Origin of the sequence: Dyella subtropica (assembly GCF_026283965.1) — a bacterium.
Lineage (GTDB): Bacteria > Pseudomonadota > Gammaproteobacteria > Xanthomonadales > Rhodanobacteraceae > Dyella_D > Dyella_D subtropica.
Genome location: NZ_JAPDPD010000001.1, coordinates 402,040 through 516,370 on the forward strand (window position 1 = coordinate 402,040; position 114,331 = coordinate 516,370).

The 114,331-nt window shown below is 63.0% G+C and carries 101 protein-coding genes, 1 other RNA gene and 1 riboswitch (2 of these 103 running past the window's edge); of the genes, 56 read left to right on the forward strand and 46 right to left on the reverse strand.

What is annotated here, in order from left to right; all coding sequences use genetic code 11:
* The 3 genes from mtnA to gyrA all read left to right on the forward strand — a co-directional run.
* Positions 1-43, forward strand: partial view of an S-methyl-5-thioribose-1-phosphate isomerase gene (gene mtnA, locus OUZ45_RS01775; RefSeq protein ID WP_266168343.1) — the 3' end only. The gene continues 968 nt to the left of window position 1, outside the view; only the last 43 of its 1,011 coding nucleotides appear in the window; its start codon lies off the left edge, out of view; the stop codon is at positions 41-43.
* Positions 43-453 (forward strand): GtrA family protein, encoded by a 411-nt coding sequence (locus OUZ45_RS01780; protein WP_266168169.1) that lies wholly within the window; start codon positions 43-45, stop codon positions 451-453. The genes mtnA and OUZ45_RS01780 overlap by 1 nt, the downstream gene beginning before the upstream one ends.
* Before the next feature lie 138 nt (positions 454-591).
* On the forward strand, positions 592-3,198 hold the full coding sequence (gene gyrA, locus OUZ45_RS01785) for a DNA gyrase subunit A (protein ID WP_266168170.1): 2,607 nt from the start codon (positions 592-594) through the stop codon (positions 3,196-3,198).
* An 83-nt stretch (positions 3,199-3,281) separates the two neighbouring features.
* Here the strand turns inward: gyrA and OUZ45_RS01790 are convergent, their stop codons facing one another.
* The 3 genes from OUZ45_RS01790 to OUZ45_RS01800 form a co-directional block, all read right to left on the reverse strand.
* Positions 3,282-3,578 (reverse strand): hypothetical protein, encoded by a 297-nt coding sequence (locus OUZ45_RS01790; protein ID WP_266168171.1) that lies wholly within the window; start codon positions 3,576-3,578, stop codon positions 3,282-3,284.
* A 222-nt stretch (positions 3,579-3,800) separates the two neighbouring features.
* Positions 3,801-4,421, reverse strand: a complete 621-nt coding sequence (locus OUZ45_RS01795) for a M23 family metallopeptidase (protein WP_266168172.1) — start codon at positions 4,419-4,421, stop codon at positions 3,801-3,803.
* An 84-nt stretch (positions 4,422-4,505) separates the two neighbouring features.
* Positions 4,506-5,462 (reverse strand): AraC family transcriptional regulator, encoded by a 957-nt coding sequence (locus OUZ45_RS01800; protein ID WP_266168173.1) that lies wholly within the window; start codon positions 5,460-5,462, stop codon positions 4,506-4,508.
* Positions 5,463-5,623: 161 nt separating this feature from the next.
* Here OUZ45_RS01800 and OUZ45_RS01805 point away from each other — a divergent pair, with 161 nt between their 5' ends.
* Positions 5,624-6,508, forward strand: coding sequence for an NmrA family NAD(P)-binding protein (locus OUZ45_RS01805; RefSeq protein ID WP_266168174.1), 885 nt, complete (start codon positions 5,624-5,626; stop codon positions 6,506-6,508).
* Positions 6,509-6,530: 22 nt separating this feature from the next.
* Here OUZ45_RS01805 and OUZ45_RS01810 read toward each other — a convergent pair whose 3' ends face one another.
* Positions 6,531-7,016: a peroxiredoxin gene (locus OUZ45_RS01810; RefSeq protein ID WP_266168175.1), complete on the reverse strand. Its 486-nt coding sequence runs from the start codon at positions 7,014-7,016 to the stop codon at positions 6,531-6,533.
* 303 nt (positions 7,017-7,319) lie between these two features.
* Between OUZ45_RS01810 and OUZ45_RS01815 the strand changes: the two genes are divergently transcribed.
* Positions 7,320-7,766: an Hsp20/alpha crystallin family protein gene (locus OUZ45_RS01815; protein WP_266168176.1), complete on the forward strand. Its 447-nt coding sequence runs from the start codon at positions 7,320-7,322 to the stop codon at positions 7,764-7,766.
* 93 nt (positions 7,767-7,859) lie between these two features.
* Entirely contained in the window at positions 7,860-8,759 is a 900-nt protein-coding gene (locus OUZ45_RS01820; protein WP_266168177.1) for a DnaJ C-terminal domain-containing protein, read from the forward strand.
* A gap of 69 nt (positions 8,760-8,828) precedes the next feature.
* Here OUZ45_RS01820 and pilH read toward each other — a convergent pair whose 3' ends face one another.
* The 8 genes from pilH to OUZ45_RS01860 form a co-directional block, all read right to left on the reverse strand.
* The gene (gene pilH, locus OUZ45_RS01825; RefSeq protein ID WP_090451529.1) at positions 8,829-9,194 is read right to left on the reverse strand and encodes a twitching motility response regulator PilH; all 366 of its coding nucleotides are present in this window, start codon (positions 9,192-9,194) and stop codon (positions 8,829-8,831) included.
* Between the two features lie 65 nt (positions 9,195-9,259).
* Positions 9,260-10,264, reverse strand: coding sequence for a YhdH/YhfP family quinone oxidoreductase (locus OUZ45_RS01830; RefSeq protein WP_266168178.1), 1,005 nt, complete (start codon positions 10,262-10,264; stop codon positions 9,260-9,262).
* A gap of 15 nt (positions 10,265-10,279) precedes the next feature.
* Complete coding sequence (locus OUZ45_RS01835; protein WP_266168179.1) at positions 10,280-10,876, reverse strand: LOG family protein; 597 nt, start codon at positions 10,874-10,876, stop codon at positions 10,280-10,282.
* Between the two features lie 118 nt (positions 10,877-10,994).
* Positions 10,995-12,419, reverse strand: a complete 1,425-nt coding sequence (gene lpdA / locus OUZ45_RS01840; protein WP_266168180.1) for a dihydrolipoyl dehydrogenase — start codon at positions 12,417-12,419, stop codon at positions 10,995-10,997.
* Between the two features lie 134 nt (positions 12,420-12,553).
* The gene (gene odhB / locus OUZ45_RS01845) at positions 12,554-13,756 is read right to left on the reverse strand and encodes a 2-oxoglutarate dehydrogenase complex dihydrolipoyllysine-residue succinyltransferase (RefSeq protein WP_266168181.1); all 1,203 of its coding nucleotides are present in this window, start codon (positions 13,754-13,756) and stop codon (positions 12,554-12,556) included.
* A 6-nt stretch (positions 13,757-13,762) separates the two neighbouring features.
* Positions 13,763-16,603 (reverse strand): 2-oxoglutarate dehydrogenase E1 component, encoded by a 2,841-nt coding sequence (locus tag OUZ45_RS01850; protein WP_266168182.1) that lies wholly within the window; start codon positions 16,601-16,603, stop codon positions 13,763-13,765.
* A 271-nt stretch (positions 16,604-16,874) separates the two neighbouring features.
* Positions 16,875-17,819: a GNAT family N-acetyltransferase gene (locus OUZ45_RS01855; RefSeq protein WP_266168183.1), complete on the reverse strand. Its 945-nt coding sequence runs from the start codon at positions 17,817-17,819 to the stop codon at positions 16,875-16,877.
* Positions 17,816-19,009 carry a ribosomal protein uL16 3-hydroxylase gene (locus OUZ45_RS01860; RefSeq protein WP_266168184.1) on the reverse strand — a complete coding sequence of 398 codons (1,194 nt, stop codon included), beginning with the start codon at positions 19,007-19,009 and terminating at the stop codon, positions 17,816-17,818. Before OUZ45_RS01860 ends, OUZ45_RS01855 begins: the two co-directional genes overlap by 4 nt.
* 198 nt (positions 19,010-19,207) lie before the next feature.
* Between OUZ45_RS01860 and OUZ45_RS01865 the strand changes: the two genes are divergently transcribed.
* Genes OUZ45_RS01865 through OUZ45_RS01880 form a run of 4 tightly spaced genes read left to right on the forward strand, consistent with a single transcriptional unit; the run spans position 19,208 to position 25,252 of the window.
* Positions 19,208-21,007 carry an assimilatory sulfite reductase (NADPH) flavoprotein subunit gene (locus OUZ45_RS01865; protein ID WP_425601656.1) on the forward strand — a complete coding sequence of 600 codons (1,800 nt, stop codon included), beginning with the start codon at positions 19,208-19,210 and terminating at the stop codon, positions 21,005-21,007.
* A 1-nt stretch (position 21,008) separates the two neighbouring features.
* Complete coding sequence (gene cysI, locus OUZ45_RS01870; RefSeq protein WP_266168185.1) at positions 21,009-22,733, forward strand: assimilatory sulfite reductase (NADPH) hemoprotein subunit; 1,725 nt, start codon at positions 21,009-21,011, stop codon at positions 22,731-22,733.
* Positions 22,730-23,452, forward strand: coding sequence for a phosphoadenylyl-sulfate reductase (locus OUZ45_RS01875; protein ID WP_266168186.1), 723 nt, complete (start codon positions 22,730-22,732; stop codon positions 23,450-23,452). The genes cysI and OUZ45_RS01875 overlap by 4 nt, the downstream gene beginning before the upstream one ends.
* A 42-nt stretch (positions 23,453-23,494) precedes the next feature.
* Positions 23,495-25,252, forward strand: a complete 1,758-nt coding sequence (locus OUZ45_RS01880; protein ID WP_266168187.1) for a bifunctional sulfate adenylyltransferase/adenylylsulfate kinase — start codon at positions 23,495-23,497, stop codon at positions 25,250-25,252.
* A 627-nt stretch (positions 25,253-25,879) separates the two neighbouring features.
* Here OUZ45_RS01880 and OUZ45_RS01885 read toward each other — a convergent pair.
* Entirely contained in the window at positions 25,880-26,884 is a 1,005-nt protein-coding gene (locus OUZ45_RS01885) for a LysR substrate-binding domain-containing protein (RefSeq protein WP_266168188.1), read from the reverse strand.
* 356 nt (positions 26,885-27,240) lie between these two features.
* Here OUZ45_RS01885 and cysG point away from each other — a divergent pair, with 356 nt between their 5' ends.
* Together cysG and cysK are read left to right on the forward strand one after the other, a co-directional pair.
* Positions 27,241-28,719: a siroheme synthase CysG gene (gene cysG, locus OUZ45_RS01890; protein ID WP_266168189.1), complete on the forward strand. Its 1,479-nt coding sequence runs from the start codon at positions 27,241-27,243 to the stop codon at positions 28,717-28,719.
* 69 nt (positions 28,720-28,788) lie between these two features.
* Positions 28,789-29,730 carry a cysteine synthase A gene (gene cysK / locus OUZ45_RS01895; protein WP_266168190.1) on the forward strand — a complete coding sequence of 314 codons (942 nt, stop codon included), beginning with the start codon at positions 28,789-28,791 and terminating at the stop codon, positions 29,728-29,730.
* 38 nt (positions 29,731-29,768) lie between these two features.
* On the opposite strand, the gene purB is transcribed toward cysK, so the two are convergent.
* Positions 29,769-31,136 carry an adenylosuccinate lyase gene (gene purB / locus OUZ45_RS01900; RefSeq protein WP_266168191.1) on the reverse strand — a complete coding sequence of 456 codons (1,368 nt, stop codon included), beginning with the start codon at positions 31,134-31,136 and terminating at the stop codon, positions 29,769-29,771.
* Positions 31,137-31,293: 157 nt separating this feature from the next.
* Between purB and OUZ45_RS01905 the strand changes: the two genes are divergently transcribed.
* On the forward strand, positions 31,294-32,691 hold the full coding sequence (locus tag OUZ45_RS01905) for a class II fumarate hydratase (protein WP_266168192.1): 1,398 nt from the start codon (positions 31,294-31,296) through the stop codon (positions 32,689-32,691).
* A gap of 15 nt (positions 32,692-32,706) precedes the next feature.
* On the opposite strand, the gene OUZ45_RS01910 is transcribed toward OUZ45_RS01905, so the two are convergent.
* The 6 genes from OUZ45_RS01910 to OUZ45_RS01935 all read right to left on the reverse strand — a co-directional run bounded on the left by OUZ45_RS01910 (position 32,707) and on the right by OUZ45_RS01935 (position 36,298).
* Positions 32,707-32,889, reverse strand: a complete 183-nt coding sequence (locus OUZ45_RS01910; protein WP_266168193.1) for a hypothetical protein — start codon at positions 32,887-32,889, stop codon at positions 32,707-32,709.
* 162 nt (positions 32,890-33,051) lie between these two features.
* On the reverse strand, positions 33,052-33,723 hold the full coding sequence (locus tag OUZ45_RS01915) for a YggN family protein (protein WP_266168194.1): 672 nt from the start codon (positions 33,721-33,723) through the stop codon (positions 33,052-33,054).
* A 60-nt stretch (positions 33,724-33,783) separates the two neighbouring features.
* Positions 33,784-34,755: a hypothetical protein gene (locus tag OUZ45_RS01920; protein WP_266168195.1), complete on the reverse strand. Its 972-nt coding sequence runs from the start codon at positions 34,753-34,755 to the stop codon at positions 33,784-33,786.
* Positions 34,752-35,609, reverse strand: coding sequence for an ABC transporter ATP-binding protein (locus tag OUZ45_RS01925; protein WP_266168196.1), 858 nt, complete (start codon positions 35,607-35,609; stop codon positions 34,752-34,754). Before OUZ45_RS01925 ends, OUZ45_RS01920 begins: the two co-directional genes overlap by 4 nt.
* Entirely contained in the window at positions 35,606-35,968 is a 363-nt protein-coding gene (locus OUZ45_RS01930) for a GntR family transcriptional regulator (protein WP_266168197.1), read from the reverse strand. Before OUZ45_RS01930 ends, OUZ45_RS01925 begins: the two co-directional genes overlap by 4 nt.
* Positions 35,969-35,971: 3 nt before the next feature.
* Positions 35,972-36,298: a hypothetical protein gene (locus OUZ45_RS01935; protein WP_266168198.1), complete on the reverse strand. Its 327-nt coding sequence runs from the start codon at positions 36,296-36,298 to the stop codon at positions 35,972-35,974.
* A 308-nt stretch (positions 36,299-36,606) separates the two neighbouring features.
* Here OUZ45_RS01935 and OUZ45_RS01940 point away from each other — a divergent pair, with 308 nt between their 5' ends.
* A complete protein-coding gene (locus OUZ45_RS01940; protein WP_266168199.1) occupies positions 36,607-37,392 on the forward strand; it encodes an SDR family NAD(P)-dependent oxidoreductase in 786 nt (261 codons plus the stop codon).
* 222 nt (positions 37,393-37,614) lie between these two features.
* The gene (locus OUZ45_RS01945) at positions 37,615-38,568 is read left to right on the forward strand and encodes a LysM peptidoglycan-binding domain-containing protein (RefSeq protein ID WP_266168200.1); all 954 of its coding nucleotides are present in this window, start codon (positions 37,615-37,617) and stop codon (positions 38,566-38,568) included.
* Positions 38,569-38,605: 37 nt separating this feature from the next.
* On the opposite strand, the gene OUZ45_RS01950 is transcribed toward OUZ45_RS01945, so the two are convergent.
* The 4 genes from OUZ45_RS01950 to ssrA all read right to left on the reverse strand — a co-directional run bounded on the left by OUZ45_RS01950 (position 38,606) and on the right by ssrA (position 43,181).
* On the reverse strand, positions 38,606-40,303 hold the full coding sequence (locus tag OUZ45_RS01950) for a protein kinase domain-containing protein (RefSeq protein WP_266168201.1): 1,698 nt from the start codon (positions 40,301-40,303) through the stop codon (positions 38,606-38,608).
* A gap of 7 nt (positions 40,304-40,310) precedes the next feature.
* Positions 40,311-40,769 (reverse strand): FHA domain-containing protein, encoded by a 459-nt coding sequence (locus OUZ45_RS01955; RefSeq protein WP_266168202.1) that lies wholly within the window; start codon positions 40,767-40,769, stop codon positions 40,311-40,313.
* A gap of 674 nt (positions 40,770-41,443) precedes the next feature.
* The gene (locus OUZ45_RS01960) at positions 41,444-42,409 is read right to left on the reverse strand and encodes a DUF3800 domain-containing protein (RefSeq protein ID WP_266168203.1); all 966 of its coding nucleotides are present in this window, start codon (positions 42,407-42,409) and stop codon (positions 41,444-41,446) included.
* A gap of 419 nt (positions 42,410-42,828) precedes the next feature.
* Positions 42,829-43,181: a transfer-messenger RNA gene (gene ssrA / locus OUZ45_RS01965) on the reverse strand.
* Positions 43,182-43,337: 156 nt separating this feature from the next.
* Here ssrA and OUZ45_RS01970 point away from each other — a divergent pair.
* Positions 43,338-43,757, forward strand: coding sequence for a GNAT family N-acetyltransferase (locus tag OUZ45_RS01970; protein WP_266168204.1), 420 nt, complete (start codon positions 43,338-43,340; stop codon positions 43,755-43,757).
* 292 nt (positions 43,758-44,049) lie between these two features.
* Here the strand turns inward: OUZ45_RS01970 and smpB are convergent, their stop codons facing one another.
* Positions 44,050-44,541 carry an SsrA-binding protein SmpB gene (gene smpB / locus OUZ45_RS01975; RefSeq protein WP_266168205.1) on the reverse strand — a complete coding sequence of 164 codons (492 nt, stop codon included), beginning with the start codon at positions 44,539-44,541 and terminating at the stop codon, positions 44,050-44,052.
* A gap of 83 nt (positions 44,542-44,624) precedes the next feature.
* On the opposite strand from smpB, the gene OUZ45_RS01980 reads away from it, so the two are divergent.
* The gene (locus OUZ45_RS01980; protein ID WP_266168207.1) at positions 44,625-45,056 is read left to right on the forward strand and encodes a type II toxin-antitoxin system RatA family toxin; all 432 of its coding nucleotides are present in this window, start codon (positions 44,625-44,627) and stop codon (positions 45,054-45,056) included.
* Positions 45,049-45,324 (forward strand): RnfH family protein, encoded by a 276-nt coding sequence (locus OUZ45_RS01985; RefSeq protein WP_266168208.1) that lies wholly within the window; start codon positions 45,049-45,051, stop codon positions 45,322-45,324. Before OUZ45_RS01980 ends, OUZ45_RS01985 begins: the two co-directional genes overlap by 8 nt.
* A gap of 9 nt (positions 45,325-45,333) precedes the next feature.
* On the opposite strand, the gene OUZ45_RS01990 is transcribed toward OUZ45_RS01985, so the two are convergent.
* On the reverse strand, positions 45,334-45,771 hold the full coding sequence (locus tag OUZ45_RS01990; RefSeq protein ID WP_266168209.1) for an outer membrane protein assembly factor BamE: 438 nt from the start codon (positions 45,769-45,771) through the stop codon (positions 45,334-45,336).
* 77 nt (positions 45,772-45,848) lie between these two features.
* Between OUZ45_RS01990 and fur the strand changes: the two genes are divergently transcribed.
* Complete coding sequence (gene fur / locus OUZ45_RS01995) at positions 45,849-46,265, forward strand: ferric iron uptake transcriptional regulator (protein ID WP_266168210.1); 417 nt, start codon at positions 45,849-45,851, stop codon at positions 46,263-46,265.
* A 394-nt stretch (positions 46,266-46,659) separates the two neighbouring features.
* Here fur and OUZ45_RS02000 read toward each other — a convergent pair whose 3' ends face one another.
* Positions 46,660-48,255 carry an MASE1 domain-containing sensor histidine kinase gene (locus OUZ45_RS02000; RefSeq protein ID WP_266168212.1) on the reverse strand — a complete coding sequence of 532 codons (1,596 nt, stop codon included), beginning with the start codon at positions 48,253-48,255 and terminating at the stop codon, positions 46,660-46,662.
* A gap of 94 nt (positions 48,256-48,349) precedes the next feature.
* Between OUZ45_RS02000 and OUZ45_RS02005 the strand changes: the two genes are divergently transcribed.
* Positions 48,350-48,994: a response regulator transcription factor gene (locus tag OUZ45_RS02005; RefSeq protein WP_266168213.1), complete on the forward strand. Its 645-nt coding sequence runs from the start codon at positions 48,350-48,352 to the stop codon at positions 48,992-48,994.
* A 279-nt stretch (positions 48,995-49,273) separates the two neighbouring features.
* On the opposite strand, the gene recN is transcribed toward OUZ45_RS02005, so the two are convergent.
* Positions 49,274-50,950: a DNA repair protein RecN gene (recN, locus tag OUZ45_RS02010; RefSeq protein WP_266168215.1), complete on the reverse strand. Its 1,677-nt coding sequence runs from the start codon at positions 50,948-50,950 to the stop codon at positions 49,274-49,276.
* Between the two features lie 189 nt (positions 50,951-51,139).
* Between recN and hrcA the strand changes: the two genes are divergently transcribed.
* From hrcA to OUZ45_RS02045, 7 genes are all read left to right on the forward strand, one after another.
* Positions 51,140-52,201 carry a heat-inducible transcriptional repressor HrcA gene (gene hrcA, locus OUZ45_RS02015; RefSeq protein WP_266168216.1) on the forward strand — a complete coding sequence of 354 codons (1,062 nt, stop codon included), beginning with the start codon at positions 51,140-51,142 and terminating at the stop codon, positions 52,199-52,201.
* An 82-nt stretch (positions 52,202-52,283) separates the two neighbouring features.
* On the forward strand, positions 52,284-52,817 hold the full coding sequence (grpE, locus tag OUZ45_RS02020; protein WP_266168217.1) for a nucleotide exchange factor GrpE: 534 nt from the start codon (positions 52,284-52,286) through the stop codon (positions 52,815-52,817).
* 186 nt (positions 52,818-53,003) lie between these two features.
* On the forward strand, positions 53,004-54,926 hold the full coding sequence (gene dnaK / locus OUZ45_RS02025) for a molecular chaperone DnaK (protein ID WP_266168218.1): 1,923 nt from the start codon (positions 53,004-53,006) through the stop codon (positions 54,924-54,926).
* A gap of 150 nt (positions 54,927-55,076) precedes the next feature.
* Complete coding sequence (locus OUZ45_RS02030; RefSeq protein ID WP_266168219.1) at positions 55,077-55,412, forward strand: four helix bundle protein; 336 nt, start codon at positions 55,077-55,079, stop codon at positions 55,410-55,412.
* A 9-nt stretch (positions 55,413-55,421) separates the two neighbouring features.
* The gene (dnaJ, locus tag OUZ45_RS02035) at positions 55,422-56,555 is read left to right on the forward strand and encodes a molecular chaperone DnaJ (RefSeq protein WP_266168220.1); all 1,134 of its coding nucleotides are present in this window, start codon (positions 55,422-55,424) and stop codon (positions 56,553-56,555) included.
* 119 nt (positions 56,556-56,674) lie between these two features.
* Positions 56,675-57,478: a 4-hydroxy-tetrahydrodipicolinate reductase gene (dapB, locus tag OUZ45_RS02040; protein WP_266168221.1), complete on the forward strand. Its 804-nt coding sequence runs from the start codon at positions 56,675-56,677 to the stop codon at positions 57,476-57,478.
* Positions 57,479-57,535: 57 nt separating this feature from the next.
* Positions 57,536-57,710, forward strand: a riboswitch (yybP-ykoY riboswitch).
* Between the two features lie 65 nt (positions 57,711-57,775).
* Positions 57,776-58,780, forward strand: coding sequence for a sodium:calcium antiporter (locus OUZ45_RS02045; protein WP_266168222.1), 1,005 nt, complete (start codon positions 57,776-57,778; stop codon positions 58,778-58,780).
* Positions 58,781-58,823: 43 nt separating this feature from the next.
* On the opposite strand, the gene OUZ45_RS02050 is transcribed toward OUZ45_RS02045, so the two are convergent.
* The 5 genes from OUZ45_RS02050 to OUZ45_RS02070 form a co-directional block, all read right to left on the reverse strand.
* Positions 58,824-59,141 (reverse strand): hypothetical protein, encoded by a 318-nt coding sequence (locus tag OUZ45_RS02050; protein ID WP_266168223.1) that lies wholly within the window; start codon positions 59,139-59,141, stop codon positions 58,824-58,826.
* Positions 59,138-60,574, reverse strand: a complete 1,437-nt coding sequence (locus tag OUZ45_RS02055) for a radical SAM protein (RefSeq protein WP_266168224.1) — start codon at positions 60,572-60,574, stop codon at positions 59,138-59,140. Before OUZ45_RS02055 ends, OUZ45_RS02050 begins: the two co-directional genes overlap by 4 nt.
* Positions 60,559-61,311, reverse strand: coding sequence for a prolipoprotein diacylglyceryl transferase (locus OUZ45_RS02060; RefSeq protein ID WP_266168225.1), 753 nt, complete (start codon positions 61,309-61,311; stop codon positions 60,559-60,561). The genes OUZ45_RS02055 and OUZ45_RS02060 overlap by 16 nt, the downstream gene beginning before the upstream one ends.
* Before the next feature lie 28 nt (positions 61,312-61,339).
* Entirely contained in the window at positions 61,340-62,092 is a 753-nt protein-coding gene (locus OUZ45_RS02065; protein WP_266168226.1) for a tetratricopeptide repeat protein, read from the reverse strand.
* Between the two features lie 80 nt (positions 62,093-62,172).
* Positions 62,173-62,868, reverse strand: a complete 696-nt coding sequence (locus tag OUZ45_RS02070) for a 2OG-Fe(II) oxygenase (protein ID WP_266168227.1) — start codon at positions 62,866-62,868, stop codon at positions 62,173-62,175.
* A gap of 479 nt (positions 62,869-63,347) precedes the next feature.
* On the opposite strand from OUZ45_RS02070, the gene carA reads away from it, so the two are divergent.
* Genes carA through greA form a run of 3 tightly spaced genes read left to right on the forward strand, consistent with a single transcriptional unit; the run spans position 63,348 to position 68,177 of the window.
* Complete coding sequence (gene carA / locus OUZ45_RS02075) at positions 63,348-64,475, forward strand: glutamine-hydrolyzing carbamoyl-phosphate synthase small subunit (RefSeq protein WP_266168228.1); 1,128 nt, start codon at positions 63,348-63,350, stop codon at positions 64,473-64,475.
* Position 64,476: 1 nt separating this feature from the next.
* Positions 64,477-67,704 (forward strand): carbamoyl-phosphate synthase large subunit, encoded by a 3,228-nt coding sequence (carB, locus tag OUZ45_RS02080; protein ID WP_266168229.1) that lies wholly within the window; start codon positions 64,477-64,479, stop codon positions 67,702-67,704.
* Complete coding sequence (gene greA, locus OUZ45_RS02085) at positions 67,701-68,177, forward strand: transcription elongation factor GreA (protein ID WP_266168231.1); 477 nt, start codon at positions 67,701-67,703, stop codon at positions 68,175-68,177. Before carB ends, greA begins: the two co-directional genes overlap by 4 nt.
* A 117-nt stretch (positions 68,178-68,294) precedes the next feature.
* Here the strand turns inward: greA and ykgO are convergent, their stop codons facing one another.
* From ykgO to OUZ45_RS02105, 4 genes are all read right to left on the reverse strand, one after another.
* Positions 68,295-68,420 carry a type B 50S ribosomal protein L36 gene (gene ykgO / locus OUZ45_RS02090; protein ID WP_008215056.1) on the reverse strand — a complete coding sequence of 42 codons (126 nt, stop codon included), beginning with the start codon at positions 68,418-68,420 and terminating at the stop codon, positions 68,295-68,297.
* Between the two features lie 77 nt (positions 68,421-68,497).
* A complete protein-coding gene (locus tag OUZ45_RS02095) occupies positions 68,498-69,412 on the reverse strand; it encodes a LysR substrate-binding domain-containing protein (protein WP_266168240.1) in 915 nt (304 codons plus the stop codon).
* Positions 69,413-69,643: 231 nt separating this feature from the next.
* The gene (locus tag OUZ45_RS02100; protein ID WP_266168241.1) at positions 69,644-71,656 is read right to left on the reverse strand and encodes an NADPH-dependent 2,4-dienoyl-CoA reductase; all 2,013 of its coding nucleotides are present in this window, start codon (positions 71,654-71,656) and stop codon (positions 69,644-69,646) included.
* 148 nt (positions 71,657-71,804) lie between these two features.
* Positions 71,805-72,062: an acyl-CoA-binding protein gene (locus OUZ45_RS02105; protein WP_266168242.1), complete on the reverse strand. Its 258-nt coding sequence runs from the start codon at positions 72,060-72,062 to the stop codon at positions 71,805-71,807.
* Positions 72,063-72,229: 167 nt separating this feature from the next.
* On the opposite strand from OUZ45_RS02105, the gene cmk reads away from it, so the two are divergent.
* The 13 genes from cmk to bla all read left to right on the forward strand — a co-directional run bounded on the left by cmk (position 72,230) and on the right by bla (position 92,216).
* Positions 72,230-72,910, forward strand: coding sequence for a (d)CMP kinase (gene cmk, locus OUZ45_RS02110; RefSeq protein ID WP_266168243.1), 681 nt, complete (start codon positions 72,230-72,232; stop codon positions 72,908-72,910).
* 180 nt (positions 72,911-73,090) lie between these two features.
* Positions 73,091-74,764 (forward strand): 30S ribosomal protein S1, encoded by a 1,674-nt coding sequence (gene rpsA / locus OUZ45_RS02115; RefSeq protein ID WP_266168244.1) that lies wholly within the window; start codon positions 73,091-73,093, stop codon positions 74,762-74,764.
* A gap of 37 nt (positions 74,765-74,801) precedes the next feature.
* Complete coding sequence (locus OUZ45_RS02120) at positions 74,802-75,134, forward strand: integration host factor subunit beta (protein ID WP_266168245.1); 333 nt, start codon at positions 74,802-74,804, stop codon at positions 75,132-75,134.
* 168 nt (positions 75,135-75,302) lie between these two features.
* Complete coding sequence (locus OUZ45_RS02125; RefSeq protein ID WP_266168246.1) at positions 75,303-75,563, forward strand: lipopolysaccharide assembly protein LapA domain-containing protein; 261 nt, start codon at positions 75,303-75,305, stop codon at positions 75,561-75,563.
* Positions 75,560-76,732, forward strand: a complete 1,173-nt coding sequence (gene lapB, locus OUZ45_RS02130; protein ID WP_266168247.1) for a lipopolysaccharide assembly protein LapB — start codon at positions 75,560-75,562, stop codon at positions 76,730-76,732. The genes OUZ45_RS02125 and lapB overlap by 4 nt, the downstream gene beginning before the upstream one ends.
* A 7-nt stretch (positions 76,733-76,739) precedes the next feature.
* A complete protein-coding gene (locus OUZ45_RS02135) occupies positions 76,740-77,771 on the forward strand; it encodes an MraY family glycosyltransferase (protein WP_266168248.1) in 1,032 nt (343 codons plus the stop codon).
* Positions 77,758-79,653: a polysaccharide biosynthesis protein gene (locus OUZ45_RS02140; protein WP_266168249.1), complete on the forward strand. Its 1,896-nt coding sequence runs from the start codon at positions 77,758-77,760 to the stop codon at positions 79,651-79,653. The genes OUZ45_RS02135 and OUZ45_RS02140 overlap by 14 nt, the downstream gene beginning before the upstream one ends.
* A complete protein-coding gene (gene galU / locus OUZ45_RS02145; RefSeq protein ID WP_266168250.1) occupies positions 79,654-80,526 on the forward strand; it encodes a UTP--glucose-1-phosphate uridylyltransferase GalU in 873 nt (290 codons plus the stop codon).
* Between the two features lie 262 nt (positions 80,527-80,788).
* Positions 80,789-86,812: an MG2 domain-containing protein gene (locus tag OUZ45_RS02150; protein WP_266168251.1), complete on the forward strand. Its 6,024-nt coding sequence runs from the start codon at positions 80,789-80,791 to the stop codon at positions 86,810-86,812.
* A gap of 60 nt (positions 86,813-86,872) precedes the next feature.
* Positions 86,873-89,281: a penicillin-binding protein 1C gene (gene pbpC, locus OUZ45_RS02155; protein ID WP_266168252.1), complete on the forward strand. Its 2,409-nt coding sequence runs from the start codon at positions 86,873-86,875 to the stop codon at positions 89,279-89,281.
* Positions 89,282-89,455: 174 nt separating this feature from the next.
* Complete coding sequence (locus tag OUZ45_RS02160; protein ID WP_266168345.1) at positions 89,456-90,745, forward strand: NAD(P)/FAD-dependent oxidoreductase; 1,290 nt, start codon at positions 89,456-89,458, stop codon at positions 90,743-90,745.
* Entirely contained in the window at positions 90,742-91,098 is a 357-nt protein-coding gene (locus OUZ45_RS02165) for a tRNA-binding protein (protein WP_345781256.1), read from the forward strand. The genes OUZ45_RS02160 and OUZ45_RS02165 overlap by 4 nt, the downstream gene beginning before the upstream one ends.
* Positions 91,099-91,343: 245 nt before the next feature.
* Complete coding sequence (bla, locus tag OUZ45_RS02170) at positions 91,344-92,216, forward strand: subclass B3 metallo-beta-lactamase (RefSeq protein ID WP_266168254.1); 873 nt, start codon at positions 91,344-91,346, stop codon at positions 92,214-92,216.
* Between the two features lie 15 nt (positions 92,217-92,231).
* Here bla and OUZ45_RS02175 read toward each other — a convergent pair whose 3' ends face one another.
* Complete coding sequence (locus OUZ45_RS02175) at positions 92,232-93,164, reverse strand: MBL fold metallo-hydrolase (protein ID WP_266168255.1); 933 nt, start codon at positions 93,162-93,164, stop codon at positions 92,232-92,234.
* Between the two features lie 219 nt (positions 93,165-93,383).
* Between OUZ45_RS02175 and OUZ45_RS02180 the strand changes: the two genes are divergently transcribed.
* On the forward strand, positions 93,384-94,259 hold the full coding sequence (locus OUZ45_RS02180) for an alpha/beta fold hydrolase (protein ID WP_266168256.1): 876 nt from the start codon (positions 93,384-93,386) through the stop codon (positions 94,257-94,259).
* 34 nt (positions 94,260-94,293) lie between these two features.
* Here the strand turns inward: OUZ45_RS02180 and OUZ45_RS02185 are convergent, their stop codons facing one another.
* From OUZ45_RS02185 to OUZ45_RS02215, 7 genes are all read right to left on the reverse strand, one after another.
* On the reverse strand, positions 94,294-95,037 hold the full coding sequence (locus OUZ45_RS02185) for a 2OG-Fe(II) oxygenase (RefSeq protein ID WP_266168257.1): 744 nt from the start codon (positions 95,035-95,037) through the stop codon (positions 94,294-94,296).
* Positions 95,034-95,795, reverse strand: coding sequence for a methylated-DNA--[protein]-cysteine S-methyltransferase (locus OUZ45_RS02190; protein ID WP_266168258.1), 762 nt, complete (start codon positions 95,793-95,795; stop codon positions 95,034-95,036). Before OUZ45_RS02190 ends, OUZ45_RS02185 begins: the two co-directional genes overlap by 4 nt.
* 114 nt (positions 95,796-95,909) lie before the next feature.
* A complete protein-coding gene (locus OUZ45_RS02195; RefSeq protein WP_266168259.1) occupies positions 95,910-96,209 on the reverse strand; it encodes a HigA family addiction module antitoxin in 300 nt (99 codons plus the stop codon).
* Positions 96,210-96,217: 8 nt separating this feature from the next.
* Complete coding sequence (locus tag OUZ45_RS02200; RefSeq protein ID WP_266168260.1) at positions 96,218-96,496, reverse strand: type II toxin-antitoxin system RelE/ParE family toxin; 279 nt, start codon at positions 96,494-96,496, stop codon at positions 96,218-96,220.
* 106 nt (positions 96,497-96,602) lie between these two features.
* Entirely contained in the window at positions 96,603-97,808 is a 1,206-nt protein-coding gene (locus OUZ45_RS02205) for an acetyl-CoA C-acyltransferase (protein ID WP_266168261.1), read from the reverse strand.
* A gap of 139 nt (positions 97,809-97,947) precedes the next feature.
* Positions 97,948-100,335 (reverse strand): 3-hydroxyacyl-CoA dehydrogenase/enoyl-CoA hydratase family protein, encoded by a 2,388-nt coding sequence (locus OUZ45_RS02210; RefSeq protein WP_266168262.1) that lies wholly within the window; start codon positions 100,333-100,335, stop codon positions 97,948-97,950.
* Between the two features lie 64 nt (positions 100,336-100,399).
* Positions 100,400-101,032, reverse strand: coding sequence for a TetR/AcrR family transcriptional regulator (locus OUZ45_RS02215; RefSeq protein ID WP_266168263.1), 633 nt, complete (start codon positions 101,030-101,032; stop codon positions 100,400-100,402).
* Positions 101,033-101,253: 221 nt separating this feature from the next.
* Here OUZ45_RS02215 and ndk point away from each other — a divergent pair, with 221 nt between their 5' ends.
* From ndk to moeB, 8 genes are all read left to right on the forward strand, one after another.
* Positions 101,254-101,679: a nucleoside-diphosphate kinase gene (gene ndk, locus OUZ45_RS02220; protein WP_266168264.1), complete on the forward strand. Its 426-nt coding sequence runs from the start codon at positions 101,254-101,256 to the stop codon at positions 101,677-101,679.
* A gap of 66 nt (positions 101,680-101,745) precedes the next feature.
* Positions 101,746-102,879 (forward strand): dual-specificity RNA methyltransferase RlmN, encoded by a 1,134-nt coding sequence (gene rlmN / locus OUZ45_RS02225; protein WP_266168265.1) that lies wholly within the window; start codon positions 101,746-101,748, stop codon positions 102,877-102,879.
* The gene (gene pilW / locus OUZ45_RS02230) at positions 102,869-103,651 is read left to right on the forward strand and encodes a type IV pilus biogenesis/stability protein PilW (protein WP_266168266.1); all 783 of its coding nucleotides are present in this window, start codon (positions 102,869-102,871) and stop codon (positions 103,649-103,651) included. The genes rlmN and pilW overlap by 11 nt, the downstream gene beginning before the upstream one ends.
* Positions 103,652-103,740: 89 nt before the next feature.
* On the forward strand, positions 103,741-104,646 hold the full coding sequence (locus OUZ45_RS02235; protein ID WP_266168267.1) for a helix-turn-helix domain-containing protein: 906 nt from the start codon (positions 103,741-103,743) through the stop codon (positions 104,644-104,646).
* 153 nt (positions 104,647-104,799) lie between these two features.
* A complete protein-coding gene (locus OUZ45_RS02240) occupies positions 104,800-105,450 on the forward strand; it encodes a YfgM family protein (protein ID WP_266168268.1) in 651 nt (216 codons plus the stop codon).
* A gap of 11 nt (positions 105,451-105,461) precedes the next feature.
* Positions 105,462-106,658: an outer membrane protein assembly factor BamB gene (gene bamB, locus OUZ45_RS02245; protein WP_266168269.1), complete on the forward strand. Its 1,197-nt coding sequence runs from the start codon at positions 105,462-105,464 to the stop codon at positions 106,656-106,658.
* A gap of 23 nt (positions 106,659-106,681) precedes the next feature.
* The gene (der, locus tag OUZ45_RS02250) at positions 106,682-108,082 is read left to right on the forward strand and encodes a ribosome biogenesis GTPase Der (protein WP_266168270.1); all 1,401 of its coding nucleotides are present in this window, start codon (positions 106,682-106,684) and stop codon (positions 108,080-108,082) included.
* 115 nt (positions 108,083-108,197) lie between these two features.
* Complete coding sequence (moeB, locus tag OUZ45_RS02255) at positions 108,198-109,379, forward strand: molybdopterin-synthase adenylyltransferase MoeB (protein ID WP_266168271.1); 1,182 nt, start codon at positions 108,198-108,200, stop codon at positions 109,377-109,379.
* Here the strand turns inward: moeB and OUZ45_RS02260 are convergent.
* Positions 109,343-109,918 carry a GNAT family N-acetyltransferase gene (locus OUZ45_RS02260; protein ID WP_266168272.1) on the reverse strand — a complete coding sequence of 192 codons (576 nt, stop codon included), beginning with the start codon at positions 109,916-109,918 and terminating at the stop codon, positions 109,343-109,345. The genes moeB and OUZ45_RS02260 overlap by 37 nt on opposite strands.
* A 65-nt stretch (positions 109,919-109,983) precedes the next feature.
* Between OUZ45_RS02260 and folD the strand changes: the two genes are divergently transcribed.
* From folD to tadA, 4 genes are all read left to right on the forward strand, one after another.
* A complete protein-coding gene (folD, locus tag OUZ45_RS02265) occupies positions 109,984-110,853 on the forward strand; it encodes a bifunctional methylenetetrahydrofolate dehydrogenase/methenyltetrahydrofolate cyclohydrolase FolD (protein ID WP_266168273.1) in 870 nt (289 codons plus the stop codon).
* Between the two features lie 121 nt (positions 110,854-110,974).
* Complete coding sequence (gene guaB, locus OUZ45_RS02270) at positions 110,975-112,432, forward strand: IMP dehydrogenase (protein ID WP_266168274.1); 1,458 nt, start codon at positions 110,975-110,977, stop codon at positions 112,430-112,432.
* A 123-nt stretch (positions 112,433-112,555) separates the two neighbouring features.
* Complete coding sequence (gene guaA / locus OUZ45_RS02275; protein ID WP_266168275.1) at positions 112,556-114,136, forward strand: glutamine-hydrolyzing GMP synthase; 1,581 nt, start codon at positions 112,556-112,558, stop codon at positions 114,134-114,136.
* A gap of 82 nt (positions 114,137-114,218) precedes the next feature.
* Positions 114,219-114,331, forward strand: partial view of a tRNA adenosine(34) deaminase TadA gene (gene tadA, locus OUZ45_RS02280; RefSeq protein ID WP_266168276.1) — the start only. 376 nt of this gene lie beyond the right edge of the window; the window shows 113 of its 489 coding nt (coding positions 1-113); the start codon lies at positions 114,219-114,221; the stop codon falls past the right edge of the window.

A 114,331-nucleotide genomic window follows, 5' to 3' on the forward strand; every position in this document is an offset into this window, starting at 1 on the left:
CGAGCGCCCGAATACGTTGGCCATGCAGGCGCTGTTCGGCTAATGAAGCTGCGGCGCGAAGCAGGTTTGTTCTTCATTGGCGGTGTCATCGGCCTGGTGGTCGATGCCGGTGTGGTGCAGGCATTGGTCGGACTGGCGGACTGGAATCCGTACCTTGCGCGTGTCGTGTCGTTTCTGCTGGCTGCAACGGCCACCTGGTGGTGGAACCGTCATTACACCTTCGCGCATCGACAGAGCGGCCGCTCGTTGCCCATGGAGTGGCTGCACTGGATGGGGTTGATGACCGCGGGAGCGCTGATCAACTACGGCGCGTACGTCCTCATGCTGATGACGTTTCCGCATCTGCAGCGCTGGCCGGCGCTGGCTGTTGCCGTGGGCTCCTTGGTAGCGGCACTGGTCAATTTTTCGACAGCGCGCGGAATGCTTTTCAAGGGCTCCAATAGCGCCGTTTAAGTAATTGATTTTGCTAATATAAATACTGTCGTTTTGACGGCGTTCGTGTTACACTCCACCAGTTGTTTTCGGGTCGCTTGTGCGTGCGGCTAAAGCGCGCGCGTTGCGGCCTTTTTTCTTCATCAGGGAAGCCGATTGATGGCAGAACTCGCCAAAGAAATCATCCGCGTCAACATCGAAGACGAGATGCGCCAGAGCTATCTCGATTACGCCATGAGCGTGATCGTGGGCCGCGCTCTTCCGGACGTTCGCGATGGTCTGAAGCCGGTGCATCGTCGCGTGTTGTTCGCGATGAACGAACTGAGCAACGTCTGGAACAAACCGTACAAGAAGTCCGCCCGTGTGGTCGGTGATGTCATCGGTAAATACCATCCGCATGGCGACGCTTCCGTTTACGACGCCATCGTGCGCATGGCTCAGCCATTCTCGCTGCGCTACATGCTGGTCGACGGTCAGGGCAACTTCGGCTCGGTCGACGGTGATAACCCCGCCGCCATGCGATACACCGAGGTGCGCATGGCGCGCCTCACCCAGGAGCTGCTGGCCGACATCGACAAGGACACTGTCGATTTCGGGCCGAACTATGACGAAAGCGAGCACGAGCCGCTCGTGCTACCAACGCGCGTGCCGAATCTGCTGATCAATGGTTCTGCCGGTATTGCCGTTGGCATGGCGACCAACGTGCCGCCGCACAACCTCACCGAAGTGGTCGCGGCGACGATCGCCCTGATCGACGACCCGTCACTATCGATCGACGATCTGATGCAGTTCATCCCGGGGCCGGACTTCCCGACGGCGGGCATCATCAACGGTTCGTCGGGCATCATCGAGGCTTATCGCACCGGCCGTGGCCGTATCCTTGTTCGCGCGCGGGCCGAGATCGAAACCGAATCGAACGGTCGCGAGACGATCATCGTCCATGAACTGCCGTATCAGGTGAACAAGGCGCGGTTGATTGAGAAAATCGCCGAGCTGGTGAAGGAAAAGAAACTCGAAGGCATCAGCGAACTGCGCGACGAGTCCGACAAGGACGGCATGCGCGTCGTTATCGAAATCCGTCGCGATTCGATGGGCGACGTGGTGCTGAACAATCTGTTCCAGCAGACGCAGCTGCAGGTCACTTTTGGCATCAACATGGTCGCGCTGCTGGACGGCCAGCCGCGGCTATTGAACCTCAAGGAAATTCTTGAGGCTTTCATCCGCCATCGTCGTGAAGTCGTCACGCGTCGCACGATTTTCGAACTGCGCAAGGCTCGCGCCCGCGCGCATATCCTTGAAGGTCTCACCGTCGCGCTGGCCAACATCGACGAGATGATCGAGCTGATCCGCACGTCGGCGTCGCCGCAGGAAGCGCGTGAGCGCATGCTGGCACGCAAATGGCAGCCAGGCATGGTTTCCAGCTTGCTCGCCGCCGCCGGTGCCGAAGCGTCGCGCCCGGAAGACATGGATCCGCGCGACGGTTTGAAGGGCGACGGTTATCAGCTTTCGGACGTCCAGGCGCAGGAAATCCTGGCGATGCGCTTGCATCGCCTGACCGGCTTGGAGCAGGAGAAGCTTTCCGACGAATACCGCCAGATACTGGAAGTCATTCGCGGCCTGATCGAAATCCTTGAAGACCCGGAGCGCCTGCTCGCAGTCATCCGCGGTGAGCTGGAAGCCATCAAGGAAGAGTTCGGCGACACACGCCGCACTGAAATCCAGCACTCGCAGGAAGACCTCAACGTTCTCGACCTGATCGCGCCGGAAGACGTGGTGGTCACGCTGTCGCACACGGGGTACGTGAAGCGCCAGCCGGCCAGCACCTATCGTGCGCAGCGTCGCGGTGGCAAGGGCCGTTCCGCTTCCGCGTTGAAGGATGAGGATTTCGTCGAGCAGCTGTGGGTGGTCAATACCCATGACACGCTGCTCGCCTTCACCAGTATCGGTCGCGTGTACTGGCTCAAGGTGTACCAGATGCCGGAATCCGGCCCGAATGCGCGCGGCAAGCCGATGATCAACTTGCTGCCGCTCGGCGAAGGCGAGAAGGTGCAGGCGGTGTTGCCGGTACGCGAGTATAGCGACGACCGCTTCGTGTTCTTCGCCACCAAGCACGGCACGGTGAAGAAGACGCCGCTGACCGAGTTCGCGTTCCAGCTGCAGAAGGGCAAGATCGCTATCAACCTCGATGAGGGCGATGCGCTGATCGGCGTCGAACTCACCGATGGCAACAGCGATGTGCTGCTGTTCGCTTCTAACGGTAAGACGGTGCGCTTCGACGAAGGCGAAGTGCGCTCGATGGGCCGTACCGCCACGGGTGTGCGCGGCATGAAGCTGGGCGAAGGCGCAGAAGTGGTGTCGCTGATCGTCGCTGCCGAAGGCGACATCCTTACCGCTACCCAGCGTGGCTACGGCAAGCGCACCGTGCTCGACGAGTTCCCGAAGAAGGGGCGCGGCACGCAGGGTGTGATCGGCATCCAGTGCTCGGAACGCAACGGCACGCTGGTGTCTGCGGTGCAGGTCACCGAAGCCCACGAGCTGATGCTGATCTCCAACCAGGGCACGCTGGTGCGTACCCGTGTGGCCGAGGTTTCGCAGCTCAGCCGCAACACTCAGGGCGTCACCCTGATTCGCCTGCCGGCCGAGGAGTCTCTGGTCAGTGTGGTGCGGTTGGATGCGGAAGAAGAGAACGGCGAGGAAGCTGAAGTGGCGGAAGGTTCGTCACCGGAAGGTTCGGCCCCGGCCGAGACCGGTGGCGACGAAGCCTGACGGTATCGTTGCTTGAATGAAAAGAACCCGGCCAAGGCCGGGTTTTTTTTTGGCTGAAGCAAATTCCCACGGCCCCATCGCAGCTAGTTGTAGCTGGCTGTCACCACCGTAGCACCCGGCTTTGCGTACTCAGCGAAGTAGTCGAGCAATTCAATCGATGATGATTGTCGCGAAGCGCCCAGCGATCGGCTGGTCACTACATAGGTTGCGAGATCGACGCGGCTCGCTGGAACATGAGTAACGCTTTGCCAGGCCGAGGCAGGGCTGACAACGGCGCCTAGAAAGCCGATAGATCCCGTCGAGCCGGCAGCGAACGTGGGCAAGCAGACGGCCAGCATCAATACGGCGAAAAGTGGTGGCGCAATGCGATACGCGTCCATAGTGTTCCCCTGCGTGATGGTTCCTGTGAGGACTATTCCATTGGATAAATCTCACATGGCGCATATGTACGCGCTTCACAACGGGGTTTCAATTAGACGTTTCCTAGTCGCCGCTATCGAAGCGGTCTACTTGTTACCTTCTTCAGTGGGAAATTCGACTACGGCAAGTGGAGCGGGCAACTCTGCAGTCCGTTCGATATCGCCGCCCTCGGATGGCGGTAGCTATGTCTGTCCCTTGCCAAAAGCCTCGATGGAGGCATAGACGCCCAGCAGCTTGAAACGCTGGAAGGCATAAGGAATACCTTCGGCGCTCAACGGCAGGTTGGCATCGGCAACATGCAGATGAAGATGCGGCCCGGTTGATTCGCCTGTATAGCCGAGTTGTCCGATGACCTGACCACGCCGCACGTGTTCACCCGGCTTTACCCTGACGCTGCGGGGCTTGAGGTGCTCGTAGAACACATGGCGCCCATCGCCCAGATCAAGGCTGACGTAGTTGCCGCTGGCCTGTTCCAGCGGCACCTTGTTGCTGGCGTTTGCTGTAACCGAAGGGTTCTCCAGTATGTCGTCCCTGGCCGAGGCGATCACGCCATCCGCTACGGCCAGCACCTCCGCGCCATAGCTCAGCCAATGCGTCGCCTTGTCTTCCTCGCCATGAACGTAGCGGCCCTGGTGATCGACCTTGATCCAATCGATGGCGAAGCGGCCGGGGATGTGAGCCGCGCCGTTCACTGCATAAAGCACGCGTCGATGGCCTCGCGGCCACGAAGCATCGTAGATCGCCGCCCACGGACCGCCGCGCAGCGGAGGCCCTAGTAACAACGGATGCGATGGTTTGCGCACCGTGAGTTTGGCGCCCCCGATGCGCAAGGCGACGTATGGACGCCTACCATGATGCGGTGACTAAGGTGTCGCCAGTGCGAGACGTCAGGCGGCATTCGCCTGACGTCTCGCCGTGCCCGGCGGCACGCCGATATAGCGCTTGAACGCCCGGTTGAAGGCCGCTTCGGATTGGTAGCCGAGCTGGTCGGCGAGATCGGCGATGGCGATCTGGCTTTCTTTCAAGCGGGTCAGCGCCATATGCATGCGCCAACGCCCGATGTAATGCATGGCCGGCGTGCCGACCAGCTCGGTGAAGCGCGCTGCGAAGGCCGAGCGCGACATCGCGGTTTCGGAAGCCAGCATCGCCAGTGTCCAGGCGCGTGCGGGCTCACGATGGATCAGCAACAAGGCGCGTCCGATCTGCTTGTCCTGCAATGCGCCCAGCCATCCGGTCTGCGCAGCGGGGTCGCGTTCGATCCACTCGCGGATCGCCTGGATCACCAGGATATCGGCGAGTCGTGTAATGACCGTTTCGCCGCCCGGTCGCAGGGTCTCTGCCTCGGCCGCCATAAAGCGCAGTGTGTCCCTGATCCAGTCCGTCTGCGAGGAGGGCTGGGGCTGGATGCGGATGACCTTGGGCAGCAACTGGATCAGCTGGTGAGCTGCCGGATGATCGAAACGCACCGCGCCGCACACAAGGCTGGTGCTTGCGCCACCACCGCCTTGCCGAAGGACTTCATAGCGCTCGCTGATCATCTCGCGCGGCAGTTCGAACAGCGGCGCGGCGGTCGCGCCGGGAGCGCTGACCAGCCGATGCCCTTCGCCATGCGAGACAAGCGCCAGGTCGCCAGGCTGCAGTAACCAGGGCGGATCGCCGTCGACTTCCAGCCAGCATTGGCCGGTGGTGACGACGTGGAACATCAAGCATTGCGGCATCAGCGGAAGCTCGAGTCCCCACGGCGCGGTGAACTCGGAGCGGCAATAGAACGTGCCACTCATGCGCAGGAAATGCAGCGCCTCACCCAGTGGGTCGACGGACGCCCAGACGTCCTGATTGTTCATGGAGAACGCGCCCCCCCATACCGTGCCACGCGATAGCCGATTGTGGACGAACAGACAAGAAACAGCGACTGGCTGGCATGGTGGGCCGAGGCCCGGGTTCTCAGACTGACAACCGTGCAAAGGCGCGGTGCCTCTGCCTCTTATCGTGAAAGGAGAACCTCATGATTACTGTGATGGGAGCGACCGGACATACCGGAGCCCGATTGGTCGAACTTCTGTTGAAAGCAGGCGAGCGCGTACGTGCCTTGGGGCGTTCGGAATCGCGGCTCGCTGCCATGGCCGAGATCGGTGCGGAAGTGTGCGTGGGTGAACCGACTGATGCCAGATTCCTGGCGGAGGCATTTGATGGTGCGTCGGCGGTTTACACCTTGCTGGCTTATGACATGCAGACACCAAACTATCACGCCATGCAGAACGCGCAGGGCGTGGCTATCCTGCATGCCCTGCGCGAAAGCGGCACGCGTCACGTTGTGTTTCACAGTAGTGTCGGTGCTGAACTGCCGTCCAGTACTGGTCCGATCGCCAGTCTGCATGCGCATGAAGCACGGTTGCGCGGAACGGGCGATATCAATGCGCTGGTTCTTCGCACTGGCGCGCTGTTCGAGAATTTCTACGGGGCGCTTGAGCCGATCCGGCAGCTGGGCATGTACGGCGATGCGATGGCTCCCGACGTAGCCATCCCCATGATCGCTACACGCGATCTCGCGGATGCCGCCGCGAAGGCATTGATTGCGCGCGACTGGCAGGGTTTCGTCGTGCGAGAGCTGCTTGGGCCGCGCGATCTCAGTTATACGGAAGCGACGCGCATGCTCGGAGAAAGCATCGGCCGCTCCGATCTGATTTATACGCAGCTGTCCTACGAGGACACGGTGGCGGTGCTGCGCGAGGCCGGCTTCTCGGAAGACATGGCCGGCCTCTATGTGGAGCTGACCCAAGCGATCAATCAGGGGCGTGTGCACTCACTTGAAGGGCGCAATCCAGCCAATACCACGCCCACTTCCTTCGAGACCTTCGCGCAGGACTGGGCCCTGGCTTACGGCGCCTGACGCATCGGCGTCTGGCGGCGTATCAGCTCGTGATCGCCGCCAACATCGCCTCGGCGCCGGAGACGCGAAACTCGCCCGGCGCCTCGATGTGCAACTGTTCCACCACGCCATTCACGACATATAGCGCGAAGCGCCGCGAACGCAGGCCCATCCCATAGGCGGTGCCGTCGAGTTCGAGGCCAAGTGCGTGAGTGAAGCCGCCATTGCCATCGGCGAGCATCGACAAGCCGGGAGGCACTTGCTGATGCTGCGCCCACGCCTGCATCACATAAGCGTCGTTGACGGCCAGGCACATCACTTCGATGCCACGCTTCTGGAAGTCCTGGAAATGCTGCACGTAGCCGGGCAGGTGCTTGTTGGAGCAGGTGGGCGTGAAGGCGCCAGGCACAGCAAACAGCACGACCTTGTGCCCGGCGAACAGCTCCGCGGTGTGGCGGGGCTGGATATCGCCGTCGATGATCGTTTTGATCTCGACGTCGGGCAGGGTTTGGCCGATCTGGATCGTCATGGTCGTGACTCTTGTAGGGTGATAAGCCTAGGGATGCTCTGATTCATTCTGCGCAGGCGTCACCGTGACTGTCTGTCCGCATCCCTTCGGCCCGACGTCTCGACAGACAGCCAGTCTGCCTTCGCCGCCGGTCCTGTGGTCTGCGAACAGACAGTCACGGTGACGCCTACGCAGAATGAATCAGAGCATCCCTGGATGCTAACGCTTGCGCCCGTCTCTGTCGTCTTGAATCGTCGCCGGCCGCACCTATCTAGGCTGCAGGCGGTGATGACACCGCACCCACTTAAGACGAGGAACAGCCCCATGAACCTGAGTCGTAATCTCTCCTGGCGCCATAACCACTTGGGCGATATCCGCCAGGTTTTCGATCGCCTGCTGAGCCTGGATGAGGTCGATCAAGCCCGTGCCGAAGCCGGCCATTGGGTGCCGCGCGTAGACATCAAGGAAGACGACAAACGCTTTGTCATTCTTGCCGACATCCCGGGCATCGACCCGGCCGATATCGAAGTGAGCATGGACAAGGGCGTGCTCGTCATCAAGGGCGAGCGCAAGCGTGAAAGTCAGGAGGAGGGCGCACGCTTCACGCGCCAGGAGCGCGCGCACGGCGCCTTCTTCCGTCGCTTCGCCTTGCCCGACAACGTGGATGCCGAAAGCATCACCGCGAATGGTAAGCACGGTGTGCTGGAAGTTTCCATTCCCAAGCGGGCCGCAACGTCGCCGCGCCGCATTACCATTAACACCACTCACTGAGCCGTTCGGCTCGATGTTGCGAGGTGGCCTGTTGCGGATGCTGATCCGCAGCGGGCCGCCTGCGTTGCTTGAATCAGTGGCAGGGGAGTGGCAGTGGAATTCAAAGACTATTACGACATTCTGGGCGTGAAGCCCGACGCCAGCGAGACCGACATTAAATCGGCCTATCGCAAGCTGGCCCGCAAATATCATCCGGACAAGAACAAGGAAGCGGGCGCCGAAGAGAAGTTCAAGGCCATCAACGAGGCCAACGAGGTTCTGCGCGATAAGGAAAAACGCCGCGCTTATGACGACCTGCGTGCCGGTGGTTATCGCGGCGGCGAGCAGTTCCGGCCGCCACCGGGTTGGGGGCAAGGGCAAGGTTTCGATTTCGGCGGCGCCGGCAACGGCGACTTCAGCGATTTCTTCGAAAGCCTGTTCGGTCGTTCCGCCGGTGGTCCGCGTGGAGCGCCGCGTGCGCAACGCGGCGGCGACATACAAGCGCAGGTGCAGATCGACCTGCAGACGGCATTCGATGGTGGTCGTACGCGTCTGGCCCTGCAGGACAGCAGCGGCAGCGAGCGGGTGTTGGAGGTGAAGATCCCGGCGGGCATCCAACCCGGTCAGGTGATTCGTCTTTCCGGTCAGGGCCGTCCGGGGCATGCGGGCGGGCCTAGCGGCGACCTGCTACTGGAAGTCGGTATCCGCGATGACGCCCGTTTCCGTCTGGAGGGCCGCAACGTGCTGCACGTGTTGCCGATCACGCCATGGGAGGCGGCTTTGGGTGCCACGGTGCCGGTGCCGACGCTGGCTGGCACGGTCGACCTGCGCCTTCCGGCGGGTTCGCAGTCCGGTCGCAAGTTGCGGCTTAAAGGGCGGGGGATGCCCGGTGCGCATCCGGGCGACCAGCTGGTAGAGCTTTCCATTCGCACGCCACCGGCGGACGACGACGCGCAGCGGGAGGCCTACGAGGCCCTGCGCGAAGCCTTCGCCAGCTACAACCCGCGGCATTGAGCCGAACCGAAGGCGGAAACGAAAACGGCGCCTGCGGGCGCCGTTTTCGTGTACGTCGGTAGCCATGGCTCAGGCCGGCAACAATCCCTTGAGCGTCTCGACCAGTTCCTCTTCCTTGATCGGCTTGGTCACATAGGCCTTGGCGCCCTGACGCAGGCCCCAGACCTTGTCGGTTTCCTGATCCTTGGTGGTGACCAGGATCACCGGTATATGAGCGGTCGCCGGATCTTTGCTGATGGTGCGGGTAGCCTGGAAGCCGTTGAGGTTCGGCATGACCACGTCCATCAGGATCAGGTCGGGCAACTCTCGCTTGGCGACCTCGACACCAGCGGCACCGTCTTCGGCAGTCAGGGTCTCATGCCCGAGCTTTTCGACGATGCGCTTGATGCCAAGCAACTGCGACGGCGAATCGTCGACGATCAGGATGCGTGCCATAAGGTGGGGGTCCCCTTGTTGTTTCAATGAATTCTATGCCGCGAATGCGGCGCTTCCAAGTCGGTTCAGGTTTTGTCCAACCGCACCACCGTGCGGCCGAACGAATCGCCGGCCAGCATGCGCCCGAATACCTCGGGCAACTGGTCCAGCGTGATTTCGCGGGTGGCGATGCGGTCCAGGTGCTGCGGCTTCCAGTCGCTCGCCAGGTGTTCCCACACGCGATCGCGGATATCCCGGGCGGTGCCGGCCGAGGCAATGCCCAGCAGACTGGCGCCGCGGATGATGAACGGCATCACGGTGCTGTCGAAGCCGATACCACCGGCATTGCCGCAAATGGCCACGTTGCCATAGGGCGCGATCAGCGGCAGTAGCCCGGCCAGCATGGGGCCGCCGACATTGTCCAGGGCGCCGCCGAAGCGGGTCGAGTCCATGGGCTTGCCGCTGAAGGCGAGCTGGTGGCGGTCGATGCACTCGGCCGCGCCCAGGTCGCGCAGGAAGTCGAAGTGCGCGGCCTTGCCGCTGATCGCGTGCACCTCATAGCCGGCGCGACTGAAGATGTCGATCGCCAGCATGCCCACGCCACCGCTGGCGCCGCTGACGGCGATTGGGCCGAGTGCCGGCGTCTGCCGGTTGTCCTGCATGCGCAGCAGCGCCAGCGCGGCGGTGAAGCCGGCGGTGCCGATAACCATGCTTTCGCGCAGGCTAAGACCCTTGGGCAAAGGAATGGCCCAAGGCGAGGGCAGGCGGATGTATTCGCCATAGCCGCCATCACGTGTTTCGGACAGGCCACTGCCCGTGCACAGCACGGCGTCGCCTTCCTTGAAGTGGGGATCGGTGGATGCGACGACCACGCCTGCCGCGTCGATGCCACCGTTGAGCGGGTACTGGCGAAGGATCTTGCCTTTGCCGGTGCCGGCCAGCGCATCCTTGTAGTTCACCGAGGAGTAGGCCGCTTTGACCAGCAGTTCGCCTGCACTCAGAGCGCTGGTGTCCATGGTCTCGATGGCGCCGCGATAACCAGTGTCATTGTTGTGGATACGGAAGGCGCGAAAAGTCGTCGTAGCAGTCATGGCGGGTTCCCGTGGTCAGGCTTCGACGCTGCTGCTGTCGATCCATTTGGGCGTATAGCTGCCCTGGTAGCGATCCATCCAGTCGAACAACTGCTCCATACTGTCACCGAACCATACGCTATCGCGCTGTTCCTGACGCACGAAACGCTCGGCCACCATGTGATCCATCAGGCTGCGCAGTGGCGTGTAATAGCCGCGCACATCCAAGAAGGCGCAGGGATACTGGTGCAGGCCGAGCTGCGCCCAGGTCAGCATCTCGAACATCTCGTCCATGGTGCCAAAGCCGCCCGGCAGTGCGACGAAAGCATCGGACAGCTCGTACATGCGCGTCTTGCGCTGATGCATGGTCTCCACCACGTGCATCTCGGTGAGGCCAGGATGCGCCACCTCGCGTTCGACCAGTTGGCGTGGAATGACGCCGACCACCTTGCCGCCAGCCGCGAGTACGGCGTCCGCCACCGTACCCATCAAACCCACGTTGCCGCCGCCATAAACCAGCGCGATACCGCGACGGGCCATCTCAGTGCCAAAGGCGCGAGCTTGTTCGGCGTACTCAGGATGCTTGCCGGAGCTGGAGCCGCAGTAAACGCAGAGGGCGGTGGGTTGAGGCATCGGGGCGTCCGTGGTTGCGTTCTTTAAAAGCGACGGCCCGCCCCTGTTGCCACGAGCGGGCCTTGGATCCCGTATCACCGGCCATCCATGGCCTGCACGGGATGAGGGCATCCTGCCCTCAGTTACCCTTGTGAATAGCGCGCTTGTCGACCGACAGGGCGGCTTCGTGCACAGCTTCCGACAGGGTTGGGTGGGCGTGGACGATGCGCGCCAGGTCTTCGGCGGAGCCCTTGAACTCCATGGTCACCACAGCTTCGGCGATCAGCTCGGACACGCCCGGGCCGACCATGTGCGCGCCGAGCAGGCGATCGGTTTCGGCGTGGGCGATGATCTTCACCTGGCCAATGGCCTCGTTCATGGCCACGGCGCGGCCGATGGCGGCAAACGGGAAGGTGCCGACCTTGTACGGAATGCCGGCGTCCTTCAGTTCCTTCTCGGTCTTGCCGGCCCAGGCGATTTCCGGCTCGGTGTAGATCACCCACGGCACCGTGTCGAGGTTGATGTGGCCCGCCTTGCCGGCGATCCACTCGGCCACGGCCACGCCTTCCTCGGAGCCCTTGTGCGCAAGCATCGGGCCGCGCACGGCGTCACCGATCGCCCACACGCCATCGACGCCGGTGTGGTTGTGCTCGTCGACCATGATACGGCCACGCTCGTCCAGCTTCACGCCGGTATCGTCAGCCAGCAGGCCGGTGGTGTAGGCGCGACGGCCCACGGCGACCAGCAGCTTGTCGACGACGAGTTCGTGTGCGCCGTCCTTGTCTTCGTAGGTCAGCGCCACTTCGTTGTTCTTGACCTCCGCCTTGGTCAGCTTGGCACTCAGCTTGATGGCCAGGCCCTGCTTGGCGAATTCCTTGGCGGCGATCTTGGCCACGTCGGCGTCGGCCACCGAGAGGAAGTCCGGCAGCGCTTCGAGAATGGTCACGTCCGAACCCAGGCGCTTCCACACGCTGCCCAGCTCAAGGCCGATCACACCGGCGCCGATCACGCCCAGGCGCTTGGGTACCTCGGTGAAATCCAGGCCGCCAGCGTTGTCGACAATCATCTTGCCGTCGAACTTGGCGAACGGCAGCTCGATCGGCACCGAGCCGGAGGCGAGAATGACGTTGGTGGCGCTGATGGTCTGCTTGCTGCCGTCGGCGGCGGTGATCTCGACGCTATTGCCTTTGAGCAGCTTGCCGGTGCCGTAGTACGGCGTGACCTTGTTCGCCTTGAACAGCTGACCGATACCACCGGTGAACTGCTTGACGATCTTGTCCTTGCGGCCGATGAAGGTGGCCACGTCGATCTTCGGGTTGTCGGCGGTGATGCCGTGGACCGCGAAGTTGTGCGTCAGGTTATGGAACTGCTTGGACGAATCCAGCAGCGCCTTGGACGGGATGCAGCCCACGTTGAGGCAGGTGCCGCCGAGTGCCTGCTTGCCGTCCTTGCCGGTGAAGGCGTCCACGCAGGCGGTCTTCAGGCCCAGCTGTGCGGCGCGGATCGCGGCCACATAGCCGGCCGGGCCGGCGCCGATGACGATGACGTCGAATTTGTCGCTCATGGTTTTTCCTTGCTGCGTGACGCGCACTGGTGGCGTGTCAGGGTGGAGCGGGGGAGAAGTGCGGCGAGCGTGAACGGTGTATCACAACTCGCCGCTAGAGCTTCGTTACCTATTTCTGATCGCCGGGGCGGCGATCAGAGACCAAGCAGCATCCGCTGCGGGTTCTCGAGCTGGTTCTTGATGTCGACCAGGAACAGCACCGCGTCCTTGCCATCGATGATGCGATGGTCGTAGCTCAGGGCGATGTACATCATCGGGGCGGCGATCACCTGGCCGTTCTCGACGATGGCGCGCTCCTTGATGGCGTGCATGCCAAGGATCGCGCTCTGCGGCGGGTTCACGATCGGGGTCGACAGCAGCGAACCGAAGGTGCCGCCGTTGGTGATGGTGAAGGTGCCGCCCTGCAGGTCATCCAGGCCCAGCTTGCCGTCACGCGCCTTCTTGGCGTAGTTGAGGATGCCCTTCTCGACATCGGCGAAGCCCATGTCCTGCACGTCGCGCAGCACCGGCGTGACCAGGCCCTTGTCGGTGGACACGGCGATCGAGATGTCCTGGTAGCCGTGATAGATGATGTCGTTGCCATCGACCGAGGCGTTGACCACCGGGTAGCGCTTCAGCGCTTCGGCGGCGGCCTTGACGAAGAAGCTCATGAAGCCGAGCTTCACGCCGTTCGACTTCTCGAATTGCTCGCCCAGCGACTTACGCATCTTCACCACTTCGGCCAGGTTCACTTCGTTGAACGAGGTGAGCATGGCGATGGAGTTCTTCGACTGCATCAGGCGCTCGGCGATGCGTGCGCGGATGCGGGTCATCGGCACGCGCTCTTCCGGACGGGCGCCCGGGGTCGGCTTGACGGCCGGTGCGGCAGCAGCGGCCGGCGCAGCGGCACCACCCTTGCCATAGTTGACCAGGTCTTCCTTGGTCACGCGGCCATCGCGGCCGGTGCCGGCGACCTTGGACGGGTCGATGTGCTGTTCGGTAGCCACGCGCAGGCCAGCCGGGGACAGATCCTCAGTGCCCTTGGCGGCAGCCTTCGGCGCTTCGGCGGCGGGCGCCGGAGCCGGTGCGGCAGCGGCGGGAGCCGGCGCAGCGGCAACGGCACCTTCCTCGATCACCGCGATCACCTGCTGGCTGGTCACGGTGTCGCCGGTCTGGAACTTCAGTTCCTTGATCACGCCGTCGACCGGGGCCGGCACTTCCAGCACCACCTTGTCGGTTTCGAGGTCGACCAGGTTCTCGTCGCGCTTGACCGCGTCGCCGGCCTTCTTGTGCCAGGTTGCAATGGTGGCGTCGGAGACAGACTCGGGCAGAACGGGGACTTTGACTTCAATAGACATGCGAGCTTACTCCGCAGCGTGGTCGGTGCCGATCGGCGCGACCAGCGCCTGTTCGACGAGCGCCGCCTGTTCGGCGACGTGGGTATTGAGGTGTCCGGCAGCCGGTGCCGGCGAGCGAGCGCGTCCCGCGTAGGAGAGGCTTTGCTTGCTGCCGACGCAGGCTTGCAGGTGATGACGGATCTGGAACCAGGCGCCCTGGTTCATCGGCTCTTCCTGGCACCACATCACTTCCTTGGCGGAAGCGAACTTCTCCAGTTCGGCCGTGACTTCGATGCGCGGGAATGGATAGAGCTGCTCGACGCGCATGATCGCGACGTCGGTCAGGCCGCGCTTCTCGGCTTCTTCCAGCAGGTCGTAGTAGACCTTGCCGGAGCACAGTACGACGCGCTTGACCTTCTTGGCCGGCAGGTCGCGATGTTCCGGGATCACCAGCTGGAAGCCGCCAGTAGCAAGTTCGTCCAGCGTGGAGATGGCCAGCTTGTGGCGCAGCAGCGACTTCGGCGTCATCACGATCAGCGGCTTGCGTGTCGGGCGCACCATCTGGCGGCGGATCATGTGGAACGCCTGGGCCGGCGTGGTCGGCACGCAGACCTGCATATTGTCCAGCGCGCACAGCTGCAGGAAGCGCTCCAGGCGGGCGGAGGAGTGCTCCGGGCCCTGGCCTTCGTAGCCGTGCGGCAGGAACAGTGCGAGACCGCACAGGCGGTTCCACTTCGCTTCGCCGGAGCTGATGAACTGGTCGATCACCACCTGCGCGCCGTTGGCGAAGTCGCCGAACTGGCCTTCCCAGATGTGCAGGGTGTACGGATCCGTGGTGGCGTGGCCGTACTCGAATGCCATCACGGCTTCTTCGCTGAGCAGCGAGTCGATCACTTCGACATCGGCGCTCGCGCGCACGCTGGTCAGTGGCATGAAGGTGTGGCCGTCCTTCTGGTCATGCAGCACGGCATGGCGATGGAAGAACGTACCGCGGCCGCAGTCCTGGCCGACCAGGCGCAGGTTGTAGTCCTGGTCGATCAGCGTGGCGTAGGCCAGGTTCTCGGCAAAGCCCCAGTCGCCTGCCAGCTCGCCAGCGGCCATCTTGCGGCGGTCGTCGTAGATCTTGGCGACGCGCGACTGCAAGGTGATGTCCTTGGGCAGATCGAGGATCTTGTTGGCCAACTCGATCAGCTTCTGCTTGGGCACGCCCGTGTCGGTCTGGGTTGACAGCTTGCCGCCGATGAACTGGTTCCAGTCCACCTCGATGTCCTTGACCAGCGCACCAGTCAGCTCGGTCATCGAGTCGCCGGCTTCCAGGCGTGTGCGGTAGTCGTCGAACAGTTTCTGCCCGTCGCCGTCGGCGATCACACCTTCTTTCACCAGCTGCTGCGCATACAGGTCGCGGGTGGTGGGGCGGGCACGGATGATCTGGTACATCACGGGCTGGGTCGCAGCCGGCTCGTCGGCCTCGTTATGGCCGTGGCGGCGATAGCAGACCAGGTCGATTACCACGTCCTTGCGGAACTGCTTGCGGAACTCGTATGCGAGGCGGGTGGCCTGGATCACGGCTTCCGGATCGTCGCCGTTCACATGGAACACCGGCGCGTTGACCATCTTGGCCAGGTCGGTGCAATACAGCGTGGAGCGCGCATCTTGCGGATTGGAGGTGGTGAAACCCACCTGGTTGTTCACCACGATGTGCAGGCTGCCGCCGATCTTGAAACCGCGCGCCTGCGACATGTTGAACAATTCCATGTTCACACCCTGGCCGGCCAGCGCCGCGTCGCCGTGCACCAGCACGGCCATCGACTGGCGATGTTCGGTATCGCGGCGACGGCTCTGGCGCGCATGCACCGAACCGGCCACGACCGGGTTGACGATCTCCAGATGCGACGGGTTGAACGCCAGCGCGACGTGCACGCCGCCCTTGGGCGTCTTGACGTCGGCGGAGAAGCCCATGTGGTACTTCACATCGCCGGAGTGCGCCGGATCGTCCGGATGCTCGAACTTGCCTTCGAACTCGTTGAACAGGGTCTTCGGCGGCTTGCCGAGAATGTTCACCAGCATGTTCAAGCGGCCACGATGGGCCATACCGATGACCACTTCCTTGATGCCGTTGTCGCCGGCGTCGCGGACCATGTCGTCGACCATCGGGATCAAGCTGTCGCCGCCTTCCAGCGAGAAACGCTTCTGGCCGACGTACTTGGTGTGCAGGTAGCGCTCCAGGCCTTCGGCAGCGGTCAAGCCGGCCAGCACGCGCTGTTTACCGGCCTTGTCCAGCCCGGCATGGCCGTTGGCCTGCTCCAGGTGGGAGTAGAGCCAGTTGCGCTGTTCATGGTTGCTGATGTGCATGAACTCGACGCCAAGGGTGTGGGTGTACACCTTCTTGAGTCGGGTCAGCAGCTCGCGCAGCTTCAGGCGCTGGCCGCCACCGGCATAGTTGCCGCAATCGAACTCGGTATCGAGATCGGCGTCGCTCAGGCCGTGGAAGGCCAGGCCGAGATCCGGCGCCGGCAGCTTCTCGCTCAGGCCCAGCGGATCGAGGTTGGCGGCCAGGTGGCCGCGCGAACGGTAGGCCGTGAGGATGCGCAGCACGGCGGCCTGTTTGCGCGCGTGGGCATCGTCCATGGGGGCGGCGGCGGCGACAGGGCCGCGCTGCTTTTGAGCGGCCTCAATACGCGCAATGGCCGCAGAGTGGGGAACGTCCCCCGACTCGCGGCCTTTGAAGGTCTCGAAGTATTGGTTCCATTCGGTGGGTACCGACGCAGTGTCGGCCAACCAGGATTCATACAGCTGCTCGACGTAATCGGCGTTACCGCCGGCGAGTTGGGACGAATCAAAGAACTCGCGAATCAGATTTGTGCTCACGTCACCACCGGTGAGGAAGGTAGGCCTGCAGCCATCCACCTTAAGGGCAGCGTCGACCCAAGCGGATAGCGGGGAAAAATCCCGTTAATTATAGCCCTGGGGTGCTGCGACGCGGCAACCCGGCAAACGAGGTTGAAGTGGGGTTGACGCGCAATATTTCGAGGGGCGAGGTGCCGACCATCGTTGTAGGTCGCGCGTTTAGCTGGATTTGTGCTGGATGAGTGGCGCTGGGTGGCCCGCATGGCGCAGCCGGCTGGCGTTCAGTTCGGCGCTACAGATCAAGCGGTTGCAAGGCCGTTGCGCGGACCGAGCGTTCCCACAACTCATTGAAGTGCTGTCGCAACGGAGCCTGCCCGGCATGATCGTGGGCGGCCGCGCGCCCTTGTGGCCGGCTGGCTTCCGGCTGAAATAGGTAACCGCCGCTATCGGTGAGCAGGTAGGCGGCGCTATGGGCGAGGTCGAGTTCCTCTACCGGTGTGCGGACCCGCACCACGCTGGGCAAGCGCTGAGCCAGCGCCACCAGCCGGTGGCTGTCGCGCAAAGCGGCGGCCGCATCGTGCAGCAGGATGCGGATGTCCGCGCCGCGGCCGGAAGTGGCGATGCGCCTCAACTCATCCAGTTCGGCGGCGCAGCTATAGATATCGGTGGATAGCGTCGGCTGGTAGATCATCAGCCGGTTGCGGGCTTCACGCAGCAGCTGCAGGCGGGTAGTGGCGAGCTCGCTGCGACTGCCCGCGGGCAAGGCTTCTGGAGTGACGGCGGCCGGGCGCGATGCGGCGGCTAGTGACAAAGTCATCGTCCGATGGGGGATGCCGGCATCGTCGAAGACCTCGCCTTCGGCTACGAAACCTTCGCGCTCATAGAAGCCGATGGCTGCGACCTGGGCGTCCAGCGAGACCTCGGTCCAGCCCAGTCCACGGGCGCGGCCGACCAGTTCGCGCAGCAGTGCGAGACCAACGCCCGTGCCGCGCCACGGTTGGCGCACGGCCATGCGGCCGATCTTGTGCTTGGTGGTCAGCCGGCCGCAGCCGATCGGTTGGCCGGAGGGGTCTCGGGCGAGCACGTGGGTCGAGGGCTCGTCCAGTTCGTCCCACTCGAGCGCTTCAGGTGCCCCCTGCTCGTGCACAAAGACTTCCAGCCGGATCGCGCGCAGGGCTTCGCGATCCCGCTCGCGGGCCCAGTCGGCGTGTTCCAGGTGGAAGTCCTGCAGGTTCATCGTCGGCGCGGCTTCTGTGGCAGCAGGTGGCCGTCGTTGATCAGGGCCAGCAATACGGCGCGATCAGCTACGGATGGCTTCTTGTCGAAGGCCAGCACACGCTGGTCGCACAGTTGCTCGGCCAGAGCGGCGGGGGCAGGGTAGGCGTGTCCGCTGACAAACAGTGTGGCGCCGACCTTACCCTTGGCCCAAGCCGTTCGAGCCCAGGGGTGGCGCAGCATCTGGGCGCCGCCGTCGAGCAACTTCTGCAGGGCCGCTTCGGTCAACGGCTTCTCCGGATGGGCAGGTACTTGCGCGTTGCGATAGCGGGTGATGAAGCAGCCGAACCAGTCGGTCAGCAGGGTATCGTCCAGCGCGGCGGCGAATGGCAATGCCTGCTTAAGGCGGACCAGCGTGGCGCGGTCGATCTCGCCGGGGGCCTTGACCGGCGTGAGGTCGGCATCGGTGTAGCGCAGCTCGTCGGGCAGGCGTTCGGCAAGGTAGTCGGCCAGGTCGCCGGTCAGTTCCGCGCGCGAGGGGGCGCGCATGCCGACCGAGAAGGTCATGCACGGGCCGCCAAAAGCGACGCCGTCATGCGGCACGCCGGGGGGCAGGTAAAGCATGTCGCCCGGTTCGAGCAGCCATTCGTGCGTGGGTTCGAAGTGCTTGAGCTGCTTCAGTTCCACGTCGTCGCGGAAATCCTTGGGGGCCGCTGGGTCATCGCTGATCCCCCAGTGACGCTGGCCCAGGCCCTGCAGCAGGAACACGTCGTACTGGTCCACGTGGGCGCCGACACCACCGCCGGGTTCGGCGTAGGAAATCATGATGTCGTCTACACGCCAGCTGGGCAGAAAGCGGAACGACTCCAGCAGGGCGGCGACATCCGCGTCCCATTTGTCTACGTCCTGCACCAGCAGGGTCCAGTTGGCGGCCGGGGTCTTGGAGAAGTCGTCCTCGCTCAGCGGGCCGACTTTTACGTTCCAACGGTCGCGCTTCTCGTCATGAACGATCAGGCGGGACAGCGCCGATTCCTCGCAGGCCAGGCCGGCCAGGTCGTTGGGTTCGATCGGGGGCGTGAAGTTCGGAAACGCGTTGCGGATCAATAGCGGGCGCTTCTGCCAGTAATCGCGCAGGAACTGCGCCGGGCTCATGCCCAGGGGGTGCTTGGCGGAGCCGCGGACTTCAATCGGGAGGGTGGGGGTCTTGGTCATCCGCGCATTGTAAGCGCAGGGACGTCGGTCCCGCGCCAGGGCGGGTCTGACGCCGGCTTGGGGGGCAATCCCCGAGAGGGAGGCTTTGATGAAGAGATAATGGATCGATATGTGCATATGTCGATACTTCCTTTCATAAAAGGAGTGGTCGCATCTAATTTTGGGCGTAAAGGTGTATAGACGTCCAAAGGATGCACATTGAACGCTGTGGTTTCTCCCGGTCCGATCGCGTCGCCCCTGCCGGTCGACAAGGCAGTGCAGTTGGAACGACTGCTCGAAGGGTTGGCGCCTCATGAGTTGTATTGGATCGCCGCGCGCAGCTCGGTCCTGGCGGCAGGCGTGCAAACGGTTGCGCCAGTCGCACGGGTCCAGGCCGGCGAGCGAGTTACCGTGCTCTACGGCAGCCAGACCGGCAACGCCCGGCGCATCGCCGAACAGCTGAGCCAGCGCATCGAGTTGGCCCATCTCCCGGTGCGTCTGGTGCGGGCTGATGCCTACCCTCAGCGCGAGCTGGCGCAGGAGCGCTACCTGGTGGTGGTCATCAGCACCCAGGGCGAAGGCGAGCCGCCGGACGATGCCCGTGGCCTGGTCGAGTTCATCACGGGGCGCCGCGCGCCACGTCTGCCTTCCCTGCAGTTCGCCGTGCTCGGCCTGGGCGATTCAAGTTATCCGCAGTTCTGCGCCATCGGCCGCCAGCTCGACGCAAGGTTCGCCGAGCTGGGCGGCACGCGTCTCGCCTCGCTGGGCGAAGCCGATGTGGATGTCGAGGCCGTCGCCGCGCCGTGGGCAAGCGCTGTGTTGGAGCGGGCGCGCGAGGTGGTGGTGAAGACGCCGGCTTCGGTGACGCGCGTGCCTACCTTGCAGGCGGTACCAAGCCGCACGACGTATTCTCGTGAGCAACCGTTCGCCGCCACCGTGCTGGCGAACCAGCGCATCGTCTCTCGCGATAGCGAGCGAGAGGTTCGTCATCTGGAGCTGTCGCTGGAAGACGCCGGGCTCTCCTACGAGCCCGGCGATGCGCTCGGCGTGTGGCCGCAAAATCCCCCGGCCCTGGTGCAGCAATGGCTGGACGTGCTGCAGTTGGACGGCGCGCAGGAAGTAAGCCACGAAGGCCGCAGCCTGCCGTTGGCGCGCTGGTTGTCGAACGAGCGCGAACTCACCCGGTTGACCCGCTCCTTCGTGACGGCCCATGCCGCAGCCAGCGGAAGTGATGAACTGGTGCGTGCACTGCAGCCGGAGCAGTCCGCCGACTTCGCGCGCCTGCTGGCCGAATACCAACCGATCGATCTGCTGCGCCTTCATCGCGGCGTTTGGCAAGCACAAGCACTGGTAGTGGCCCTTCGTCCACTCACGCCACGCCTTTACTCCATCGCCTCCAGCACCAGGGCCGTGGGCGATGAAGTGCACCTCACGATAGCCACCGTGAGCTACCACGCGCATGGCGAGCCGCATTGGGGTGCCGCAACGTCCTTTCTCGCGGCCAGCGATGAGGACGCCCGCGTCCCGGTCTTCATCGAGCCGAACGAGCGCTTCCGTCTGCCAGCCGATCCTTCCCGCGACATCATCATGATCGGCCCCGGCACCGGTGTCGCTCCGTTCCGCGCCTTCGTGCAGGAACGTCGTGAAACCGGCGCAAGCGGGCGTAACTGGTTGTTCTTCGGCAACCGGCATTTCGAGCAGGACTTTCTCTATCAGCTGGAATGGCAGGAGGCCCTGAAGCAGGGCGCGCTACATAGGCTGGATCTGGCCTTCTCGCGCGATGCCGCCGAGAAGATCTACGTGCAGCATCGCCTGCGCGAGCATGGCTCCGAGCTTTACGCATGGTTGAAGGATGGCGCGCATCTCTACGTTTGCGGCGACGCCACCCACATGGCCAAGGATGTGCACGCGGCCCTGATTGACATCGTCGCCGAGCATGGCGGCCAGTCGACGGAAGATGCCAAGGACTGGCTCGCCGAACTCCTGCAACAGGGCCGCTATGCCCGCGACGTGTACTGACATGACGACATTGCCTTCCAACTCCGCGCCTTCCAACCCCGCGCTTTCCGACTTAGAACGTATCAAGGCCGATAGCCGCTACCTGCGCGGCAGCATTGCCGAGGGTCTGCGCGACCCCATCACCGGCGCGATCAGCGACGACGACGGCAAGCTGCTGAAGTTCCACGGCAGCTACCAGCAGGACGACCGCGATCTGCGCGACGAGCGTCGCCGGCAGAAACTGGAGCCAGCGTATTCCTTCATGCTGCGTGCCCGCCTGGCAGGCGGTGTGGTGACGCCAGTGCAATGGCTGGAGTTCGATCGCCTGGCACGCGAGTACGCCAACGGCACGCTGCGCATCACCACGCGGCAGACGTTCCAGTGGCACGGCATCATCAAGCGCAAGCTCAAGCCGACCATCGCTGCGATCCACGACGCCCTGGCCAGCACTATCGCCGCTTGCGGTGACGTAGTGCGCAATGTGGTGAGCACGCCGAACCCGGTAGCGACCCGCGCCCATGCCTTGGCTTACGAGTGGGCGGCGGCACTGTCGGACGGCCTGGCGCCGAAGACGCGCGCTTACCACGAGATCTGGCTGGATGGCGAAGCGCTGGTAGGCGAGCCGGAGCTTGAGCCGCTGTACGGCACCACGTATCTGCCGCGCAAATTCAAGATCGGCCTGGCCATCCCGCCGCTCAACGACGTCGACGTATTCGCACAGGACCTAGGCCTGATCGCCATCATCGAGCAGGGCGAGCTGCGCGGCTTCAATGTCGCGATAGGGGGCGGCATGGGCGCCACCCATGGCGACCCGACCACATATCCACGACTGGCTAGCGTGATCGGTTTCGTGCCGCCCGAACGCTTGTTCGCTACAGCGGAAGCCATCGTCGCCCTGCAGCGCGACTGGGGCAATCGCAGCGAGCGCAAACATGCGCGCTTGAAGTACACGCTGGATCATCGCGGCCTTGACGCTTTCAAGACCGAACTGGAAACGCGGCTCGGTTTTGCGCTGGAGCCCGAGCGCGCGTATCGCTTCGAACACAATGGCGATCGCTACGGCTGGACCGAAGGCCATAACGGCCGCTGGCATCTGACCTTGCAGATCGAATCGGGGCGCCTCGCCGACGTGGGCGAGCGCCGCTGGCTGAGCGGCCTGCGCGAACTGGCCAAGGTGCATCAAGGCGACTTCCGCCTGACCTGCAACCAGAACGTGATCGTGGCGAACGTGCGTGAGGAGGATCGCGCGCAGATCGACGCCGTCGTGCATTCGCACGGCCTGGATGGGTACCGGCAGCGCAGTGGCATCCGTCGTCACGCCGTAGCTTGCGTCGCCTTGCCGACCTGCGGTCTGGCCATGGCCGAAGCCGAGCGCTACCTCCCGATTCTGCTGGACAAGGTGGAAGCTCTGCTGGCTGAGCATGGCTTGTCCGATGCGCCTATTTTGCTGCGCATCTCCGGTTGCCCAAATGGCTGCTCGCGCCCCTATCTCGGCGAGATCGCCCTGGTCGGGCGCGGGCCGGGACGTTACGACCTGCGCCTGGCTGCCGACTTCAGCGGGCAGCGACTCAATCAAGTCTATCGAGAGAACGTGGACGAGACGGCCATCCTCGAGGCGCTCGATCCGCTGTTCGCGCGCTATGCGCTTGAGCGAGGGCACGGCGAGCATTTCGGCGATTTCCTGCTGCGCTCGGGAGCGGTCGCTCCGGCGCCGTCGCGCCGCATCCCGGTCGAGGTGACGGTATGAATGGTGCGATCTTGCAGGAAGCGCAGCACGAGCCAAAAGCACTGGCCGAGCTGAATGCCTGGCTCGCCACGCAAAGCGCCGAGCAGCGTGTGGCCTGGGCGCTGGAGCATGCGCCTGGCACGCACGTATTGTCGTCCAGTTTCGGTGCGCAGGCCGCGGTGTCGCTGCATCTGGTGACGCAGCAACGTTCCAATCTGCCGGTGGTACTCGTGGATACCGGCTACCTGTTTCCCGAGACCTACCAATTCATCGACGAACTGGCTGAGTGCCTGTCGCTCAACCTCAAGGTGTATCGCTCGCTCTTGAGCCCTGCATGGATGGAATCGCGCTACGGGCAGCTTTGGGATCAGGGCGTCGAGGGCATCGACCGTTACAACCAGCTGCGCAAGGTCGAACCGATGCAGCGCGCGTTGACCGAGTTGGGTGCTGGCAGCTGGTTCGCCGGCCTGCGTCGCGGCCAGTCGCGCAGTCGGGAAAGCATCGCCTTTGTCGAGCGTCGCAACGAGCGCTGGAAGTTCCATCCCATCGCCGATTGGAGCGACCGCGATATCGGTCAGTACCTGCAACGCCACGACTTGCCGTACCACCCGCTGTGGGAGCAGGGCTACGTCTCCATCGGCGACACCCATACCACGCGTCGCTGGGAACCGGGCATGGATGCCGAGGACACCCGTTTCTTCGGCCTCAAGCGCGAGTGCGGATTGCACAGCCTCGTGTGAGCCATCTCCATCGCCACTACCCCGACAAAAGACATCATCATCATGAGCCAGAGTGCACTTGCCCCAATCCACCAAGCGCTTGACGACGAGCTGCTGATCCCGCCGCACGGCGGCACGCTCAAAGAGCTTTATCTTTCACCCGCGGAAGCCGAGGTCTTGAAGCAACACAGTGCCAGTCTGCTGGCGCTCGATCTCAACACTCGGCAGCTATGCGACCTGGAGTTGCTGCTCAATGGTGCGTTCTCACCACTGGAGGGCTTTCTCACCGAGCGCGATTACCAGGGCGTGGTTGAAGAGCTACGCTTGGTGGACGGTACCTTGTGGCCGATTCCCATCGCCCTCGATGTAAGCGAAGACTTCGCCGCGCAATTGACGGCAGGTCGCGAGATTGCCCTGCGCGATACACAAGGCGTGCCGCTCGCCGTTCTGGAAGTGCAGGACATCTATCGCCCCGATCTCGAGCATGAGGCACGGCAGGTCTTCGGTACGCTCGATCGCGCGCATCCCGGCGTAGCCGAATTGCTGGAACGTACCCAACCGGTTTATCTCGGTGGCCGCCTGCGTGGCATCCAGCCGCCCGTGCATTACGACTTTGCCGAACTGCGCGATACGCCGCGCTACTTGCGCCAATGGTTCGAGGACAACGGCTGGAGCCGCATCGTCGCCTTCCAGACGCGCAATCCCATGCATCGGGCCCATCGCGAGCTGACCTTGCGCGCCGCGCAAAAGGTTGGGGCGAAATTGTTGATTCAACCGTCGGTGGGGCGTACCAAGCCCGGCGATGTGGATCACTACACCCGCGTGCGTTGCTATCGCGCGCTGCTGCCGCAGTACCCGGCCGATAGCGCGAAGCTGTCGCTGCTGCCGTTGGCCATGCGCATGGGCGGCCCGCGCGAGGCGGTGTGGCACGCGATCATCCGCAAGAACTACGGTGCCAGTCATTTCATCGTGGGTCGCGACCATGCTGGCCCAGGCAACGATTCCAACGGCAAGCCGTTCTATGGCCCGTTCGAAGCGCAACAGCTGCTGGAGCGCTACCAGGACGAGCTGGGCATCCAGGTAGTGCCATTCCCAGCGATGGTCTACGCAGCCAACCGCGATACCTATGTGCCGTCGACGGAAGTAGCGGCCGACGATGACGTGCGAGACATCTCCGGTACTCAGCTGCGCAGGCATCTGCACGAGGGCAGCGAGATACCTTCCTGGTTTAGCTTCCCCGAGGTGGTGCGGATTTTGCGCGAGCGTCATCCAGCGCAGGCGCCCAAGGGTTTTGCCTTGTTCTTTACCGGTTTGTCGGGCGCGGGCAAGTCGACCATCGCGCAGGCGTTGGTATCCCAGTTGTTGGAACACACCAGCCGCGCGGTGACCGTGCTCGACGGCGACGAGGTGCGCAGGCACCTGTCGCGCGGCCTGGGTTTCTCGCGTGAGGATCGTGCCGCCAACGTGACTCGCATCGGCTATGTCGCCAGCGAGATCGTGCGTCATGGCGGCATCGCCGTGTGCGCACCGATTGCGCCGTATGCGGATGCGCGCGCCGAGGCGCGCAACCTGGTGGAGGCGCATGGCGACTTCATCGAGATCCATGTGGCGACGGCGCTGGAGGTGTGCGAGGCACGCGATCGCAAGGGGCTGTATGCGCAGGCGCGCGCGGGGAAGATCGCGCACTTCACTGGGATCAGCGATCCGTATGAGGTGCCGGAGCAGCCGGAGTTGCGGGTGGATGGGAATGGGGCTGCGCCGGGGGTGTTGGCGCAGCACATTCTTGGTTTGCTGCGCGACCGGGGTTTGCTCACGGTGTGAGGTAACGCTAGTGCTCGCATGAGCGTTGCTCTTTGCTTTCGCCTCCTCTCTCCTCTGGGGAGAGGATTGAGGTGAGGGGTGGGTGCTCGCGACAACGTTTTTACTTCGTCATTCCGGCGTAGGCCGGAATCCAGTGGCGTTATCTCTCGGTTGTCGCGGCTGCGTGCCCTGGCGCGCCTGCGGCGGGCTTCCGTCCTCCTGCCGGAGGCCGGGTCACTTCTCTTTGTTTGGTCACGCCTGAGCAGGAGCGAAGGCGAACAGCGCAGCTGGCCCGAAGGGCGGAGGGCATGGATGCCCGGAGTCAAGAGAAGTAACCAAGAGAAAGACCACCCCAGTTCCGCGCCCTCCGGCTTCGCCTGCGGGTCCGTGAGGGCTGGCCGGGCTTTTCGACACGACGTCCCTGTCGTGTCGAAAAGGCGCAGGCATCCATGCCTGCGCCCCTTTTGGGGCCTGATCGTCCAACCCTCACCGCTCCACAGGGGACCCGTTACAGGCTCGCTTCGCATCGCCTGTACTGCGCACCTCCCGCTCCCCTCCGGGGAGAGGGTTGGGGTGAGGGGTGGGTGCTCGAGAGTGCGTTGCTACTTTGTGGGCTTGATGCACCTCAACGAGCAGCTCGCATAAGCCTCAATCCATGTCCGCAGTCACCAACGCTACGCGCTCCCGCCAATGCGGAATCGCCGGCCAATGCGTGGCCGAGGTGCCGGAACTCGCCAGCAAGCGACTGATGGCGCGTCGTTCCAGATGCGGCGCAAACAAGCCGATGAATTCCAGGGCGTATTCACGTAGCACGCTTTCGCGACGTAGCACGATCCATGTCGTGCAGGGTGCGAATAAGTGATCGGCGGGTAGGGTGCGAAGGTCGGCGGTGTCGCCGGGGAGTAGTGCCATCTCGGCGAGTATCCCGATGCCCAGGCCGGCGCGCACGTAGGTTTTGATCAGGTCGGCATCGCTCGCCGTCATGGCGATCTGGGGATGCAGGTTGGCGGCATGGAAGGCGCGGCTTAAGGAGGATGTCGCCTTGAGCGAGGAGTCGTAGCTGATCAGGGGTACGTCGGCCAGCTCATCGAGGGTGGGTGGGCGGCGCAGGGTCGCCAGCGGGTGGTCTTGCGGTGCGAGCACGACGCGGTTCCAGCGATAGGCGGGCAGGGCGATGCCGCTGGCGGGCGGTGTGCCGTCGGCGGTGCTGACGATGGCGAGATCGACGTGTCCACCTTCCAGCAGGCCCATCACATCTGCATCAGCGGAGGGTTGCAGATGCACGCTGACTTGCGGGTACTGGCGACTCAGCGCAGCGACGGCGTTGGGTAGGGCGAAGCGGGCTTGGGTGTGGGTAGTGGCGATGTGCAGCGTGCCGCGCGATTCGTTGCGCAGGTTGGCGGCGATGGAGCGGATATTGGTGGCCTCGGCCAGGATGGTGCGGGCGCGTTCCAGCACATGGCTGCCAGCGTGGGTGATCGAATCCAGGCTGCGGCCTTTGCGATGGAATAGCTGGAAACCGAGTTCGTCCTCAAGCTGCTTGAGCAGCTTGCTGAGTCCGGGTTGGGTGGCATGCACGCGTTCCGCGGCCAGCGTGATGTTGAGGCCAGCGTCGGCGATGGCGACGAGATAGCGCAATTGAGTCAGGGTCATGCGAAGAGATCCTTGGGCGGGCAGAGATGGCTTGAGGGCTCGGGTCCGCTACAGGGGTACATCGCATGTCGATGCGCGCATGAGACGAGATAGACGTCGCAAGATCTTGGGCCTGCCTTGGGTGGAGGGCCGCGACGGCGCGTGTGTTGAAGGTTGGGTCGCTCATGATTTAGACGTCTATACATCCATTTAATGATGTCGTCAACGATGGGTGGCGAATTTCTCTCGTTTTGAGATGAGGCACATAACCCGCAGGCATAAGACGAGAGCCATAAATCATTTGTGCGAAGAAAGACGCCTGCCTAGCGTGGATGGCCCGCCGTTGAAGGCATAGGTCCATCGGAGTCTGCCCGTCCATGAAGTTGTATCCCTTGTTCGCCGATCTTGCTGGCCGGTCGGTGCTGGTGGTGGGCGGTGGCACGGTCGGTGAGCGGAAGGCCGCGGCACTGCTGGATGCCGGCGCATCGGTGACTGTCGGTGCGATCACGTTGACGCCGACCCTGCAGATCTGGGCCGATGCAGGACGGATCGCCGTGCGAACGGGAGGCTTCGAGGACAGCTGGCTCGACAAAGCGTGGTTGGTGATCGCCGCTACCGGCGATCCCGTGCTCAATCGGCATATAGCGATGCTGGCCGGGCAGCGGCGGCTGTTCGTCAACGTCGTCGATGATGCCGATCTATCCAGTTTCCATGTGCCGGCGGTGGTCGATCGGGCGCCGGTGACGGTTGCGATCTCCAGTGGCGGGGAAGCGCCGGTGCTTGCGCGCCTGTTGCGGGAGCAGCTGGAAACCTTGCTTGATCCTGCGTTGGGGCCGCTGGCCGCCTTGGCATCTCGCCTGCGCTCACATATTCGAGAGCGCTTGCCGGAGCTGAGTGCCCGGCGCCGCTACTACGAGCATTTGCTCACCGGCCCGGTGTTGAGTTTTTTGCGGCGAGGCCAGCCAGCCCTGGCGGAGGCCGAAGCGGAACAGTCGCTGGCCGCAGCAGCCACTCGTTCCATCGGTTCGGTCGTGCTGGTAGGCGCCGGTCCGGGTGATCCGGGATTGCTCACATTGCGTGGCCTGCGTGCCTTGAACGAAGCCGACGTGATCCTGCACGACCGCTTGGTCAGCGGCGAAGTACTTGCCCTGGCTCGTCGCGATGCCGAGCGCATCGAAGTAGGCAAGCAGGCGGGTCATCACCATGCGACGCAGGGGCAGATCCACGCCCTGTTGCTTGAACATGCGCGCGCAGGGCGGCGAGTCGTGCGTCTCAAGGGCGGCGATCCTTTCGTATTCGGTCGCGGCGGCGAGGAGCTGGAATACTTGCGCGCACATGGCATTCCCTACGAAGTGGTTCCCGGCATCACAGCGGCGCTGGCGTGCGCCGCTTATGCCGGCATTCCGCTGACCCATCGCGAGCATGCGCAATCGGTGCGCTTCGTTACCGCGCATTGCCAAGGCTCGCACGACACCTTGGACTGGGCGGCGCTGGCGCAGGAGCGGCAGACGCTGGCGGTTTACATGGGCGTGAGCGAACTGGGAACATTGCAGGAGCGTCTGTTGGCTCATGGCCGCGCAGAGAGTACGCCTTTCGCGTTGGTCGAAAATGGGTCCCGCACCGGGCAGAGGGTGGTGACCGGCACGCTGGATGCGGTGGCGGCATTGGCCTTGACTCACGAAGTGCGCTCGCCGGCCCTGCTGATCCTGGGCGAGGTGGCGGCGCTCGCGTCATCATTGGCCTGGTTTGGCGAGCCGCCGCTCGGCGAGATCCGGTCAAGAGAATGCGAGACTCGCGCCAGTGGGGTGGAACCGAGGCGCTGGCCCCTCCTGGCCGCAGCTGTCCATCGCGCTTGACATAAATTTTCACCTGCGTGGGTGCACCATCGCCGACGCCGTTTCCCTTCTGGTTCCATGGAGTGACCCATGATCTACAACAGCATTCTCGACACCATCGGCAATACACCGATCGTGAAGCTGCACCGGTTGGCGCCGAAGCATGTCGAGCTTTACGTCAAAGTGGAGGCCTTCAATCCGGCCGGTTCGGTGAAGGATCGACTCGCCATCGCGATCATTCTCGATGCCGAACGCCGTGGCACCCTGAAGCCCGGCCAGACGGTGATCGAGGCGACGTCCGGCAACACCGGTGTGGCGCTGGCGGCGGTGTGCGCGGCGCGCGGCTATCCGTTCGTGGCTGTGATGACGGAAACCTTCTCGATCGAACGCCGCAAGTTGATCCGCGCCTATGGCGGCAAAGTGCTGCTGACGCCAGCGGCCGAGCGTGGCAGCGGCATGGTGAAAAAGGCTGCGGAACTGGCCGAGAAGCATGGCTGGTTCCTCGCGCGCCAGTTCGAGAATCCTGCCAACCCGGAATACCACCGCAACACCACAGCGCCCGAGATCCTTCGCGATTTCGCCGGCCGACGGCTCGATTACTTTGTCACCGGCTGGGGCACGGGTGGCACGCTCACCGGCGTGGGTGAGGTGCTGAAGGTGGCGCGTCCCGAGGTGAAGGTGATCGCCAGCGAGCCGGCCGGCGCCGCGCTGCTTTCCGGCAAGGCGTGGCAGCCGCACAAGATCCAGGGCTGGACGCCGGACTTCGTGCCCGCCGTGCTCAACCGCACCGTGGCGCACGAGATCCTGCCGATCGACGATGTACTGGCCCGCGACACTTCGCGCGCATTGGCGCAGCAGGAGGGCATCTTCGTAGGCATCTCGGCTGGTGCGACGCTGGCGGCCGCGTTGCAGGTGGCGAAGGATGCGACGGAAGGCTCCGTGTTGCTGGCGATGCTGCCTGACACCGGCGAGCGCTATCTATCGACCTTCTTGTTCGAAGGTGTCAATGAGGGTTCGGACGAGGTGGAGTGAATACACAAAGGCCCGCATGAGCGGGCCTTTGTGGAGAATCAGATGTCCTTCGCCAGCGATTCCGCCAAGCCAATGTAACCGCCTGGCGTCAGCTCCAGCAGGCGCTGTTTCGCATCCGCCGGCAGGTCGAGGCCGGTGATGAAGTCGCGCATGGAATCCTTGGTGATGCCCTGGCCGCGGGTCAGCGCCTTGAGCTGTTCGTACGGCTCCGGCAGGCCGTAGCGGCGCATCACGGTCTGCACGGCTTCGGCCAGCACTTCCCAGCTGGCGTCGAGGTCAGCGGCGAGGCGGTCGGCGTTGACGGTCAATTTCCCAAGGCCCTTTTGCAGCGATTCCAGTGCGACCAGCGTGTGGCCGAAGGCGGTGCCGAGCGCGCGCAGCACGGTGGAGTCGGTGAGGTCGCGCTGCCAGCGGCTGATCGGTAGCTTCTCGGCGAAGTGGCCGAGCAGAGCATTGGCGAGGCCGAAGTTGCCTTCCGCATTCTCGAAGTCGATCGGATTGACTTTGTGCGGCATGGTGGAGGAGCCGACCTCGCCTGCCTTCAGCGACTGCTTGAAGTAACCCAGCGAGATGTAGCCCCAGATGTCGCGCGCCAGATCGATCAGGATGATGTTGGCGCGGCGCACCGCATCGCAGTACTCGGCCACGCCGTCATGCGGCTCGATCTGCGTGGTGTAGGGGTTGTAGTCCAGGCCCAGGCTTTCGACGAAGCGCTGCGAGAAACCGCGCCAATCCAGCTCGGGGTAGGTGATGGCGTGCGCATTGTAGTTGCCCACGGCGCCGTTGATCTTGCCCGGCACTTCCAGCGCGGCGAGCTGCTTGCGCTGGCGCTCCAGGCGCGCAACGACATTGGCGAGTTCCTTGCCCAGCGTGCTCGGCGACGCGGTCTGACCATGCGTGCGTGAAAGCATCGGCAGGGCGGCGTTGGCATGAGCCAGTTCGCGCAGCTTGGCGATGATGCGATCGAACGCCGGCAGCAGCACCCGTTCGCGCGCGTCGTGCAGCATCAGCGCGTAAGACAGATTGTTGATGTCCTCGCTGGTGCAGGCGAAGTGCACGAACTCTTTGGCCTGGGCCAGCGCGGCATCGTTGCCGATGCGTTCCTTGATGAAGTACTCCACCGCCTTCACGTCGTGGTTGGTGGTGGCTTCGATGGTCTTGATGCGGGCGCCGTCGTCCACGCTGAAATCGGCGGCGATGGCTTTGAGCTGCGCGACCTGCGCCGGCGAGAACGCCGGCAGCTCGGCGATGCCCTTGTCGGTAGCCAGGGCCAGCAACCACTCGATTTCCACGTGTACGCGGCGATGCATCAGGCCGAACTCGCTGAAGATCGGGCGCAGCGCTTCGGCCTTGCTGGCGTAACGGCCGTCCAGCGGCGACAGGGCGGTCAGGGCGTGGGAGGACATCGAGGGCAATCCAGAAGCGGGAAAGCGGGCATTTTACAACGGGTGCGGCCCGAGGACGGCGTAAGTGGGTGGTTTGCACCGCGCAAGGCATTGGCATGACTCTAACGAAAGCCGGCCTATAGTCGCCGGCAGACCTCTTCATCCAAGGAATCCACGTATGAGTCCGTACCGCATCGAACACGACAGCATGGGCGAGCTGAAGGTCCCTACCGATGCGCTGTACGGCGCGCAAACCCAGCGTGCCGTCAACAATTTTCCCATTTCCGGCCTGCACTTGCCGCGTCCTTTCATCCGCGCGCTGGGCCTGATCAAGGCCGCTGCGGCCGAGGCCAATCTGTCGCTTGGCCATCTGCGCAAAGGGCAGGCGGTGGCTATCCGCAAGGCCGCGCTGGCGGTGGCTGATGGGCAGTTCGACGACCAGTTCCCCATCGATGTATTCCAGACCGGCTCGGGCACCAGCACCAATATGAATGCCAACGAGGTGATCGCCCACCTCGCGGCCAAAGCGGGCACCAAGGTGCACCCCAACGATCACGTCAACTACGGGCAGAGTTCGAACGACGTGATTCCCACCGCCATCCACGTCAGTGCCACGCTCACTGTGAGCGAGCAGCTGCTGCCCGCGCTCAAGCATCTGAAGAAGACCATCGAGCGGCGTGTGCGCGAGTTGAAGAACACGCCCAAGACCGGCCGCACCCACCTGATGGATGCGATGCCCGTGACCTTCGGCCAGGAGTTGTCCGGCTGGGCGGCGCAGATCGGTTCGTCGATCGAACGCATCGAGGACAGCCTCAAGCGCATGCGCCGCCTTCCACAGGGTGGCACCGCCGTGGGCACCGGCATCAATGCGGAGCCGACGTTTGGTCCGGCCGTGGCGCGCGAATTGAAAAAGCTCACTGGTGTGCGCTTCGAATCGGCGGCCAATTATTTCGAGGGCATGGCCGGACAGGATGCAGCGGTGGAACTGTCGGGTCAGTTGAAGGCCCTGGCCGTTGCGCTGATGAAGATCGCTAACGATCTGCGCTGGATGAACTCCGGTCCGCTGGCGGGTTTGGGTGAGATCGAGTTGCCGGCGCTGCAGCCCGGCTCGTCGATCATGCCGGGCAAGGTCAATCCGGTGATTCCAGAAGCCACGGCGATGGTGGCCGCACAGGTGATCGGCAACGATGCCGCCATCACCATCGCCGGCCAATCGGGCAATTTCCAGCTCAACGTGATGCTGCCGCTGGTCGCGCACAACCTGCTGCAGTCCATCGGCATCCTTTCCAACGTGAGCGTGCTGCTGGCCGACAAAGCGATCGCCGGTTTCAAGGTCAACACGGCGAGGGTCAAGGAAGCGCTGGACAAGAATCCGATTCTGGTCACCGCGCTCAATCCGGTGATCGGTTACGAGAAGGGAGCGGCTACGGCCAAGCAGGCCTACAAGCAGAAGCGGCCGATCATGGATGTGGCACTGGAAACCACCGGCTTGAAGAAAGAAGAGCTGAAGAGGTTGCTCGATCCGATGGCGCTGACCAAAGGTGGTATTCATGGCAGCGGAGGCGGTGGCGGTTGAACATCAGCTTGCCTGCTAGGGAAGTCGCGCCGAGAACAGCGCGACTTTGCCGTGTACGGCGATATCGACCTGGGCGAAGCGATGGCGCAATGCTTGCTCCAGACCGCTGATGTCATCGGTCCGGTTACTGAAGATCCCTTTGCGGTTGTACACAGCCATCAGCTTTCGGCCAAAGCGATTCAGGCGAAGAGCTGACATCTCGAAAACTTCATGAATTCAAGTGGCAGACGACGGTCGTTGCGGTGCATCGCAGGCGGGGTGTGGCTGGCAAGTCCGCGCCTGCGTCCCGCTTCCGTGCGGGGACGCAGGCTGGCAAGGTCGCCGCGGCTTGCCGGCGGTTGAGCGCCGTCAGGTCCTTGCTCAATCCTTGTCGACGTTTTTGCCGCAGTCGTCGACGTCCTGCTGCGTCATGGTGGCATAGGGATGGAACTCCGGCATCGCCGCGGCCAGCTTCTGCTGCGAGGCAAGCAGGTCGGGCATGCGCTGGCACAGCTTCAGGGCGGCGGCCTTGATCTGCGCGGTCTGCGGCTTGATACGCGCCTCGACTTCCTTGTCGCTCTGGCCGAGGATGGCCCCCCAGATCGCTTCCTTGGCGGCGGCCATGCCGAGGTTGGCGCCGCTGGCCCCGATATCCATGCCGGCCTCGGCGATGCCGATGATGCGCTGGCGGTAGTCCGCCAACATAGTGTGTTGCTCGGGTGTGGCTGGCACCGTCTTGCCGGCGATCACCAGGTCGTTCTGCGGCGTGATGACCGCCTTGGGCAGATTGCTGGTGTCGCGATGATGGCCGTTGTCGAGATGCACGCTGTTGATGTCGATGTCCTGGCTGACCAGCTCGCGTTTGGCCTGGTCGATACCCTTTTGCACTTCAGCGCCGATGACTGAGGGCGAGGTTTGCTGCTGTACTTCCTTCATCGCGTCGGCCACGCCGTTGGTGGCTCCGGCGTCGACGTGATTGGGTTGGCCACAGGCAGTCAGCGACAGGCTGAGAGCCGCAGCTAGCAGGCCGAAGGTGATCGAGCGGTGCTTCATGGGGTGCCTCCCTGTCAGTGCTGGATGAGATAGTCGTGGCCGCTGCGAAGAGAACCCTGATCAGCTGTCGTCGCGAACTCGGCGGAACCAGATGGCTGCGGCGATCAATGCGGCGCCCGCAGCCACGCCGATCCACAGGTTGGGTGTGGTCAGTAGGCCATAGGTGTAATTCGGTGCGAGCAGGTCCAGTGGATTGTGGAACCCGTTCATATCGCTCGCCGTTTCCAGGCTGTGCTTATTGAAGACCAGGCTCGAACCGGGGAAGACGCTGAGCAGCACGCGTTGAACGATATGGCTCCAGAACCACGTGGTGGGCAGGTCGAACAGGCCCATGATGCCGAACCAGCTCACCATCACACCGGCCACCGCGGGAACGGCCACCGCCCATAGGAAGGGTTTGGCGCGGGCCCAGGCCGAGCAGAACATCAGCCAGCCGATCGAAGGGGCGGCCCATAGGGCGTACAGAGGGATGGCGCTGATCAATGAGCCAATGGCACGGAACGGATGGGCCAGCGTGAGCAACTGCCAGACATTGATGCCGTGCAGCGAAAGCACTATGGCGAAGATCAGCAACTGCAGCAGGCCGACGAGGATACCGACCACCACGGCGATCACTGGGGCGAGCACCATGGCGCTGGCCACTTTCGACAACACCGTGCTGGTATTGGATATCGGCAGCGACTTCCAGAACAGGATGCTGCGATCACGGCGATCGTCGTAGAGCGCGCCCAGGCAGTAGAACAGCACCACGATACCCAGCACGATGCTGATCAGGCCCATGACGGAGAGCATCGTCATGTCCAGGGCTGCGCCGATTTTAGCCAGGTCCCCCGAGCTCGCCTTTGCAACCAGCTCCTGCAGGTTATTGCCGCCAATCTCGAAGCCGCCGTGGCGGGCGCCCATCACTTCGGCCGCGATGATGGCCATGACGTTCAACACCAGGAAAACCACGCCGGTAACGATAGGCGCCCACAGAAACCCGCCGCGGTTCTCCCAGAACTCGCGCTTGACCAGCCAGTAGAAGGTTTTCATGCGTAGGTTCCTTTCATGGTGGCGACGAACAGGTCGCTGACCGAGGGGCGGCGTACTTCGCCCATCGCCTCCAGCGTCGTGCGGTCCGCGCCGTCGAACAGAAAGATGCTTTTGCCGAAGACCTGGCGCTCGTCCAAGGGTTTCATCTGGCGGGCGGTTTCGGCCTTGTCGCCGCTCACCATCACTTCGGCAAAGCGTTCGCCGACGGCGTCCATGTCGGCATCCAGCACGATCTTGCCGTCGCGAATAAACATCAGGTCGGTGAGGATGTGTTCGATTTCTTCTACTTGGTGGGTGGTGACGATGATGGTTTTGTTTTCATCGAAGTAGTCCTCCAGCAGGCTCTGGTAGAACTGTTTGCGGTAGAGGATATCCAGGCCCAGTGTGGGTTCGTCCAGGATCAGCAGGCGGGCGTCGATGGCCATCACCAGGGCCAGATGCAGCTGCACGATCATGCCCTTGGACATCTGCTTGACGCGCTGGTTGGCGGTGAGTTTGGTGCGCGCCAGGAAGGCTTCGCACTTGGCACGGTTGAAGCGTGGATGCACGTTGGCGACGAAGTCGACCGCCTCATGTACACGAATCCAGCGGGGCAATACGGCGACGTCGGCGATAAAGCAGACCTGCTCCATCAGTTTGTCGCGCTGCGTGCGTGGGTCGAAGCCCAGCACGTTCAGTTGGCCCTGGAAATCGGTGAGGCCGAGGATGGCCTTCAGGGCCGTGGTTTTGCCGGCGCCGTTGGGACCGATCAGGCCCACGATGCGGCCGGACTCGATCTGGAAACTGACCTGATCCAGCGCGAGGGTGTTCTTGTAGCGCTTGCTCAGGCCATTGGCCGTGACGACGGCGTTCATGACTGTGTCTCCGTCTCGCGCATCAGGGTCTTCAGATCCAGGCCGAGGCGTTGCAGGCGGGCAAACAGGGCCGGCCATTCCTCACGCAGAAAGCGCTCGCGCTCGGATTTGAGCAACGCCTCGCGGGCTCCATCGATAACGAACATGCCCAACCCCCTCCTTTTTTCCACTAGTTGATCGTCGACCAGTTCCTGGTACGCCTTGGAGACGGTCAGCGGATTGATTTGGAAATCCGCGGCGACCTGGCGTACTGACGGCAGCGGGTCGCCCTCGTTCAAGGCGCCGTCCAGGATCATCGCCACGACGCGTTCGCGCAGTTGGCGGTAGATCGGGACGCTGTCGTTCCAGGTAATGGTCATACGTTATTCCTTGCTGCTGATACGGCCGAGCGTGGTGCCAAACGAATAGTAGGGCATGGCCAGTTGGGCCCCGAGCAGGCCGGCGCGACTCTGGGCGGCGCGGGCCATCATCGGGGAGACCGTGGCGCTGGCGATGCTGGCGTCGGCCAGCAGGGCGGCAGCGCGCAGGTCTTCGGCGGTCGGGCGGACGTCGATCGGGGCCAGGGTGATGACTTTGACCCCGTTGATTTCGCTGGCAGGCGCGGTCTTGACGTTCGAGTTGACGGCGGCCAGGGCGGCGGTGGTGAACAGTACAGCGGCAGTCAGGGCGATCAGGTTCGGCGCTTTCATGACGGGTCTCCTTTAGTGACCTCGTGGACCGGTGTTGTAGTGAACTATAACACCATAGTCTGACCCGTCAATAGGCGATTCCAATATTCGCAACATGACTGATGGCCTATGCGGCGGCGGGCCTGGCAGGGGCCGGCCTGGTTGTGTGCCGAGGCGGTCCTGTCTTCGATGCACATGGTCCCTCGCCGGTTTGTGGCTCGGCAGAGACGGGCATCAGCCGCTGCGCATGACAGGCATCATGTCGTCACAGTCGCAAGGCACGGCTTCTGCTTCAATGGCGTGGTGTAGCTTGCTTAAGGGGTTTTTGCATGGATCTCGGCCTGACCGGTCGCGTTGTGGTGATTACCGGCGCCAGCAAGGGCATCGGCCTGGTGTGCGCCGCTGCCTTCGCTCGCGAAGGTGCAACCGTCATCGGTATCTCGCGCTCACCAGAACACCTGCACGCGGCGCAGCGACAATTGCAGGCCATGGGGCTGCACATGAATGTCGAGCCGGCCGACCTGAGTGACAGCGTGGCGGCTCAGATCGTGATGGAGCGTATCGAGGACGATCACGGCCCGATCGAGGTGCTGGTCAATTGCGCGGGCGCTGCGCGGCGCACGCCGCCGTCGGAGTTGGATGCGCATGCTTTGCATGCCGCCATGCAGGCGAAGTACTTCACCTATATGCACGCGATCGATCCGGTGATCCGTCATATGGCCGCACGCGGCAAGGGCGCCATCGTCAATGTCATCGGGCAAGGCGGGCGTCAGGCCAACCCCATGCATATCGGTGGCGGTGCCGCCAATGCGGCGCTGATGCTGGCGTCGGTCGGTTATGCCACGGCCTATGCCGGCAAGGGCGTGCGGGTCAACGCCATCAATCCTGGTATGACGCGCACCGGGCGCGTGCAGGAAGGGTTGGAGGTTTCGTCGCGCGCGAGCGGACGCTCGACAGATGATCTGCTCGCCGAGCAACTCGCCGGTATTCCGCTGGGGCGGGTGGCGGAACCGGAGGAAATCGCCAACGTGGTGCTCTTCCTTGCTTCGCCTCTGGCGAGTTATGTCACCGGCGCGGTGATTCCGATGGATGGCGGGAAGACGTCGGTGATTTGAGAGGACGTTGCATCGGTCCGGCACGTGGGGTCGTCAGGCATCGGCTATCCTTGCGTGTTCACATGGCTGGCGATGCGGTGTTGAACCCGCTCGGACAGCGTGCGCAGGTTATGCGCGACGTTGCGACCAACGATGTCGTTCGTCATCAAGGGGCGCTGCGGGTTGTAGCGGCAACAGGGGGGGGGGGCTGATGGTCAGTTCGCATGGAGTCATAGTTCAAGCATGTTGAAAGTACAGGGGTATCCGGTCGGCGGTTCGGGGCGGAAGCGCGCCACGACGATCATTCTCTTTGCGGCGATGCTCGGCTTGGCCGGCTGCGCGCAGATGAAGGCACTCAAGTCGAAGATGGCGGGACAGTCGACCAGCAGCCCTTCCGCACCAACGACGGACACGGTCGTCGAGCCCGCGAGCGTGGAGGCTCCAAGGGAATCCTCGCTTGCTGCGATCGTCAACGGGGACCTGCAGCAGGGGCATTACGCGACGGGTGAAAAAGCGTTGCGGCAATACCTGCGGCAGCATCCGAACGACCGTTCGGCGCAGGCTATGCTGCGCCAGCTCACGGGTGATCCCGTACAGATACTGGGCAGCCCGGCGCGAACACACGTCGTGCAGGCGGGCGACTCCTACAGCACCTTGGCCGCTCGCTATCTCGGCGACGCAAACCTGTTCCTGGTGCTGGCGCGCTACAACGGCTCGACCAATCCCTCCGTGCTGCGTGTCGGCCAGACGCTGCGTCTGCCAGCCTCCGTGAAAGGGGCGGCGTCGCAGGAGGCGACAGCGGGGGGCGGCAGCAGTGATGCGCCGTCAGGCACTGAGGTGGCGGCGCCGCTTGCCGCTGCGCCGGTCGCCGAGGCGCCGTCGGTCAAGGCCGTGCGATTGCAGAAAGAGAGCGTGACCCTGCTCGCGCAGGGGCAGAAAACGCAGGCGCTGGCTCGTCTCGACGAGGCGCTAAACCTCGATCCGAAGTTGAAGCCGGTTGGAACTGAGGCAACGTCGCTGCGCACCCAGCTGCTGGCCTCGTATCACGAGCGCGCGATCGTGCTGTATCGCGATCAGCAACTGGACCCAGCGATCGCGTTGTGGGACCGCGTATTGGCGATCGATCCGAGCTACGAGCCGGCCATGATCTATCGCACGCGCGCGCTCGAACTCAAGCAACGCCTCAAACAATTCTGAGTTTCCTGCTGCGGTCTTGGTCGATGCGGGGTGGCACTTAGCCAAGCTCCCCTTCGCGCCTGGGCGTGGGCATCACTCGCGTGGGTTGGGTGATGTCCTCGGTGGGGACCGAGCGGGGCGGCTTGGTGCGCTGGCGCTGCCGGGTCTGCAACGCGTTGTTCATGAGATTGAATGTGTTGAACAGCCGTCCCAGCTCATCCCGGCGGGTCAGGCGGATGCGGTAAGCAAAGTCGCCCCGCGAGACGCGCAGCAAGGCATCGCCAAGCAGATCCAGCAACATCAACGGTTGTCGGAATAGCCAGTAAGCGGCGCCGACCACGGCGACCAGCGTCACCACCAGCACGGCGGCAATAACCCACAGCGTGGTTCTTTGCGCCGCGTGTAGAGGCGCGGTGCTGACGCCCAGGCGCATCTGGCCCACGACTTTGGTTTGGTAGCGGATCGGCAGGTCGAACAGCAGAATCTTGTCCGCCTGCGTGCCGTCTTTGCCGAGATAGCTATCGCCTTCATCCGAGGCGGAATGACGTTGCAGCACGACCGGCGCGGGCAATGCGCTGTCGATCTCATCCGGACGGGTGCTGGCGATGACCTTGCCGGTGCGATCCGCGATGGCGAGGTAATGGATCTGGCGGTTGCGCGAAATATCCTCGACCAGGGCACGGGTGGCTGGGCGATCGCCGAGCAACAGGTTTTCTGCCGACTCGCTGGCGATCATGCGCCCCATGGATTGGCCAAAGTCCAGCGCAAGGCCGGTGACGGCTGTGTTCTGCTTCGCGTAGATCGCCGCCAACCCCAGCAGCAGTACCAGGCTCAGAATGGCGCCCAGCATGCTGGCCCAGCGCAGGCGCAGCGACACGATGCGCTCGGCCAGCGGCTTTTCGTGCAGGCGCTCGTATTCCTTGCGGGTCGCGCGCAAGTCGTCGATCACTTCGGCGCCGCTTTGATACCGGGCTTCCGCCGTGGGGGCCAGCAAGGTGCGCACGATGTCGATCAACATCGAGGGAGTGGCGGGATCGCGCGGCTCGATCGGCGGCACGGGCGTGCGCAGTCGCTCCCTCAGCAGCTGCTGCACGTCCCCGGTGGTTGTCCAAGGCAGCTTGCCGGTGACCAACCAGTACAGCACTACGCCTAGCGAGAACAGATCGCTACGCGCATCGCTCGGCTCGCCGCGCAGGCGCTCCATGGCCATGTACGCCGGGGTGCCGCCGATTTCCTTGGGCGTGCCGCTGGCACCCTCCCGCGTTCGGCGGCGCTCAGCGATGCCGAAATCGCTGATTTTCGCGTAGTGCCAGCCGTCGGCCAGCATGATGTTCTCGGGCTTGATGTCGTGGTGCACCACCCCTTGTGCGTGCGCGTAATCCAATCCCGCCGCGATCTGGCTAGCCAGCTCAATGGTCACCGCCAGCGAAGGGAAGCCCTCGCTGGCGATACGACTGGCGAGCGTCTCGCCGGACAAGCGCTCCATCGCGATATAGGAGCGGCCGTCGTCGGTTTCCCCGGCGTCGAAGATCGTGACGATGTGGGGATGGGTCAGGCGTCCGGCGGCCCGCGCCTCAATCTGAAAGCGCTGGCGGTAGCCGGAATCGGCGGCCACTTCTCGGTGCAAGCACTTGATGGCTACCTGGCGCTCGATATCCGGATCGAAACCGGCGTAGACCACGGCCATCGCGCCTTTGCCAAGGACGCCATCGATGCGATAGCGGCCAACGCTGCGCGGAATGCTGCTGTCGCTCATGCTGTGATTACCGAGCAACCTGCCAGATCAAGACGCCCAGCGCGATCAACATCAGCAGCCCGGCGGTGAGATAGCGAAGGAGAGAGGGCGGCGGCGTGCCACGCTCACGGGTGCGAAACACGAATTCGGCCTGCCCCAGGCGAATGCGATCGCCGTGCTTGAGCACCGCCTCATGCACGCGCTTGTCGTTGACGAACGTACCGTTCGTGGACAGCGTATTCATGATCACGTAGTGACCGTGCTGGTTGATGATCCAGGCGTGCGAGGCCGAGACGCTGAGATCGTCGACCACGATGTCGCTGTCGTTTCGTCGGCCGATAGTCTGACGGCCCGAGCGCAAGGAGTAGCGGCGGCTTTCGAGTCCCGCACTGACACCCTCGAGCACCGGCTCGTGCGCGCTGGCTCGACCATCCGATCCGGCCTCGGCTTCGCTGGCGAACTGCCGCAACTCCTCGGCGGAAAACATCCGCGTCCCTTGCGGACCTGCGGAGCGGGTGCCGGGCGCTGACGGGGGAGTGCGGTGCGGTTGATTCATCGGATGCCTTGGCATCGAAAGCGGGCGAACACTATAGCCACAATATGGCCTACGGCGGGCTTTCCCGCGGTGCCCTGATTTCGATGCCCGCGCAAGTTCTGGTGTGTCCAGCGTCTAGCGGAGAGGATGGCGGACTATGCTCTGTGCACTGAACGGGAAGGGGGGGGGGCACGCATGGGGGGCTTTCTTTGCGCCGCAGGTTCAATGGATGTCGGGTCAGGCAGGCGACCTGTGGGGGCCGGCCTATCTGATCCTCACGGTAATCGCGGGGCTGATAATTTGGGGGCTGCGTTATCTTTCCCGAAAGCCGACGAGATACGACAACGACGTGACCAGGCAGCGCGCTCAAAGGTCCGTGCAGCGATTCCGCCTAAGGCGCAGATAATCTCCGGCCACTCGTCAGGTTGGGGAGTTCACGCATGTCATTCGCTGAGATTGATGCGGAGGGCGCCCAAGCTATCGCAGATCGATGGCTGCATAAAGTGACATGGCTGCCTCCTGTCGCGGTGCGATCGTCGAAGCTGTGGTGGCCTCGAACATACCGCCACGTGCGGGAGGCCGCGACATGAGTCTTCAGGTTAACAAAGTTTCGTGAGTGCTTGGGGCTAATTTGTCGGTGACTTGTCAGTTTTTCGGGTATGTTTTCCGTTTTGCCACGATCGATTAATTGTCGATTTTTTTCTATGTTTTATACACATCGTGCACTTGCACGCAAGGTTTGTGTAGTGGCGCACACTGTGCACTCGTCCAAGTGACCGGTCTGCTCTTTTATAAATTTTTTCAAATATGTCGACTTCATTGTTCTCTACATATCGGCGAACTGCGTAACTGCACAAGTCTGCAAGTTGCACCATGTTAGTAAGCTGGCTGTCTACGAATAAAGGCGTTTCAATAATGTTTGTAATGCGAGTCCAAAGCGTCCCTTGAGCATGAAAATGTCTCATCATTTCTGTATGGCGCTTTGCAACAGTTTCATTGTTATCATGCACAATGAGTCCGTATTCTTGCATCTCCGTTTTTTTTGACCGGGCTGCTAGATAGCGTTCATATCGTGAAACAACTTGTTCAAATGCCTGCTCGTCGATTGATCGGCCTGTCTTGCTTGGGTCGATGTAAAGCTTGTCGACGCATTCGCAAAAAAGTCGTGCAAAGTCCCATTTGCTGACTTCGTCAGCGACAGCAAGTACAAATGTTCGACGCTCATCGCTGGTTAGGTGGATATATGCATCCGTCTTTTCGTAGTTTTTTTTAGCTTGCTTATAGGCTTTGGTGTTTTTTGAGCGTTGTAGTTTGAGAAGGTGTGTATTGCGTTCGCGTTGGACCGCAATTCGTCGATCAGCGTCGCTTAGCTGGTCGAAGTTCGAAATTCTTGTTTGTTCCAGGTACGGTCTTAGTATCCACGCCGTATGCAGTTCAGCGTTTGGAAGTCGGTGCGCTACTTGAATACCCTGAATTTGCGAATCAGCATATTTCCATTTGTCGATTGGAATGGCCAATCCGGCGAGTACGAAATGGCTACTGTTGCCAGGAACTGAGGAGGTGCCTGATTCATCGATATAACAAAGGTGCATAAACTTACGCTCCCCTGATATGCATGCAAAAAAAAGCGACTGGGGTCGTGGCTTTAAGCCACGAGTCGAGGCGCTTAGCGACTCTTCCCAGACGCATGCAGATCGTGGGGTCTTGCGGGGCTGAAGTCAATAACTTCGAGCGAAATTTTTCAAATTGGGAAACCTATAGAAAGCAAAGTGATGCTGTGCGTCACCTGTGGCTTTGCTTTCGTCAAAGTGGCGTGAAACTGCGCATTCTCCGCAACGTCTGGCGCGTCTCTACTGGCTGCCTTCGGGCTCATCTTGTCCGATTCGACATGTGCTGGAGTGGAGAGCAAACCGGGCCAGATTCATTTCCGCCTTGCCAATTCAGCCCCAAATGGCTTTGTGATCTCCCAAAAGAAAACCCGCCAAGCGATGGCTCGCTTGACGGGTCGGATTGGTGGAGGTGGCGGGAGTCGAACCCGCGTCCGAAGGCGTTTGACGCCCAGTACTACATGCTTAGCTCACTGTTAGATCTCGTCCCGCGACAGCACAGTGTGCAAGGCGCATCGAAGGACCAGCCTGCTTGATTTGACCCTGACCGACAGGCGGCAGCTTTGGGCGATCCCGTGATAATGACCCTACACCGACGAGCACGAGCACAAGTGGGTTCGGGGCTAGGCCTTAAGCGGCCAGAGCGTAATTGCTATCGTTGGCAATTATGAGTTTTGCGGCTGGATTTACGAGGAAAGCTGCCCCCTCGGCATGCACCAAGCTATCTCACTACCCCCGTCGAAGCCAGGACACCCCCGGGGAAAAGATCGCTAGCCGAGTTAGTATATGGAGTCATGCCACGCCACATCAAGGCCGCGCACGTAGAGGGCTTAGCCTCTATCGTTGCGACGTGTCGATAACCAAGGGGTGGGGCATGGCGAGGGTTCGTCTGGCGGGGCAAGGGGACGCTGGCATGCTTACGGAGCTGCGTTGCACCTTTCTTGAAGAGATGGGACAGCAGCTGTCGGATGGATTCGCCGACCGCTTGCGCGCGTGGATCGAAGAGGCGATGGCGGAAGGGCGCTTGCAAGCCTGGCTGGCCGAGCTGGACGGGCGAGTGATCGGCAGTGCGGCGGTGAACCCGTATCCGCACATGCCTTCGGCGAGTTACCCGAACGGAAAGGGTTGGTATCTGCTGAATGTCTACGTGAAACCGCCGTATCGACTCGCGGGCGTGGGTGCCGGCTTGCTCGCGGCGATCGGGTCCGCTGCGCGGGAGCAGGGTGTGGATGCACTGACCCTGCATGCCACGGTGAGCGCTCGCCGCTTGTATGAGCGCTGCGGCTTCAAGCCGGCGACGGATGCGATGAGCATGTCGCTAGGGACCCTCTGATCTATTCCACGTAGGCGTCACCGTTGCTGTTTGCGCGCAGATCGCCGTTGCGTTGCCGACGGCAGACTGGACGTCTGTCTAGACAGCGCGGCGGTGAGCTGCGCGCAAACAGCAACGGCCCAACCTTCTGTTTTATCAATGACGGGGTGATCACCAGAAAGCGCGCTGCGGGCGCCGCGCGGCTTGACCTGACGGCCAGTCAGGCACTGCGCCACGCGGCGCCCGCAGCGCGCTTTCTGGTGATCATGCCGCCTGCGCGGAATAGATCAGAGGGTCCCTAGCCTGAGTCCACTCACGCGCTGCGGTTGTGCGCACGCATGGTGCGCTGCTTCTCGCGCTGCCAGTCGCGTTCCTTTTCGGTGTCGCGCTTGTCGTGGGCTTGTTTGCCGCGGGCGAGTCCGATTTCGACCTTGACCTTGTTGCCCTTCCAGTACATCGCGATGGGCACCATGGTGTAGCCCTTGCGCTCGACGGCGCCGATCAGCTGGTCGATCTCCTGCTTGTGCAGCAGCAGCTTGCGCGTGCGGCGGTCTTCTGCGATGACATGCGTGGACGCGCTGATGAGCGGTGGAATGGAGGTGCCGACGAGGAAGATCTCGCCCTTCAGCACAATGGCGTAACCGTCGCCGAAGTTGATCCGCCCGGCGCGGAGAGCCTTCAGCTCCCAGCCCTGTAAGGCGATGCCGGCTTCGTAGCGCTGGTCGATGTGGTACTCGTGGCGCGCGCGCTTGTTGAGCGCAATGGTGCCGCTGCCCTTGTTGTCTTTGTCCTTAGCCTTGGCCATGTCCGCTAAACTTCGGGCCTGCTCGCCCTGCTGGTGATCCGCCCGCGCTGGGCAGGACCCTGAATGATTCTGATGAGGCTGACGTGATCGAAATCCGCCGCAGCGCGCTGGTGAAGTATTCCCCGGCGCAGATGTTCGACCTGGTCAATGAGGTCGAAGCATACCCAAAGCGTTTCCCTTGGTGTGGTGGCGCCGAAGTGCTGGAACGTGGAGACAACATGCTGGTGGCGCGGCTGGATCTCAAGTTTGCCGGTTTTCGACATAGCTTCACCACCCGTAACACCACCGATCGTCCGCGCCGCTTGCAAATAAGTCTGGTCGACGGGCCGTTCCGCAGCCTCGAAGGTGTGTGGGACTTCACGGCGCTGGGCGATACCGGCTGCAAGATCGCTTTTGAGCTCGATTTCGACTACGCCGGCAAACTAGGCGGCACCGCCCTGAGGCTTGGTTTCCAGGGGTTGGCCAGTCGCATGGTGGAGGACTTTTGCCGCGAGGCTGAGCGCACATATGGCTGAGCGCATCGTCGTCGAGGTGGTTTATGCCGAATCAGGGCGGCAACTGTTTCGCCGGGTGGAATTGCCTTTCGGCAGCACGGTGATGCAGGCCGTGGAAGCTTCGGGTATCGCTGGCATGGTGGAAGGCTTGCAGATCGATCCGGCGCGGCTGGGTGTGTTTTCGCGCAAGGTGCAGCCTGATGATGTACTTAGCGATGGCGATCGGGTGGAAATCTACCGGCCGCTGACGCTCGATCCAAAAGAGGCGCGCCGCAAGCGCGCCGGCTAGCGGCGGCGATTACTTGCCGTCGCTGTCCTTCTTCTGTTCTTCCGGGGTCTTGGTCTTGTCGCCAGCATTCTCGTCGACCGGGTAGCCGGCGCGGAACTTCTTCTGTTCCTCGACCAGCTTCTTGGCGTCTTCCGCGAAGAAGTCGCCTTCGGTGCGCACCAGCGTGTCGTTGTTGAAGCTCAGGCTGAGCGTGCGCACCTTGATCGGGCCGCCGCGATGCTGCTGGGTGGAGACGTAATCCCAGCGGTTCTGATCGAAAGGCGTGGCGACCGAGGGCGTACCCATCAGCACCAGCACTTGGCGCTTGGTCATGCCGGGCTGCAGCTGATCCACATTCTTCTTGTCGAGCAGGTTGCCCTGCTGCACGTCGGGGGTATAGATGAGGCGGCAGCTGGCCAGCGAAAGGCCTAGCAAGGCGAAACCCAGCGTGCGAATCAGCTTGTGCATGCGTGTTGCGTCCGGATCGTGAAGGTGTCGGATGATACACTAACGGCTTGGCGGGACTGCGTTGCCGGGAGTGAGCTATGGAACAGGAAACCAAGGAACTGCGCAAAGCCGGGTTGAAGGTGACTCACCCGCGCATGCGCATTCTGCAAATCCTCGAAGAGGAGGAGGTTCATCACCTCACCGCCGAGGACATCTACAAGAAACTGCTCGCCCACCAGGAAGACATTGGACTGGCCACCGTCTATCGGGTGCTGACCCAGTTCGAGGCCGCCGGCATCGTGGTCAAGCACAATTTCGAAGGCGGCCAGGCCGTCTACGAACTCGACCGTGGCAAGCATCATGACCACATGATCGATGTGGACAGCGGGAAGGTGATCGAGTTCGTCAGCGAGGAGATCGAGCGTCTCCAGCATGAAATCGCGGCCCGGCACGGCTATGTGATCGAGGATCACAGCCTGGTGCTGTACGTGCGGCCCAAGTCGCGCTCCAAGTAAGCGCAGTACGTAGCGACATTCGAGCCGGTGGCTAGCGCCATCGGCTTTTTTGTGGGCCCGGGAAAAAGCAGGCGAAGGCTGTGAGAGGGCGTTTGCGCTTGAGCATTGCCCATAAATAGCGCGCATAAAAAAGCCGCAGGTGGACTCCTGTCCGCCTACGGCTGATCCGTTACCGATTGGCTTCCCGACGGGGCGAGTTGCTCGCAGTGTCAGGCTTTGCCATCGGTAGCGGCGGAACGGCATCCTGCCGTCCTTCATGCCCACCGTCCCCACGGTTGGCATGGCTCACCATCTTGCGATGGTGGCTCCCCCACATCGATGGAAAGGATGCTAACGAAGCCTTCACAGGTGCGGTATTGGAAAATTTCCTAGGTCAGGGAACTTTCAGCTAGCGCTATAGCCGAGATGTGAATCCGTTCGCATTGCTGCTCCGCAGCAAGATGCGCAGATGGACACCCTGAGACTCCGGGCGCAGGCGGAAGAGGCCGCCGAGTGACGTTACGCGGTCCCGCATGCCTTGCAGGCCACGCCCACCGCGCGGCATACGAGTGGGCAGGCCCACGCCGTCGTCGCGGATATCCAGCAACGCCAGAGCGCCGCCTTGTCGCTCGCCGATGCGCAGGCGCAGCTGGAAGGTGGATGCCTGGGCGTGCTTGACCGCGTTGGTGGCGCTTTCCTGCACCAGGCGATAGATCGCCGTACGCGTGTCGTCGTCGAGTAGACGCGGATCGCCATGCAATTCGGTGCGATAGATCATGCCCGCGGTGCTCAACAGATCGCGGATGGGGCCTTCGTCAAGCGCGCGCAGCAGGCCGAACTCGTCCAGCACGGCGGGACGCAGATCGTCCAGCAGACGATGCAGCGCTCGACGCATGTGGCCGAGGATGGTGTTGATCGACGTCCCGATATCTTCCATGCCGGCCTTGGCAAGGCGCGATTGGGCAAGCTTCAGATGTGTGTGGATGGCGGTGAGGTTTTGACCTAGTTCGTCATGTAGCTCGGCGGCCATGTGTCGACGCTGGTTTTCTTCGGCCTGCAGGTTGCCGCGGGCGGCGTCGCGCAGTTGGCGCGCCAATTGGTCGAGCCGGCGATTCACGGCGGCCAGGTAGACATTTTGCTCGGCGACGCGCTCGCTACTCCGGCGTAAGGCGTCGGTGGCGGCACCAAGCATCAGCGCACCCGTTCCTGCCACGGCGAGGAAGAGTTGAGCGGTGGCATCGGAGGCGGGACGTCCAGCAAAGTGGTCCACCAGGGTCATGCCCAGATTGGAGATCAGCATGGCCAGACTGGCGCCGCGCCAGCCATGGCGGAACGCAAAAAACAACACCGGCGCCAGCGACAGAATGCGCGCGAACTGCGGCTGCGGCGACGTATGCGAGGAAAGCAGCAACAGGATGGCGAGTGCCGGCAGCATCACCAGCAGACCGTCCATCGTCAGATTGGCCAGTGCGCGATGCTCCAGATGCGCACGGAACAACATGATCAGCAGCGGCACCACCAGCAGGATGCCAACATAGTTGCCCAGCAAATCCTGCCCAAGCGCCCGCATCAACAGCTCGGAAGAAGGCACCGCATGGATCATGCTCAGCAGCGCGGCATCGACCACGGTGGTCGCCACCACGGTAAAGGCGGCGGAGAGCAGCAGGCGCGAGACGTCTTCCGGATCGCGCATGCTCACGTGCAGTTGCGCGCGCTGCATGAGCCACAGGCAGACGGCCACGACGATAGGCTCCGGCAGTTCGCCCATCACGAAGCCGATCCAGCCGAGGGGCAGGCCTTCGATGGCCGTGGCCAGGCCTGTCGCTGCGAACTCGGCGCCCAGCAACCACGGCCACATGCGCATGGGCGACAGCAGCAGGGCGCCGAAACGCAAGCCGTAGGGGAGCATCCAGTAGGGCTGCTCGGTGGGCCACAGCAGTAGCCACAACAGGAAGTAGCCCATACAGACCAGCATGCCGGTCCAGGGCAGGAACAGGGGTTTCGATGACATGCGGGGATGGTACATGCGCCCGTGGGGGAATCTCTAAGCATCGGGAGCCGGGAGGCCGTGGGCAACGCCCCGGCACTGCTATACAGTGCGTGGCATGTACAGCATTGTCCTGGTCGACGACCACGCCATAGTCCGCGAGGGGTTCAAGCGGCTGATCGAAATGGAGCCTGACCTCGAGGTGGTGGCGGAGTGTCGCAGCGCCGACGATGCGGTGGAGGCGGTGACCCAGCAGCGCCCGCACCTGGTGGCCTTGGATCTCTCGCTACCTGATGGCAGCGGCCTACCGCTGATCGAGCATTTGCGCAGTGTGGCTGATGAAACACGCATCGTCGTGCTCAGCATGCATGACGGCGAACCCTATGTTTCCGAAGCTTTGCGGCGTGGCGCCAGCGGTTACGTCACCAAAGGCGTGGCGCCTGAGGAGCTGGTCGCTGGACTGCGCGCCGTGATGCTGGGCGAGTGCTTCCTCAGCTCCGATTTGCGCCAGCGCCGCGCCGAGCGACCCGGCAACGTGCTGGACCCGATCCACCGCCTAACCACGCGTGAGCGCGAGGTATTCCTGCTGCTGGCGGTTGGTCGCGCACCCAAGCAAGTGGCTGCGGAACTCGGTATCGGACAGAAGACGGTGTACATCCACCGGGCCAGCCTGATGGGCAAGCTCGGCGCCGGTTCGGAACTGGATCTCTATCGCATGGCCAGCGAGCGCGGCCTGTTGCCGTCGCGCGACAACAAAAACTGATCTAAGAGCCTGTTCAATATCTCTTCGTGGCCCGCGTTGCTTGTCAGTGGGCGTCAGGTGATGGGGCGTGGCGCAGCGCCTGGCTGGCTGCCAGGCCAAGCCGCGCACCGCCGCCTGGCGCCCACTGACAAGCAACCCTACGGGCCGGGTCTGTTTGCACGCATGCCCGCGTCATCACTCAGTTGTGTACGGACCGTACACGCCTTCGTTCTTCCTTGGCCTGCGCGCAAACAGCTCCCGGCGCGGGCCACGAAGAGATATTGAACAGGCTCTAAGTGATCACGCCGTCTGCGCGCGGTCCAGCATCTGCTTGGCGTGGGCGCGGGTTTCGCGGGTGATTTCCAGGCCGCCCAGCATGCGCGCCAACTCGTCGCGACGACCGCTGGCGTCGAGTTTCTCGATGCGGGTCTGCGTGGATTCGCCGTCGCTGTGCTTGCTGACGCGAAGGTGGGCGTGGCCTTGCGCAGCGACCTGGGGCAAGTGAGTGACGCACAAGACCTGACGCTGCCCACCGAGCGAGCGTAGTTTTTGTCCGACCACTTCGGCCACCGCGCCGCCAATGCCGGTATCGACTTCATCGAAAACCATGCTGCCGACGGTGTCCTTGCCCAGCGTGGCCACTTCGATGGCCAGACTGATGCGGGCCAGCTCGCCGCCCGAAGCGACTTTGCGCAAAGGGCGCGGCGGTTGGCCGGGATTAGCGCTGACCAGCAGCTCGCAACGTTCGCGGCCTTGCGGGTCGGGTTCGTCGCTGCCTACGGGTTCCAGTTCGATCTTCAATAGACCGCCGGCCATGCCGAGCTCGGCCATCAAGGCGCTGACTTCCTTGCCCAATTTTCCTGCGGCGGCTTCGCGCGCTTTGCTCAATCTGCCCGCGGCGGTGGCGTAGTCGCGCTGAAGCTGATCGCGTTGTGCGGCCAGTCGCTCCAGGGCGTCGCCGGCATCTTCCAACTCGGTCAGTTCGGCACGCAGCGTCACCGCTTTCTCATGCAGCTCGGCCGCGGGTGTGCGGTGCTTGCGCGAGAGCTCATGCAAGTGGGTCAGATGGGTGTCGACCTCGGTGTAGCGCTCGGGGTCGAGGTCGACATCCTGCGCGTAGCGGCCAAGGCCATCGGCGGCTTCGCCGAGTTGGATGGTGGCGTTGTCGAGCAGCTCCAACAGAGGTGCCAGCCGGTCGTCCAAGGCGGCGAGCTTGTCCAGTTCGGCGTGTGCGCGGCCCAGGGAGCGACGCAAGGCCAGCTCACTATCGCCGTCGAGCAGTTCGGCGACCCCAGCGGCGCCCTCGACCAGCCGGCCCGCATTGGCCAAACGCTTATGGCTGGCTTCAAGCTCGATCAGTTCGGCCGGGGGCAGCGCCCATTGTTCCAGCTCGCCCGCTTCGTGACGCAGCAGTTCAAGGCGCTGTTCGCGATCGTCGCCGCCGTTGAGCTTGCGGATGCGCGCGCCGATCTCGCGCCATTGCTGGGCACTGTCCTGCACTTGGGCCAGCAGCGCCTCATGACCGGCATAGGCATCGAGCAAGGACATTTGATGGCTGCGCGAGAGCAGGGCCTGATGTTCGTGCTGGCCGTGGATCTCGACCAGCAGGGTAGCCAGCTCGCCGAGTTGGCTGGCGCTGGCCGGACGACCGTTGATCCAGGCGCGCGAGCTGCCTTCGGTGCGGATTACGCGGCGCAGGCGGCAGCTGCCATCCTCATCGTCCAATTCTTCGCGTTGTAGCCAGTCGCGGGCTTCGGCCAGGTCCGACAAGTCGAACTCCGCGGCCAGTTCCGCGCGATCGCTGCCGGCCCGCACCATGCCGCTGTCGGCACGTCCGCCGGCCAGCAGCATCAGGGCATCGACCAGCAGCGACTTGCCGGCGCCGGTCTCGCCGCTGACGACGGTGAGGCCCGGGCCGAAAGCGATCTCGGCTTCTTCGACGACGGCGAAATGGCGAACGTAGAGCGAGGTAAGCATGGGTGGCGGCGATAGAAAGTCGGGGGATTGTAAGGGCAGAAACGGGCGGGTAGGAGTCGGGCGGAGGCGAACTGCCCCATGGGTCATGGGAATGCCCCCTGCGTCACGGTTCTCCCTTTGGTTTCCGTATTCTTGCAAACTACCGGGATAGACCTTATTTCTTTTCCGTCTCACGGATTGCCACAGCGCATGCCTCATCCTCTCGGCCATGACATCGACGCGCGCGCTCGCCGCCTGCTGCGCACGCTGATTGCTCAGTACCTGGCCGACGGCGAACCGGTCGGTTCCCGCACGCTGTCGCGCTCCTCCGGCCTCGACGTCAGCCCGGCCACCATCCGCAACATCATGGCGGACCTGGAGGAGGCGGGCCTGGTGGCTTCGCCGCATACCTCGGCGGGCCGCGTGCCCACGCCGCGTGGTCTGCGCCTGTTCGTCGATAGCCTGATCGAACTGCAGCCACTGCCCCACGAGGACATGGCGCGCCTGCAGCGCGAACTCCCGCCGGGTCCCACCACCACCCGCGACTTGCTGGGCAACGTCTCTACGCTGCTGTCGGCGATGACTCATTTCGCCGGGGTGGTTACCGTGCCGCGGCAGGTGGATTTCCCGCTGCGCCATATCGATTTCGTGCCACTTCCCGACGCACAGGTGCTGGTGATCCTGGTGTTCTCCGATAACCAGGTGCAGAACCGCGTAGTACAGCTGGGTCGGCCGCTGGAGGTTCGTGAGCTGGAGCAGGCCGCCAACTATCTCAACGCCCATTTCACCGGTCTGCGTCTGGACGATATTCGCGCGCACCTGCTGCGCGAATTGCGCGAGGCCAGCAGCGAACTCAATCAGCTGATGTCCAGCGCGGTGGAGCTGGCAGCCGCCTCGTTCGCTCCGCAGAGCGAGAGCGACGATGTGCTGGTCAGCGGCCAGACCAACCTGATGGGCTATTCGGAGCTGGCCAATCTGGAGCGCCTGCGTGAGCTGTTCGAAGCTTTCCAGAAGAAAAACGAGCTGCTGCAGCTGATGGAGGTCTGCGCCCGGGCGCCCGGTGTGCGGCTATTTATTGGCGAGGAATCGGGTTTTGCCGCGCTGGATGGCTGCAGCGTGGTCACGGCCAGCTACGGCGCGCAGGGGCGCGTGCTGGGGGCGGTCGGGGTGATTGGCCCCACCCGCATGGCCTACGAACGTGTGATCCCGGTGGTACAGGCTACGGCCGGATTGCTCAGCGACGCCTTGAATCGCGCCGCCACGGCCTTATAACCGCCCCGGGAGGCGGGGTTACCCGCGATTTTGTAGACGGTCGGCACGGCGTGCCGGCCTTGGATGAGGTTTGGAGTCTTTCATGCAGAACAACGATTCGCAGGTACCGAATGGGGCATCGGATGCCAACGCACCAGATACGCAGCCGAACGCTGAACTCGAGGCGCTGAAGGCCCGCGTAGCTGAGCTGGAGGTTGCCAATACCGAGCTGCGCGAGACCGTGCTGCGCGAGAAGGCCGAAATCGAGAACCAGCGCCGCCGGTTGCATCGCGATGTGGAGCAGGCCCGCCGCTTCGCCAACGAGAAGCTGCTGAACGAGCTGCTGCCGGTCTACGACGGGCTGGAGCGCGGCCTGGCCGTGGAAAGCGGCGACGTGACCAGCGTGCGCGAAGGCATCGCGCTCACCCTCAAGTCGCTGCTGAAGATCGCCGAGAACAACGGCCTGGTCCAGGTCGACCCGGTGGGCCAGCCGCTGGACCCGGAGCGCCACCACGCCGTGAGCATGGTCGAGGCCCCCGGCCAGGAGCCGAATACGGTGGTCAGCGTGCTGCAGAAGGGCTACGTGTTGAACGATCGTCTGCTGCGTCCCGCGCTGGTTGCGGTCGCCAAGGACTGAAGCAGCTTTGGAATGAAACATCTTTGAACTGAATCAGCTTTGCGTTGGAGCGGCCGCCTGAACAACGGCGACTCCAGCGGCTTCACCACATAACGAGGGTTCGCCGGCACGTTGAATCGCCAAGGCCGGGCCCCATTTGACAAAACAGCGCGGCCGCGGGGCTGCATAGAAATTCGGAGCATAGACATGGGCAAGATCATTGGCATCGACCTGGGCACGACCAACTCCTGCGTCGCCGTGATGGACGGCACGACCGTCAAGGTCATCGAGAACGCGGAAGGCGATCGCACCACACCCTCCATCGTGGCTTTCAGCAAGGACGACGAGGTGTTGGTCGGCGCGCCGGCCAAGCGCCAGAGCGTGACCAACCCCAAGAACACCTTCTATGCGGTGAAGCGCCTGATCGGCCGCAAGTTCACCGACGCTGAGGTGCAGAAAGACCTGCACATCGTTCCCTACGGCATCGTTGCCCACGAGAACGGCGATGCATGGGCGCAGAAAGCCGATGGCACCAAGATGGCGCCGCAGGAGATCTCGGCCAAGGTGCTGATGAAGATGAAGAAGACCGCCGAAGACTACCTCGGCGAGACCATCACCGAAGCCGTCATCACCGTGCCGGCCTACTTCAACGACAGCCAGCGCCAGGCCACCAAGGACGCGGGCCGCATCGCCGGCCTCGACGTCAAGCGCATCATCAACGAGCCGACCGCAGCCGCGCTGGCCTATGGCCTGGACAAGAAGGGCGGCGACCGCAAGATCGCGGTGTACGACCTGGGCGGCGGCACCTTCGACATATCGATCATCGAGATCGCCTCGGTCGACGGCGAGATGCAGTTCGAAGTGCTGGCCACCAACGGCGACACCTTCCTGGGTGGCGAAGACTTCGACATGCGCGTCATCGACTATCTGGTCGAGGAGTTCCAGAAGGACCAGGGCATGGACCTGCGCAAGGACCCGCTCGCGCTGCAGCGCCTGAAGGACGCCGCCGAGCGCGCCAAGGTCGAGCTGTCGTCCAGCCACCAGACCGAGGTGAACCTGCCGTACATCACGGCCGATGCCTCCGGTCCGAAGCACCTCAACATCAAGCTGACCCGCGCCAAGCTGGAAGCGCTGGTGGAAGATCTGGTCAAGCGCACCATCGAGCCGTGTCGCACGGCGTTGAATGACGCCGGCCTGCGCGTGTCCGACATCAACGAGGTGATCCTCGTCGGTGGTCAGACCCGTATGCCGAAGGTGCAGGAGTCGGTGAAGGATTTCTTCGGCAAGGAGCCGCGCAAGGACGTCAATCCGGATGAGGCCGTGGCCGTGGGCGCGGCGATCCAGGGTGGTGTGCTGGGCGGTACCGTGAAGGACGTGCTGCTGCTCGACGTGACCCCGCTGTCGCTGGGTATCGAAACGATGGGCGGCGTAATGACCAAGCTGATCGAGAAGAACACCACGGTGCCGACCAAGGCCGCGCAGGTGTTCTCCACCGCCGACGACAATCAGACCGCCGTAACCGTGCACGTGCTGCAGGGTGAGCGCGAGCGCGCCAGCGCTAACAAGTCGCTGGGCAAGTTTGACCTCTCTGGCATCGATGCGGCCCCGCGTGGCATGCCGCAGATCGAAGTCACTTTCGACATCGATGCCAACGGCATCCTGCATGTGTCGGCCAAGGACAAGAAGACCGGCAAGGAACAGAAGATCGAGATCAAGGCCGGCTCGGGCCTGTCCGAGGAAGAGATCCAGCGGATGGTCGCGGATGCCGAAGCCAACAAGGAAGAGGACAAGAAGTTCCATGAGCTGGTCGCCACCCGCAACAAGGCCGACCAGTTGGTGCACGCCACCCGCAGCGCGCTGAAGGAACACGGCGGCAAGGTGCCGGCCGAGCAGCTCAGCACGATCGAGGGCGCGCTGTCCGAGTTGGAGAAGGTCAAGGACAGCGACGACAAGGCGGCAATCGAAGCCAAGGTCGAGAAGCTGGAACAGGTCGCACAGTCGCTGTATGCGGCGGCCCAGAGTGGTGCGCAGGCGGACGCCGGTGCGCAGGCCGGTCCTCACGGTTCGGCTCAGCCAGACGACGTGGTCGATGCGGAGTTCACCGAGGTCAAGGACGATAAGGGCAAGTGAGGTGGTGAGCGGTAAGTAGTAAGCATGCAAGCCGGGACGGATGTTCCGGCTTGCTGCGCGTTTGGGAGGCATGGATGCAGCACACTCGACCCCATCATGGGCTGCGTGTTTGGCGGGAAAGCATGAGGTTGGTGCAGACGGTCTACTGAGGTGTCTGCGCGGTTTCCTGTCGAGGAGCGTTTTGGGCTGACCGCCCAGCTTCGACGTGCGGCCGTTAGCGTCCCATCCAATATCGCGGAGGGAGCGGCGCGAGGCGGCAAGCGCGAGTTCGTTCGTTACTTGATGGTGGCGCGCGGTTCGCTGGCGGAGATGGAAACTCAAATACGCATCGCGCAGCGTGGGGTATGGCGATATGGAAAGTCTGCTGGAAGAAATCGAGAAGCTGTTCGCTCAAATGGCCGGATTGATCCGTCATACGGAGCGAGCACAAAACTGACCTCTAACAGGTGGCGCGGCCACCTCTTACAGGCCGCTTGCGGCCACTGACAGTCTTTAATGAGCAAGCGTGACTACTACGAAGTCCTTGGTGTCGAGCGCACCGTCACCGAGGCTGAACTGAAGAAGTCCTTCCGCCGTCTGGCGATGAAGTTCCACCCGGACCGTTGCCCGGACGATCCGCATGCGCAGGAGAAATTCAAGGAGGCCAAGGAGGCCTACGAGGTGCTCTCCGACGCGCAGAAGCGCGCGATGTATGACCAGCATGGCCATGCCGCGTTCGAACACGGCATGGGCGGCAATGGCCGTGGTGGCGCCGGGTTTGGCGATATGGGCGACATCTTCGGCGATATTTTCGGCGACATCTTCGGCATGGGCGGCGGCGGTCGCGGGCGCGCACGTCGCGGGGCGGATCTTCGCTACCTGATGGAGCTCGACCTCGAAGAAGCCGTGTTCGGCATCGAGAAGAAGATCGAGGTGCCGACCCAGGTCAATTGCCATCATTGCAACGGCAGCGGCTCGGAGGACGGCAAGGTCGTCCAGTGCAAGACCTGCCACGGCCATGGCCGCGTGCGGATGCAGAACGGTATCTTCTCGATCCAGCAGGCTTGCCCGCATTGCGGCGGCAGCGGCCAGGCGATCGAGAAGCCGTGCAAACAGTGCCGCGGCGAAGGACGTCTGGAAGAAAATCGCACGCTGTCCGTGCGTATTCCGGCCGGTGTGGATAACGGCGATCGCATCCGCTTGACCGGGCAGGGCGAGGCCGGCCCGGCTGGCGCCGAATCCGGCGACCTGTATGTGGAAGTGCATGTGCGCGAGCACGCTATCTTTCAGCGCCAGGGCAACGATCTCTACTGCGAGCTGCCGATCCGCTTCGCGCAGGCCGCACTGGGCGCGGAACTTGGCGTGCCGACACTGGAGGGTGAAGTGCCGATCCAGATTCCGGCCGAAACACAGACCGGGCAGCAATTCCGTCTGCGTGGCCGTGGCGTGAAATCGGTACGCAACGGTCGTGCTGGCGATCTGATTTGCCACGTGGTGGTGGAAACGCCGGTACGCCTGACCAAGCAGCAGCGCGAACTGCTTGAACAGCTGGAGGCGACTTTCAGCGAAAGTGATGGGGATAGACACACACCGCGCGCGAAGACCTGGGTGGATGGCGTAAAACAGTTTTGGTCTCGCGTCACTTCGTAATCGCCATGGGTTAATCGCCATGGGTTAATCGCCCAGGGTTAATCGCCATGGGCGTGTACGTCGGCTGGCGCCGACGCTAGCATCGCTCTTCATCGTCGCCGCTGTCACTGGAGTTCTACATGAGTCGCCCCGTTCGTTTGGCCGTCAACGGTGCCACCGGCCGCATGGGGCAGGCTCTGCTTGGTTTGTTGCGCGACGACGCGCGCTTTGAATTGGTGGCGGCGATGACCGCGGCCGATGCGCCGCAGCTCGGCAGGCCGATTTATCCCGGCGAAGATGTTCTGCGTTTCACGGATGATTGGCAGGCGACGGGTGCCCTCGATGTTGTCATCGATTTCAGTGGCCCGGCTGGACTGGCTGGCGCGCTGGAACATTGCCAGTCACAAGGTATCGCCTTGGTCACGGGTACCACGGGTCTCGACAAGGTGCTGCAGGAGAAGCTCGCCAGCGCATCGCAACGCATCCCCTTGCTACGCGCCGCCAATTTTAGCCTGGGCGTGGCGGTGCTGAAGCGCGTGCTGCGTGAGGCGGCGGCGGCTTTGCCTGATTGGGATCTGGACATCATCGAGGCTCACCACCGCCGTAAGGTCGATGCGCCATCCGGCACCGCGCTTGCCCTGGGGGAAGCCGCGGCGGCTGCGCGCGGAACGACATTGAACGAATCGGCGGTCTACGCACGCGAAGGACTTACCGGGCCCCGCTCGACGGGCACGATTGGCTTCGCCGTTGTCCGTGGTGGTGACATCGTGGGCGAGCACGAGGCTTTGCTGATGGGGCAGGGCGAGCGTATTGAACTCAACCATCGCGCCACGGATCGTTCGATCTTTGCGCGTGGCGCCATCGAGGCGGCACACTGGCTCGCTGGCCGTCAGCCGGGTGCCTATGATCTCGACGCCATGCTGAGCGACCGCACCGCGCGTTGACCGGCACGTCATGACGGCCCCTTGCTTGCTGCGCTAGATCGACCTCGCTACCATGACCCCGTTGTCATTGGGGAGTAGCCATCCTCACCCCCTGGAGGCCGTTCCGGTCTTCATATCCAGAGGAATCCGCGTCAACAGACTTGAAGCTGCGGCTTCATGGCGCGGATGGCGTCGCGATCCGATACCTTCGGCATCGCGCCCGCCCGGCGAGACCTTTGGCCACGACGTGCTCACCCGGCCGGGCGAGGTGCGTCGTTGCGCCAATGGTTTTCCGTTCGCCCGGCCGTGGAATCACACATGCTGACTGCCTTGTTGTTCTTGCTCTCCGCCGGTGCGATTTATCTCGCCTGCGAGTATTTCGTCAACGGCGTCGAATGGTTCGGGCGCAAGCTCAACCTGGGCGCGACCGCCACTGGCACGGTGCTTGCCGCTTTCGGCACGGCCCTGCCGGAGAGTGCCGTGACCTTCGTCGCCGTGGTCTTTGGCGCTACGCCGGAGCAGAAGGATATTGGTGTGGGGGCCGCGCTCGGCGGTCCGTTGGTGCTTGCCACCATTGCCTACGCGGTGGTCGGCGTAGCCTTGTGGAGCAACCGGCACCGTTTGCGGCGCGCCGATAATCTTGTGCGCGTGGAGCACGGCCGGTTGGCGCGCGACCAGTCCTGGTTTCTGGTGATCTTCGTGGTGAAGTGCGGACTCGGTTTGGTCGCCTTTGCCTTCAAGCCCTGGTTGGGTGTGTTGTTCCTCGCCGCTTACGGTCTCTACGTCTGGCGCGAACTGCAGGACGACGACACCGCACCCGTCGAGGAGGCGCTGGAGCCGCTGAAGTTCCAGCCGCATGCGCTGGACCCCGCCCTGTCGCGCGTTTTCCTGCAGACCGCCCTGGCGCTGCTAGTGATCGCTATCGCATCGCACACCTTCGTCAAGCAGCTCGAGGCGATCGGCGTGGCGTTGCAGCTGTCGCCCCATCTCGTGGCGCTGGTGCTGAGCCCGGTGGCGACCGAGCTGCCGGAAACGGTGAATGCGCTGATCTGGGTGCGCCAGGGCAAAGAGCGTCTGGCTTTGGCGAACATCTCCGGCGCGATGATGATCCAGGCCACCATCCCCAGTTCGCTGGCCCTATTCGCCACACCGTGGCTGTTCGATGCACCGCTGATGGTGGCTGGCGTACTTACCGGCGTAGCGGTGATCTTCCTGTGGGGTCTGTTCCGTCGCGGCAAGGTGGATGCGCGGTGGATCGTGCCGGTAGGTTCGCTCTACGGTGTTTTTGCGGTTTTTGTCGCCTGGTATTTCGCTGCGCGATGAGCTTGAACGGCGACACCGGCGAGCGAGCCGGTGTCGCCTCTCGTCAATGAAAGCTGCTCTGCGAGAGCAGGCCGAAACAGGCGGCGATCAAGAGCAACAGCACCGCAAAGATGGAGGCCAGCCCCAGTAGCAGGCCTTTGCCGGTGCGTGGTTTATGGCCGTTGATCAGCACGATGCCCCACACCAGGATGCCCACCGGGGGTAGTAGCCAAGCGCCCATGCCTCCCTGGAAGCAAGCTACCTCGCCAAGGAACATGGTCAGCCAAGCCAGCATGATGCCGGCGATCAGCGATCCCTGGCTGGGCGGCGCGGTCGGTTCGGGCGGTAGTGGGGCTGGGTCGGGCAACCGCATCTCATTCATGCGAGCGTCCTTTCGATGGCGCGGGTCTGTTCGATTTCTTTTCGCAGGGCCTGTAGCCGCGCCGCCTTGTCGTCGCGGTAGAACAAGTTGAAGGTGTCGAACGGAATGATCCGGCCATCCGGCTGAGCGATGTGTACGCAGGACTTCTTCACCGCACGCAAGTCGAAGCCATGGGCGTCGATGAATTGCATGATCAGCACGCGGAACACGTTGCGGTAGGACAGGTCAGACGGCGCCTGCACTTGCGGCAGGCAGCACAGCAGATCCGAGAGTGAGCAGGCCTGAGACTCGGGCGAGTGATTGGTGGCGAACAATTCGAAGACATGGGCGCGCAGTTCGTCGTCGCGCTCCACCACAATGGTGTTGCGGCCTTTGCTCACCAGGGTTTCCGGCGAAACGAAGCGCGTCAGTGGCACGACCTGATCACCCAGTTTCAGCGCGTAGGCCATGGCCAGGCAGTCTGGGTTGCAGGGCACCGGAATCAGGTCGTCAGGCTGGAACAGCGAGCTTTGCTCCAGGATGCGCCGACGAACTTCGCTTAACGTCAGTCGGTTGTGCTCCGGGTCGTAGCCTTCCAGGCGGCCGGCCGCCTGGATCGGCTGGAAAGTGACGCCACGGACGCAAGGCTGTGTCATGGCGAAGTCGATGATCTCGCCCAGCTCGCCGTCATTGAGGCCCTTCTTCACCGTGACCACCAGCGTGGTCGAGATGTCGTGGCGATTGAGGTGTTCCAGCGCTTTGAGTCGCACATCGCGCAGCTTCGCGCCGCGAAGATCCTTGTGTACCTCGTCGCGCAGCGAATCGAATTGCAGGTACAGCTCGAAGCCAGGTTGATAGGCGGCTAGGCGAGCCGCGAAGTCGGGCTCCTTCGCAATTCGCAACCCATTGGTATTCACCATCAGGTGGCGAATCGGGCGGCGCTTCGCGGCATCCAGGATGGCAAAGAAATTCGGATGCAAGGTGGGTTCGCCGCCGGAGAGCTGCACCACGTCGGGCTCGCCCTCGTTGGCGACGACGGCATCGAGCATGCGCTCCACTGTCGCCAGATCATGGAAGCCCGGCCGATGCGGGCCGCTTTCGGCGTAACAGATCGGGCAGCGCAGGTTGCAGTGATCGGTGATCTCGACCAGGGTGAGGCAAGAGTGCTGCATGTGCTCGGGGCACAGGCCGCAGTCGTAAGGGCAGCCGAAATGCTGCGGCGTGTTGAAACGTATCGGCAGCTCGGGTGGCTTGATATAGAGCTCGCGGCACTGGCGATAGTACGCGGCGTCATCGGCGATCAGTACGCGCTCGCGACCATGGTGCGGACACCACTTCTCCAGGTAGACGCGATCGTCTTTGATCAGAATCTTGGCTTCGACCCGGCGCAGGCAGGTCGTGCAAATCGATACCGCGCTGTCGTAGAAGAGATATGGCCTTACCTTGGCACCCATGCGCTGCGTCGTCCTGTAAGCAGTGCCCGCGCGATTCGCGGGATGGCTCGATGGTAATAGAGCAAGCCCGCGGCGCACAGCAACTGCAGCCCGGAGATATGCCCCAGATAGGGGTAAGGCAGGGGCTTGATGCTTTCCACCAGAAGGCGGAAGGCGAGGTAGCCGATCATGAAAGCACGAAAGCGGTCGCCCGACTGGGCGAGTGCATCACGTCGGATATGGATGAGTGCGTACTGCGCGAGCAGGAAGGCGATTTCATAGAGCTGGGTGGGATGGCGAGGAATACCGTCGCCGAAATCCACGCCCCAGGGAAGTGCGGTTGGGTTGCCATAGGTGTGGTCGCTCAGACCCGCCAGGAAGCAGCCGATACGGCCAATGCACATGCCAACGGTGAGCGGCAGCACAAAGGCATCGCCAGTGGATTGCTGCACGCAGGCGATCTTTTTGGCCAGTTCGACGCCGAGTAAGCCGCCAAGCAGGGCGCCGACGATGGACTTGCCTTCGATCAAGTGGGCGAGGTTCGGAAAATCGCGAAAGGCAGCCAGCGGATCGTCCAGCCAGAACGCCAGTTTGGCGCCCAGTGCCGCGCCGACGATAGCGCCGACACCCACCCAGGCCACATGGTCGTCATGCGTGAATGCGTCGGGCGCAAGGCGCTTGCGCGTCCACAGGAAGGTGCGAAAGCCGATGGCATAGGCCAGCATCTCGAAGACCGTATGCTGCGCGATCGGGCTCATCGTTCGTCCACTATGGCCGGTGACGTATTCAGGAGTCACCCAGACGCGACAGTTCGAGGCGAGCCGCCTTCAGCCAGGCCTGTTCCTTGCGGCGGTAATAACCAGGCATGAGCTGAGCACGCTTGAGCTGGCTCTGCAGGACATCCCGCGCCTCGGCATGGCGTTGGCTCTTGCCGAGCAGGCAGGCATAGCGGAAACGACCTTCCTCACCTGGATAGCTGTCGGCGAGTACGCGGTACTCGTCCAGCGCCGCCTCGGTCTCGCCGAGTGCTTCGAGGCAGTTGGCGTAGAGCAAGTGTCCATCGCTGGACTTGTAACTGGGATTGGCCTTGATCAGCGCTTCCAGGGTGCCACGAGCGGCGGCGTGATTGCCGGCACCCGCTTGTGCCTGAGCCAGGCCGAGCATGAAATCCGGCTCAGTGACGTATAAGCCGGTCAGCAGGCCTTGGTAGAGCTCTTGGGCATTGGCGTAGTCGCCTTGTTGCAGGCATTCCTCGGCCAGGCGGCGGCGATTCTCCACGGTGTTGCTCAACTCCAGCTGCCGTTGCAATTCGCGTCGACGGCGCTGAGGGTCGATCACCTGCATGGCCCTGCTGGCTGCTTTGCGGCCACGTGGGTCGTGGCGAAGGTCGGGAATGACGGCTACCAGCACGTATACCAGGACGGCAAGGTAGGAGCCGATCAGGATCAACCAGATCCAGTACAGCGGGCGGCCGCTGCGAACCACATGAATGGCGCAGGCCACTTGCAGGGCGATGGACAGCAGTAAAACGAAGGGCATGCCTTTCCCTCGGATGCAATCGTTCAAAGCAGCGGATGCTACGTCAAGGACGGAACCCTGAGGAGCTCGCGCGGATAAGCTCAGTCTTGGTGCGACGCATTACGGTCGCGGTCCGCGCCCAGCTTGCGGTCCAGCGCGCCGAACAACTTCTTGAACGTGCGGGCGAATTTGCCACGCTTGGTCTTGCGGAGCTTCTCTTCTTCGCTGGTCAGCCAAGCCACCTGGATCACCCGACGCTCGCCCTCATAGGGCAGGTGGCCATGGAAGGAGTTGTCGCAACGCTTGAATACGGCGAACTCGCCGTACAAGGGCTTGAGTTCCGGGGCGATGACATCGTCGATGTTGTCGATGCTGCCCAAGAAGCGCAGGCAGCCGTCACTGGTGTCCGGCCACTGGGTGTTGAGGTAGAGGAGGGCGGTGGCGACTTTGGATTTGCTGTCCGTATGGATGGTGCCGTGGCGCCTGTTGAGCGAACGGCAGAGCGTGACCAGCGTGGGGTATTGGCCAAGGTTCTCGATGTTCAGACGCTTGCCGATGGCGCTGGCGAATTCCGGCGTGATCAGGCGCTGCACCAGGGCATTGACCGTAGGCCCGCAGTCGCTGGGGTCATAGGGGAAGAAGCCGGCGCTGGCGTAGCGAGGGAAGTCCTGCTCCAGGTCGCTGCGGAACTCGTCTGGCAACTGGCCGTGCGCGATCATGAGCGGGAACGGTTCGTGCCGTATATCCGTGTCCGGGCGGTCAAAACGGGCAGGATCGAGCAGAACGGCGGTGCTCATGGGCGTGTGCATCTCCATAGAAACGGCGCGTAGTGTAACGCTTCGCCTGTCTTAGGAGCCTGTCCTTATCGTCCGCATAGCCCGCGTTGCTTACCCTTGGCCGCCCGCTGGTAGGGCGTGGCGCAGTGCCTGACTGGCGGTCAGGTCAAGCCGCGCCCTGTCGGCGGGCGGCCAAGGGTAAGCAACCCTCCGGGCCGAGTCTGTTTGCCCGCATGCCGGCGTCATCACTCGGTTGTGTACGGACGTACACGCCCTCGTTCTTCCTTGCCATGCGCGCAAACAGCTCTCGGCGCGGGCCATGCAGACGATAAGGACAGGCTCCCAACTGACACAAAGACGTGACTTTTACGCGTCATCCGGTGGACAGAAAGGCCTCTCGCACCTATCATCGCCAACCGCCCTGTGACTTTCCTCGACCAAGGTCCACAAGCCTGCTTACCGCGGCTTGCGGACTTTGCTGCACCTAAAAGGCGGCCTCCATGCCTATCCCTGCTCTGCTTGCCCTCGAAGATGGCAGCGTGTTCCACGGTCATGCCGTGGGCGCGACTGGCGAAACCGTCGGCGAGGTGGTTTTCAACACCGCCATGACCGGTTACCAAGAGATCCTTACCGATCCCTCGTACTCGCGTCAGATCGTCACCCTGACTTATCCGCATATCGGCAACACCGGCGTCAACGCCGAGGATGCCGAGTCCACCGCCGTGCACGCCGCCGGCCTGATCGTGCGCGACGTGCCACGCCGGGCCAGCAACTGGCGTAGCACGGAAAGCTTGCCGGATTACCTCAAGCGCCACGGCATCGTCGCCATCGCCGGCATCGACACCCGCCGCCTGACCCGCATCCTGCGCGACAAGGGCGCCTTGTCCGGCTGCATCGTGGCCGGCGAGAAGATCGATGCCGAGGTCGCGCTGGCCAAGGCGCGCGCTTTCCCCGGCCTCAACGGTATGGATCTGGCCAAGGTGGTCAGCGTCACCAAGCCATATAGCTGGAAGGAGGGCACCTACGATCTCGATCGCACGGCCTTCAACCAGCCGGCCATGCGCTTCAAGGTGGTGGCCTACGACTACGGCACCAAGCTCAATATCCTGCGATTGCTGGCCGAGCAGGGTTGCGACATCACCGTGGTACCGGCGCAGACGCCTGCTGCCGAGGTACTGGCGATGAAGCCCGATGGCGTGTTCCTGTCCAACGGCCCCGGCGACCCGGCGGCTTGCGACTACGCCGTGGCCGCCACGCGCGAGTTCCTGGACGCGAAGATCCCGCTGTTCGGCATCTGCCTGGGCCATCAGATCATGGGTCTGGCACTCGGTGCCAAGACACTGAAGATGAAGTTCGGTCACCACGGAGCGAACCATCCGGTGAAGGACCACGACGATGGCCGCGTGTTGATCACCTCGCAGAACCATGGCTTCGCGGTGGATCCGACGACGCTGCCGGCCAACGTGCGCATCACCCATACCTCGCTGTTTGATGGCTCGCTGCAGGGCTTCGCGCTCAACGACCGCCCGGCGTTCTGCTTCCAGGGTCATCCGGAGGCGAGCCCCGGCCCGCACGAGATGGGTTACCTCTTCGAACGATTTGCCAAGCTGATGCAGGAGGCCCGCTGAGATGGCCAAGCGTACCGACATCAAGAGCATCCTCATCATCGGTGCCGGCCCGATCGTCATCGGCCAGGCCTGCGAGTTCGACTACTCGGGCGCGCAGGCGTGCAAGGCGCTGAAGGAAGAGGGCTACCGGGTGATCCTGGTGAACTCCAACCCGGCCACCATCATGACCGACCCGGAGACCGCCGACGCGGTCTACATCGAGCCGATCAACTGGCAGACGGTGGAGCGCATCATCGCGAAGGAGCGTCCGGACGCGGTGCTGCCGACCATGGGCGGCCAGACGGGCCTCAATTGCGCGCTCGACCTCGCCGACAACGGCGTGCTTGAGAAATACAACGTTGAGCTGATCGGTGCTTCGCGCGAAGCCATTCGCATGGCCGAAGATCGCGAGCTGTTCCGCATCGCCATGGCCGAGATCGGCCTGGAGTGTCCAAAGGCGGAAGTCGTTCGCACGTTCGAACAGGCACTCGTCACGCAGGCCAAGGTGGGCTACCCGACCATCATTCGCCCCAGCTTCACGCTCGGCGGCTCGGGCGGCGGTATCGCCTACAACCGCGAAGAGTTCGAAGAGATCGTCAAGCGCGGTCTCGAGCTGTCGCCGGTGGGCGAAGTGCTGGTCGAGGAATCCGTGCTCGGCTGGAAGGAGTTCGAGATGGAAGTGGTCCGCGACAAGGCGGACAACTGCATCATCGTGTGCTCCATCGAAAACCTCGATCCGATGGGCGTGCACACCGGCGACTCGATCACTGTCGCGCCGGCGCAGACGCTTACCGATAAGGAATACCAGCGCCTGCGCGATGCCTCCATCGCGGTGCTGCGCAAGATCGGTGTGGATACCGGCGGCTCCAACGTGCAGTTCGGCATCAATGCCGAGAACGGCCGCGTGGTCGTGATCGAGATGAACCCGCGCGTGTCGCGTTCGTCGGCGCTTGCTTCCAAGGCTACGGGTTTCCCGATCGCCAAGATCGCTGCCAAGCTGGCCGTGGGCTATACGCTGGATGAACTCAAGAACGACATCACCGGCGGCCTCACGCCGGCTTCGTTCGAGCCGACCATCGACTACGTGGTCACCAAGATTCCGCGCTTTGCGTTCGAGAAGTTCCCCTCTGCCGATGCCCGCCTCACCACTCAGATGAAGTCGGTGGGCGAAGTGATGGCGATGGGCCGAAGCTTCCACGAATCGCTGCAGAAGGCGCTGCGCGGTCTGGAGATCGGCAAGACCGGTCTCAACCCGACCGGGCTGGATATCAGTACCGAGGAAGGTCTGGCGACGCTCAAGCGTGAACTGCGCGAGCCGCGTCCGGACCGCGTGTTCCATCTTGCGGATGCCTTCCGCGCGGGTCTCTCGCTGGAAGAAGTGCATAGCCTGAGTCGCGTCGATCCCTGGTTCCTCGCTGCGTTCGAAGACATCGTGCTGACCGAGAACGAAGTGCAGGCGCAAGGTGTCAGCGTGCTCGACGCAGCGCGCATGCGCGAACTCAAGCGCATGGGTTTCTCCGATGCCCGCTTGGCCGAACTCACCGGCAGCGACGAGGCGGCCATGCGCCACCTGCGCCGCACGCTGGGTGTGCGCCCGGTGTACAAGCGCGTGGATTCCTGTGCGGCCGAGTTCGCCACCACCACTGCGTACATGTACTCGACCTATGAGGAAGAGTGCGAGGCTAACCCGACCAACCGCGACAAGATCATCGTGCTTGGCGGCGGTCCGAATCGCATTGGCCAAGGCATCGAGTTCGACTATTGCTGCGTACACGCAGCACTCGCGCTGCGCGAGGATGGGTTCGAGACCATCATGGTCAACTGCAACCCGGAAACGGTTTCCACCGACTACGACACCTCCGACCGCCTGTACTTCGAGCCGCTGACGCTGGAAGACGTGCTGGAGATCGTGGACCTGGAGAAGCCCAAGGGCGTGATCGTGCAGTACGGCGGCCAGACCCCGCTCAAGCTGGCCCGTGCGCTTGAAGCCGCCGGTGCGCCGGTCATCGGCACCTCGCCGGATTCGATCGACTTGGCCGAAGACCGCGAGCGCTTCCAGCAGATGATCGAGAAGATCGGCTTGAAGCAGCCGCCGAACCGCACCGCGCGCACCGCCGACGAGGCGCTTTCGCTGGCGCGCGAGATTGGCTATCCGATGGTGGTGCGCCCGAGCTATGTGCTCGGTGGCCGTGCGATGGAAATCGTCTATAGCGATGCCGATCTCTCGCGTTACATCCGCGAAGCGGTGCAGGTGTCGAACGATTCGCCGGTGTTGCTCGACCGCTTCCTCGATCACGCGGTCGAGGTGGACGTGGACATCATCGCCGACGCTGAGGGCAACGTGCTGGTCGGCGGCATCATGGAGCATATCGAAGAGGCCGGTGTGCATTCCGGCGACTCGTCGTGCTCGCTGCCGCCGTACTCGCTGTCGCAGGAAGTGCAGGACGAAATGCGCCGTCAGGTCGCGCTGATGGCGAAGGAGCTCAAGGTCATTGGCCTGATGAATACGCAGTTCGCCATTCAGGGCGACACCGTGTTCATTCTCGAAGTGAACCCGCGTGCATCGCGCACCGTGCCATTCGTGTCCAAGGCCACCGGCGTGCCCCTGGCCAAGATCGCCGCGCGTGCCATGGCAGGCCGCACGCTGATTGAGCAGGGCACGACACGCGAAGTGATCCCGGGCTACTACTCGGTGAAAGAAGCCATTTTCCCGTTCCTGAAGTTCCAGAACGTCGATCCGATCCTGGGTCCGGAGATGCGTTCCACGGGCGAAGTGATGGGTGTGGGCCGCAGCTTTGGCGCTGCCTTCGCGCGCGGTCACGATGCCGCCGGCATCAAGACGCCGCAGAAAGGCAAGGTGTTTCTGTCGGTGCGTGATGCCGACAAAGATCGCCTGCTGCCGGTGGCGCGCGATGCGCTGTCCCACGGCTTCAGCCTGGTGGCTACCGAGGGCACGGCCAAGTATCTGGCCGAGCATGGCGTGGTCTGCGAGCGCATCAACAAAGTGGCGGATGGGCGGCCGCATATCGTCGATCTGATCAAGAACGGCGAGATCGTCTATATCGTCAATACCACCGAGGGTAAGCAGGCCATCGCCGATTCGTTCTCGATCCGTCGCGAAGCTCTGCAACACCGTGTTACCTACTCAACCACCGTCGCCGGAGCCCGCGCGCTCGTGCATTCGCTGGACTTCCATGGCACCGGCGAAGTGCATAGCCTGCAGGAACTGCACAAGGAGCTGAACCCATGAGTCGTGCCCCCATCACCAAGATCGGCTCGGAACGCCTGCGTGGCGAGCTGGACAAGCTGAAGTCGTCGGACCGGCCGCGGATTATCGCGGCCATCGCCGAGGCACGTGCGCATGGCGACCTCAAGGAAAACGCTGAATATCACGCGGCGCGTGAGCAGCAGAGCTTCATTGAGGGCCGTATCGCCGAGCTGGAGGCTGCGTTGTCCACCGCTGAGGTGATCGACGTGTCCCGCCTGGCTGCGGGTTCGCGCGTGGTGTTCGGTGCTACGGTGGACCTGGAAGAAGAGGTCAGCGGCGAGGCGGTGACTTACCAGATCGTGGGCGACCTGGAGGCCGACATCAAGCAGCGCCTGATCGCGGTGTCGTCACCGATTGCCCGCGCCCTGATCGGCAAGAGCGAAGGGGACAGCTTCGAGTTCAAGGCGCCAAATGGTGTGAAGCGTTACGAGATCACCGGCGTGCGCTACGCCTGATGTCTGACCTGTAGGAGCGCACCCTGTGCGCTCCTACAAGGCGTTTGGCGGAAATGGATGGGCAACAAAAAAGGGCCGCTTGCGCGGCCCTTCTTCGTTGACTCGTCGCAGCTGAAATCAGCGCTGACGAGCCTTGAAACGCGGGTTGCTCTTGCAGATCACGAACACCTTGCCGCGACGGCGCACAACCTTGCAGTCACGGTGCCGCTGCTTGGCGGACTTCAAAGAGGAAAGCACCTTCACGGCCAGCTCCTGACACTTAACGGAAAAAGATAAGTTAAAAAGTGTAGCTGTTTGATTGCTCTGGAACAAGTCCGGATTTACAACAAATGCGGAACGGCTTTGGATTCGGCCAGCATGGACAGGAATTGGGCCAGTACCGGCGAAGCATCGTCCCGACGGCTTGCGACGGCCAGCAGCATATAGGCATCGGGATCCTCCAGTTGAACATAGCTGACACCGGTCAGGGTGACCGTGCACATGGAGGCAGGGATCAGCGCTAGTCCCATGCCGGCAGCCACCAGCATCAGCAGCCCATTGATCTGCTGGGCGTGTTGGCGGATCAAGGGGTGGAAGTTGGCCTTGGCGGCGATGTGCGCCAGCCGGTCGTACAGGGTGGCGGCGAGTTCGCGCGGTTGAACGACGAAGGCTTCGTCGGCCACTTCGCGTAGCCAGATGCGTTTGCGATCAGCCAGTCGATGCTCGGAGGGGAGGGCGAGCAGCAGGGGTTCGCGGTCGATGTCGTCCAGACGCAGATCGCGGGCGTCCGCCTCGTGCTTGGGCAGATCGCGTACGAAGCCCACATCCAGGTCGCCCGCCAGTAAGGCGGCAAACTGCGGCTCGGTGTACATCTCGCTGAGGATGACGCGGACATGCGGTGCATGACGGCCGAAACGCAACAACGTCTGGGGCAGCGCAGGGTGGAACGTCACCGATACGGTGTACGCCAGTCGTAGTTGGCCACTGAAGCCTGCCGCGGCCTGGACGACCTGACTGCGTGCCTCGCCGGCCTTGGCTAGAATTTGCCGAGCCTGGTCTAAAAACACCCGCCCGGGCTCGGTCAGCGCCACATTGCGTTTGTCGCGATCGAGCAGGCGAACTCCAAGATCGGCTTCAAGAGACTGAATTTGCTGAGAAAGTGGCGGTTGGGAGATATGCAGTCGTTGGGCGGCGCGAGTAAAGCTCAGCTCTTCAGCCACGGCAACGAAGTAGCGCAACTGGCGGAAATCGAACATATATAGGATTTACATATAAGTTTCGTCCGAAATATATATTGGTTTCTGTAATCCGTCGATCATATGCTTCTCCTCGTCCCGCCACCGTCCCCTCCCCCCAGGTGGCGGAGACCCTCGCCCCGCGACGATGCTATCCCCGCGATACCCGGTCCCTCCCCCTGACCGCCTATCGACGCATCGTTTAGCGGGGCGCTTTCATTTCTGCGCCCCTAAAGCCTGTGACGCCAACACTTAGATCGTGCTGGCGAGTCGCGTGCCTTGGTCGATGGCGCGCTTGGCGTCGAGTTCAGCGGCCACATCGGCACCGCCGATCACATGCACCTTCAGGCCGGACGTCGCCAGGGCATCCGCCAGAACGCGAAGCGGCTCTTGCCCGGCGCAGATCACCACGTTATCCACCGGCAATATCTGTGGCTTGCCGTCGACGGTGATGTGCAGGCCCTTGGCGTCCAGTCGCTCATAACCCACGCTGCCCAGCATGGTGACCTGTTTGGCCTTGAGCGTGGCGCGATGGACCCAGCCGGTGGTTTTGTTCAAGCGAGCTCCGGGGCGCCCCTCCGTACGCTGGAGTAGCCAGAGCTGACGAGCGGGGCGTTCGGGTTGCGGTGGCTGCAGGCCGCCTCGTGTATCGAGTTGCATATCGACGCCCCATTCGCGGGTCCAGCGCACGACATCGGTGGTGGGCGATGGGGCATGCTCCACCAGGAACTCGGCCACATCAAAACCAATGCCGCCGGCGCCGATGATGGCAACCCGCTGTCCGACAGGTTTGTGGTGTGCCAGCACGTCGAGGTAATTCAACACGCGCGGATCGTCGCTGCCAGGAAAGCTCACGTGCCTTGGCGTGATGCCCGTAGCGATCACGATTTCGTCATAGTGCTGAAGGGAACTGGCATCTGCCGCCTGACCTAGTTGCAGGCGCACACCGGTATCAGTCAGGCGGTGCCGGAAGTAGCGCAAGGTCTCGTGGAACTCTTCCTTGCCCGGGATGCGCTTGGCGTAATTGAATTGGCCGCCTATCTCGCTGGCCTGGTCGATCAATGTCACTTCGTGGCCGCGCTCGGCCAGTGTGCTCGCGCAAGCCATGCCGGCGGGCCCTGCGCCGACCACCGCAATGCGCTTGCGGTTTGTCGTTGGGGTGATCTGAAGCTCGGTTTCGTGGCAGGCGCGCGGGTTGACCAGGCAACTAGCGCGACGGTTCTGGAACACATGGTCCAGGCAGGCCTGATTGCAGGCGATGCAGGTGTTGATGCGATCGCTACGGCCGGTTTTGGCCTTCACTGCCCAATCCGGATCGGCCAGCAGCGGCCGTGCCATCGACACCATGTCCGCTTCGCCGCTGGCCAGTACCTGTTCGGCCACCTCTGGCATGTTGATGCGGTTGGTGGTGACGAGCGGGATCGAGACCTCGCCCTTGAGTTTGCTAGTCACCCATGCGAACCCGGCGCGCGGCACGCTGGTGACGATGGTGGGAATGCGCGCCTCATGCCAGCCGATACCGGTATTGATGATGCTGGCGCCTGCCGCCTCGATGGCCCTCGCCAGCGAGACGATCTCGTTCCAGTCCTGACCTTGTTCGATCAGATCCAGCATGGACAGGCGATAGATGATGATGAAATCACGGCCGACCGCTTCACGCGTGCGGCGCACGATTTCCACCGGAAAGCGCATGCGTTTCGCGGCGTCGCCACCCCAGGCATCGCTGCGCTGATTGGTGCGTGCCGTAAGGAACTGGTTGATCAGGTAACCCTCTGAACCCATCACCTCGACGCCGTCGTAGCCGGCCTCCTGTGCCAGCTTCGCGCAGCGAACGAAATCGCGAATAGTCCGCTCCACTCCGCGCGATGACAGCGCGCGCGGCGTGAATGGAGTGATCGGGGATTTGATCTTCGAGGGCGCCACCGACAGCGGGTGATAGCCGTAGCGGCCCGCGTGCAGGATCTGCATGCACAGCTTGCCACCCTCGGCATGCACGGCACGGGTCAGCTTGCGGTGCCTCGCCACGTGCCATGGCATCGATAGGCGCCCACCGAAGGGCTTGAGCCAGCCCTCGATGCTGGGCGCGATACCGCCGGTAACCATAAGCCCAACGCCGCCACGCGCTCGCTCGGCGAAATACGCGGCCAACTTGTCGTAATCCGAAGCCTTGTCCTCCAGGCCGGTGTGCATCGAGCCCATCAGAATGCGATTGGGCAGAACGGTGTGGCCAAGATCGAGAGGGGTAAACAGGTGAGGGAAGGACATCGGGCAACCGGATTCAAACGGACGTATGAATCTGCCCGGGTGGCGAGGGGAAAGCAAGAGGAATGGCGGGAACACTGGGGCTGCTGTCCCATCCCGCGCTGGCGTTCCTTGTTGGTGTGGCTTCGCTACTCGTCCCGCGCGAGGTCTCTCACGCCAACAATTGGTGCACCAGGGCGATGTACCGGCGCATGGCCTCTTCGCGCGAAACGCCACGCAGCTGCGCCCAGGCTTCGTGCTTGGCGGTGCCAATGAAGTCGAAGAAACCCGGTTGGGCGTCGCGAATGTCGCCTTCGGAACCCTGCTTGTACAGCGCGTAGAGCTTCAGAAGGGTGTCGTTGTCCGGCCTTTTGTCCAATCCTTGGACGTCCTCAGCGGCTTGCTGGAACTCGCATTGAAGATCGTTCATAGGATGGGCATTCGCGAGGTTCGTCGGCAGGACGGGCGGGCTAGATAGCATGCGGGTGGGGCAGGGTCAACGCGATAAGCGTCTGATTCATAATCTCTGCGTAGCCCAGGCAGGAATGTGAATCAGGCTCTAACATATTGGTTTTGCCTGCCCAGCCTGGAGTCGCCATGAGCCCATTGTCCCCCGTCCCTGTACTCACCATCGACGGGCCTTCGGGATCGGGCAAAGGCACGATCAGCCGGCTGGTGGCCGAGCATTTGGGGTGGCGCCTGCTGGATTCAGGTGCTTTGTATCGGGCGGTAGGCTATGCCGCAGGCATGGAGGGGTTGGATTTGTCTGATGCTGAGGCGGTTACTCGTTGTGCTCAGCACGTGAAGATCCGCTTCCATGCGGCCCCTGATGGCCAGGACACTCGCGTCCTGGTCAATGGCCACGATGCCACCGACGAGCTGCGAACCGAGACTGCGGGCGCTGCGGCGTCGGCCATTGCCTCCATTCCTTCGGTGCGTCAGGCCTTGGTTGATCTGCAGTTGGGCTTCCGCAAGTCGCCCGGCCTGGTGGCTGACGGGCGGGATATGGGGACAGTGATTTTCCCCGATGCCGCCCACAAGGTGTTCCTGACCGCCAGCGCCGCCGAACGAGCAAAAAGGCGCTATAAGCAGTTGAAGGAAAAGGGGCTCAGCGTTACACTCTCTAACCTTCAGCGCGAGATCGAAGCGCGTGACGCTCGCGATGCATCCCGAGCGGTTGCGCCGCTGAAACCTGCCGAAGATGCCGTCCTGGTGGATACCACCGGCATGAGCATTGAAGGTGTGGTCGCGAAAGTACTTGCTGTCGTGCAGCCCTGAGCGGATCGCATGTCGGCATTGGTGCCCCTGTCGCGGCAGGGGTTTTGGTCAACGGTGCCGAGGGCCGTCCCGCTGAGGGACAACCCGAAGACACCCATAACCGGTGGGCCGATCCATCCGTGCGCATAACTTCCGACGGCGCGCACTGGATTACGGCCTTTTCTCATTTCTGGAATCAACATGACTGAAAGTTTTGCCGAACTGTTTGAACAGAGCCAACAGGCTATCTCCAAGCTGAAGCCGGGCGCGATCGTCACCGGTATCGTTGTGGAAATCCGCAACGACGTCGTCGTGATCAACGCTGGCCTGAAGAGCGAAGGCATCGTCCCCATCGAGCAGTTCAAGGATGAGAAGGGCGAGTTGGAGGTGCAGGTAGGCGACGAGGTGAAGGTTGCCCTCGATGCCCTGGAAGACGGTTTCGGCGAGACCAAGCTGTCCCGCGAGAAAGCCAAGCGTTCGATGGTATGGGACGACCTGGAGCAGGCGTTCGACAAGGAGGAGACCATCAAGGGCATGATCTCCGGCAAGGTCAAGGGCGGCTTCACCGTCGATATCAAGGATGTCCGCGCGTTCCTGCCGGGCTCGCTGGTCGACGTGCGCCCGGTGCGCGAGCCGACCTATCTCGAGGGCAAGGAGCTCGAGTTCAAGATCATCAAGCTCGACCGCAAGCGCAACAACGTGGTCGTCAGCCGCCGTGCCGTCGTCGAGACCGAGTTCTCCGAGGAGCGCGAGAAGCTGCTTGAGCGTCTGACCGAAGGCGCGGTGGTCAAGGGTACCGTCAAGAACCTCACCGACTACGGCGCGTTCGTGGATCTGGGTGGTATCGACGGCCTGCTGCATATCACTGACATGGCGTGGAAGCGCGTGCGTCATCCGTCCGAAGTCGTCAACGTCGGCGACGAGCTGGACGTCCGCGTGCTGAAGTACGACCGCGAGCGCAACCGCGTGTCGCTGGGCCTGAAGCAGCTGGGCGACGACCCGTGGGTCGCCATTGCCCGCCGTTACCCGGTCGGCAGCCGCCTGTTCGGCAAGGTCTCCAACGTCACCGATTACGGTTGCTTCGTCGAGATCGAGCCGGGCGTGGAAGGCCTGGTCCACGTGTCCGAGATGGACTGGACCAACAAGAACGTCAACCCGGCCAAGGTCGTGCAGGTCGGCGACGAGACCGAAGTGATGGTGCTGGACGTGGACGAAGAGCGTCGCCGCATCTCGCTGGGTATCAAGCAGACCCGCTCGAACCCGTGGGAAGCCTTCGCAGCGATGCACAAGAAGGGTGACAAGGTGTCCGGTCAGATCAAGTCGATCACCGACTTCGGTGTCTTCATTGGCCTGGACGGTGGCATCGACGGCTTGGTCCACCTGTCCGACATCTCCTGGCAGGCTTCGGGCGAAGATCTGGTTCGCAACTTCAAGAAGGGCGACGAGATCGAGGCCGTGGTGCTGGCTGTGGACCCGGAGCGCGAGCGCATCTCCCTCGGCATCAAGCAGATGGAGCAGGATCCGTTCGGTCAGTTCATGGCGACCAATCCGCGCGGCACCATCGTCAACGGTGTCGTGAAGGAAGTCGACGCCAAGGGTGCCGTGATCGACCTCGGCGAGGGCGTCGAGGGTTACCTGCGTGCCAACGACATCGCCAAGGAGCGCATCGACGACGCCACCCTGCACCTGAAGGTGGGCGACAAGGTCGAGGCCAAGTTCACTGGCATGGACCGCAAGGGTCGTCAGCTCCAGCTCTCCATCCGTGCGAAGGACGAGGAAGAGCTGAATGACGCCATGGCTGAGTACTCGTCCGCTTCAGGCGGCACGACCAAGCTGGGCGCCCTGCTGAAAGAGCAGCTGAACAAAGCTGACTAAGCAACACGCATGACACGGGGCGGCACGTTGCCGCCCCGTGGTTCCACGTCACGGACATTGGGGACCCATGACCAAATCCGAATTGATCGAGGCGCTGGCACGGCGTCAGACCCATCTTGCGTTTGGCGATGTCGAACTGGCCGTCAAAAGCGTGATCGAGCAGATGAGCCATGCGCTTTCCCATGGCGAACGCATCGAAGTTCGTGGGTTCGGCAGCTTCGCACTGCACTACCGGCCGCCGCGTATGGGGCGCAACCCCAAGACTGGTGAGGCGGTTGCCTTGCCGGGTAAGCATGTTCCGCACTTCAAGCCGGGCAAGGAATTGCGCGAGCGAGTAAACCAGGATCTGGAATCGGTAACGTCCGCGTAAGCGGTCGCCAGGATTCAGGGCCTTCGGAAGGCAGGCGGCGTCAAGCCGGTCCTGCCTTCTTTTTTGTCTGCGATATGTGAAGGTGATCGCTTCCCGTTTTGAGTTCTTGCGTCCTCAGTTTTCACTCATGCCTGTGCCCATCCATGGCAATCGGGTAAAGTCGCGGCCATGCGATTGATCGTGATGCTGATCCTGCTGCTGTTCGTTGCTGCCGGCATAGTGCTGGGGGCGCTCAATGCCGATCTGGTCGAATACGACCTGGCCTTCGTGCATTTTCAGATGCCGAAAGGCGCTGCCTTATTGGCTGCCTTGGTGCTGGGTTGGCTGTTGGGCGGGTTGACGGCATGGCTGGGCGTGAGCTCGCGTCACCGTCGCCAGCGCCGTCAAGCTGCTCGCAACGCCGACTCCAGGTTGCCCGCAGACGCATGATTGCCCTCTATGTGCTTGCCCTGCTGATTCCAGTCGCCTTCGCCAGTGGCTGGTGGACTGCCCGAAGCGCCGGGGTGAAGCGCTCCGGTGCCCAGGTCAGCGAGCTGTCTTCGGACTACTTCCGTGGCCTCAACTACCTGCTCAATGAAGAGCAGGACAAAGCCATCGAGGTCTTCCTTCGCCTGGCCGAGTACAACCGCGACACGGTCGAGACCCATTTGGCGCTGGGCAATTTGTTCCGCCGCCGCGGTGAGGTCGATCGCGCTATCCGTCTGCACCAGCACCTGGTGTCTCGTCCCGGTCTCTCGGATGCGATGAAGACCGTCGCCTTACTGGAACTGGGCGAAGACTATATGCGCGCCGGGTTGCTGGACCGTGCTGAAACCCTGTTTTCCGACCTGGTGGCGATGGACGCGCATGCGCCTTCGGCGCTGCGTCATCTGATTGCGATCTACCAGCACGAGCGTGACTGGCACAAAGCCATTGAGCATGCCCGCCGACTGGAGGCTATGACCGGTGAGGACGAGGCCGGCATGATTGCGCAGTTCTATTGCGAACTGGCCGACCAGGCTCGCCAGCATGGGGCCAGGCAGGATGCCAGCGAGTATCTGCGCCAGGCCTTCGCCTGCCAGCCCGACTGCGTGCGTGCCTTCATGCTCACGGGGCGCCTGCATGCCGAAGACGGGCAGCATGGCACGGCCGTCGATGTCTACGAGACCGCGATCGAGGCCGATATCGCCTTTGTGCCAGAGATCCTTCCGCCGCTGCTCAACAGCTACGCACGCTCGCAGCAGATGGAGCGGGCGGAGCGTTTCCTGCGCGACATCCTGGAGCGCTACCACGGTGTTTCTCCGGTGCTGGCGCTGACTCGGCTGTACCAGCAGCGCGATGGTGAGCGCACGGCCATCGACTTTCTTACTTCGCAGTTGCGTCAGCGTCCCTCGGTACGTGGGCTCATGGCGCTAATCGACGCCACCATGGACAAAGTGGAAGGCGAGGCGCGCGAAAATTTCCTGATCCTGCGCGACCTCACCAAGAAGCTGCTGGAAGGCCAGGCCATGTATCGCTGCAGCCGCTGTGGTTTCGGGGCCAAGGCGCATCACTGGCAGTGTCCTAGCTGCAAGAGCTGGAGCACGATCCGCCCAATCCACGGCGTCGCCAACGAGTGAGGTGGGGATGTCGCCTTTCATGCTGGCCATAAGGATGGTGCTGGCATCGCTGCTGGTTGCCTTGTTCGTGGTGCGCGGTGCCATCGCCTACGCGCATCGCCGCGGCATGCTGGACCATCCCGGGCAGCGTCGCTCCCATACGATACCGACCCCGCGCGGCGGAGGCATCGGCATCATCATCGCCGTCTTGCTCACTGCGCCCTGGTGCCTGTGGTTGCTTCCTGCCGCATGGTCGATCGCTGTGACCTCAGCATTCGCCCTGGGAACCCTGATGGTCGCCGCGATCGGCTGGTGGGACGACCACCATTCACTGCCGGTGCTGCCGCGCCTGGGGGGGCAGTTGACCGCTTGCGCGTTGTTCGCTTGCGCCCTGGTGGCCGGTGTGGCTTCCTGGCTATGGTTGCCTCTGCTGGTGTTGGGCGGGGCCTGGAGCATCAACCTGCACAACTTCATGGACGGCATCGATGGCCTACTGGCGCAGCAAGCCCTGTTCGTTGCTGTGGGCCTGGCCTTGTTGGCGATGGGCGGGGGGCAGCCCGCGCTGGCCGTCAGCATCGCTTGCCTGGCGGCGGCAACCCTGGGGTTTTGGTACTACAACCGTCCTCGGGCGGCCATTTTCATGGGCGATGTGGGCAGTGGGACGCTGGGTTTCCTCTTGTTCGCCTTCATCGCCATGCTGTGGCGGGTGGATTGGCGCTTGCTCTGGCCGGCCCTGATCCTCAGTTCATCCTTTGTAACGGACGCCAGCCTTACCCTTTTCAGCCGGTTTCTGAAAGGACGGCGCTGGTACACTCCGCACCGCGAACACGTCTACCAATGGCTGGTTCGCAGTGGCATGTCGCACGCTCAAGGGGGCGCGTGCTATCTGGCCTGGAACCTTTTGATAGCGGCGCCTCTGGCCTGGCTGTCATGGTTTTGTCCAGGATGGGGATGGACGATCTGCGTCGTCACGTATTTGATCGCGAGCGCAGCATGGATGCTCGCCAAGCGCTACTGTCGGTGGCGTATCCAGCACAAGGCCATTCATGTCGCTACGTAAACTGATCGGTGTCATTCATCCGCGCACGGCAGTCGTCGGGCATGACTTGCTGATGGCGGCATTGGCCTGGTGGGCGGCGAAGGCATTGCGTTATGCCTTGATCGACGATGCGGCGATCAGCTTCCACCTCCTTGAGTTTCCATTGGTGCTGGCCGTGCAGGGCGTGGTGCTCAACTGGACGGGCCTGTACCGCGGCCTGTGGCGCTTTGCCAGTCTGCCCGATCTGTGGAACATCCTTCGCGCGACGGTGATCGGTGCGCTGGCGATTGGCCTCACCCTGTTTCTGTACGACCGTCTCGCTGACGTGCCGCGCTCGGTGCTGCTGGTCTATCCGGTGGTGCTGTCCCTGCTGCTGGGTGCCCCGCGCTTGACCTACCGATTCTGGAAGGACAGCCGCGTCGACATGTTCCAGTCGCAGCCGGTACAGCGCGTGCTGATCGTCGGTGCGGATCGTGCCGGCGAGGCTTTGGCGCGTGATCTTCATCGCGACAGCCGCTATGCGGTGGTCGGTTTCGTCGACGACCGGGACAGCCTGCGCGGCGCCAGCATCAATGGACGCCCGGTGCTTGGCCGCATCGAACAGTTGCCTGAGCTGGCCCGCGAAGTGGCCGCGCAGATGTTGCTGATCGCGATGCCCGGCGCTTCGACGGAAGAGATGCGCAATATCGTTGAGCTGTGCGACCAGACCGGTCTGCCCTATCGCACCGTGCCCAAGCTCGAGGACGTCGTCGCCGGCCGCGCGCAGTTCAACGAGATCAAGGAAGTCGCCATCGAGGATCTGCTCGGCCGCGATGCGATCGAACTCGATTGGACGGCTATTCGCGAGACCCTCACCGGCAAGCGCGTGCTGGTCACGGGTGGCGGCGGCTCCATCGGTTCCGAACTGTGCCGGCAGGTGGCGAGGCTGGGTGCGCAATCGCTCTGCGTGGTCGACCACAGCGAATTCAACCTGTACCAGATTTCGCAAGAACTGCGCCTTGAATACCCGGAGCTGATTTTCGACGCTGTTCTCGCCGACTGCGGCGACTCGGCAGCGACGCAGCGCCTGTTCTCCGAGCTAAAGCCGCAGGTGGTTTTCCATGCGGCCGCCTATAAGCACGTGCCGATGCTGCAGGGGCAGTTGCGCTCTGCCTTCCGTAACAACGTGCTGGCCTCGCGCACCATGGCCGATATGGCTGATCGCCACGGGGTCGAGTGCTTCGTACTGATTTCCACCGACAAGGCGGTCAACCCCACCAGCGTGATGGGTGCTTGCAAGCGCATTGCGGAAATCTGGTGCCAAAACCTCGATGCGCGATCGAATACGCGCTACATCACCGTGCGTTTCGGCAATGTGCTGGACTCTGCGGGCTCGGTGGTTCCGTTGTTCCGCAAGCAGATCCGCAGTGGCGGTCCGGTGACCATCACCCATCCGGAAATTTCGCGCTACTTCATGACCATCCCTGAAGCCTGCCAGCTGATCCTGCAGGCAGCGAGTCTGGGTAAGGGCGGTGAAATTTTTGCGCTCGATATGGGCGAGCCGGTGAAGATCCGTGATCTGGCCGAGCAGATGATCCGTCTCGCCGGCAAGAAGCCGGGGACCGAGATCCCCATTGTCTTCACCGGCCTGCGTTCGGGCGAGAAGTTGTTCGAAGAGCTGTTCCATCCGCTCGAAAACTACAGCGCCACCGCGCATGCCAAGATTTTCCTGGCGCAATACCGTCAGGTGAGCTGGGACCTCTTGCAGGCCCAGCTAGTCAAGGCGTCCGAGGCGACGTCCGCGTTCGATGAAGAAAGTCTGCGGCGCTGCGTGTCCAGCCTGCTGCCCTCGTTCCGCTGGAGCGATGTGGCGCAGCCGGACAACGTGGTGTCGATCCGTCGCAATGAATCAGGAGAGAAGTGAGTGAGTAAGCCGTTGCGCAAGGTGGTCTTCCCGGTGGCTGGCCTCGGTACGCGCTTTCTGCCGGCCACCAAGGTCGTCGCCAAGGAAATGCTGCCGGTACTGGACAAGCCGTTGATCCAGTACGCCGTTGACGAGGCCGTGGAGGCCGGTGCTGATACGCTGATTTTCGTCACCAATCGCTATAAGCACGCCATCGCCGATTACTTCGACAAGGCTTACGAGCTGGAAGCGAAGCTGCAAGAGAAGGGCAAGGATGAGCTGCTCGCGCTGGTGCAGGGCACGCTGCCGCGCCATGTGCGCGCCATCTTCGTCACCCAGCCCGAAGCGCTGGGCCTGGGTCACGCTGTGCTGTGCGCCAAACCCGTGGTCGGCGATGAACCTTTCGGTGTGGTGTTGCCGGACGACCTGATCTGGAACAAGGGCAAGGGTGCCCTGCGGCAGATGGCCGAGCTCGCGGAGTCTCAGCAGGCTGGTGTGATCGCCGTCGAGGAAGTGCCGCAGACCGACACCGACAAGTACGGCATTGTGGACGCCACGCCGATCGATGCGCGCAGCGCACAGATTCGCCATATGGTGGAAAAGCCCAAGCCGGCGGATGCGCCGTCCAATCTCGCCGTGGTCGGCCGCTATGTGCTGCCGGGGCGCATCTTTGAGCTGTTGGAGCAGACCACGCCTGGTGCGGGCGGCGAAATTCAGCTTACCGACGCCATCGACGCCTTGCTGAAAGAACAGGGCAAGGTGCTGGCCTACCGTTTCGAAGGCACTCGTTTCGATTGCGGCAACAAGGCTGGCCTGGTGCGCGCGACCATGCACATGGCACTACAGGACCCCAAGCTCGCACCGACGGTGCGTGAGCTGCTGAGCACGCTCTAAGCTTTCACCACCGTCCATAGCCCTTAGTTGGGCCTACGCGGATCGGATGGGTCCCCATGCCTATCCTGTCCAGTGACGACGCAAACAGCGTCGTCATGTCAGAATCTGTACCGCATCCTGCCATGTTCATGGAGCAGGATGCGCTTGGGGAAAACTGATCGACACCGCTGTTCCACACTGTGGGGCGGCTTTGTCGCATGCGGTGTTGGTCCAGGGCCGGCGTCTGCCGCTTCTGTTCATTGGATGATTGTCAGGAAGCATTATGGATTTGCTGCGGTTTCTGTTTTCACTGCCGGTGCGCCTCGTGCACGGCCTGCTCTATGGGATCGCCCTGATCCTGCGACCGCTGATCGGACATGTGTCCTGGTCGGCGCCGGGTTGGGTGCCAGCCACCGGTTCGTTCGTTCGCCGTCGCCCGCTGCATGCCGCAGGCGCCCTGCTGGCGACGATCGCGATAGCCGGCGGCGGCTGGTTCGGCTGGGAGTGGTACAAGAACCGTCCCAAGCCGGTGGAGCCGACGCGCATCAGCTTTGAAGTGCAGAAGCCGTCGATCACCGACTACACCAAACAGCCGATCGTCATTCGCCCGCTCACGGTGCAGTTCTCGCGTTCCGCCGCGCCGATCGAGCGGGTCGGCAAACCTGTGACCACCGGTGTCGTCATGCAGCCGGCGGTGAAAGGACAGTGGACCTGGGCCGACGATCGCACCCTCAATTTCGTACCGGCCGAGGACTGGCCCGTCGGCAAGCACTACGAAGTTCGCTTCGATATCGGCAAGGCCTTTGCTGCCCATGTGCTGATGGCCGAGGATCATTTCGAATTCGATACCGCACCGTTCGAGGTGAAGTTCGCACGCGGCGAGTTCTACCAGGACCCGCAAGATGCGACCGCCAAGAAGACCATTCAACCGGTCAACTTCAACTACCCGGTGGATACCGCGCAATTCGAAAAGCGCATTGGCTTGACGCTCACGGAGAAGGGCAGCGCGGACGCGCCGCTCAAGTTCAGCGTCACTTACGACCAGTACAAGCTGCATGCGTGGATTCACTCGCAGCCATTGGCCCTGCCGCGCGACAACGGCGCCGTGAAGTACGACCTCGACAAGGGTGTGCGCAGCGTGCGCGGCGGCGATGCGTCGAAGGATGCACTCACCACCAACGTGACGGTGCCGGGGTTGTACAGCCTGTCCATTGATGACATCACGCCGACCTTGGTCGACAACGACAAGTACGAGCCCGAGCAAGTGCTGGTGATGGGCGTCAGCGGCACCGTGCGCGCCGACGAATTGGCCGGCCTCACCAAGGCCTGGGTCCTGCCCAAGCGCAAGCCTGACGTAGAGCAGGGCGAAGATGAGGCGCCCTATAGCTGGGGTGCGTCGGAAGTCAGCGAAGCTGTGCTGCACAAGGCGCAGCCGCTGAAACTGGAGCTGGTGCCTACCGAAGGGGACTACGAAGCGACACAGAGCTTCAAGTTCCACGCGGAACCTGGCCAACGTATCTACGTGCGCGTGGAAAAGGGTCTCAAGTCGTTCGGTGGCTACATTCTCGGTAAGCCGCGCGTTGAAACGCTGACCGTTCCCGACTATCCCAAGCTGCTTCGCTTCATGGCTGATGGCTCGCTGCTGTCGATGAGTGGCAGTAAGCGTGTCTCCGTGGTGTCGCGTAATCTGCCCGGCATGCGTGTGGAAGTGGGGCGCGTGTTGCCTGATCAGATACAACATCTGGTCAGCCTCAACCAAGGCAATTACACACAACCCTCGCTCAGCTATGCCTTCAGCGAAGATCATATCGTCGAGCACTTCGAACAGAAACGCGCCTTCCCCAAGGGCGATCCCGGCAAGGCCCATTACGAAGGCGTGGATCTTGGCCAGTACCTGAAAGATGGCAAGCGCGGCGTATTTCTGCTGCACCTCTCCAGCTACGACCCGGTAGCTGAGAAGAAAAAGGCAGATGCTGCGAAGGCAGAGGAACAGGGTGCCCAGGCGGCACCTCGCAACGACGATCAAGACAGCGCCAACGCCGAGTCCGGTGACGAGAGCGAAGGCGGCAGCGAGTACAACAGCGAAGCGTCGAATGCGTCCGATCCCTCCGACACTCGCCTCGTGGTGGTCACCGACCTTGGCATGCTGGTCAAGCGTGGCGTGGACGGCAGCCAGGACGTCTTCGTGCAGTCCATTCACAGTGGCCAGCCGGTGGGCGGTGCCAGCGTGTCGGTGCTCGCGATGAATGGCCAGACGCTCTACAGCGAAACCACCAGCGCCGAAGGTGCCGTACATTTCCCCACCTTCAAGGGGCTGGAACGCGAGAAGCGTCCGGTGCTGTACCTGGTGAAGAAGGGCGACGACCTGTCCTTCCTGCCTATCGGTACCTACGACCGCCAGCTCGACTTCTCCCGCTTCGATATCGGCGGCGAACGCAACGCGACCAACCAAGGCCAGCTGTCCGGCTATCTGTTCTCCGATCGTGGCATCTATCGACCGGGCGATACCTTCCATATCGGCCTGATCGTGCGCGCTGCCAGTTGGACGCACAGCGTGGCTGGCGTGCCGCTGCAGGCCGAGATCGTCGACCCGCGCGGCGCTACGGTGAAGCAGTTGCCGCTATCGATGGACGCCAGCGGCTTCAGCGAACTCGACTACGCGCCCGCCGAAACTGCACCTACCGGCACCTGGACGGTGAACCTCTACATCGTCAAGGACGGCAAGGCCGGTGCGCAGATCGGCAGCACCACCGTGCAGGTCAAGGAGTTCCTGCCGGACCGCATGAAGGTCGAAGCCAAGCTCTCGCAGCAGGTGCCGGAAGGCTGGGTCAAACCAGACCAACTCAAGGGCCTGGTCGATGTGCAGAACCTGTTCGGCACGCCGGCCGCGGATCGCCGCGTGGAAGCCTCATTGACCCTGCGTCCGGCATGGCCGGCGTTCCGTAGCTGGCCGGACTACCACTTCTACGACGTGCGTCGCGCCAAGGAGGGTTACGAAGAAGCCCTGGAGGACGGCACGACCGACGACAAGGGCCATGCTGAGTTCGACCTCGACCTGAAGAAGTACGCCGACGCCACCTATCAGTTGTACTTCCTCACCAAGGCCTACGAGGCCGAGGGTGGCCGCAGCGTGGCCGCGGCTGCGCAGACCCTGGTGTCGAGCAACGATTGGCTGGTGGGCTACAAGGCGGCTGATAGCCTCGACTACGTCAGCCGTAGCACGTCGCGCAGCGTGCATCTGGTTGCCATCAACAACCAGGCCAAGGCGATCGAGCTGAAGGATCTGCGCGCCCAGCTGATCGAGCGCCGCTACATCTCCGTGCTGACCAAGCAAGACTCCGGTGTCTACAAGTACCAGTCCAAGCTCAAGGAGATTCCGGTCAACGAGAAGGCGCTGACGATTCCCGCCGCCGGTCTCGATTACGAGTTGCCCACCGACAAACCGGGCAACTACGCGCTGGTGATCCTGCGCGGTAGCGACCGGGTCGAGGTGAACCGTGTCGACTACTCGGTGGCTGGTGCCGCCAACGTGTCGCGCGCGCTGGATCGCAACGCCGAACTGCAGCTCAACCTCAACAAGCAGGACTTCGCGCCGGGCGAGTCGGTGGAGATCGCTGTGCGTGCGCCTTACGCGGGCAGCGGCCTGATCACCATCGAGCGCGACAAGGTGTACGCACACGCCTGGTTCCATGCCGACACCACCAGCTCGGTGCAACACATCACCGTGCCGGCGGAGTTCGAAGGCAACGGTTACATCAACGTGCAGTACATCCGCGATCCGGCCTCGGACGAGATCTTCATGAGTCCGCTGAGCTACGGCGTCGTGCCGTTCTCGGTGAACCTCGATGCGCGACGCGACCCGATCAAGGTCGAGTCGCCGGCGCTGGTGAAGCCGGGCGAGACGGTTACGTTCAAACTCACCTCCACCCAGCCGACCAAGGCCGTGGTGTTCGCCGTGGACGAGGGCATCCTGCAGGTAGCCCGCTACAAGCTCGGCGACCCGCTGAAGTTCTTCTTCCGCAAGCGCATGCTGGAAGTGAACACCTCGCAGATCCTCGATCTGATCCTGCCGGACTTCGAGAAGCTGATGACCATGGCCGCTCCGGGCGGCGATGCGGACGCTGCGATCGGCCGCCAGCTCAATCCATTCAAGCGCAAGCGCGACAAGCCCGTGGCCTACTGGTCCGGCATCGTCGACGTGAACGGCGAGAAGGAGCTGACCTACCAGGTGCCGGATTACTTCAACGGCAAGCTGCGCGTGATGGCCGTGACGGTGTCGCCGGAACGTATCGGCACCTTCGAGGGTTCCACCACGGTGCGTGGCGACTTTGTGCTGTCGCCGAACGTGCCGACCACACTCGCCCCGGGCGACGAAGTGGATGTGAGTGTTGGCGTGGCCAACAACCTCACCGGTCTCGGCGGCAAGCAGGTGCCGGTAGCGGTCACTCTGAAGACCGGGCCGCAATTGCAGCTGGTCGGTGATCCGACGCAGAGCCTCAACCTCGGCGAAATGCGCGAGGGCGTAGCGGTGTTCCGCGTCAAGGCGACCGACAAGCTTGGTTCCGGCAATCTCACCTTCACCGCTAGTTACGGCGGCAAATCGGCCAAGCAGAGCGTCGATCTGTCGGTACGCCCGGCGTCCGCTTACCGCACCCAGGTCAATGTGGGCCGGGTGGATGCAGGCAGCAAGGCGGACTTGCCGGATCTGCGCAAGCTATACGACGCTTACGCATCGCGCGACGCGGCGTTCTCGCCGCTACCGGTGGTGCTGGCCCAGGGCATCACCAGTTATCTGGTGAACTACCAGAACTACTGCAGCGAGCAGATCATCAGCGCGGCCATGCCGAAGCTGGTGGTGGCGAAGTGGCCCGTGGTGCCGGTGTTTGCGCACACGCTGCAACCCGCCTTTAGCGAAAAGAAGATCAGCAACGACGAGGCGATCACCCAGTTCCTCGACGTGCTGCATGCGCGCCAGAATGGCCAGGGCGGCTTTGGCCTGTGGGCGGCCACGCCGGATGCGGAACCATTCGTCTCCGCGTATGCGATGAACTTCCTGCTGGAAGCGCGCGACCGCGGTGTGAACGTGCCGAAGGACATGTTCGACGCAGGCAATACCTATTTGCACAAGCTCGCCAGCGATGACGGTATGGACTCGCTCGACAAGTTGCGTCAGCGCGCCTATGCGGTCTATCTGCTGACCCGCCAAGGCAATGTCACCACCAATGATCTGGCGGCGGTGCAGAAGCGCTTGCAAGAAGCCTATCCGGACCAATGGAAGAACGACCTGGCCGCGGCATGGCTGGCGGCGTCCTACCAGTTGCTCAAGCAGGACAAGCAAGCCAATCAATTGATCGCCGGTCCGCAGAAATTGCTGGAGCGCACGGCCGCGGACAAGGCCTACGTCTACGGCTATTACTACGATTCGCTGATCCGCGACTCCAGCGTGCTCTATCTGCTTGGCAAGCACTTCCCTGAGCGCGCCAAGGCGCTGTCGCCACGCGTGTGGGAGAACATCAGCTACCCGCTCGCACACGACTGGTACAACACCCTGTCGTCGTCGATGACCTTGCTTGCGCTGGATGCCTATGCGACGCAGTCGGGCGGCGACCTCAGCAAGCTCAACATCGAAGAGGTGCATGCCGACGGCAACGTCAAGGCCATCGCCACCTTGCAGGGCAACCTGATGCAGGCCGGCAGTTGGAGTGGAGCTGCCGGTCGTCTCCGCTTCACCAACGGTGGTGCGCTGCCCGCATGGTATGTGGCTAGCCAGGGCGGCTATGACCGCGATGCCCCGAACAAGGCCATCAAGAACGGCATCGAGATCATCCGCGACTACACCGATACGAACGGCAAGTCGCTGGGTCAGATCCATGTTGGCGAGGAAATCGACGTCCATGTGAAGATCCGCGCCACCAGTGGCGAGGGTGTTTCCAACGTGTCGATCGTGGACTTGCTGCCGGGTGGCTTCGAGCCCGTCATCCAGCCGCCGCCGGAAGTGACCGATCACCAGGAAGACGGCAGCGCGCAGAACGACCAAGGCGGCGACAGCGAGGTCAAGCCCAGTGCGTGGCGTTCGCCCATCGGCCTGTCCAGCTCCACCTGGACACCGGAGTACGCGGACATCCGTGAGGACCGCGTAGTGATCTACGGCACGGCGACGCCGGATGTGCGCGAGTTCGTCTATCGCATCAAGGCCACCAACGCCGGCAAGTTCATCGTGCCGCCGGCTTATGGCGAATCGATGTACAACCGCGAGATCCAGGCGCGCTCGCCTGGAGGCGCCACGTTGACGGTGCGCAAACCGTAAGCCGCAAGGCTTCGCTCTCTCCCGCTTAGGGAGAGAGCGAAGCGGCTGGCGGAAACCTTCATGACTGTCATCCATCTCAAGCCGCTGCTGCACCTCATCGCTCGCTGGGTTCACCGTTGGCAGAACTGGCTCGCGGGCCTCGCGCTGGTAGCGGCCGTGTTGATGGGATGCCGTCTGTGGCCGCATCCGCCTCTGCGCGATTGGCAACCCTCATCCACTGCCGTCTATGACGCCAAGGGGCGATTGCTTCGGCTCACCCTCGCCAGCGACGAGCGTTATCGCCTGTGGGTGCCATTGCAGGACATCTCTCCACAGCTGGTGCAGGGCGTGCTGCTGCACGAGGACCGCTGGTATCGCTGGCACGCCGGCTTCAATCCCTATGGCCTGCTGCGCGGCGCCTGGGTGACCTATGTGCGGCATGGCAATCCGCAGGGCGGCTCTACCGTCACCATGCAGCTCGCGCGTTTGCTGTGGCGGCTCAATACGCGCACGCCGCTCGGCAAGTTGCGGCAGCTGGGGCGGGCCATCCAGCTGGAACTGTTTTATTCCAAGGACCAGATTCTTGAGGCGTATCTCAACTACGCGCCTTATGGACGTAATGTCGAAGGCGTCGGCGCCGCCAGCCTGGCGTATTTCGACAAACCGCCTGCGGCGCTCAGCCTGCCGGAAGCACTGACCCTCGCGGTGGTGCCGCAGGATCCCACACGCCGCCTGCAGGCTGTACGTGGAAACGCGAGCGATGCGCCGCCAGATGTGATCAACGCGCACCTGGCCGAATCGCGCAATCGTCTCTATACACGTTGGTTGCGCAAGCATCCGCAAGACGCCGCGCTGAAGCCGTTGTTCGCCTTGCCTTTGAACCTGCGTCCGCTTTCACAGTTGCCGTTCGAGGCACCGCACGCGGTAGAGCAAGTGCTGGCCGCACGCCGATTGGTGGCGGAGCCGGCCGACAGCCGTGTGACCACCACGCTCGACCTGAACCTGCAACACAGCCTTGAGCGCCAGGTCGCCCGCTATATCGAACGCAACCAGGCGCGCGGTATTCGCAACGCTTCGGCCATCCTTATCGACACGCGCGACATGGGCGTGAAGGCCCTCATCGGTTCGGCCAGCTATGCCGATGGCGCCATTCACGGGCAAGTGAACGGCACGCTGGCGAAGCGCTCGCCGGGTTCCACGCTCAAGCCTTTCATTTATGCGCTAGGTTTCGATCAGGGTGTGCTGCACCCGCAGACGGTATTGCGCGATGTGCCGACCTCGTTCGGCCCGTATACGCCGGAGAACTTCGACGGTCATTTCCTTGGGCCGGTGACGGCGACCGAAGCGCTGGTGCGTAGCCGCAATATTCCTGCCGTTTGGGTGGCTTCGCAGTTGCAACAGCCGAGCTTCTATCAATTCCTGCGCGACGCCGGCATCAGCCGCATGGCGAGCGAGAAACACTATGGTCTGGCCTTGGTACTCGGTGGCGGCGAAGTCACCATGCAAGAGTTGGCCGGCCTCTACGCCATGCTCGCCAACCGCGGCGAGCTGAAGCCTCTGCGCCTACTTGCCGATGAGCCGGTGTCGAAAGGCACTCGCCTGCTCAGCAACGAGGCGAGCTTTATGGTGATGGACATGCTGCGCCAGAACCCGCGTCCCGACGAAACCAGCGGTGCGCAGCCAGACCGTCTGCCGGTGTACTGGAAGACGGGCACTTCCTGGGGCTTCCGTGACGCCTGGACGGCCGGCAGCTTCGGTCCCTATGTATTAGTGGTGTGGATCGGCAATTTCGATGGCGGCGGCAACCCGGCCTTTGTCGGTGTGGAAGCGGCGGCACCGCTGTTCTTCCAGATCGTCGACGCTTTGCGCGCCGAACAGTCACGGCTCGCCGAACCGGTGCGTCACATGCCGGCCAACCTCAAGCGCGTGGAAGTCTGCCTGGCCAGCGGCGAGTTGCCGAATCAGTGGTGCCCGCAAAAGGGCATGACCTGGTTCATTCCCGGCAAGTCACCGATCCGTGTCAGCCAGATCCATCGGCCCGTGGTGATCGATGACGCCACCGGCAAGCCGGCGTGTCCACCCTATGACGGCAAGCACACCCATCTGGAGGTGTACGAATTCTGGCCGTCCGAGTTGCAGCAGGTTTTCATCCAGGCCGGCATCCCGCGCCGTACGCCGCCGCGCAACGAAACCTGTGTGAACAGCGGCGTGGCTGTTGGTGAGCCGCCGCACATCACCTCGCCCTTGCGTGGCAGCATCTACGCCATGCGGTTGAAGCAGCAGGGCGAGGATCGCATTGCCTTCACCGCCAATGGAGATGCTGCGACGCGCACGCTGTACTGGTTCGTCAACGATGCTTTTGTGGGTCGCAGTGCGCCGGGCGAATCGCTGTTCTGGCAGCCGCAGGCGGCGGGGAATTACGAAGTGCGCGTGGTGGACGATCGAGGGATGAGTGATCAGCGGTCGCTTGGTGTCAGTTTGGTCGATTAGCCATGGGTATCCAAGCCCGTAGGAGCGCACCCTGTGCGCGATGCTCTTCGTGCGGCGCCCATCCAAGCACCCATCGCGCACAGGGTGCGCTCCTACAGGCGTCGGTTTCGGGGTGTCGAAGAGCCTGCGCTATGCTTGCCCGTCTGTCCCGTGAAGCCCGCATTCGCCACCACGATGAAGCAGTCACCGGCTACCTCTTATTACCGCGCCACAGCGACGGCCTACGAGCCGTATGCAGCCTTGCAAGGAAAAGCGGACGCACGCGTGGCGATTGTGGGTGGTGGTTACGCCGGTTTGCACACGGCGCTGGGTCTGGCCGAGCGCGGTGTGCGCGATGTGGTGCTGCTGGAACGCGAGCAGATAGGTTTTGGCGCCTCCGGCCGTAATGGCGGTTTTGTCTTTGCCGGTTATTCCTTGGGTGAGCAGAGCCTGTTGGATCAACGCGGGGATGTGCAAGCCAAAGCGTTATTCGATCTCACCACATCAGCCGTGGAGCGCATTCGCCGGCAAGTGGCGCGTTACGACATACCGTGCGATCCAGTGGACGAGGGTGTGATCTGGGCCAACTGGTTTCGCGATCCCGCCGTGCTGCGACAGCGTCAGCAGTTGCTGGCCGAACACTACGGCGTGCAGTGGGAATGGATAGCCCAGGAACAATTGCGCGAGCGTGTGCGCAGCGAGCGCTATTTCGATGCGCTGTATGAGCGCAATGCGCTGCATTTGCATCCGCTGAATTTCGCCATTGGTCTGGCGGGTGCGGCAGCTAAGCAAGGTGTGCGCATCCACGAGAACACGGATGTGTGGCAATTGCGGCGCGACGGTTTGCGCTGGCGTCTGGAGACGGCGCAGGGTGCCGTAATGGCCGATCAGGTGGTGCTGGCCTGCGGTGGTTATCTCGCCGGCCTGCGGCGGCGAATCGATCGGGCGATCCTGCCGATCGCGACCTACGTGATGGTCACGGAACCCTTGGGTGAGCGTTTGGCCGAATGCCTGCGGACCCGTTCGGCCGTCTATGACTCGCGCTTCGCTTTCGATTACTACCGGCCGCTGCCGGATACACGCCTGCTGTGGGGCGGTCGCATCTCCGTTCGCAATCGATCGTCGCAGGCTGTGCGACACCTGCTGACCAAGGATCTGCAACGTGTATTCCCCGCACTCAAGGACGTGAAGGTCGATTACGCCTGGTCGGGCCTGATGAGCTATGCGCGGCATCAGATGCCGCAGATCGGCGGTGGTGACGACGGAGTCTGGTGGGCGCAGGCCTTTGGCGGCCACGGCCTGGCGCCTACCTGCGCCGCCGGCGATCTGCTCGCCGCTGCGATCGCCAACGGCGATGATCGCTGGAAGCAATTCGCCGGCTACGGCTTGGTCAGTGCGCATCGACCGGCCGGCTATCTGGCGGCGCAGGCCAGCTACTGGTGGCAGCAAGGCAAGGACTGGTTCAAGACGAGGTTGGAAGGATGAGCGACACAGCAACGCATGAGGTGGCCGAGATCAGTTGGGCCGATTTCGAGAAGGTGCTGATGGTGGCCGGCACGGTGATTCGCGTGGAGCCGTTTCCGGAAGCGCGCAAACCCGCGTGGAAGGTCTGGGTGGATTTCGGCCCCTATGGGGAGAAGAAGACCAGCGCGCAGATCGCGGCGCTGTATGCACCCGAGGACCTGGTGGGGCGACAGATCGTCGGCGTCGTCAATTTTCCGGAGAAGCAGGTGGGGCCATTTCGGTCTCAGTTTTTGCTGACGGGTTTTCCCTCGGACGAAGGTGTGGTGATCACCACCATTGAGCGGCCGGTGCCCAATGGCACGAGGCTCGCCTGACATGGAAAGCGTATCTCTGTTGCGAGCTTGATCGTTCGCTCCAAGGTGGTGCGCGAAGCATCCCATGTGTTCTATCGACAGCATGGGTATCTGCACCGTAAAGCCCAGCACGTCTACGTGAAGCCTCTGGGAGCCCTCGGCTACGTGGTTGCCATGGCGAGGGCCGTGCTGTGCCCGCGCTATGTCATGAATCACCTGGTGCCGCCGGTCATCATGTGCGTTCCATTCAAACAAGGAATGTCTCCATGAAGCTTCGACTTTTTGCGGTACTCGGCGCCGCTTCCATGTTGCTCGCGCCTTTGGCGCAGGCGGAGGATGCGAGCTGGACCCAGGCCCAGCAGCCATTCCGTATCTACGGCAACACCTGGTATGTCGGTACCCATGGCCTCAGCGCCATTCTGATCACCTCGCCGCAAGGCCACGTGCTGATCGACGGCACGCTGCCCGGCAACGCCAAGCTGATCGAAGCCAACATCGAAGCGCTTGGCTTCCACATGAAAGACATCAAGCTGATCCTCAACTCGCACGCCCACTCCGATCACGCCGGCGCTATTGCCACGCTGGCGGAGGCGAGCGGGGCGCAGGTGAGTGCGAGCCAGGCGGGCGCTAAGGCATTGATGGCGGGCGGCGACGACCCCGAAGATCCGCAGTACGGTGAAACGGCGCATTATCCGCCGATTGCCCGTGTTGGCGTGGTGGCCGATGGCGGTAGCGCCCGGGTCGGCAATATCGAAGTGCAGGCGCATTACACCCCGGGCCACACACCAGGTAGCACCAGCTGGACCTGGCGCTCCTGCGAGGAGAACCGTTGCCTCAATATGGTCTATGCCGACAGCGTCACGGCCCTTGGCAACAAGGACTATCGTCTCCGCGATCTCAAGCACCCGAATCGTGAGCCTGAATTCCGCCACACGTTCGATATCGTTGCCGGACTGCAGTGCGACATTTTGATGACGCCGCATCCCGATGCCAGCGATTTCCTGGAGAAGGTGGCGCTACGCGATCAGGGCAAGCTGCCCAATCCGCTGGTGGACACGAAGGCGTGCAAAACCTATGCGGACGCTGCGCGCGTTAGGTTCGACAGCAAAGTACAGGAGGAGTTGAAGCGCACACACTGAGTGTGCGCAGTTTGATCAACCGCCCTCACGATCCAGCCATACCTCCAGCCCTTGGGCATTCAATTCGACATCCATACCCAGGATATCGAGCAGTGCCTTGCGATCGTCGTTCCAGCCGTGGGCGGCGGCGCGCTCGGCATAGAGATCGGTAAGCGCATCTTTCAGCCAGTGGTGGCGGTTGGATTTTCGCTTGGCGCTAAGGGCCAGTTTCGTCATCGCGTCGATCTGGCCATGCAGATCGTCGGCCAATCTTTCCACATCCTGCACCCGGTCGTAGTGGGTGAGGTACATCGCGTCTGGCTTGAGTGCGATCAGGCGACGAATGGAATCGTGCAGTGCGCCGGGATCGAATTGCACCGGCGTGCTGGTGGGCAGGATGAAAGGGCCCTTTGCCGTATCGAACTCGCGGTAGGAGAGGCCGAACGTGTCGCCAGTGAAGCAGACGTTGGCGCGCTCGTCATACATGCTGAGATGGTGCCTGGCATGGCCGGGCGTATCCATGCAGCGCAGCGGGCGGCCTTGCAACTGCACCACGTGACCGTCTGGAGCTTCCATCACTCGCTCGGCCGGAATGGCCCGCAGGCGACCATAGGTCTGCTCCATCACCGCCTCGCCGTAGACGGCGCTGGCACCGGCCCACAGTTGTGTCGGGTCGACCATGTGGCGCGCGCCGCGCGGGTGCACCACGGCTTTCGCGTGCGGCAGGTGGGTCATCAGCTCGCCGGCACCACCGGCGTGATCCAGGTGGACGTGGGTGAGGATGAGCCAGTCCACCTGGGCCGGCTCCAAACCCGCCGCCGCCAACGTGTCGAGCATGCGCGGCACCGCGTGGTTCGTACCGCAGTCGATGAAGGCGCCGTGCCCGTTCTCGACGATGAGATAAGCAGCGTCGAAGCGCGGCCGCACAAAATCGGTATCGATCGTGTGGATGCCGTGAGTGGAAGTCATGTCCGTCTCTCCTTGGCTTAAGAGGCGAGGGTAACAAGGCGCATGATCTTGCGCGACGTGCTGGTGACTCAGGTGCCCAATGTGTTGCGTGCGGATCAGCGCGCTTCATGCATGCCGTCGTTCGCTTGCGGTGAATAGTCAATCTATCTGTGGGCATCTTACGGGCACCGGGCATTCTCTCCATCATGCCCACACCCCGACACGAAAGAATTCATCGCAATGAACATTCCGCAGGTCTCCCAGCACCATGTCGATGTCAACGGCATCAACGTCTTCTACCGCGAAGCCGGTCCGAAGGATGCCCCCACCTTGCTGCTGCTCCACGGGTTTCCGTCCGCGTCGCACCAGTACCGCCGGTTGATGGATGCGCTGGGCGATCGCTATCACCTGATCGCGCCGGACTACCCTGGCTTCGGCCACAGCGACGCCCCCGTGCCCGCTACGCTAGGCGGACCGTTCACCTACAGCTTCGACCGGTTGGCGGATGTGATGGAGGGCTTCTGTCAGGCACTCGGGCTGGATCGTTTCGTGGCCTATATGTTCGACTTCGGCGCACCGGTGGGCTTTCGATTGGCCGAGCGGCACCCAGAGTGGATCGAAGGCCTGGTGATCCAGAACGGCAACGCCTACGCGGCAGGTCTTAGTCCGATGGCGCAGGAGTTCACAGCGCTGAAGCCAGGCGTGAAAGGTGCCGAGGAAGGCGTGCTCAACCTGCTGACGCTGGAGATGACGCGGAGCCAGTACCTCACCGGTGCGGCGAATCCAGCGCTCATCGCGCCCGATGGCTGGACCCTCGACCAGCACTTTCTCGACCTGCCCGGACGGGCTCAGATCCAGGTCGATCTCGCGCTGAACTACCACTCCAACGTCGCGTTGTATCCGCAGTGGCAGGCATGGCTACGCGAGTACCAGCCGCCAGCACTGATCGTGTGGGGCCGCCACGATCCGTTCTTCCCGGAGGCCGGCGCGCAGGCCTATCTGGACGACCTGCCGGAGGCCGAATTGCATCTGCTGGATACCGGGCACTTCGCGCTCGAAGAATGCCTCCCGGCCATCGCGCCGTTGATTGCCGGTTTTATGGAGCGCACCCGGTAGTGCGATTCGACCGGAGAACTATCGGTCTCCGCACCTATTGAGCATCGTGAAAAATAATGCCCACGGTGTGGCGCTGCCCTGAGTGCAGGCGGCTCACACCGTGGCGCATGTTGACCCGGTACATGCCACGGCTGCCCTGTACAGGGCGATGATGCACGGCGAACACCACCGCATCGCCCTGGCGCAGCGGCACCAATTCCGGTCGCGACTGCATGCGCGGTCGCTGCTCGGTCAATACAAACTCCCCGCCGGTGAAATCCCGCCCTGGTTCGGAGAGCAGGATCGCCAGTTGCAGCGGAAAGACATGCTCGCCGTACAAATCCTGATGCAGGCAGTTGTAGTCGCCCTCGCCATACTGCAGTAGCAGCGGAGTAGGGCGCTGCTGACCGGCCGCGTGGCAGCGCGCAATGAAGGCGGCATGGGTATCGGGATAGCGCACGTCGATGCCCATGGCTTCATTCCATCGATTGGCGATGGGCACCAGGCGCGGATATGCCGCCTCACGCAAGGCGCCGATCAACGGCGGCAGCGGATAGCGAAAATACTTGTACTCGCCACGACCGAATCCATGCCGGCCCATCACCACGCGACTGCGAAAGGCATCGTCGTGCGGATATTGCGCCGCCATTGCCTGGCATTCGGTAGGCGTCAGCAGGGCCGGCAAAAGCGCGCAACCTTGTGCATCCAGCGCCCGCTCGACGCCGGTCCAATCGTACAGGCTGAACCGGTTGTCGATACTCGTTGCGGTATCGACGATATCCATCATGACTGCACTCACGCCCGCGCCTCCTGGGCCAGCAACGCGCGCTTGCGCTCCACGCCCCAGCGATAGCCCGACAGACCGCCGTCGCTGCGTACCACGCGATGGCAGGGAATCAACACAGCCAGCGCATTCGACGCGCAGGCTTGCGCCACTGCTCGTACGGCCCGTGGCGCACCAATGCGGCGGGCGATCTCTGTGTAACTCGCGGTGGTGCCGGCAGGGATGGCGCGCAAGGCTTCCCACACCTTTCGCTGGAAGGGTGTGCCGCGCAGGTCGAAGGTCAGGTCTTGTCCATGGCTGTGGGTGGTGATGGCGTGCGCCACTTTTGCGACCTGGGCTTGCAGGCCTTTCGGTTCCATCTGAAGCGTTGCCTGTGGAAAGCGCTGCTGCAGTTCCTTCGTCAGTAATGCCGCGTCGTCGCCCAAAAGAATCGCGCAGATACCCGTCTCACTTTGTGCGACCAATAACTGGCCCAGCGCGTTGGGGGCAATGGTGTAGCGAATGCTTTCCTTGGTGGCGATATCCCGTTCCGGATGGCAACGCTTGCACGGCCGGAACCCGGCCCGCTCCGCATCCTCGCGGGTGGCGTGAAAGGCCACATTCTCCGGTCGTGCTGGGCGTGCAGCGCAAGAAGGCCGGCAGTACACGCCGGTGGTGCGGACCGAATACCAGAAGTTGCCGTCGGCGCTTGCATCGTGTTTCAGAACCTGTGCCCAGCGCGGGTCGGATTGCGTGGCAGCAGCCAGTGGCATGTGCTTCGTAGACAGATTCATGGAGTGCCTCTCAGTAGCTTCGCTTGAGGGGCAATCTAGCCATCGCAGGCAAAGTGGGCACTCCGATTCTTGCGATGCCAAAGTCAGCTGAAGAGTAGGCGCCACCAATCCGACTTACGCAGCCCGCGGTTCAACCCGGCGCATGATCTCCTTGCGCGTCGGCAGTGTCTTGAGGTCGTACATGGCTTGCAGGTTTAGCCATGACACGGCGTCACCGCCGAAGTAGCGGGCGAGTCGCTCGGCGGTATCGGCGCTGATGCCGCGCCGCTCGTTGACGATTTCATGGATACGGGTCGCCGGTACGCTCAACGCAACAGCCAGGGCGTTGGCGCTCATGCCGAGTGGGGCGAGATAGTCTTCGCGCAGAATCTCGCCAGGGTGAACGGGGCGCATGCGGTTGACGGGTGGCTTCATGGCGCTTCTCAGTGGTAGTCCACGATTTCGACGTTTTCCGGTCCGGCTAGGGTCCAGACGAAACACACACGCCATTGCCGGTTGATGCGGATACTGTGTTGACCGATACGATCGTGTTTCAACGCTTCCAGCTGATTGCCCGGAGGGGAGCGAAGGAACTCCAGCGTATGCGCAGCGTCGAGTTGCGATAGTTTGCGGATGGCTGCGTCTTTGATGGCTCGAAACCGCCGCGGGTCGCCGCCCTCGAACAACGCCTGCGTATCCTTGCAGCGGAAGCTCCGTATCATGCGGCGAGCGTATTACGTTTTACGTAATACGTCAAAATGATGAAGGGAAGCGCAAAAAAAAGCGCCGTAGAGATACGGCGCTTTTTTCTAGTCTTGCTGACAACGATCAGAGCGCTTCAAAAATCCCCGCTGCACCCATGCCCGTACCAATACACATCGTCACCATGCCGTACTTCTGCTTGCGACGGCGCATGCCGTGGATGAGCGTGGCGGCGCGGATGGCACCGGTGGCGCCGAGCGGGTGGCCGAGGGCGATGGCGCCGCCGAGCGGGTTGACCTTGCTCGGGTCGAGGCTGAGGTCCTTGATCACCGCCAGGGACTGGGCGGCGAAGGCTTCGTTGAGTTCGATCCAGTCGAGCTGGTCCTGGGTCATGCCGGCCTGCTTGAGGGCTTTCGGGATCGCTTCCTTCGGGCCGATGCCCATGATGTCGGGGCGCACGCCGGCGACGGAGAAGCCGACGAAGCGGGCGAGCGGCGTCAGGTTGTATTCCTTGATGGCGGCTTCGCTGGCGAGCAGCAGGGCGCCGGCGCCATCGGAGGTCTGTGAGGAGTTGCCGGCGGTGACGCTGCCGCCGAACTGACCGTTGCGGAATACCGGCTTGAGCTTGCCGAGTACGTCGACGGTGCTGCCCGGACGCGGGCCTTCGTCGGTGTCGATCAGGCGGCTATCCGTCTTGATGCCCCGGCTGGCGAGGTCGGGGTAGTGGTCGTCGAGCTGGAACGGGGTGATCTCGTCCTTGAACTCGCCGGCCTTGATGGCGGTAAGGGCGCGCTCGTGGCTCTGCGCGGAGAAGGCGTCCTGCTCTTCGCGCGAGACCTTCCACTGCTTGGCGACGTTCTCGGCGGTGATGCCCATGCCATAGGCGATGCCGATGTGCTCGTTGTCGAAGATGCCCGGGTTCATGGCGATCTTGTTGCCCATCATCGGCACCATGCTCATGCTCTCGGTGCCGCCGGCGATCATCAAGTCGGCCTCGCCCAGGCGGATGCGATCGGCGGCCATGGCAATGGCCTGCACGCCGGAGGAGCAGAAGCGGTTGATGGTGACGCCCGGTACGGTGTCGGGCAGGCCGGCCAGCAGCACGCCGATGCGTGCCACGTTCATGCCTTGCTCGGCCTCGGGCATGGCGCAGCCGATGATGGCGTCGCCGATGCGGTGTGGGTCGATGCCCGGTGCCTGCGCCATCACGGCGCGGATCACGTGGGCGAGCATGTCGTCGGGACGGGTGTTGCGGAATACGCCGCGCGGCGCCTTGCCGACCGGGGTGCGGGTGGCGGCGACGATGTAGGCGTCTTGCACTTGCTTGGTCATGGTCTTTGCTCCGTGGCGTCGCGCGGGTCGCGGCGACGCACTTCAGTTTTTGATCGTCATTCCGGCGCAGGCCGGAATCCAGTGACTCAGTGTTGGGTTGTCGCTACTGGATCCCGGCCTTCGCCGGGATGACGAACCCTTAGTTCCTCAGCGGTTTGCCGGTGGTCATGGTGTGGGCGATGCGCGCTTGGGTTTTCTCCGTTTGCGCCAGCTCCACGAAGTGCTTGCGCTCCAGTGCGAGCAACCATTCCTCGTCCACCAGCGAACCACGCTCGATGGCGCCGCCGCACAGCGTGTCGGCGATGCGGGTAGCGATCGCCACGTCATGCTCGGAAGCGAAGTAGCCGGCCTGCATGTTGGCGAGCGAAGCGCGGAAGGTGGCCGTGCCGACGTCACCGGCAACCGGAATGGTGCGAGCCGGCAGCGGCGGGCGGTAGCCGCTTTCCGCCAGCGAGCGCGCCACTTGCTTGGCGACATGGAGCAGCTCGTAGGCGTTGAACACCACCACGTCGCTGTCGCGCAGCAGACCCAGCTGCTTGGCTTCCAGCGCACTGCCGGAGACCTTGGCCATGGCGACGGTCTCGAACACTTTCTTCAGCGCTTCGAACGGATCGGACGGGTTGGCCTGCGCGGCACGCACGGCCAGTTCATGCAGACCACCACCGGCCGGCAGCAGGCCGACGCCGGCCTCGACCAGGCCGATGTAGCTTTCCAGCGCGGCGACGGTGCGCGCCGAATGCATCTGGAATTCGCAGCCGCCGCCCAGGGCGAGGCCGCGCACGGCGGACACCACCGGCACCAGCGAGTGCTTGATGCGCATGCTGGTGCGCTGGAAGTTGGCGACCATCTTTTCGAAGTCGTCGAGCTTGCCGGCCTGCAGCAGGCCGAGCGCGCCCTTGAGATCCGCGCCGGCGGAGAACGGCTCGCTGGTCTGCCAGATCACTACGGCTTTGAGCTTTTGCTCGGCCACGTCGATGGCCTGCTGGATGCCGTTGAGCACGTGGTCGTTGACCGTGTTCATCTTGGTCTTGAAGGAGATGATGCCGACGCCGTCGTCGCCCAGCGTCCACAAGCGCACGCCGTCGTTCTCCCACACCGTGGTGCCCTGGTCGAACTTCTCGCCGAGGATTGGATCGGGGAACAGTTGGCGCGTATACACCGGATGCTGCGAACGCGGCTTGTCGGCGTTGGCGCTGGCCGAGTACGAACCGGCCTTGCCGTGCACGCCGGTGCGGCCGTCGGTGACCCACGCCGGCAGCGGCGCCTTGCTCATGGCCTTGCCAGCGGCGATGTCCTCGGCGATCCAACCGGCCACTTGCTGCCAGCCGGCAGCCTGCCAGGTCTCGAACGGCCCGAGCTTCCAGCCGTAGCCCCAGCGGATGGCGAAGTCGACGTCGCGCGCGGTGTCGGCGATGTCGGCCAAGTGATAAGCGGTGTAGTGGAACAGGTCGCGGAAGGTCGCCCACAGGAACTGCGCTTGCGGATCGGCCGATGCGCGCAGCTTGGCGAACTTTTCAGCCGGATCCTTGATGGCGAGGATGGCAGCCACCTCGTCGGAAGCCTTCTGCTCGGAGGCACGGTAGTCGCGCTTTGCGACATCCAGCACCACGATGTCCTTGCTGGCCTTGCGATAGACACCGGCGCCGCTCTTCTGGCCCAGCGCGCCCAGGTCGATCAGGCTCTGCAGCCACGCAGGCACCTTGAAGTATTCGTGCCAGGGATCGTCGGCCAGGGTGTCGGCCATGGTCTTGATCACGTGCGCCATGGTGTCGAGGCCCACCACGTCGGCGGTGCGGTAGGTGGCGCTCTTCGGGCGGCCCACGGCCGGGCCGGTCAATGCATCGACGGTATCGAAGCCGAGCTTGAATTGCTCGGTGTGATGCATGGTGGCGAGCATCGAGAACACGCCGATGCGGTTGCCGATGAAGTTCGGCGTGTCCTTGGCGTAGACCACGCCCTTGCCGACGGTGGTGGTGAGGAAGGCTTCGAGACCTTCGAGCACGGTCGGGTTGGTGAGGCGGGTCGGGATCAGCTCAACCAGGTGCATGTAGCGTGGCGGATTGAAGAAGTGCACGCCGATGAAGCGATGACGCATTTCTTCCGGCAGTGCTTCGGCCAGGCCATTGATCGACAGGCCCGAGGTGTTGCTGGCCAGCACGGCGGTCGGCGAGACGTACGGCGCGATCTTCTTGTAGAGATCCAGCTTCCAGTCCATCCGTTCGGCGATCGCCTCGATCACCAGGTCGACGTCCTTCAGGTGCTCCAGGTCATCGTCGTAGTTGGCCGGGATGATCGCGGCGGCGCGGTCCTTGTCGGCCAGCGGGGCAGGGGACAGCTTCTTGAGGTTCTCGATGGCCCTGAGCGCGATGCCGCTCTTGGGGCCTTCCTTTGCGGGCAGGTCGAACAGCACGGTTTCAACGTTGGCGTTGGTCAGGTGCGCAGCGATCTGCGCGCCCATGACGCCGGCGCCGAGAACCGCGGCCTTGCGGATGCGCAGCGTTGATGTAGGAAGCGGTACAGCGGTCATTGGCTTCTCCGAAGATCAAACACAAGGTGTGTCGTGGGGTTTGGCCGTTGCCGGCCGGTATGAATCAGGGGTGGCTGAGGCCGGCAGCGGCAAAGCGGATCAGGTGCGCGGCGGTCTGCTCACGATGCGTGTGTTCCGTGACATCGCTTTTGCGCTGGATCATGCCGAAGCCGGACATGGCGTGAGTCAGCGCACCGGTGACCAGGTCCACGCGCCAGTACAGCTCCTCCTTGCTCAGATGAGGCAGCAGGCGGGCGAATTCGGCGGTGAACTGACGCATCACGTGGCCATAGTTCTCGGACAGGAACTTGCGCAAGGTGTCGTCGTGCTCGGCGAAGGCTCGGGCCAGCACGCGCATGAAGAGGGAGCCGCTGTCATCGTGCGACAGGTCCAGTGCGGGCTTGATGAAGGCGGCCAGTACATCTTCCAGCGTGGTCCCTTCCTGTCCGGCGATGCGGGACAGGGCGGCCATGCGGCGACTGTTGAGCTCGTCCAGGCGACGGCGGAAGACCTCCTCGATGAGGCGGTCCTTGGAGCCGAAGTGGTAGTTCACCGCAGCCAGATTGACCCCGGCGGCCGCCGTAAGCTGGCGTAGCGAGGCGCCGTCGAAGCCGTGCCTGGCAAAGAGTTCCTCGGCGGCGCTGAGGATGCGTTCTTTGGTCGTATGCGGCGCGCTGTGCAAGTGGGCAGTCCCCATGGGGCTCGGTCCGGAATCAAACGATCGTTTGAGCATACGTGGGGCGATTCCCAAAGGTCAAACGATCGTTTGCAACGCTGCCACGCCCAGCTTGCGTATCAGTTAGAATCTGTCAAACTTTCGTGAGCTAAATCCCCGAATCCTTACCGGATTTAGCCTATTTTGCTGGCTTGTTGCCAGGCAGCCCACTCAAATACCAGTTTTCCCGGAGCAGATTACCCATGGCGCTGGAGCGCACCCTTTCCATCATCAAGCCCGACGCCGTTGCCAAGAACGTGATCGGTGAAATCTACGCCCGTTTCGAAAAGGCTGGCCTGAAGGTCATCGCCGCCAAGATGAAGCAGTTGTCGCGCAAGGAAGCCGAAGGCTTCTACGCTGTGCATCGCGAGCGTCCGTTCTTCAACGCGCTGGTCGAGTTCATGATCTCTGGCCCGGTGATGATCCAGACGCTGGAAGGTGAGAGCGCTGTGCTCAAGCATCGCGATCTGATGGGTGCTACCAATCCCAAGGAAGCCGCGCCGGGCACCATTCGCGCCGACTTCGCCGACTCCATCGATGCGAACGCTGTGCACGGTTCCGACGCCGCCGAAACGGCCGCCGTCGAGATCGCGTACTTCTTCGCTGCGACGGACGTCCTTAGTCGGTAACTGTGCGCTCATCCATGAGCGCGAGAATCAAAACGCGGCTATCCATGGCCGCACTTTGAGAAGATGATGAACCAGGTCGTATCCACCTCCACCGACAAGGTCAACCTGCTCGATTTCGATCGTCAGGGGCTGCGTGATTTCTTCGCGCAGCTCGGCGAGAAGCCGTATCGCGCCGAGCAGGTGATGAAGTGGATCTACCACCACCTGGAAGACAACTTCGAAAACATGACGGACGTAGGCAAGGCGCTTCGGGCAAAGCTCGAAGCGTCCTGCTATGTCGGTCCGCCGAAAACCCTGTTCGACAAGGGCGCCGCCGACGGCACGCACAAGTGGCTGCTCGGCATGGATGGCGGCAACGCCATCGAAGCGGTGTACATCCCCGAGCCAACCCGCGGCACGCTGTGCGTGTCCTCGCAGGTGGGCTGCGGCCTCAATTGCCAGTTCTGCTCCACCGCGACGCAGGGCTTCAACCGCAACCTGTCCACGGCCGAAGTCATCGGTCAGATGTGGGTGGCGGCCAAATATCTCGGCAACGTCACGCACCAGAATCGCCGCATCACCAACGTGGTGATGATGGGCATGGGCGAGCCGCTGCTGAACTTCGACAACGTCGTGAAGGCCATGAGCCTGATGCGCGACGATCTCGGTTTCGGCTTGGCGGCGAAGCGCGTGACGCTGTCCACCGCTGGCCTGGTGCCGATGATCGACAAGTTGTCGGAAACCATCGATGTGTCGCTCGCGGTCTCGCTGCACGCCGCGAACGACGAGCTGCGCACCGAGCTGGTGCCGCTCAACAAGCGTTACCCGATCGCCGAGTTGATGGCCTCCTGCCAGCGTTGGCTGGCGCGCAAGCCGCGCACCTCGATCACCTTCGAATACACCTTGATGAAGGGCGTCAACGACCAGCCCGAGCATGCCCGCCAGTTGATCAAGCTGATGCGCCGCATGCCCAACTGCAAGGTTAATCTGATTCCCTTCAACCCATTCCCTGGTACGCGGTTCGAGCGTTCCGACGCCGATACCATCCGCGCCTTCCAGACCCAGCTGCTCAACGCCGGCGTGCTCACCATGCTGCGCCGTACCCGTGGCGACGATATCGACGCCGCCTGTGGTCAGTTGAAAGGTCAGGTATTGGATCGCACGCGTCGCCAGGCCGAGTTCCGTAAGCGTCTGGACGAGGGTGCGAGTCATGCGGCTTGAACGGATTTTGATCGCAGGCTGCCTGGCCGTATCGTTGGCCGCGTGCACGACCACGGGTGGTAGTTCAGAAGGGTCGACCCTTCGCACCAACAAGAGCGAGGCCGCCCAGGAAGGTGCTCGCGTGCATACCGAGCTGGGCCAGACCTATATGCAGAACGGCGACCTGGAAGGCGCGCTGGCCAAGCTCAACAAGGCGCTGCAATTCGACCCCAACTACCTTCCGGCTCACACCGTGATCGCGGTGCTGTACGAGCGCATCAATAATTTGCCGGAAGCCGAGCTGCATTACCGCAAGGCGGTTGCGCTGGATCCGTCCAAGGGCGACGCCAACAACAATCTCGGTGCTTTTCTGTGCAAGACGGGCCGGGCCAGTGAAGCCGCCCCGTACTTCCAGAAAGCCGTGGCCGATCCGTTCTATCAGACCCCGGCACTGGCCTGGACCAACGCGGGTGCCTGCTTGCTTAGTACCGGCGACTACGCTGGAGCGGAGGCCGATTTCCGCAAGGCCATCGCGATCGACCCGCAGAACGCTGAAGCGCTCTATCAGGTAGCCAGCGCGCTCTATCAACAGAATGACGTTTTCCGTGCACGCGCCTTCATCCAGCGCTATGACGCGTTGGGGCAGGTCAGCCCGGCCGGGCTCAAGCTCGGTCACGATATCGAATCCCGTCTGGGCAACAAGGACGCTGCCCTCAGTTACAGCAGGCGACTGCAAAGCCAGTTCCCGGACTCGGAACAGGCACACGCCATCGACTCATCCGCAAGCCAATGACATCCAAGCAGTCACAGCCGACCGGCCACGGCGCCGGTGAAATTGATCTGTTCGATGCAAGCGCAGCAGGCGTTGAGACAGGGCCTTCTTTGACCTCGTTTCCAGAGAATTTTGGTGCGCGACTGCGCGCCGCTCGGGAGGCGCGTGGTCTGGATATCGAGAGTTGCGGCCAGGCACTGCGCCTGCCGGTGCGCGTACTGCGCCAGCTCGAAAGCGGCGAATACGCAGGTATCGACTACCACGTCTACCTGGGCGGCTACCTCTCCAAGTATGGCCGCTACCTCGGCGTCGACGAGACAGCAATCCAGATCGAACAGGAGCGCCTGAAGCCGGCGCAGCCGACTCTGGTGGCCACTGGCGGCATTTCGCATTCCCGCTACCTGCTTGAGCGCTACGCCAGGGCGGCTACCTATGTCGTGTTGACCGCGGCCATTGTGGTACCGACCATTTGGCTAGGTGTGCGCGGCACGCTGGATCGGGACGTCAGTCACCTGGCCCCTTTGGACGCCTCACCGGTGGCGCAAGCCGACGTGCCGCCTGACGCCGCAGCTAGCGTGGCAGCCACTCAGGCGGCCAGCACGCCGCTACCTCCGACGAAACCGGTCGCTCCAACGGTAGAACAGGAACAGCAGCCGCTGCTTGCTTCGATGGCGCCGTTCCCGTCGCTGGGCGACAACACCCCGTCCGCGAAGAACAACGTCAAGCCGGAATCGGTCGGCGATGGCGCGCATAGCCTGACTCTTGACCTGCCGAATGCCAGTTGGGTCGAAGTGACCACGCCGGATGGGGCTCGCCTGGAATACGGTCTGCTGCAGGCCGGCACCAGCAAGACCTATCGCAGCGACAAGCCGTTGGTGATACGCATCGGCAATGCGGCCGGCGCACAGGCGATGCTGGATGGACAGCCCATCGCGCTGGACGGCTTCCGCCGCTCCAATGTGGCGCATTTCAAAGTGGAACTACGCGACGGTAAGGCCACGCCGACCGGCGCCTGATACTCACGTTCAACCCACGCGGGTTGACGCAATCGGTTATGCTTCCCCTTTGCCCGTTCATCCAGAGCGGGCAAGCTGGGTTTGTTTCTGGTTTTCGCGCTGGGACGGCCGATTAGGGCTTGGCGGGCGTTGATTCCCTTGAAGGGTGATGGCATGGCATTTGAAGCGTACGACGACTACGAACAAGGTGAACTAGTACAGAAGTGGCTGCGCCAGAACGGCCTGTCCATCGTCGTCGGCATTGCGATTGGCTTGGTCGGCATTTTTGGCTGGCAACAGTGGAATCACCACAAAGCGAACCATCAAAGCGACGCCTCGCAGCTTTACTTGCAGGCGCAGAATGCTGCGGCCAGCGGCAAGACGGACACGGCCGAGGCATTGACCGAGACCCTGCTGAAAGATTACGCCGACACGACGTATGCCGTGTTCGCCGCAAGCGACCGCGCCGTGCGCGAGATCGCCGCCAAGCAGCCGGACAAGGCGCTGGTGGCGCTGAATTGGGCGGAGAGTCACGCGACCAATGATGGACTGAAAGCGCTCACGCAGCTGCGCGTGGCGCAGGTGCAGCTGGCACAGGACAAGGCCGCCGATGCCGTGGCTACGCTCGATCGCATGCCGCCCAAGAACTACGTCGGTCTGAGTCAGGAACTACGCGGCGATGCACTGGTCAAGCTTGGTCGCCCGGACGACGCACGCAAGGCCTATGAGGCCGCCAAGGCCGCGCTGGGCGAGGGAGCGCCGCAAAGCGGCGCCTTGCAGTTGAAACTCGACAATCTGGCCGTGGCCGGGAAGCAGGGTGCATGAAAGCTGGTGTGATGAAACGAGCGTTGTTGATTGCCCTGACGTCGGTGGTGGCCCTTGCTGGCTGTCATTCGTTCAAGAAGGAAAACGTCCAGCCGCCAACGCCGCTCGACAAAGATTTCAAGCCCACTGCCCAGGTCACTCGCCTGTGGACCAGCAGTGTCGGTGGCGGCGCCGGCGAAAGCGGTGTGCGCCTGCGCCCGACCTTTGCCGACGGCGTGATCTATGCCGCCAGCACCGACGGCAAGATCGCTGCGCTGGACGCCACCAGCGGCAAAACCGTGTGGTCCAAGAGTTCCAGCACCAAGGGCTGGTTCGGCTGGGGCGACAAGAAGCGTAAAGACGCCTTCTACGCTGGTGGCCCGGCTGTTTCCGGCGACCTGCTGGTGATCGGCACCCTCGATGGCCATGTCTATGGCATCAATGCGAAGGATGGCGCCCCCCGCTGGGAAGCCACCGTGAGCTCCGAAGTGCTTTCCTCGCCGGCCATCGTCGGCGGTCTCGTCGTTGTGCGTACGGCTGACGGCCGCCTCTACGGTCTGGACAGCGCCACCGGCGAGCGCCACTGGGCGTACGACCAAGGCAGCGTGCCGCTGTTGAGCCTGCGCGGCAACGGCCCGTTGTTGGCGGCCAACGGTGTGGTGTTCTTCGGCAGCGACAACGGCAAGCTGGTCGCGCTGCGTTTGGACAATGGCGAGAAGCTCTGGGAACAGAATCTGGCCAGCGGCGAAGGCCGCACCGAAATCGAGCGTCTGAACGACGCTGATGGCGGCATCCTGATCGATGGCAGCACGCTTTATGGCGCGGCCTACCACGGCAACCTGGTGGCTGTGGATGGTCCTAGCGGCCGTCCGCTGTGGACACGTCCGTTCTCCACTTTCACCTCACTGGATACGGCTGGCAACGCTGTCTATGGCGTCAACGACCAGTCGCAAGTGTGGGCGTTCGATAAGAGCGGTGGCGCCGACATGTGGAAGAACGACGCGCTCAAGTACCGCTGGCTCACCGGTCCGTCCGTGCAGGGCAGCTACTTGGTCGTCGCCGATATGGAAGGCTACGTCCACTGGATGCAGGGCAGCGACGGCGCGCTGGCCGCGCGTGAGCGCCTGTCCAAGAAGGCCATCCGCGCTCAGCCACTAGTGGTGGGCGACACTGTGTATGTCGAAGACGTGAAGGGCCGTATTGGCGCTTACCGTCTCGGCACGCACTGATCGCTAAGGAACTATGCGCTGTCATGTTGCCCGTCGTCGCTCTGGTCGGTCGCCCCAACGTTGGTAAATCGACCCTGTTCAACGCGCTGACGCGCAGCCGCGACGCCCTGGTGGCTGACATGCCGGGCGTCACCCGCGATCGCCACTACGGCGTGTGCCGTACCGGTGAACATCCATTTGTAGTGGTCGACACCGGTGGTCTCTCGGGTGTCGACGAGGGCCTGGATGCGCTCACTGCGCAGCAGGTGCGCTTCGCCATCGAAGAGTCCCAAGTGCTGGTGTTCGTGGTCGATGCGCGCGACGGCCTGTTGCCGCAGGATCGCGCCATCCTCGATGAGCTGCGCCGCAGCGGCAAGCCGATCATCGCCGCGGTCAACAAGACTGACGGCCTTGACGAGCAAAACGCGCTTGCCGAGTTCGCCGCCTTCGGTCTTGCGTCCACTCTGCCGCTGTCCGCCGCGCACAATCGCGGCACCGAAGAATTGATCGCCGCTGTGTTGCCACTGCTGCCGGAGGACGCTCACGAAGAGCTGTCGCCGGAAGAGGCAGGCAGCATCCGTGTGGCCATCGTCGGTCGTCCGAATGCGGGCAAGTCCACGCTGATCAACCGCCTGCTGGGCGAAGATCGACTGATCGTGTCCGAGGTCGCCGGCACCACTCGCGACCCCATTCGCGTTCCGCTGGAACGCGACGGCAAACGCTACACGCTGATCGACACCGCCGGTGTGCGCCGCAAGGCGCGCGTCGAAGAGGCGGTCGAGAAGTTCAGCGTCATCAAGACCCTGCAATCGATGGCTGCGGCCCAGGTCGTGGTGGTGATGATCGACGCCCGCGAGAACCTGGCCGACCAGGACTTGACCTTGATCGGCCATGCCCTGGAAGAGGGCCGGGCGCTGGTGATCGCCGTTAACAAATGGGACGGCATGGATGCGTACCAGCGCGAGCAATGCCAGCGAGCGCTGGAGCGCCGCCTGCAGTTCGTCGACTGGGCCAAGAACGTCTTTATTTCGGCGCTTCATGGCTCCGGCTTGCGCGAGCTGATGCGAGCCGTCGTTCGTGCGCATGCGGCGGCAACCAAGGAACTGGGTTCCTCCGAGCTGACCAAAACGCTGGAACGTGCCTACGAGGGCTACCAGCCGCCCTTGGTGCGTGGTCATGCGCCGAAGCTGCGTTTCGCCCATCCGGGCGGCAGCAACCCGCCGACCATCGTGATCCACGGCAGCCGCACCAAGCATATTGCGCCGGCCTATCGCCGCTATCTGGAAGGCTTCTTCCGCAAGCGCTTCCGCCTGGAAGGTACTCCGGTACGCATCGACTTCCGCGATGGCGAAAACCCCTACGCCGGCAAGAAGAACGTGCTTACCGAAGGCCAGCAACGCAAACGCCAGCGCATGATCCGCGAGATGAAAAAGCGCAAGCGCTGAGGGCGACATGTGTAGGAGCGCATCTTGTGCGCGAAACGGCCCGTAGGGCCGCACGCTACACCGACCCTGCTAAGCAGAGCTATCGTGCACAGGGCGTGCTACTTACACTGACGACATGACAGAGTCATTCAACCGCGAAAGCTGGCTGGCCGAGCTACGCCAGCGGGTGCCTGAAATTTCTCCGGCCGACGCCCTCGGACTGCAGGCGCAAGGCGCGCTACTCATCGATGTGCGCGAAGACCACGAACGTGCGGAAGGTACACCTGTGGGCGCGCTGGGTTTGTCGCGTGGATTCCTCGAATTGCGCATCGAGCAGGTGGAGGCCGATCGCGGTCGTACGATCCTTGCTTTGTGCGGTAGTGGCCAACGTTCGCTGCTCGCTGCCGAAGCCCTGCAGCGGCTCGGTTATCGCCAGGTGGTTTCCGTGGCTGGTGGCTTCAACCGCTGGAAGGCGGAAGGTCTGCCTATCCGTACGGGTGCCCTCGACGCCGATGCCGCCGAACGCTATTCCCGTCAGCTGCGCCTGCCGCAGGTCGGCGAGGCGGGACAGGCGAAACTTGGCGCAGCGAAGGTTGCGTTGCTCGGCGCCGGAGGCCTGGGCGCACCCGCGGCTCTTTACCTTGCCGCAGCCGGTGTCGGCCAACTCACCCTCATCGACGACGACCGGGTGGAGCGCTCCAATCTGCATCGCCAGGTGATCCACGCCGACGCCCGGGTGGGCATGTCCAAAACCGAATCCGCACGGTTGTCGCTCACGGCGCTGAACCCGCGCGTGCGCATCGAAACCCGGGATGAGCGCCTGCGAGCGGACAACGTCGAACGGCTGCTGGCCGGACACGATCTGGTGATCGACGGCGCCGACAATTTTCCCGCCCGTTATCTGATTGCCGCCGCTTCGCAACGGCTTGCGCTGCCGATGGTGTACGGCGCCGTCGAGCGCTTCACTGGTCAAGTCAGCGTGTTCGATCCGCGTCGCGCCGACTCGCCGTGCTACCGCTGCCTGTTCCCTGAGCCGCCTTCGGCCGCGGAAGCCCCGAACTGCAGCGAGGCCGGCGTGCTTGGCGTATTGCCGGGCCTGGTCGGACTATTGCAAGCCACCGAAGCGCTGAAGCTCATCCTCGACCTTGGCACGCCGCTGGTGGGGCGTTTGCTGCACGTCGATGCGCTGGGCATGCGCTTCCGCGAGACGCGCTTGTTGCGCGATCCCGAGTGCCCTGGCTGCGGCCAGGCCGCTTCGTTCAACGGTTACGAGGATATCGCTCAGCTCTGTGCCAGGTCGGCGGGTATCAGCGCATAGATGGCTGCATCCACGGGCACATCGGCGATCATTAGTCGCTGACGAGCGATGCCTTCGAAATGGGCGCCCGCCTTTTCGGCGCAACGGCGACTCGCCAGGTTGTCCTCAGCCACCACGATCTCGACCCGCACCAGACCCAGCGTGTCGAAGCCGAAGCGAGCGATCACGGATACGGCCTCGGACGCAATGCCGCCGCCTTGCCTTGAATGCCGTATCCAATAGCCGAGGTTGGCGCTGCGATGCTGTCGATTGAACTGGTTGAGCCCCAGGCCACCCACCACCGTCTGTGTTTCCGTATCGACAATGGCGAAGGCAAACAGCTCGCCGCGCTGCCAGCCAGCGTGGCTATGGGCGATCCATGCCTCGCTGTCTGCGCGGGCATAGCCTGCGTGACACCAGGGCAGCCAGCGGCCCACGCTCTGCACTGACTCGCTCGCTGCCTCAAACAGGGCGCTGGCGTCGCCCGCTTGCCAGGGACGCAGCACCAGGGCGGAGCAGGGCAGTCGGAAAGATGACCAGAGGGTTTCTTCGCCAGACATGTAATGTCGTTTGTGTGCGTATGAGGGAGCCCGGATAATAGGCATCTTTGCAGGCAGGCACGATCATGAGCGCACGCATCATCGACGGCAAACGCATCGCCAAGGAATTGCTCGACCGCATTGGCCGACGCGTCGCTGAGCGCAAGGCGGGGGGCTTGTCCCAGCCCGGTTTGGCCGTGGTGCTGGTGGGCAGCGATCCGGCCTCAGCCGTTTACGTGCGCAAGAAGCGCGAAGCCTGCCAGCAGGTCGGTTTCCAGTCTTTCGGTTACGACTTGCCGGCCAGCACCACGCAGGACGAGCTGTTCGCGCTGATCGACAAGCTCAACGCCGACCCGGCCGTACACGGCATTCTCGTGCAGTCGCCGCTGCCGACGCACATCGACGAAGACGCGCTGGTCGACCGCATCGATCCGGCCAAGGATGTCGATGGCTTCCAGGCCGTCAACATCGGTCGCCTCGCTTTGCGCCGCTTCGGCCTGCGTCCTTGTACACCGCGCGGCGTGATGACCTTGCTCGGCCATACCGACCGTCCGGTACGCGGCCAGCATGCGGTGGTCGTAGGCGTGTCCAACCATGTCGGCCGCCCGCTCGTGCTGGAACTGCTGATCGCCGGCTGCACCACCACCTGCTGCCACAAGTTCACCCGCGACCTGGAAAGCCATGTGCGGCTGGCCGACATCGTGATCGTGGCAGTCGGCAAACCTGGGCTGATCAAGGGCGAATGGATCAAGCCGGGTGCGGTAGTGATCGACGTCGGCATCAACCGGCTTGACGACGGCCGGCTGGTCGGCGACATCGAATTCGAGCCGGCGGCGCAGCGCGCCAGCTGGATCACGCCGGTGCCGGGCGGCGTCGGTCCGATGACGGTTGCCACGCTGTTGGAGAACACGCTGGAAGCCGCCGAGTTGCGCACTGCGCCGCATAAGGTCGCCTGATCATCGGCTCATGGATGGGGCGGCTTTTGGAGCTGCCCGTGCGGCGTTTTGTTCACATGCGATGCTGGCAGCCATTCGGCCGGATGCGTATAATTCCATCTTTGCAGCGGGACTTAATCGCATGCGCATCCTCGCCGAGGCTCTCACCTACGACGATGTTTTTCTCGTTCCGGCTCATTCGGCCGTCCTTCCGCGCGATGTAGACACCTCCACGCGCCTGACCCGCCATTTGCGCCTGAACATCCCCATCGTGTCCGCCGCGATGGATACCGTGACCGAAGCCCGGCTCGCCATCACCATGGCGCAGAACGGCGGCATCGGCATCATCCACAAGAACATGACCGCCGAGCAGCAGGCCGCCGAAGTGCGCCTGGTGAAGAAGTTCGAGGCTGGCGTCATCCGTAGCCCCATCACCGTCAGCCCCAACACATCCATTCGCGAAGTGCTGCAGTTGACCCGTGCGCACAACATTTCCGGCGTGCCGGTGGTGGAAGGCGAAAGGCTCGTCGGCATCGTCACCAGCCGCGATCTGCGCTTCGAGCGCAAGCACGACGATCCGGTGCGCAACATCATGACGCGCCAAGAGAAGCTGGTTACGGTTCGCGAAGGCGCCAGTCACGACGATGTACTGCAGCTGTTGCATCAGAACCGCATCGAGAAAGTGCTGGTGGTCAACGACGACTTCCAGCTGCGTGGCCTGATCACCGTCAAGGACATCCAGAAGGCCCGCGACAATCCGCATGCCGCCAAGGACAAGCATGAGCGCCTGCTGGTCGGCGCCGCGGTTGGCGTCGGCGGCGACACCGAACAGCGCGTCGCCGCCTTGGTCGATGCTGGCGTGGACGTGCTGGTGGTGGATACTGCCCACGGTCATTCGCAAGGTGTGATCGAACGCGCCGCATGGGTCAAGAAAAACTACCCGCACGTGCAGCTGATCGCCGGCAACATCGTTACGGGCGAAGCGGCGCGCGCGCTGTTGCATGCTGGCGTGGATGCGGTGAAGGTCGGCGTGGGCCCCGGTTCGATCTGCACCACTCGTGTAGTCGCCGGCGTCGGCGTGCCGCAGATCACCGCCATCGACCTGGTCGCCTCGGCGCTGAAGGACGAAATTCCGTTGATCGCCGATGGTGGCATCCGTTACTCCGGCGACATCCCGAAGGCGCTTGCCGCCGGTGCGTCCACCGTGATGCTGGGTTCGATGTTCGCCGGCACCGAGGAGTCCCCTGGTGAAGTTGAGCTGTTCCAAGGCCGCTCGTACAAGAGCTACCGTGGCATGGGCTCGCTTGGCGCCATGGCGCTCGGCTCCAAGGACCGCTACTTCCAGGAAGAGGCGGACGCCGACAAGCTGGTGCCGGAAGGCATTGAAGGCCGCGTGCCGTACCGCGGCCCGTTGCGCAACATCATCCACCAGCTGATCGGCGGCCTGCGCGCCTCGATGGGCTACCTCGGCGCCGCTACGGTCGACGACGTGCGCAACAACGCGCAGTTCGTGAAGGTGACATCCGCTGGCGTGACCGAGGCGCACCCGCACGACATCCAGATCACCAAAGAAGCGCCGAATTACCGGCTCAACTCATAAGTGATCCCTGCGCCGGCCCTTTGGCCGGCGCTTCGTTTCCAACCGGCGGTGTCCATGCCTGGGCGCCGCCGGGCGTTTTCAGCACCAAGCGCAGGGCAGACCAGCGCACACCGGAGCCGGATTGTGACCGACATCCATAGCGACAAAATCCTCATCCTCGATTTCGGCGCGCAGTACACCCAGCTGATCGCCCGCCGCATCCGTGAGATCGGCGTGTATTGCGAAATCTGGGCCTGGGACCACAACCCGGCGGAGATCGCCGCGTTCGGCGCCAAAGGCATCATCCTGTCCGGCGGCCCCGAATCCACCACGTTGCCGGGCGCGCCCAAGGCGCCGCAGGAAGTGTTCGACGCGGGTTTGCCGATCCTCGGCATCTGCTACGGCATGCAGACCCTGGCCGCGCAACTCGGCGGTGCCACCGAAGCGGCCGATGCGCGCGAGTTCGGCTATGCCGAGGTCGATATCACGGCTTCGAGCCGGCTCTTTGCCGGCCTGAGCGACCACGACGACAGCCATCGCTTGGACGTGTGGATGAGCCACGGCGATCACGTCGCGAAGGCGCCGCCCGGCTTCGTCATTACCGGCACCACCGACCGTATCCCGGTCGCGGTGATGGAGAACGAAGACAAGCGCTGGTACGGCGTGCAGTTCCACCCGGAAGTCACCCACACCAAGCAGGGCACGGCGCTACTCAAGCGTTTCATCACGGACATCTGCGGCTGCCAGACGTTGTGGACGGCTGCGCACATCATCGAAGACCAGATCGCGCGCGTGCGCGCCCAGGTCGGCGAAGATCACGTGCTGCTCGGCCTGTCTGGCGGCGTGGATTCCTCCGTGGTCGCCGCACTGCTGCACCGGGCCATCGGCAAGCAGCTGACCTGCGTCTTCGTCGACACCGGCCTGCTGCGCTGGAAGGAAGGCGACCAGGTGATGGCTACCATGGCTGAGCACATGGGCGTCAAGGTGATCCGCGTGAATGCGGCGGAGCGCTACTTCAGCGCGCTGGAAGGCGTGGCCGATCCGGAAGCCAAGCGCAAGATCATCGGCCGCCTGTTCGTGGAGATCTTCGACGAGGAATCGGCCAAGGTCACCGCCAGCGGCGACGGCCACGTGAAGTGGCTGGCCCAGGGCACCATCTACCCCGATGTGATCGAGTCGGCCGGCAGCAAGACCGGCAAGGCCCACGTCATCAAGAGCCACCACAACGTCGGCGGCCTGCCGGAGCACATGAAGCTCAAGCTGGTCGAGCCGCTGCGCGAGCTGTTCAAGGACGAAGTGCGCCGCATCGGTGTCGAACTCGGCCTGCCGCGCGACATGGTCTACCGCCACCCGTTCCCAGGCCCCGGCCTGGGCGTGCGCATCCTGGGCGAAGTGAAGCCCGAATACGCTGAGCTGCTGGCCCGCGCCGACGCAATCTTCATCGAAGAACTGCGCCGCTGGGACCTGTACGACAAAACCAGCCAGGCCTTCGCCGTGTTCCTGCCGGTGAAGTCAGTCGGTGTAGTGGGCGATGCGCGCGCCTACGAATGGGTGATCGCGCTGCGCGCCGTGGAAACCATCGACTTCATGACCGCGCATTGGGCGCACTTGCCGTACGACTTCCTCGGCAAGGTTTCCAACCGCATTATCAATGAGCTGCGTGGTGTTTCTCGTGTCGTTTATGACATCAGCGGCAAGCCACCGGCCACCATTGAGTGGGAATGAGGCGTGGCCTCGCTATCGAAGGATCGAACGCAGGGCATGTTGCGCCGCCTTTCTCAATTCGATCTTTTAAGTCTTTGAAATAATGGACGAAAAAAACAACGAGGCCAGCGCGTCATTTTCCGAACAGGACGCGCACTACATGCGCCGCGCCTTGCAGCTCGCGGCGCACGCCCGTGATGCCGAGAACGAAGTGCC

What these genes read in the sequence shown, in the direction of transcription:
- OUZ45_RS01780 (WP_266168169.1), top strand. Translation starts at nt 43, where the DNA reads ATGAAGCTGCGGCGCGAAGCAGGTTTGTTCTTCATTGGCGGTGTCATC.
- gyrA (WP_266168170.1), top strand. Translation starts at nt 592, where the DNA reads ATGGCAGAACTCGCCAAAGAAATCATCCGCGTCAACATCGAAGACGAG.
- OUZ45_RS01790 (WP_266168171.1), bottom strand. Translation starts at nt 3,578, where the DNA reads ATGGACGCGTATCGCATTGCGCCACCACTTTTCGCCGTATTGATGCTG.
- OUZ45_RS01800 (WP_266168173.1), bottom strand. Translation starts at nt 5,462, where the DNA reads ATGAACAATCAGGACGTCTGGGCGTCCGTCGACCCACTGGGTGAGGCG.
- OUZ45_RS01805 (WP_266168174.1), top strand. Translation starts at nt 5,624, where the DNA reads ATGATTACTGTGATGGGAGCGACCGGACATACCGGAGCCCGATTGGTC.
- OUZ45_RS01810 (WP_266168175.1), bottom strand. Translation starts at nt 7,016, where the DNA reads ATGACGATCCAGATCGGCCAAACCCTGCCCGACGTCGAGATCAAAACG.
- OUZ45_RS01815 (WP_266168176.1), top strand. Translation starts at nt 7,320, where the DNA reads ATGAACCTGAGTCGTAATCTCTCCTGGCGCCATAACCACTTGGGCGAT.
- pilH (WP_090451529.1), bottom strand. Translation starts at nt 9,194, where the DNA reads ATGGCACGCATCCTGATCGTCGACGATTCGCCGTCGCAGTTGCTTGGC.
- OUZ45_RS01830 (WP_266168178.1), bottom strand. Translation starts at nt 10,264, where the DNA reads ATGACTGCTACGACGACTTTTCGCGCCTTCCGTATCCACAACAATGAC.
- OUZ45_RS01835 (WP_266168179.1), bottom strand. Translation starts at nt 10,876, where the DNA reads ATGCCTCAACCCACCGCCCTCTGCGTTTACTGCGGCTCCAGCTCCGGC.
- lpdA (WP_266168180.1), bottom strand. Translation starts at nt 12,419, where the DNA reads ATGAGCGACAAATTCGACGTCATCGTCATCGGCGCCGGCCCGGCCGGC.
- odhB (WP_266168181.1), bottom strand. Translation starts at nt 13,756, where the DNA reads ATGTCTATTGAAGTCAAAGTCCCCGTTCTGCCCGAGTCTGTCTCCGAC.
- OUZ45_RS01855 (WP_266168183.1), bottom strand. Translation starts at nt 17,819, where the DNA reads ATGAACCTGCAGGACTTCCACCTGGAACACGCCGACTGGGCCCGCGAG.
- OUZ45_RS01860 (WP_266168184.1), bottom strand. Translation starts at nt 19,009, where the DNA reads ATGACCAAGACCCCCACCCTCCCGATTGAAGTCCGCGGCTCCGCCAAG.
- cysI (WP_266168185.1), top strand. Translation starts at nt 21,009, where the DNA reads ATGACGACATTGCCTTCCAACTCCGCGCCTTCCAACCCCGCGCTTTCC.
- OUZ45_RS01875 (WP_266168186.1), top strand. Translation starts at nt 22,730, where the DNA reads ATGAATGGTGCGATCTTGCAGGAAGCGCAGCACGAGCCAAAAGCACTG.
- OUZ45_RS01880 (WP_266168187.1), top strand. Translation starts at nt 23,495, where the DNA reads ATGAGCCAGAGTGCACTTGCCCCAATCCACCAAGCGCTTGACGACGAG.
- OUZ45_RS01885 (WP_266168188.1), bottom strand. Translation starts at nt 26,884, where the DNA reads ATGACCCTGACTCAATTGCGCTATCTCGTCGCCATCGCCGACGCTGGC.
- cysG (WP_266168189.1), top strand. Translation starts at nt 27,241, where the DNA reads ATGAAGTTGTATCCCTTGTTCGCCGATCTTGCTGGCCGGTCGGTGCTG.
- cysK (WP_266168190.1), top strand. Translation starts at nt 28,789, where the DNA reads ATGATCTACAACAGCATTCTCGACACCATCGGCAATACACCGATCGTG.
- purB (WP_266168191.1), bottom strand. Translation starts at nt 31,136, where the DNA reads ATGTCCTCCCACGCCCTGACCGCCCTGTCGCCGCTGGACGGCCGTTAC.
- OUZ45_RS01905 (WP_266168192.1), top strand. Translation starts at nt 31,294, where the DNA reads ATGAGTCCGTACCGCATCGAACACGACAGCATGGGCGAGCTGAAGGTC.
- OUZ45_RS01910 (WP_266168193.1), bottom strand. Translation starts at nt 32,889, where the DNA reads ATGTCAGCTCTTCGCCTGAATCGCTTTGGCCGAAAGCTGATGGCTGTG.
- OUZ45_RS01915 (WP_266168194.1), bottom strand. Translation starts at nt 33,723, where the DNA reads ATGAAGCACCGCTCGATCACCTTCGGCCTGCTAGCTGCGGCTCTCAGC.
- OUZ45_RS01920 (WP_266168195.1), bottom strand. Translation starts at nt 34,755, where the DNA reads ATGAAAACCTTCTACTGGCTGGTCAAGCGCGAGTTCTGGGAGAACCGC.
- OUZ45_RS01925 (WP_266168196.1), bottom strand. Translation starts at nt 35,609, where the DNA reads ATGAACGCCGTCGTCACGGCCAATGGCCTGAGCAAGCGCTACAAGAAC.
- OUZ45_RS01930 (WP_266168197.1), bottom strand. Translation starts at nt 35,968, where the DNA reads ATGACCATTACCTGGAACGACAGCGTCCCGATCTACCGCCAACTGCGC.
- OUZ45_RS01935 (WP_266168198.1), bottom strand. Translation starts at nt 36,298, where the DNA reads ATGAAAGCGCCGAACCTGATCGCCCTGACTGCCGCTGTACTGTTCACC.
- OUZ45_RS01940 (WP_266168199.1), top strand. Translation starts at nt 36,607, where the DNA reads ATGGATCTCGGCCTGACCGGTCGCGTTGTGGTGATTACCGGCGCCAGC.
- OUZ45_RS01945 (WP_266168200.1), top strand. Translation starts at nt 37,615, where the DNA reads ATGTTGAAAGTACAGGGGTATCCGGTCGGCGGTTCGGGGCGGAAGCGC.
- OUZ45_RS01950 (WP_266168201.1), bottom strand. Translation starts at nt 40,303, where the DNA reads ATGAGCGACAGCAGCATTCCGCGCAGCGTTGGCCGCTATCGCATCGAT.
- OUZ45_RS01955 (WP_266168202.1), bottom strand. Translation starts at nt 40,769, where the DNA reads ATGTTTTCCGCCGAGGAGTTGCGGCAGTTCGCCAGCGAAGCCGAGGCC.
- OUZ45_RS01960 (WP_266168203.1), bottom strand. Translation starts at nt 42,409, where the DNA reads ATGCACCTTTGTTATATCGATGAATCAGGCACCTCCTCAGTTCCTGGC.
- OUZ45_RS01970 (WP_266168204.1), top strand. Translation starts at nt 43,338, where the DNA reads ATGCTTACGGAGCTGCGTTGCACCTTTCTTGAAGAGATGGGACAGCAG.
- smpB (WP_266168205.1), bottom strand. Translation starts at nt 44,541, where the DNA reads ATGGCCAAGGCTAAGGACAAAGACAACAAGGGCAGCGGCACCATTGCG.
- OUZ45_RS01985 (WP_266168208.1), top strand. Translation starts at nt 45,049, where the DNA reads ATGGCTGAGCGCATCGTCGTCGAGGTGGTTTATGCCGAATCAGGGCGG.
- OUZ45_RS01990 (WP_266168209.1), bottom strand. Translation starts at nt 45,771, where the DNA reads ATGCACAAGCTGATTCGCACGCTGGGTTTCGCCTTGCTAGGCCTTTCG.
- fur (WP_266168210.1), top strand. Translation starts at nt 45,849, where the DNA reads ATGGAACAGGAAACCAAGGAACTGCGCAAAGCCGGGTTGAAGGTGACT.
- OUZ45_RS02000 (WP_266168212.1), bottom strand. Translation starts at nt 48,255, where the DNA reads ATGTCATCGAAACCCCTGTTCCTGCCCTGGACCGGCATGCTGGTCTGT.
- OUZ45_RS02005 (WP_266168213.1), top strand. Translation starts at nt 48,350, where the DNA reads ATGTACAGCATTGTCCTGGTCGACGACCACGCCATAGTCCGCGAGGGG.
- recN (WP_266168215.1), bottom strand. Translation starts at nt 50,950, where the DNA reads ATGCTTACCTCGCTCTACGTTCGCCATTTCGCCGTCGTCGAAGAAGCC.
- hrcA (WP_266168216.1), top strand. Translation starts at nt 51,140, where the DNA reads ATGCCTCATCCTCTCGGCCATGACATCGACGCGCGCGCTCGCCGCCTG.
- grpE (WP_266168217.1), top strand. Translation starts at nt 52,284, where the DNA reads ATGCAGAACAACGATTCGCAGGTACCGAATGGGGCATCGGATGCCAAC.
- dnaK (WP_266168218.1), top strand. Translation starts at nt 53,004, where the DNA reads ATGGGCAAGATCATTGGCATCGACCTGGGCACGACCAACTCCTGCGTC.
- dnaJ (WP_266168220.1), top strand. Translation starts at nt 55,422, where the DNA reads ATGAGCAAGCGTGACTACTACGAAGTCCTTGGTGTCGAGCGCACCGTC.
- dapB (WP_266168221.1), top strand. Translation starts at nt 56,675, where the DNA reads ATGAGTCGCCCCGTTCGTTTGGCCGTCAACGGTGCCACCGGCCGCATG.
- OUZ45_RS02045 (WP_266168222.1), top strand. Translation starts at nt 57,776, where the DNA reads ATGCTGACTGCCTTGTTGTTCTTGCTCTCCGCCGGTGCGATTTATCTC.
- OUZ45_RS02050 (WP_266168223.1), bottom strand. Translation starts at nt 59,141, where the DNA reads ATGAATGAGATGCGGTTGCCCGACCCAGCCCCACTACCGCCCGAACCG.
- OUZ45_RS02055 (WP_266168224.1), bottom strand. Translation starts at nt 60,574, where the DNA reads ATGGGTGCCAAGGTAAGGCCATATCTCTTCTACGACAGCGCGGTATCG.
- OUZ45_RS02060 (WP_266168225.1), bottom strand. Translation starts at nt 61,311, where the DNA reads ATGAGCCCGATCGCGCAGCATACGGTCTTCGAGATGCTGGCCTATGCC.
- OUZ45_RS02065 (WP_266168226.1), bottom strand. Translation starts at nt 62,092, where the DNA reads ATGCCCTTCGTTTTACTGCTGTCCATCGCCCTGCAAGTGGCCTGCGCC.
- OUZ45_RS02070 (WP_266168227.1), bottom strand. Translation starts at nt 62,868, where the DNA reads ATGAGCACCGCCGTTCTGCTCGATCCTGCCCGTTTTGACCGCCCGGAC.
- carA (WP_266168228.1), top strand. Translation starts at nt 63,348, where the DNA reads ATGCCTATCCCTGCTCTGCTTGCCCTCGAAGATGGCAGCGTGTTCCAC.
- carB (WP_266168229.1), top strand. Translation starts at nt 64,477, where the DNA reads ATGGCCAAGCGTACCGACATCAAGAGCATCCTCATCATCGGTGCCGGC.
- greA (WP_266168231.1), top strand. Translation starts at nt 67,701, where the DNA reads ATGAGTCGTGCCCCCATCACCAAGATCGGCTCGGAACGCCTGCGTGGC.
- OUZ45_RS02095 (WP_266168240.1), bottom strand. Translation starts at nt 69,412, where the DNA reads ATGTTCGATTTCCGCCAGTTGCGCTACTTCGTTGCCGTGGCTGAAGAG.
- OUZ45_RS02100 (WP_266168241.1), bottom strand. Translation starts at nt 71,656, where the DNA reads ATGTCCTTCCCTCACCTGTTTACCCCTCTCGATCTTGGCCACACCGTT.
- OUZ45_RS02105 (WP_266168242.1), bottom strand. Translation starts at nt 72,062, where the DNA reads ATGAACGATCTTCAATGCGAGTTCCAGCAAGCCGCTGAGGACGTCCAA.
- cmk (WP_266168243.1), top strand. Translation starts at nt 72,230, where the DNA reads ATGAGCCCATTGTCCCCCGTCCCTGTACTCACCATCGACGGGCCTTCG.
- rpsA (WP_266168244.1), top strand. Translation starts at nt 73,091, where the DNA reads ATGACTGAAAGTTTTGCCGAACTGTTTGAACAGAGCCAACAGGCTATC.
- OUZ45_RS02125 (WP_266168246.1), top strand. Translation starts at nt 75,303, where the DNA reads ATGCGATTGATCGTGATGCTGATCCTGCTGCTGTTCGTTGCTGCCGGC.
- lapB (WP_266168247.1), top strand. Translation starts at nt 75,560, where the DNA reads ATGATTGCCCTCTATGTGCTTGCCCTGCTGATTCCAGTCGCCTTCGCC.
- OUZ45_RS02135 (WP_266168248.1), top strand. Translation starts at nt 76,740, where the DNA reads ATGTCGCCTTTCATGCTGGCCATAAGGATGGTGCTGGCATCGCTGCTG.
- OUZ45_RS02140 (WP_266168249.1), top strand. Translation starts at nt 77,758, where the DNA reads ATGTCGCTACGTAAACTGATCGGTGTCATTCATCCGCGCACGGCAGTC.
- OUZ45_RS02150 (WP_266168251.1), top strand. Translation starts at nt 80,789, where the DNA reads ATGGATTTGCTGCGGTTTCTGTTTTCACTGCCGGTGCGCCTCGTGCAC.
- pbpC (WP_266168252.1), top strand. Translation starts at nt 86,873, where the DNA reads ATGACTGTCATCCATCTCAAGCCGCTGCTGCACCTCATCGCTCGCTGG.
- OUZ45_RS02160 (WP_266168345.1), top strand. Translation starts at nt 89,456, where the DNA reads ATGAAGCAGTCACCGGCTACCTCTTATTACCGCGCCACAGCGACGGCC.
- OUZ45_RS02165 (WP_345781256.1), top strand. Translation starts at nt 90,742, where the DNA reads ATGAGCGACACAGCAACGCATGAGGTGGCCGAGATCAGTTGGGCCGAT.
- bla (WP_266168254.1), top strand. Translation starts at nt 91,344, where the DNA reads ATGAAGCTTCGACTTTTTGCGGTACTCGGCGCCGCTTCCATGTTGCTC.
- OUZ45_RS02175 (WP_266168255.1), bottom strand. Translation starts at nt 93,164, where the DNA reads ATGACTTCCACTCACGGCATCCACACGATCGATACCGATTTTGTGCGG.
- OUZ45_RS02180 (WP_266168256.1), top strand. Translation starts at nt 93,384, where the DNA reads ATGAACATTCCGCAGGTCTCCCAGCACCATGTCGATGTCAACGGCATC.
- OUZ45_RS02190 (WP_266168258.1), bottom strand. Translation starts at nt 95,795, where the DNA reads ATGAATCTGTCTACGAAGCACATGCCACTGGCTGCTGCCACGCAATCC.
- OUZ45_RS02195 (WP_266168259.1), bottom strand. Translation starts at nt 96,209, where the DNA reads ATGAAGCCACCCGTCAACCGCATGCGCCCCGTTCACCCTGGCGAGATT.
- OUZ45_RS02200 (WP_266168260.1), bottom strand. Translation starts at nt 96,496, where the DNA reads ATGATACGGAGCTTCCGCTGCAAGGATACGCAGGCGTTGTTCGAGGGC.
- OUZ45_RS02205 (WP_266168261.1), bottom strand. Translation starts at nt 97,808, where the DNA reads ATGACCAAGCAAGTGCAAGACGCCTACATCGTCGCCGCCACCCGCACC.
- OUZ45_RS02210 (WP_266168262.1), bottom strand. Translation starts at nt 100,335, where the DNA reads ATGACCGCTGTACCGCTTCCTACATCAACGCTGCGCATCCGCAAGGCC.
- OUZ45_RS02215 (WP_266168263.1), bottom strand. Translation starts at nt 101,032, where the DNA reads ATGGGGACTGCCCACTTGCACAGCGCGCCGCATACGACCAAAGAACGC.
- ndk (WP_266168264.1), top strand. Translation starts at nt 101,254, where the DNA reads ATGGCGCTGGAGCGCACCCTTTCCATCATCAAGCCCGACGCCGTTGCC.
- rlmN (WP_266168265.1), top strand. Translation starts at nt 101,746, where the DNA reads ATGAACCAGGTCGTATCCACCTCCACCGACAAGGTCAACCTGCTCGAT.
- pilW (WP_266168266.1), top strand. Translation starts at nt 102,869, where the DNA reads ATGCGGCTTGAACGGATTTTGATCGCAGGCTGCCTGGCCGTATCGTTG.
- OUZ45_RS02240 (WP_266168268.1), top strand. Translation starts at nt 104,800, where the DNA reads ATGGCATTTGAAGCGTACGACGACTACGAACAAGGTGAACTAGTACAG.
- bamB (WP_266168269.1), top strand. Translation starts at nt 105,462, where the DNA reads ATGAAACGAGCGTTGTTGATTGCCCTGACGTCGGTGGTGGCCCTTGCT.
- der (WP_266168270.1), top strand. Translation starts at nt 106,682, where the DNA reads ATGTTGCCCGTCGTCGCTCTGGTCGGTCGCCCCAACGTTGGTAAATCG.
- moeB (WP_266168271.1), top strand. Translation starts at nt 108,198, where the DNA reads ATGACAGAGTCATTCAACCGCGAAAGCTGGCTGGCCGAGCTACGCCAG.
- OUZ45_RS02260 (WP_266168272.1), bottom strand. Translation starts at nt 109,918, where the DNA reads ATGTCTGGCGAAGAAACCCTCTGGTCATCTTTCCGACTGCCCTGCTCC.
- folD (WP_266168273.1), top strand. Translation starts at nt 109,984, where the DNA reads ATGAGCGCACGCATCATCGACGGCAAACGCATCGCCAAGGAATTGCTC.
- guaB (WP_266168274.1), top strand. Translation starts at nt 110,975, where the DNA reads ATGCGCATCCTCGCCGAGGCTCTCACCTACGACGATGTTTTTCTCGTT.